At 41.4% G+C, this 115,343-nt stretch carries 110 protein-coding genes, 3 tRNA genes and 1 pseudogene (2 of these 114 only partly in view); 33 read left to right on the forward strand and 81 right to left on the reverse strand.

From position 1 onward, the window contains the following. The 17 genes and pseudogenes from ACFQ1G_RS07115 to ACFQ1G_RS07195 form a co-directional block, all read right to left on the reverse strand. Positions 1-279 carry the beginning of a hypothetical protein gene (locus ACFQ1G_RS07115; protein WP_380737989.1) on the reverse strand. The gene continues 327 nt to the left of window position 1, outside the view, so the window shows 279 of its 606 coding nt (coding positions 1-279); it begins with the start codon at positions 277-279; its stop codon lies off the left edge, out of view. A gap of 169 nt (positions 280-448) precedes the next feature. Then, positions 449-2,524, reverse strand: a complete 2,076-nt coding sequence (locus ACFQ1G_RS07120) for a leucine-rich repeat domain-containing protein (protein WP_380737990.1) — start codon at positions 2,522-2,524, stop codon at positions 449-451. 120 nt (positions 2,525-2,644) lie between these two features. Further along, on the reverse strand, positions 2,645-3,511 hold the full coding sequence (locus tag ACFQ1G_RS07125) for a hypothetical protein (RefSeq protein ID WP_380737992.1): 867 nt from the start codon (positions 3,509-3,511) through the stop codon (positions 2,645-2,647). Between the two features lie 27 nt (positions 3,512-3,538). Beyond that, positions 3,539-3,880: a hypothetical protein gene (locus ACFQ1G_RS07130; RefSeq protein ID WP_380737994.1), complete on the reverse strand. Its 342-nt coding sequence runs from the start codon at positions 3,878-3,880 to the stop codon at positions 3,539-3,541. Between the two features lie 9 nt (positions 3,881-3,889). Beyond that, positions 3,890-4,459, reverse strand: a complete 570-nt coding sequence (locus ACFQ1G_RS07135) for a hypothetical protein (RefSeq protein WP_380737996.1) — start codon at positions 4,457-4,459, stop codon at positions 3,890-3,892. 48 nt (positions 4,460-4,507) lie between these two features. Further along, entirely contained in the window at positions 4,508-6,475 is a 1,968-nt protein-coding gene (locus ACFQ1G_RS07140) for a DUF262 domain-containing protein (RefSeq protein ID WP_380737998.1), read from the reverse strand. Further along, the gene (locus tag ACFQ1G_RS07145) at positions 6,468-7,925 is read right to left on the reverse strand and encodes a DUF262 domain-containing protein (protein ID WP_380738000.1); all 1,458 of its coding nucleotides are present in this window, start codon (positions 7,923-7,925) and stop codon (positions 6,468-6,470) included. Before ACFQ1G_RS07145 ends, ACFQ1G_RS07140 begins: the two co-directional genes overlap by 8 nt. A 64-nt stretch (positions 7,926-7,989) precedes the next feature. After that, positions 7,990-8,907 carry a hypothetical protein gene (locus tag ACFQ1G_RS07150; RefSeq protein WP_380738002.1) on the reverse strand — a complete coding sequence of 306 codons (918 nt, stop codon included), beginning with the start codon at positions 8,905-8,907 and terminating at the stop codon, positions 7,990-7,992. Between the two features lie 8 nt (positions 8,908-8,915). Further along, entirely contained in the window at positions 8,916-9,584 is a 669-nt protein-coding gene (locus ACFQ1G_RS07155) for a hypothetical protein (RefSeq protein ID WP_380738004.1), read from the reverse strand. Between the two features lie 128 nt (positions 9,585-9,712). Further along, the gene (locus ACFQ1G_RS07160) at positions 9,713-11,905 is read right to left on the reverse strand and encodes a DNA/RNA helicase domain-containing protein (RefSeq protein ID WP_380738006.1); all 2,193 of its coding nucleotides are present in this window, start codon (positions 11,903-11,905) and stop codon (positions 9,713-9,715) included. Beyond that, a complete protein-coding gene (locus ACFQ1G_RS07165) occupies positions 11,902-12,222 on the reverse strand; it encodes a nucleotide pyrophosphohydrolase (RefSeq protein WP_380738007.1) in 321 nt (106 codons plus the stop codon). Before ACFQ1G_RS07165 ends, ACFQ1G_RS07160 begins: the two co-directional genes overlap by 4 nt. A gap of 197 nt (positions 12,223-12,419) precedes the next feature. Continuing rightward, complete coding sequence (locus ACFQ1G_RS07170; RefSeq protein ID WP_380738009.1) at positions 12,420-12,839, reverse strand: hypothetical protein; 420 nt, start codon at positions 12,837-12,839, stop codon at positions 12,420-12,422. Next, positions 12,836-13,072, reverse strand: coding sequence for a hypothetical protein (locus ACFQ1G_RS07175; protein ID WP_380738011.1), 237 nt, complete (start codon positions 13,070-13,072; stop codon positions 12,836-12,838). The genes ACFQ1G_RS07170 and ACFQ1G_RS07175 overlap by 4 nt, the downstream gene beginning before the upstream one ends. Positions 13,073-13,160: 88 nt before the next feature. Continuing rightward, entirely contained in the window at positions 13,161-14,012 is an 852-nt protein-coding gene (locus ACFQ1G_RS07180) for a hypothetical protein (protein ID WP_380738012.1), read from the reverse strand. Positions 14,013-14,322: 310 nt separating this feature from the next. After that, positions 14,323-14,408: transfer RNA gene (locus tag ACFQ1G_RS07185), tRNA-Leu, on the reverse strand. Between the two features lie 41 nt (positions 14,409-14,449). Then, a tRNA-Gly gene (locus tag ACFQ1G_RS07190) sits at positions 14,450-14,522 on the reverse strand. A 155-nt stretch (positions 14,523-14,677) separates the two neighbouring features. Then, positions 14,678-14,860, reverse strand: a pseudogene (locus tag ACFQ1G_RS07195) (hypothetical protein); the annotation flags it as partial. A 224-nt stretch (positions 14,861-15,084) separates the two neighbouring features. Here ACFQ1G_RS07195 and ACFQ1G_RS07200 point away from each other — a divergent pair. Beyond that, positions 15,085-16,371, forward strand: coding sequence for a hypothetical protein (locus ACFQ1G_RS07200; RefSeq protein ID WP_380738014.1), 1,287 nt, complete (start codon positions 15,085-15,087; stop codon positions 16,369-16,371). Between the two features lie 158 nt (positions 16,372-16,529). Here the strand turns inward: ACFQ1G_RS07200 and mutS are convergent, their stop codons facing one another. From mutS to ACFQ1G_RS07215, 3 genes are all read right to left on the reverse strand, one after another. After that, positions 16,530-19,115 carry a DNA mismatch repair protein MutS gene (gene mutS / locus ACFQ1G_RS07205; RefSeq protein ID WP_380738478.1) on the reverse strand — a complete coding sequence of 862 codons (2,586 nt, stop codon included), beginning with the start codon at positions 19,113-19,115 and terminating at the stop codon, positions 16,530-16,532. Positions 19,116-19,310: 195 nt separating this feature from the next. Further along, positions 19,311-20,135, reverse strand: a complete 825-nt coding sequence (locus tag ACFQ1G_RS07210; RefSeq protein ID WP_380738016.1) for a hypothetical protein — start codon at positions 20,133-20,135, stop codon at positions 19,311-19,313. 97 nt (positions 20,136-20,232) lie between these two features. After that, positions 20,233-20,568, reverse strand: a complete 336-nt coding sequence (locus ACFQ1G_RS07215; protein ID WP_380738017.1) for a hypothetical protein — start codon at positions 20,566-20,568, stop codon at positions 20,233-20,235. 216 nt (positions 20,569-20,784) lie between these two features. Here ACFQ1G_RS07215 and ACFQ1G_RS07220 point away from each other — a divergent pair, with 216 nt between their 5' ends. Next, entirely contained in the window at positions 20,785-21,324 is a 540-nt protein-coding gene (locus ACFQ1G_RS07220) for an RNA methyltransferase (RefSeq protein ID WP_380738480.1), read from the forward strand. 42 nt (positions 21,325-21,366) lie between these two features. On the opposite strand, the gene folK is transcribed toward ACFQ1G_RS07220, so the two are convergent. Then, positions 21,367-22,488, reverse strand: a complete 1,122-nt coding sequence (folK, locus tag ACFQ1G_RS07225; RefSeq protein WP_380738019.1) for a 2-amino-4-hydroxy-6-hydroxymethyldihydropteridine diphosphokinase — start codon at positions 22,486-22,488, stop codon at positions 21,367-21,369. A 161-nt stretch (positions 22,489-22,649) separates the two neighbouring features. On the opposite strand from folK, the gene ACFQ1G_RS07230 reads away from it, so the two are divergent. Then, positions 22,650-25,295, forward strand: a complete 2,646-nt coding sequence (locus ACFQ1G_RS07230; protein WP_380738020.1) for an AsmA family protein — start codon at positions 22,650-22,652, stop codon at positions 25,293-25,295. A 2-nt stretch (positions 25,296-25,297) separates the two neighbouring features. Here the strand turns inward: ACFQ1G_RS07230 and ACFQ1G_RS07235 are convergent, their stop codons facing one another. After that, positions 25,298-26,092, reverse strand: a complete 795-nt coding sequence (locus tag ACFQ1G_RS07235; protein WP_380738022.1) for a DUF2797 domain-containing protein — start codon at positions 26,090-26,092, stop codon at positions 25,298-25,300. Between the two features lie 119 nt (positions 26,093-26,211). Between ACFQ1G_RS07235 and ACFQ1G_RS07240 the strand changes: the two genes are divergently transcribed. After that, entirely contained in the window at positions 26,212-27,726 is a 1,515-nt protein-coding gene (locus ACFQ1G_RS07240) for a GH3 auxin-responsive promoter family protein (RefSeq protein WP_380738024.1), read from the forward strand. Positions 27,727-27,781: 55 nt separating this feature from the next. Here ACFQ1G_RS07240 and hemL read toward each other — a convergent pair whose 3' ends face one another. From hemL to ACFQ1G_RS07260, 4 genes are all read right to left on the reverse strand, one after another. Continuing rightward, a complete protein-coding gene (gene hemL / locus ACFQ1G_RS07245; RefSeq protein ID WP_380738026.1) occupies positions 27,782-29,068 on the reverse strand; it encodes a glutamate-1-semialdehyde 2,1-aminomutase in 1,287 nt (428 codons plus the stop codon). A 16-nt stretch (positions 29,069-29,084) separates the two neighbouring features. Then, positions 29,085-29,918: a glucosaminidase domain-containing protein gene (locus ACFQ1G_RS07250; protein WP_380738028.1), complete on the reverse strand. Its 834-nt coding sequence runs from the start codon at positions 29,916-29,918 to the stop codon at positions 29,085-29,087. Position 29,919: 1 nt separating this feature from the next. Continuing rightward, positions 29,920-30,849: a 1-aminocyclopropane-1-carboxylate deaminase/D-cysteine desulfhydrase gene (locus ACFQ1G_RS07255; protein WP_380738030.1), complete on the reverse strand. Its 930-nt coding sequence runs from the start codon at positions 30,847-30,849 to the stop codon at positions 29,920-29,922. A gap of 64 nt (positions 30,850-30,913) precedes the next feature. After that, on the reverse strand, positions 30,914-31,240 hold the full coding sequence (locus tag ACFQ1G_RS07260) for a hypothetical protein (RefSeq protein WP_380738032.1): 327 nt from the start codon (positions 31,238-31,240) through the stop codon (positions 30,914-30,916). A 33-nt stretch (positions 31,241-31,273) separates the two neighbouring features. On the opposite strand from ACFQ1G_RS07260, the gene ACFQ1G_RS07265 reads away from it, so the two are divergent. From ACFQ1G_RS07265 to ACFQ1G_RS07280, 4 genes are all read left to right on the forward strand, one after another. Next, positions 31,274-31,450 (forward strand): DUF5522 domain-containing protein, encoded by a 177-nt coding sequence (locus tag ACFQ1G_RS07265; protein ID WP_380738034.1) that lies wholly within the window; start codon positions 31,274-31,276, stop codon positions 31,448-31,450. Between the two features lie 3 nt (positions 31,451-31,453). Then, a complete protein-coding gene (locus tag ACFQ1G_RS07270) occupies positions 31,454-33,496 on the forward strand; it encodes a urocanate hydratase (protein WP_380738036.1) in 2,043 nt (680 codons plus the stop codon). Between the two features lie 25 nt (positions 33,497-33,521). After that, positions 33,522-34,058: a DUF4136 domain-containing protein gene (locus ACFQ1G_RS07275; RefSeq protein WP_380738038.1), complete on the forward strand. Its 537-nt coding sequence runs from the start codon at positions 33,522-33,524 to the stop codon at positions 34,056-34,058. A 148-nt stretch (positions 34,059-34,206) separates the two neighbouring features. Then, on the forward strand, positions 34,207-35,964 hold the full coding sequence (locus tag ACFQ1G_RS07280; protein ID WP_380738040.1) for an aromatic amino acid hydroxylase: 1,758 nt from the start codon (positions 34,207-34,209) through the stop codon (positions 35,962-35,964). A gap of 2 nt (positions 35,965-35,966) precedes the next feature. Here ACFQ1G_RS07280 and ACFQ1G_RS07285 read toward each other — a convergent pair whose 3' ends face one another. The 3 genes from ACFQ1G_RS07285 to alaS form a co-directional block, all read right to left on the reverse strand. Continuing rightward, a complete protein-coding gene (locus tag ACFQ1G_RS07285; protein WP_380738042.1) occupies positions 35,967-36,578 on the reverse strand; it encodes a DUF4230 domain-containing protein in 612 nt (203 codons plus the stop codon). Between the two features lie 44 nt (positions 36,579-36,622). Further along, complete coding sequence (locus tag ACFQ1G_RS07290) at positions 36,623-37,561, reverse strand: GSCFA domain-containing protein (RefSeq protein WP_380738044.1); 939 nt, start codon at positions 37,559-37,561, stop codon at positions 36,623-36,625. 68 nt (positions 37,562-37,629) lie between these two features. After that, positions 37,630-40,242, reverse strand: a complete 2,613-nt coding sequence (gene alaS / locus ACFQ1G_RS07295) for an alanine--tRNA ligase (protein WP_380738046.1) — start codon at positions 40,240-40,242, stop codon at positions 37,630-37,632. Between the two features lie 135 nt (positions 40,243-40,377). Between alaS and ACFQ1G_RS07300 the strand changes: the two genes are divergently transcribed. Genes ACFQ1G_RS07300 through ACFQ1G_RS07320 form a run of 5 tightly spaced genes read left to right on the forward strand, consistent with a single transcriptional unit; the run spans position 40,378 to position 43,530 of the window. Continuing rightward, a complete protein-coding gene (locus ACFQ1G_RS07300; protein ID WP_380738047.1) occupies positions 40,378-41,355 on the forward strand; it encodes a M23 family metallopeptidase in 978 nt (325 codons plus the stop codon). After that, on the forward strand, positions 41,355-41,684 hold the full coding sequence (locus tag ACFQ1G_RS07305) for a MerR family transcriptional regulator (RefSeq protein ID WP_380738049.1): 330 nt from the start codon (positions 41,355-41,357) through the stop codon (positions 41,682-41,684). Before ACFQ1G_RS07300 ends, ACFQ1G_RS07305 begins: the two co-directional genes overlap by 1 nt. Further along, positions 41,684-42,280: a LemA family protein gene (locus ACFQ1G_RS07310; RefSeq protein WP_380738051.1), complete on the forward strand. Its 597-nt coding sequence runs from the start codon at positions 41,684-41,686 to the stop codon at positions 42,278-42,280. The genes ACFQ1G_RS07305 and ACFQ1G_RS07310 overlap by 1 nt, the downstream gene beginning before the upstream one ends. 11 nt (positions 42,281-42,291) lie before the next feature. Beyond that, positions 42,292-42,729, forward strand: a complete 438-nt coding sequence (locus ACFQ1G_RS07315; RefSeq protein WP_380738053.1) for a TPM domain-containing protein — start codon at positions 42,292-42,294, stop codon at positions 42,727-42,729. After that, on the forward strand, positions 42,730-43,530 hold the full coding sequence (locus ACFQ1G_RS07320) for a TPM domain-containing protein (RefSeq protein WP_380738055.1): 801 nt from the start codon (positions 42,730-42,732) through the stop codon (positions 43,528-43,530). 116 nt (positions 43,531-43,646) lie between these two features. On the opposite strand, the gene der is transcribed toward ACFQ1G_RS07320, so the two are convergent. From der to ACFQ1G_RS07340, 4 genes are all read right to left on the reverse strand, one after another. Next, positions 43,647-44,954: a ribosome biogenesis GTPase Der gene (gene der / locus ACFQ1G_RS07325; RefSeq protein WP_380738057.1), complete on the reverse strand. Its 1,308-nt coding sequence runs from the start codon at positions 44,952-44,954 to the stop codon at positions 43,647-43,649. Between the two features lie 179 nt (positions 44,955-45,133). Then, a complete protein-coding gene (gene era, locus ACFQ1G_RS07330) occupies positions 45,134-46,024 on the reverse strand; it encodes a GTPase Era (protein ID WP_380738059.1) in 891 nt (296 codons plus the stop codon). 63 nt (positions 46,025-46,087) lie between these two features. After that, positions 46,088-46,540: an RNA methyltransferase gene (locus ACFQ1G_RS07335; RefSeq protein ID WP_380738061.1), complete on the reverse strand. Its 453-nt coding sequence runs from the start codon at positions 46,538-46,540 to the stop codon at positions 46,088-46,090. Positions 46,541-46,574: 34 nt separating this feature from the next. Continuing rightward, positions 46,575-47,213 carry a DUF4403 family protein gene (locus ACFQ1G_RS07340; RefSeq protein WP_380738063.1) on the reverse strand — a complete coding sequence of 213 codons (639 nt, stop codon included), beginning with the start codon at positions 47,211-47,213 and terminating at the stop codon, positions 46,575-46,577. A gap of 292 nt (positions 47,214-47,505) precedes the next feature. Here ACFQ1G_RS07340 and ACFQ1G_RS07345 point away from each other — a divergent pair, with 292 nt between their 5' ends. Next, positions 47,506-47,985, forward strand: a complete 480-nt coding sequence (locus ACFQ1G_RS07345; RefSeq protein ID WP_380738065.1) for a carboxymuconolactone decarboxylase family protein — start codon at positions 47,506-47,508, stop codon at positions 47,983-47,985. Positions 47,986-48,042: 57 nt separating this feature from the next. Here the strand turns inward: ACFQ1G_RS07345 and ACFQ1G_RS07350 are convergent, their stop codons facing one another. The 9 genes from ACFQ1G_RS07350 to ACFQ1G_RS07390 form a co-directional block, all read right to left on the reverse strand. Further along, positions 48,043-48,375, reverse strand: a complete 333-nt coding sequence (locus tag ACFQ1G_RS07350; RefSeq protein ID WP_380738067.1) for a YegP family protein — start codon at positions 48,373-48,375, stop codon at positions 48,043-48,045. A gap of 182 nt (positions 48,376-48,557) precedes the next feature. Further along, positions 48,558-48,782 (reverse strand): GDCCVxC domain-containing (seleno)protein, encoded by a 225-nt coding sequence (locus tag ACFQ1G_RS07355; protein ID WP_380738069.1) that lies wholly within the window; start codon positions 48,780-48,782, stop codon positions 48,558-48,560. Positions 48,783-48,916: 134 nt separating this feature from the next. Continuing rightward, positions 48,917-48,989: transfer RNA gene (locus tag ACFQ1G_RS07360), tRNA-Met, on the reverse strand. A gap of 129 nt (positions 48,990-49,118) precedes the next feature. Further along, entirely contained in the window at positions 49,119-49,301 is a 183-nt protein-coding gene (locus ACFQ1G_RS07365; RefSeq protein WP_380738071.1) for a CPXCG motif-containing cysteine-rich protein, read from the reverse strand. A gap of 2 nt (positions 49,302-49,303) precedes the next feature. After that, entirely contained in the window at positions 49,304-50,635 is a 1,332-nt protein-coding gene (locus ACFQ1G_RS07370; RefSeq protein WP_380738073.1) for a TolC family protein, read from the reverse strand. After that, positions 50,619-53,825 (reverse strand): efflux RND transporter permease subunit, encoded by a 3,207-nt coding sequence (locus ACFQ1G_RS07375; protein ID WP_380738075.1) that lies wholly within the window; start codon positions 53,823-53,825, stop codon positions 50,619-50,621. Before ACFQ1G_RS07375 ends, ACFQ1G_RS07370 begins: the two co-directional genes overlap by 17 nt. Then, entirely contained in the window at positions 53,822-54,535 is a 714-nt protein-coding gene (locus tag ACFQ1G_RS07380; RefSeq protein WP_380738482.1) for an efflux RND transporter periplasmic adaptor subunit, read from the reverse strand. The genes ACFQ1G_RS07375 and ACFQ1G_RS07380 overlap by 4 nt, the downstream gene beginning before the upstream one ends. Continuing rightward, positions 54,536-54,964, reverse strand: a complete 429-nt coding sequence (locus ACFQ1G_RS07385; RefSeq protein WP_380738077.1) for a hypothetical protein — start codon at positions 54,962-54,964, stop codon at positions 54,536-54,538. It lies immediately after the preceding gene. 63 nt (positions 54,965-55,027) lie between these two features. Further along, the gene (locus ACFQ1G_RS07390; RefSeq protein WP_380738079.1) at positions 55,028-56,935 is read right to left on the reverse strand and encodes an ABC-F family ATP-binding cassette domain-containing protein; all 1,908 of its coding nucleotides are present in this window, start codon (positions 56,933-56,935) and stop codon (positions 55,028-55,030) included. A gap of 57 nt (positions 56,936-56,992) precedes the next feature. On the opposite strand from ACFQ1G_RS07390, the gene ACFQ1G_RS07395 reads away from it, so the two are divergent. Next, positions 56,993-57,382 (forward strand): DUF983 domain-containing protein, encoded by a 390-nt coding sequence (locus ACFQ1G_RS07395; protein ID WP_380738081.1) that lies wholly within the window; start codon positions 56,993-56,995, stop codon positions 57,380-57,382. Here the strand turns inward: ACFQ1G_RS07395 and ACFQ1G_RS07400 are convergent. From ACFQ1G_RS07400 to topA, 7 genes are all read right to left on the reverse strand, one after another. After that, positions 57,369-58,427: an NAD(P)/FAD-dependent oxidoreductase gene (locus ACFQ1G_RS07400; RefSeq protein WP_380738083.1), complete on the reverse strand. Its 1,059-nt coding sequence runs from the start codon at positions 58,425-58,427 to the stop codon at positions 57,369-57,371. The two genes, ACFQ1G_RS07395 and ACFQ1G_RS07400, sit on opposite strands and share 14 nt — an antisense overlap. 73 nt (positions 58,428-58,500) lie before the next feature. Beyond that, positions 58,501-59,391: a type IX secretion system ring subunit PorN/GldN gene (gene porN / locus ACFQ1G_RS07405; protein WP_380738085.1), complete on the reverse strand. Its 891-nt coding sequence runs from the start codon at positions 59,389-59,391 to the stop codon at positions 58,501-58,503. A gap of 14 nt (positions 59,392-59,405) precedes the next feature. Continuing rightward, a complete protein-coding gene (gene porM / locus ACFQ1G_RS07410; protein ID WP_380738087.1) occupies positions 59,406-60,941 on the reverse strand; it encodes a type IX secretion system motor protein PorM/GldM in 1,536 nt (511 codons plus the stop codon). 52 nt (positions 60,942-60,993) lie between these two features. Beyond that, complete coding sequence (porL, locus tag ACFQ1G_RS07415) at positions 60,994-61,635, reverse strand: type IX secretion system motor protein PorL/GldL (RefSeq protein WP_380738089.1); 642 nt, start codon at positions 61,633-61,635, stop codon at positions 60,994-60,996. Between the two features lie 62 nt (positions 61,636-61,697). Further along, on the reverse strand, positions 61,698-63,053 hold the full coding sequence (porK, locus tag ACFQ1G_RS07420) for a T9SS ring complex lipoprotein PorK/GldK (RefSeq protein WP_380738091.1): 1,356 nt from the start codon (positions 63,051-63,053) through the stop codon (positions 61,698-61,700). A 117-nt stretch (positions 63,054-63,170) separates the two neighbouring features. After that, positions 63,171-64,331, reverse strand: coding sequence for a formimidoylglutamase (locus tag ACFQ1G_RS07425; protein WP_380738093.1), 1,161 nt, complete (start codon positions 64,329-64,331; stop codon positions 63,171-63,173). A 3-nt stretch (positions 64,332-64,334) separates the two neighbouring features. Then, on the reverse strand, positions 64,335-66,878 hold the full coding sequence (gene topA / locus ACFQ1G_RS07430; protein ID WP_380738095.1) for a type I DNA topoisomerase: 2,544 nt from the start codon (positions 66,876-66,878) through the stop codon (positions 64,335-64,337). 175 nt (positions 66,879-67,053) lie between these two features. Here topA and miaB point away from each other — a divergent pair, with 175 nt between their 5' ends. The 7 genes from miaB (at position 67,054) to groL (ending at position 73,658) form a co-directional block, all read left to right on the forward strand. Further along, entirely contained in the window at positions 67,054-68,499 is a 1,446-nt protein-coding gene (miaB, locus tag ACFQ1G_RS07435) for a tRNA (N6-isopentenyl adenosine(37)-C2)-methylthiotransferase MiaB (RefSeq protein WP_380738097.1), read from the forward strand. A 16-nt stretch (positions 68,500-68,515) separates the two neighbouring features. Further along, complete coding sequence (locus ACFQ1G_RS07440) at positions 68,516-69,769, forward strand: sigma-54 interaction domain-containing protein (protein WP_380738099.1); 1,254 nt, start codon at positions 68,516-68,518, stop codon at positions 69,767-69,769. Between the two features lie 28 nt (positions 69,770-69,797). Further along, complete coding sequence (locus tag ACFQ1G_RS07445) at positions 69,798-70,301, forward strand: LptE family protein (RefSeq protein ID WP_380738101.1); 504 nt, start codon at positions 69,798-69,800, stop codon at positions 70,299-70,301. Then, positions 70,301-71,149, forward strand: a complete 849-nt coding sequence (locus tag ACFQ1G_RS07450; RefSeq protein ID WP_380738103.1) for a hypothetical protein — start codon at positions 70,301-70,303, stop codon at positions 71,147-71,149. Before ACFQ1G_RS07445 ends, ACFQ1G_RS07450 begins: the two co-directional genes overlap by 1 nt. Before the next feature lie 5 nt (positions 71,150-71,154). Beyond that, entirely contained in the window at positions 71,155-71,493 is a 339-nt protein-coding gene (gene secG / locus ACFQ1G_RS07455) for a preprotein translocase subunit SecG (RefSeq protein WP_380738105.1), read from the forward strand. A gap of 147 nt (positions 71,494-71,640) precedes the next feature. Beyond that, entirely contained in the window at positions 71,641-71,916 is a 276-nt protein-coding gene (locus ACFQ1G_RS07460) for a co-chaperone GroES (RefSeq protein ID WP_380738107.1), read from the forward strand. Between the two features lie 104 nt (positions 71,917-72,020). Then, positions 72,021-73,658: a chaperonin GroEL gene (gene groL, locus ACFQ1G_RS07465; RefSeq protein ID WP_380738109.1), complete on the forward strand. Its 1,638-nt coding sequence runs from the start codon at positions 72,021-72,023 to the stop codon at positions 73,656-73,658. Between the two features lie 96 nt (positions 73,659-73,754). Here the strand turns inward: groL and ACFQ1G_RS07470 are convergent, their stop codons facing one another. From ACFQ1G_RS07470 to ACFQ1G_RS07520, 11 genes are all read right to left on the reverse strand, one after another. Then, entirely contained in the window at positions 73,755-74,210 is a 456-nt protein-coding gene (locus ACFQ1G_RS07470; RefSeq protein WP_380738111.1) for an SRPBCC domain-containing protein, read from the reverse strand. A 9-nt stretch (positions 74,211-74,219) separates the two neighbouring features. Next, on the reverse strand, positions 74,220-74,774 hold the full coding sequence (locus ACFQ1G_RS07475; protein WP_380738113.1) for a DinB family protein: 555 nt from the start codon (positions 74,772-74,774) through the stop codon (positions 74,220-74,222). 19 nt (positions 74,775-74,793) lie between these two features. Beyond that, positions 74,794-75,231, reverse strand: coding sequence for a VOC family protein (locus ACFQ1G_RS07480; protein ID WP_380738115.1), 438 nt, complete (start codon positions 75,229-75,231; stop codon positions 74,794-74,796). 155 nt (positions 75,232-75,386) lie between these two features. Continuing rightward, on the reverse strand, positions 75,387-76,619 hold the full coding sequence (clpX, locus tag ACFQ1G_RS07485; protein WP_380738117.1) for an ATP-dependent Clp protease ATP-binding subunit ClpX: 1,233 nt from the start codon (positions 76,617-76,619) through the stop codon (positions 75,387-75,389). A gap of 63 nt (positions 76,620-76,682) precedes the next feature. After that, positions 76,683-77,357: an ATP-dependent Clp endopeptidase proteolytic subunit ClpP gene (clpP, locus tag ACFQ1G_RS07490; protein WP_380738119.1), complete on the reverse strand. Its 675-nt coding sequence runs from the start codon at positions 77,355-77,357 to the stop codon at positions 76,683-76,685. 135 nt (positions 77,358-77,492) lie between these two features. After that, positions 77,493-78,815 (reverse strand): trigger factor, encoded by a 1,323-nt coding sequence (tig, locus tag ACFQ1G_RS07495; protein ID WP_380738120.1) that lies wholly within the window; start codon positions 78,813-78,815, stop codon positions 77,493-77,495. Between the two features lie 85 nt (positions 78,816-78,900). Continuing rightward, positions 78,901-79,242, reverse strand: a complete 342-nt coding sequence (locus ACFQ1G_RS07500; RefSeq protein ID WP_380738122.1) for a phage holin family protein — start codon at positions 79,240-79,242, stop codon at positions 78,901-78,903. A 90-nt stretch (positions 79,243-79,332) separates the two neighbouring features. Beyond that, positions 79,333-80,964: a G-D-S-L family lipolytic protein gene (locus ACFQ1G_RS07505; RefSeq protein WP_380738124.1), complete on the reverse strand. Its 1,632-nt coding sequence runs from the start codon at positions 80,962-80,964 to the stop codon at positions 79,333-79,335. Positions 80,965-80,982: 18 nt separating this feature from the next. After that, positions 80,983-82,236 (reverse strand): OmpP1/FadL family transporter, encoded by a 1,254-nt coding sequence (locus tag ACFQ1G_RS07510; RefSeq protein WP_380738126.1) that lies wholly within the window; start codon positions 82,234-82,236, stop codon positions 80,983-80,985. Positions 82,237-82,351: 115 nt separating this feature from the next. Then, a complete protein-coding gene (locus ACFQ1G_RS07515; RefSeq protein WP_380738128.1) occupies positions 82,352-83,113 on the reverse strand; it encodes an alpha/beta fold hydrolase in 762 nt (253 codons plus the stop codon). Continuing rightward, positions 83,113-83,829, reverse strand: coding sequence for a pyridoxine 5'-phosphate synthase (locus ACFQ1G_RS07520; RefSeq protein ID WP_380738130.1), 717 nt, complete (start codon positions 83,827-83,829; stop codon positions 83,113-83,115). Before ACFQ1G_RS07520 ends, ACFQ1G_RS07515 begins: the two co-directional genes overlap by 1 nt. A gap of 88 nt (positions 83,830-83,917) precedes the next feature. On the opposite strand from ACFQ1G_RS07520, the gene ACFQ1G_RS07525 reads away from it, so the two are divergent. The 11 genes from ACFQ1G_RS07525 to ACFQ1G_RS07575 all read left to right on the forward strand — a co-directional run bounded on the left by ACFQ1G_RS07525 (position 83,918) and on the right by ACFQ1G_RS07575 (position 94,313). Next, positions 83,918-84,574 carry a CBS domain-containing protein gene (locus tag ACFQ1G_RS07525; protein ID WP_380738132.1) on the forward strand — a complete coding sequence of 219 codons (657 nt, stop codon included), beginning with the start codon at positions 83,918-83,920 and terminating at the stop codon, positions 84,572-84,574. After that, complete coding sequence (locus tag ACFQ1G_RS07530) at positions 84,574-85,461, forward strand: NAD kinase (protein WP_380738134.1); 888 nt, start codon at positions 84,574-84,576, stop codon at positions 85,459-85,461. Before ACFQ1G_RS07525 ends, ACFQ1G_RS07530 begins: the two co-directional genes overlap by 1 nt. Positions 85,462-85,562: 101 nt before the next feature. Next, complete coding sequence (gene porG / locus ACFQ1G_RS07535) at positions 85,563-86,276, forward strand: type IX secretion system protein PorG (protein ID WP_380738136.1); 714 nt, start codon at positions 85,563-85,565, stop codon at positions 86,274-86,276. A 1-nt stretch (position 86,277) separates the two neighbouring features. Further along, complete coding sequence (locus ACFQ1G_RS07540; RefSeq protein ID WP_380738138.1) at positions 86,278-87,018, forward strand: isoprenyl transferase; 741 nt, start codon at positions 86,278-86,280, stop codon at positions 87,016-87,018. Beyond that, a complete protein-coding gene (gene bamA / locus ACFQ1G_RS07545) occupies positions 86,951-89,644 on the forward strand; it encodes an outer membrane protein assembly factor BamA (RefSeq protein ID WP_380738140.1) in 2,694 nt (897 codons plus the stop codon). Before ACFQ1G_RS07540 ends, bamA begins: the two co-directional genes overlap by 68 nt. Before the next feature lie 33 nt (positions 89,645-89,677). Next, entirely contained in the window at positions 89,678-90,481 is an 804-nt protein-coding gene (locus tag ACFQ1G_RS07550; RefSeq protein WP_380738142.1) for an OmpH family outer membrane protein, read from the forward strand. Between the two features lie 64 nt (positions 90,482-90,545). After that, positions 90,546-91,055, forward strand: coding sequence for an OmpH family outer membrane protein (locus ACFQ1G_RS07555; protein WP_380738144.1), 510 nt, complete (start codon positions 90,546-90,548; stop codon positions 91,053-91,055). 68 nt (positions 91,056-91,123) lie between these two features. Further along, complete coding sequence (gene murI, locus ACFQ1G_RS07560; RefSeq protein ID WP_380738146.1) at positions 91,124-91,912, forward strand: glutamate racemase; 789 nt, start codon at positions 91,124-91,126, stop codon at positions 91,910-91,912. Between the two features lie 80 nt (positions 91,913-91,992). Then, entirely contained in the window at positions 91,993-92,901 is a 909-nt protein-coding gene (locus ACFQ1G_RS07565; RefSeq protein ID WP_380738148.1) for a NifU family protein, read from the forward strand. 189 nt (positions 92,902-93,090) lie between these two features. After that, positions 93,091-93,294, forward strand: coding sequence for a dodecin family protein (locus tag ACFQ1G_RS07570; protein WP_380738150.1), 204 nt, complete (start codon positions 93,091-93,093; stop codon positions 93,292-93,294). A gap of 161 nt (positions 93,295-93,455) precedes the next feature. Next, positions 93,456-94,313 (forward strand): mechanosensitive ion channel family protein, encoded by an 858-nt coding sequence (locus ACFQ1G_RS07575; protein ID WP_380738151.1) that lies wholly within the window; start codon positions 93,456-93,458, stop codon positions 94,311-94,313. Positions 94,314-94,384: 71 nt separating this feature from the next. Here ACFQ1G_RS07575 and tsaB read toward each other — a convergent pair whose 3' ends face one another. The 21 genes from tsaB to sov form a co-directional block, all read right to left on the reverse strand. Next, positions 94,385-95,047 carry a tRNA (adenosine(37)-N6)-threonylcarbamoyltransferase complex dimerization subunit type 1 TsaB gene (gene tsaB, locus ACFQ1G_RS07580; protein WP_380738153.1) on the reverse strand — a complete coding sequence of 221 codons (663 nt, stop codon included), beginning with the start codon at positions 95,045-95,047 and terminating at the stop codon, positions 94,385-94,387. A 14-nt stretch (positions 95,048-95,061) separates the two neighbouring features. Beyond that, positions 95,062-96,339, reverse strand: coding sequence for an efflux RND transporter periplasmic adaptor subunit (locus tag ACFQ1G_RS07585; protein ID WP_380738155.1), 1,278 nt, complete (start codon positions 96,337-96,339; stop codon positions 95,062-95,064). A gap of 3 nt (positions 96,340-96,342) precedes the next feature. Then, positions 96,343-97,779 (reverse strand): TolC family protein, encoded by a 1,437-nt coding sequence (locus ACFQ1G_RS07590; protein ID WP_380738157.1) that lies wholly within the window; start codon positions 97,777-97,779, stop codon positions 96,343-96,345. A gap of 52 nt (positions 97,780-97,831) precedes the next feature. Further along, positions 97,832-98,947, reverse strand: a complete 1,116-nt coding sequence (locus ACFQ1G_RS07595) for an efflux RND transporter periplasmic adaptor subunit (protein ID WP_380738159.1) — start codon at positions 98,945-98,947, stop codon at positions 97,832-97,834. A gap of 30 nt (positions 98,948-98,977) precedes the next feature. Beyond that, a complete protein-coding gene (locus ACFQ1G_RS07600) occupies positions 98,978-100,243 on the reverse strand; it encodes an ABC transporter permease (RefSeq protein WP_380738161.1) in 1,266 nt (421 codons plus the stop codon). Position 100,244: 1 nt separating this feature from the next. After that, a complete protein-coding gene (locus ACFQ1G_RS07605; protein ID WP_380738163.1) occupies positions 100,245-101,489 on the reverse strand; it encodes an ABC transporter permease in 1,245 nt (414 codons plus the stop codon). Beyond that, positions 101,482-102,183, reverse strand: coding sequence for an ABC transporter ATP-binding protein (locus ACFQ1G_RS07610; RefSeq protein ID WP_380738166.1), 702 nt, complete (start codon positions 102,181-102,183; stop codon positions 101,482-101,484). Before ACFQ1G_RS07610 ends, ACFQ1G_RS07605 begins: the two co-directional genes overlap by 8 nt. Before the next feature lie 102 nt (positions 102,184-102,285). After that, positions 102,286-102,528 (reverse strand): hypothetical protein, encoded by a 243-nt coding sequence (locus tag ACFQ1G_RS07615; protein ID WP_380738168.1) that lies wholly within the window; start codon positions 102,526-102,528, stop codon positions 102,286-102,288. An 8-nt stretch (positions 102,529-102,536) separates the two neighbouring features. Continuing rightward, positions 102,537-103,070: a DUF420 domain-containing protein gene (locus tag ACFQ1G_RS07620; RefSeq protein ID WP_380738170.1), complete on the reverse strand. Its 534-nt coding sequence runs from the start codon at positions 103,068-103,070 to the stop codon at positions 102,537-102,539. Beyond that, positions 103,054-103,800: an SCO family protein gene (locus ACFQ1G_RS07625; RefSeq protein WP_380738172.1), complete on the reverse strand. Its 747-nt coding sequence runs from the start codon at positions 103,798-103,800 to the stop codon at positions 103,054-103,056. The genes ACFQ1G_RS07620 and ACFQ1G_RS07625 overlap by 17 nt, the downstream gene beginning before the upstream one ends. Beyond that, positions 103,797-104,441 (reverse strand): hypothetical protein, encoded by a 645-nt coding sequence (locus tag ACFQ1G_RS07630; protein WP_380738174.1) that lies wholly within the window; start codon positions 104,439-104,441, stop codon positions 103,797-103,799. The genes ACFQ1G_RS07625 and ACFQ1G_RS07630 overlap by 4 nt, the downstream gene beginning before the upstream one ends. A gap of 74 nt (positions 104,442-104,515) precedes the next feature. Continuing rightward, a complete protein-coding gene (locus ACFQ1G_RS07635) occupies positions 104,516-104,875 on the reverse strand; it encodes a cytochrome C oxidase subunit IV family protein (protein ID WP_380738176.1) in 360 nt (119 codons plus the stop codon). 18 nt (positions 104,876-104,893) lie between these two features. Then, positions 104,894-105,874, reverse strand: a complete 981-nt coding sequence (locus tag ACFQ1G_RS07640; RefSeq protein ID WP_380738178.1) for a cytochrome c oxidase subunit 3 — start codon at positions 105,872-105,874, stop codon at positions 104,894-104,896. Between the two features lie 46 nt (positions 105,875-105,920). Further along, positions 105,921-106,502 carry a cytochrome c oxidase subunit 3 gene (locus ACFQ1G_RS07645; protein ID WP_380738180.1) on the reverse strand — a complete coding sequence of 194 codons (582 nt, stop codon included), beginning with the start codon at positions 106,500-106,502 and terminating at the stop codon, positions 105,921-105,923. After that, complete coding sequence (gene cyoE / locus ACFQ1G_RS07650; protein WP_380738182.1) at positions 106,493-107,395, reverse strand: heme o synthase; 903 nt, start codon at positions 107,393-107,395, stop codon at positions 106,493-106,495. Before cyoE ends, ACFQ1G_RS07645 begins: the two co-directional genes overlap by 10 nt. Positions 107,396-107,514: 119 nt before the next feature. Beyond that, entirely contained in the window at positions 107,515-109,611 is a 2,097-nt protein-coding gene (locus tag ACFQ1G_RS07655) for a gliding motility protein RemB (RefSeq protein WP_380738184.1), read from the reverse strand. Positions 109,612-109,761: 150 nt separating this feature from the next. Further along, complete coding sequence (locus tag ACFQ1G_RS07660) at positions 109,762-110,481, reverse strand: energy transducer TonB (protein WP_380738186.1); 720 nt, start codon at positions 110,479-110,481, stop codon at positions 109,762-109,764. Positions 110,482-110,728: 247 nt separating this feature from the next. Then, positions 110,729-111,454, reverse strand: a complete 726-nt coding sequence (locus ACFQ1G_RS07665) for an energy transducer TonB (RefSeq protein ID WP_380738188.1) — start codon at positions 111,452-111,454, stop codon at positions 110,729-110,731. 33 nt (positions 111,455-111,487) lie between these two features. Next, a complete protein-coding gene (locus ACFQ1G_RS07670) occupies positions 111,488-111,901 on the reverse strand; it encodes a VanZ family protein (protein WP_380738190.1) in 414 nt (137 codons plus the stop codon). Beyond that, the gene (gene gcvH / locus ACFQ1G_RS07675; RefSeq protein ID WP_380738192.1) at positions 111,891-112,271 is read right to left on the reverse strand and encodes a glycine cleavage system protein GcvH; all 381 of its coding nucleotides are present in this window, start codon (positions 112,269-112,271) and stop codon (positions 111,891-111,893) included. The genes ACFQ1G_RS07670 and gcvH overlap by 11 nt, the downstream gene beginning before the upstream one ends. Positions 112,272-112,331: 60 nt before the next feature. Further along, positions 112,332-115,343 carry the 3' end of a T9SS outer membrane translocon Sov/SprA gene (gene sov, locus ACFQ1G_RS07680; RefSeq protein ID WP_380738194.1) on the reverse strand. The gene runs 4,128 nt beyond the window's last position, so only the last 3,012 of its 7,140 coding nucleotides appear in the window; its start codon lies beyond the right edge, outside the window; the stop codon is at positions 112,332-112,334.

A 115,343-nucleotide genomic window follows, 5' to 3' on the forward strand; every position in this document is an offset into this window, starting at 1 on the left:
TATGTGTGGATCTATTGCAGTAAGGGGAGCATAAGCTACCATTTTTAGGTAGCCTGATTTTTCTTTGAATAGCATTGCAGAGATTAATTCTTTGTTTTGAAAAGTTAACCTCCAAACGGGGATGCTATTAACCATATCATCTGCGTCAGTAAAGCCATTGGCAAGATTTATTCCTCCACAATCTGTATATGCAACTTCCAAAAGGTTGTAAACTTGATTTGCATACTGCATTTTTTCGGACAGATTTTCTGCTTTTAAAATTTTTACTTCTACTTTCATAATTTCTGGTTTTGTATTGATTACGAGGTAAAAGTATAGAGAGAAGAAAACCTTATATTGTTTTGTTCAGGGCTGAACAAAAGCGAATTGCTTTAAAAATTTTATATAAAAAAATGCTCCCTAAATTTTTAGGGAGCATTTAACTAATAATAATATTGAGAAAGGCTTGTTAGATGTATTTCAATTCAATAAAATTATTCTCACTTTTGAATTCACACCATTTTCCATTATCCATTTTGACATTTAATAAATTATTATTATCCAACTTCAAAACAGGGTTTATAACAGACAAGACTCCATTATTAGAATAAAAATATTTCTTATTAATAAAACAGGACACTTTCTTTTTTAAATCATTATCAATAAATAATTCCGTTTCAGCCAAACCAGAATCGTTTAAATATTTATTGGTTAAACCTTTAATGTAGTTCTCTTTATCATTACTGGTTCTGAGAATTAAGTAGTAATAGAAATTTTTATTTATCGTTGATGAATTTGTCAGCATATTGTTCTTAACAACAAAAGGATAAGCACTTTTTCCAGAGACTAATACGAATGCAACGTTATTTATATCTTCATAATCGGTACGAGCAAATTTCCCTTCTTCAGAACTCTCTGGAGTCTCAATTGTTCTATTGTTAATTAGCAATTCAATCTTACTAATAGAAGGTTTTAAAACAATATCCGATTTGACTTTATAATCTATTTTAAAGGCTTTACAATAAAAATCTTTTAAAAATTTGCAGGATTTAGAAACTTCAATCGACGGTAGAATATTTTTATGGCTATTTAAGGTGATTAGGCTATTTATTTCATGTAAATATTTATGAAAATATGTTGCAACAATTTCTGCAGTATCTGATTGTACTTGAAAAACAACCTCTTTCAATTCTTCATTAATCTTTAAGTATATTTCGCAATTGTCATGTTCAATGAAGCAATAAAAACCGTTTTGAAATTGTACAAAACTGGGAATTTCTTTTAAATGCTTTGCAAATGAATATTGAATATCAGATAAAATTACGTTTACAGGCAATGAGCTATCAGTCCAAAACACCTTAATAATTTGACTTAGATTTTTTTCATTGCTAATCACTATTTCTCCCTCTTGATGTTTAAATTCAATACCCTCTAAAAGGTATTGCACTCTTGCAAGACAATTTTTATTTTCAATATCTCCCAGGAATTGAAAGGGCACACCGTCTGTTTTATTGTCCAGCAATTCCAAATATTCCAAATTCGGAAATATTTCCAATATTCTGTGTAATACGGATGTAGAGATATTTAATTTATTATTGGTTAATAGTAGGTAATTTAAATTTTTATGAACTGTTCTTTGATCGAAGAAATCATTTTCAATTAGGTTGTTGGACAGGTTTAAATACTCTAAATTTTTAGGTAAGTCACTAATTTTAAACCCTCTTATTAAATTACGACTTAAATCTAAGTCGTCCAGGTTCTCTGGTAACACTGAAAGGGAATCTAAATTTTTCAGAGTGTTCCCACTCAAGTCCAACTCAATAAGATTCGGCAAATTCAAATTGATTTCAGACAAGCTTTGTATCGTGGTGCCATAAATACTCAACTGGGAGAGGTTGATTGGCAACCATTTAATACGGTCATTGTAACAATACATTAGGCGCAATCCCTGTAATTGTTTCAGTTTTGATAATATTTTAAAATCAAATTCAGTAAAATGTACCCATCCAACTGTGAGTTCCGTAATTTTAGAAGATTCTATTTTCTCAAAAAAGTTACTTAAACCTGTATTAGTTATGTAAAGTGGAATTTCCTTATTATAAATGCTTCTTAATTCTTCTTCAAGTAAAATTCTTTCATCGGTTGTTATAATGAATTTATAAAGGTTTGATAGATTAATTACTTTCTTCCAAATGGCATCTCCCTCGTGAGTTTTAGCCATTTCCAAAGCCATTAAATTTCCTCCCTCAAAATAAATTCGTTTTGTTTTTTTTGGAATAGCAATTTTTGCAGCTTTTTCCAGCGGAATTCCTGTGTAGGAAATTGTCTCTGTACTCGCGTTAATTTTAAAGCTTTTTAAATCACAATTTTCAGAAATGAGTTTTTCATTTTCCACATCGAATTGATATATGCTATTTTTATCCTTTACGGGATAAACAAATTTTTCAACGGATAAAATGTCATCTATAAATTCTTCATTGTCTTCTTGGTTTACATGAAATGCTTTATGATATTCAGCTTTGTGAATAGAAATATGTTTACTCATATATTTTTAATTATTTATTAATGGTGTGATCTCTGAAGGAGCTCTCTTCTTATAAGGCTTTAAAAGGTGCTGGGGAGAATTTTTATTTGCTAATTGAAGGAATACCAGAAATACTATCTCTTATATCCAATAAGAAAGGCATCCCATCACCAGAATATTTCCTAATAAGGTGAACCCTACAAAGCGAGTGTAATTCTTATGAGGAGTTAACGCCGAAATATGAGAATCCAATTTTTTCATCACTTGATCCTCAACCTTCCATGTAGCTTTTCTTTTCGATTCCTCCATAACTTCCACAACAATGTCTCCAAAGGGCACAAATTCCATAAAGAGAAACATTGGTTTCCTTACTATTCCCGGTATTTTATAAACAGAGGAATGAATAATATCATTTCCATTCTTCTTTAGAAGTCCGGTTACTTTGGCCTTTTTCAATCGTTCTTTACCTCCATTCTCAATCTCTTTGATACTGGTTGTGATCAGAATTTCGAAAAAGGATTCCAATAAGTGATAGACGCCTATTCCAATTTTAAATTGAGCATAGTTATAACTTCTATATGCTGCAAGTCCTGAAAACGCTATTCCACTAACTATAAGGCCAAACAGTAAAAAAAGATTTATCCATGCGAAATCAACTACGACAAGATATATTCCATAGATTATAAACCCTGTATTAAAAATGAAAAACAGAGATGCTACTACTGAAACATTTAATATAACATTGGATGCAATTTTTCTACATTCAGTAATCACTTCTTTCGAAGAGTTTCCAAGGAAGTTTGTTGCCTTTTTTATTTTTTCAGACTCTGCTGTTTTTTTACCTGCATCGATTGCTTTTTTGGAAAACTCCTTAGACGAAGACTTAACTATTGATACCGTCTGCTTAACCTTTTCAGAATTTACCGTTTTGTTACCTGCTTCTGAAATTTTCGCGCCGGCTGTGTTGACTAGATTGGTGAGATCTTTTGAGGTGGGAGATTTAAACATAATTTCAAAATTGGTTAGCTAAAATTATTAGGAAAAAATCACATGTCTTTTTCCTTTACTGTTGTTATACTGAATCATCAATTCTTGTGATCTTCTAAGATGTCTTTTCGGGAGATATTTAGCAGAAACATTACCACCTATCGCTTTTATATAAATGTCTGCTCCAAACAGATGTTCATCAATTTTAATATTCCGAATAAACCTGAATGAAATAATATTTCGATCCTTACCTATGAAATACCAGTTCCGTTTTTCCACAGTTATAGTTTCATCGTTGAAATTCAAACGTAGTACCCAGGGATTTATAATGTGAGCAATCTTTCCATTGAAAAGTAAGGCAAGAAATGAGGATCTGGTTTTAAAGTTCATAATCAAGAATTATAGTTGATTTCTATTTCCGCCCATACTCACCATCCTCTTCATCGTATCAAAAAAGGCCTGGTAAAAAGCTTCATCCTTGGCATATAGCCTGTAAAGATCAAGCTCATTTTTGCGTTGCTTACGCATCACTTCATCAATGATCTTCTCCAGTGCCAGATCACTGTTCTGTTTATCGGTATTATTGGCCACCTTCGATTCAAAATCCTGGTGTGCCTGGATATGTTTGCTTAGTTGAATGAACTTCATTTTTTGTTCATCGGGAGTTGCTTCCCATCCCTGGAACCATCTTTCATTGAAATTTTTAATGATATTTTCCAAAATATCTTCTTCTTTCTCGCCATGTGCTCCTCGAGGATTCGGATTCTGTGGATCCAAACCTGTCTCAGATGCATCCAGACCAATTGAGTCATTCAATTTTGTACGCTCCAGGCCGTAGGTTGAAAGATCTACAGACTCTAATAATTCATTCAGGTTATGATCCTGCTCTTTGATCTTTTCAATGGTGATACCGGAAAGGGTTTCCTGGATAGCGGCTTCTAAGGCTTGTTCGTTGGTTTGGCTAGGCATTATGGTTAATTTATATATTTCCCAATACTTTCTATGATCTCTTATAATTTAAGCTCCAAAAGATTTAATTAAATCTCCACCTTTTTCTGTAAGATGGTGGGCATTAGTGTCTCTTTTATAATGTTCTTGTATTACCTTTATCATTTCATCTCTATGTACTCTGATTGAGGTGACATCCCATTCTCCATCTTTCTGAAAAATGAAATATGACTTCAATGTGTCATAAGTATTTTTCTTTTCCTTAAACATCGATCTCTTTACTCCAACCGGTTTTGCACCATACTCAGAGTTTTGCGAAACACTTAACAACACTAGGTTTCCAAAAGAATGTAAATGGTCATCATCAATTTTTGCGTTTTTTTGAGGGTAGATGTGCTCAATAGAATTTCGTGAAACGATACGATAATTATTAAATTCCTCGGTTTTATTATCTTCTCTCCAATTTTTCCAAAGGAGATATTCTAATTTTTGGAACCAGTAATGTTTAAACTTTGTACCGTTACTTTTATTCAAATATTCTTCAAATTTTAATTCAAAGTTCAAATCCAATTCAAGCATTTTATATGTAGCATCTTTATCATTCATAGATGAGCAAAGCGACAATTGATTATCTATTTTTTCTAAACCTTTTAAAATGCTTTCATCAGTAGCAGACTTATCTTGATTCTTCTTATACAGAAAATATAAAAAGGGTGTTAGCCAAAACTGTCTGAGATAGTCTCCTGTAAAGTACAAAACACTCTGCAGCATCAAGATGGCCGATTTTTCATAAGGAGTTCTTGAGTAATAGTTTTCGGAGTTCTTATTAATATTTAGCAACTCTAAACTCTCAATTTTGGTATTATTATCTGAAACCCATTTTACTATGTATTTATCAAAAAGGTTTCTAATGGTCCACAACCTTTCTATAAATCGCTTAATCTCTGCCTGATCCTTCAAGTTGGAAAATATCTCTATAAGACGATTGACATGAAATGTCCCCTCAAAATCTGGTTTATCTTCTAATTTTAAATGAATGCGATATGTATGAAGTAGGAGCTGTCCGAAATTAATTATTGACCGACAATAAATTACTTCTGAATCCCTTTTTTCGTCCTGATCTCTTAAACCTGAATCTTTATAGGGTTCTAAATTCTCCACGTCAATATCGTCAATGGTGAAATTCTCATTTCCGAAATTTCCACTATCCATATCTTCGTATATAAAAATGCTCTTGTTGAAATTAATTTGCTTTGAAAGATCAATTTTAGCCCAAGAACTTTTAGGAAATGAAATACGAGCATTTCTCTCAAAAAAATTTGACATATCCTCGCAAGATTCCCATATTTTACCATATAACACTTTTTCGTCAATATGGTTTAGCAAATTGGATTTAACAATATCTGTTTGCTCCAATTGTACCCCGGCACTGTTGATAGTGGAAAAAAGTTTATTCAAATCCTGTTTTTTAGGAGTGGTATTTTTAATCAGACGTACCCGACTATTTATATAATTCCCAAAATCCTTCAATTCTATCTCTGGCACTTCTTCATCTATAATGCTTTGAATGGTAGTTAATGCTCTGGCAATATTCTGTAAATAAGGGTGCTCTTGTGTATTATAAATTGCCTCTTCAGCAGTTTCTTTATTTTTAATTAAGGCATATAAATAGTTAGCGACCTCCGTTCTTATTTCAAAACTCATTTTCAATTTTCCATCAGGAGTCTTTAGTATCTTTTCTATTTCAGAACCTGATTGTTTGGTCCAAAATACAAAAGCTATAAGCCACATTGTAGTAAAGCGCTGCTGACCGTCTATCAATTCTGCCTCAAAGGAGTTTTCTCTTGTTAAAATAGTTCCTATGTAATAATTACTGTTTTTATCTTTTTGAAATGCCTTATAAAAATCACTCAGTAACTTTTTTACTTCTTGATCACCCCATACATAAGGGCGCTGATAGGAAGGAATAACGAACTTAATATTTTCAATTTGCTTCAAATTGATTAAATCTGTTCCAAATAGTCTATTCTTAATCATCCTGTAAATTTATTTTGTTCGAAACAGCAATGGTTAAATCTTGATCAAACTGCTTTGGATTACTAGTGTAATGCTGTATTTCATTTATATGATCTCCTCCAAAAAAATCGATTAAGGTTTGAATGTGCCTATCTTTGGATTGGTTTTTTTCGGTATTATCTGTGTTAAAAGAATAGGTAAACCTTTTGAGGTAATCATGCAGTTGCTCCACAGTAAACACTTCAAGGATATTGTCTATGAGTTGATTATCATAGACAAGTTTAAAGACACTATCTTCTCTCACATTTCTGCTTACAGAAACCCGTAAAGAATATATTAAACGATATAGCCATAAAGCTGATTCTGTTATCCTGTGGAAACCGAAACGACTTACATAAGTTATTATAGATATTTCTAAAAGTTCCTTTAGAAATATGGTTCCCGAATGGCCGTGCATCAATTTTTCCACGAATTCATAGAATGAGTCTGGTACTCTATGGTCTCGCTTTTCATAATTGAAGAGCAAATCAAATAAATTTATGTATTCATTAATGTAATCCATTGAGTTGTTACCGTCCCAAAGGGGCTGCTTCAACTGTTTATAATGGCTTTCATACATTTGAAGTTGCCTTCCATTTTCAAACTTCACTGCACTGTAATGGTATGATATATCTTCACCAGTTTTAAGTGTTCTTTCCGTAAATTCATCTAGTAGTTCACTTTTGATACCTCTGGTGTCTCTATAAAAAGGAAACCTTCTCCAGTGGCGGTTATCCCAATAGCGTATTTTACTGAGATATTGCATTATATGCTCTACCTTATCGCTTTCCATTTGCTCCCAGCGCCTCGCCTGATAATTCACTACTTTTTTTGAGTTGATGGCTCGTAAATGATGAGCTTTCACAATATCACTTCCACTTAACCGTATTCCTCCTGTATTCTGAGTTTCAAAAAACGTATAGGCTAAGTCCTCGGTTGGAGTTATTACAAGGGTAATATTGATTTGAGAAAAATCTAGATTTTCAATGATGTTGTAATGCTTATACTCATAAATTTCTTTCTGCTTAATTGCATAGAGATAGCTCAAATTCTTTTTGATGTTCTGTACACTGGTAGAAGTTTTATATTCCAATCCTGTTTGAAATTCAGGAGATTGCAATTTACCCAACATCAACATGGTGGTAATTCTTTGTTGACCGTCAATAATATTTAATTTATCATCGTCTTGATGCAAAATGATACTACCGAGATAGAACATGGGCTTGTCAGTCTCATCCCTTTGTTGATAATCACTAAGGTCGTTTAAGAGACGGTTGATTTGTTTCTCAGTCCAAACATATGGCCTTTGATATTCTGGAATGTTTAACTTACCCTTTATATCTGAATTTAGAATCCTTACACCTTTCAAATGAGCGTCTAACAAATGCTGAAATGTGCAACTAATCACTTGTACTTCATTATTCCGTTTCATACAATACTAGCTTCTGTTTATCATAACCTTCGAATTTTTCTTCCTTAAAATATTTGTTATTGCTCTATTTCAAGCTTCCCTGCTTCTCGAACTTCTCCAGCGCCTTCTTTAAGACTACCTCCTCTAGCTCTTTAATAGAGTTCCATTCATCAGAATAAATTGTGTTTAAATAGGCGTTGCAATAGCAATCAATAAAAATTTTCTGCTCCTTTATTTTATTCTCAGTGGCATATTCCCAACCATTAATAAAAGCTTTGGCTTTATCTCTTGCGAATTCAAGACTTTCTTCGTCATCATAAATACCTGCCCTTCCTTTCACATTAATCAGTTCACTGGCGTATTTTTCTCCATATAGCTCAGCGTACTCTTCACTTTTACCTTTAATTAAAGATTCCTCATATGCAAATGCATAATCTTCGCAGTAGATTTCCTGGTATTCATCTCCATACATTAGATCAGCATATTTTCGAGCGTAGATTTCTGATTTTCCACCGTCTATTTGCTGTTTATAAATTTTGGAGTAATTAGCTGCGAGGTTTTCAATAGGTCGCCTCGCATAATCATCGTTGATTACACGATCGATTAGGAATTCTGTGTAGATTTCATCCCCTTTTTGTGTTTTGCAAAAAACCTGCAAATCTTTAAGAGCTTGGTCTTTATTTGTAGCTGCAACTTTTTCGTAACACTTAAATAGCACTCCGTTATCATCCATCATTATCTTAAGATCTGCCCGTGTCATACTCCACGTTTTGCCAAATCCTTCTTCTCTGCATTTGATATAATGGTTAATGAAGTCTCGGGGCACCTCCAATAAGGTATGAGGAGTATCATCTTTTTCTATGTCATTGCTATATTCTAAATCCCTAAGAAAATCTTCTAAAAAAGTTTCAAATACCTGCTCATATTCCCTGTTGCCATTGAACTTGTGCACAACCTCTTTATAGGCTTCTGCACCAATATATTCCTTGATATGCGGTTTCATGTCTTATTTTAAATTTTTAGGAGCTTGATCAGCATTGGTCTGTCTGCCTCCCGATTTCGTAATAGCTTTTTATTTCTTTTATGGTCAAACCGGCTGTAATCAATTTCCAACAGTTTCAAACCATTGGCCGGGATTTGAATTCTTCTGCGCTCGTCGTATCTTCTTCGTTGTTCTCCCCTGGAAATTCCTGAAGCGGTAGATTTCTTATCCCAAAAAGCAACGGTCTCAGTATGCTGTTTTTCCCGGTATTCTATTACCAGTTTTAAACCCGGATAATATGCATCTACCGGTAATTTTGTGCCGGTGTCTCCTCTAAGAAAATCAAAACGGTGTTGCCGCAGACTTTTTTCCTTTAAGATCTCGTCACAGAGATCCAGAATATAAGCCTCATCGCTTTTTGCCCTTTTTGAGATATTAGAGATGGATCTTGTTCTGCCGGCTGATTTTGTTGTTTTTTGATTGACTGAAGCCCTGTCATTTCCTAATATGTCGGCAACCCTTCTGAAATCATCTACAGTATAGCCACCTCCAATTCCAAAATCTGAAGCATAAAAACCAAGCTTTCTGATTTTATTCCTGATGCCTTTTTGCTCCGAAGCACCGGCAACCAGTTTTTGTTTAATTAGCTGCTCGATCTGCCTGGCTTCTTCTTTGGTAAATTGGGATTTGCCTTTCATTGCTTAGTCTTTTGTAACCTTTATCTTCCCTGTCACCGCCGCGTCTATTAAACTGCTCTAATATTCCCAATTGCTGTATAACGATCTTAATCTTTTCATTTTTAACTTAATAAAACTCCTTCAATCTGTCATTGAAGAACCTCTTCAAAAACACCAATGACTCGAAAAGAGTATAAATCATCCTCTTCAATTTCTATATCTTCATATTTGTTATTAAAAGAGAGTGGTTTCAATGTTATAGAGGAATGACTCCAGTCTCCATTTTCCACAATTTTTTTACTGTGATATTCTTTAACTGTATAGCCCGATCCAAAATCGGGATCCTGAATGTTGGTATGCTCAACCAGGACAATTTTTCCATTTCTGGTTCCGCCGGGATCTTTCCTGAACAAACAAATCGATCCGTTTGGAATTATCTTGTTCATTGATTCCCCATTGACATAACAGGCAAAAAGGTCTTTTGAAGGTCGAAATCTTGTAGGAAGCTCAACCCAATCTAGATCTTTTACATTTTGTTCCTCACTGAAGTCTCCGGCAGCAGCTCTAAGATCATAAAGAGGTACACTATTCACGAAGGGAATAACCTCTTCATGAGGTAAAAGTTCAAGTTTTTCCTCTTCAGCTTCAAATTGCGGTATGAACTTTTTAAAATATTCTCTCAAGTTTGCATCGCAGACGTAGATGTAAGTTCCCCTTATGCCCCTCAGCAATACTGTTTTATAAATGTTGAGGATGAAAGCTTTAAGTTCCCCAGGATCTTCTATAGACTGCTTGCCATTTTTATCAAAGTAGTTTTCCTTTATAATAACAATCTCATCCTTTTCCTTATTGTAAGTGATTTCATGACCGAAAATTACTCCCGTGTAATTTAAGTCGTAACCCTGGGTGGTATGAATACAACCAACCTCATTTACAGAACCCTCTGAGTTTACCCAGTCAATATTTGTGGTATTCCACCTCAATTCAGTTTCTCCAATTTTAATATCGTAGAGTTCTTTTTTCTTGTTGGAAACCCATTCCCATGAATATCCAGCGACCAGACGGGCCAAACCATGTTCGTTGTTCCTTTTCTTTATTTCCTCTACAAGATTTTCAACCGAATTGAAAAGAACTACTTCATAATCTTTTGAATTATAAGGGGCTTCTTTAAGACCTGGATGGCAATCCAAAAGATCTTCAACAAATTTCACATAGTTATTTCCTCCCTTGACCCGGAACTGAGATTGCAGAAAATCAATAGTCGTGTAAGGATCTGACTTGAGTTTCTCAAAACTTTCCTTCTTAGCATCTGAGGGTTTTATGGCCTGGTTCTGATCATAAAACAGAACACATTTTTTTGATTGTTTTTGCACCCAATCAAGCTCGCTGCAATTATTCTTATCTAAACCCAGTTTTTCACACACCCGGTCAAAAGCTCCGTAATATGCACCCAGATTTATTCTACGGCGTAGACGATGAGATTCATCAACCAGAACTATATCATAATCTTCTTTAATGACTTCAGCCGGACCAATTACCATGTTAGCTGTTAAGCCTTTTATGTTTTTAAAGACCTTCTTTATAGTATTTCTGAAAGAAGACATTGGCACGACCAAAGCCATTTTTGGATGGGGGTACTTATATTTTAAGGAAGTAATCTTTTCGAGAAACTCAGCTTCGTCATCTCCAAACTCCTTGAAATTGAAGTCTGTATTATCTGTGTTAAGAAGTTTGAAGAGAAAAACTGCAAGTATGGTTTTGCCAGTGCCGGCCCCCCCTTCAATGACCACATTTTTGAAATTATCATTTAAGAGGCTGTTGATGATCTTTAGCAGACCTTGTTGTTGTTCAGGAGTAAGGGTTTTATAGGGGGAATATTTGAATAAATCGGAGTTATTTATATACTCCAGCGAATGCTTGGTAACTCCTTCGGCACGAAGCTTATCCCATATGGATCTGAAAATTCCCCAGTAGACTTCTTTTTTCTGGTAGTAATTATGATTCGCCAGACCAATATTTCCGTTAAGTAGCTTGTATTGTCCGTCTCCGGAGATATACTTTATAAGATTGGACTCAACATCTAAAGTTGCAGATTTGTTGAATTTCTCACTGGTGATAAGATGAACTGCAGTAAGCTTGCTTTTAGTGTTATTTTTAAGATGACTGTTCATCCGGGAGTATGCATCAGTAGTTTCGCCTACATAAGCTTCCTTGGTCTTGCCATCACTTAAAATGTAAACTAAAGGCCAAAGATCCTTTGCGAAATGGGATGTCTGGAATTCCTGGAACAGATTTGAGTTAAAATCGAAACTATTGATTTCAACATCATAATTGGAAATCATAGTTCGGTGTATTTCTTGGCAGTACCCTTGGATTTTTCTACAGTATATTTTAGACCGTTCTTCTCGATTTTATCTAGGACGATCTCCTTAACATCCAATCCATACTTTTCAGCCAGTAAGAATGCGAAAGAGAAAACATCCGCCAATTCTTCTTTTACTTTTTCTTTATCGGCTTCCTCTGCTTCCTTCCATAAAAATAGTTCCAGTAGTTCCCCTGCCTCGACATTGAGTGCTACAGCCAGGTCTTTTGGATTATGAAATTGCTCCCAATCTCTTTCGTTCCTGAATTTTATAAGGGCGTCGATAATTTCTTTCATATCTTTCTTTTTATTGCAAACATTCTTCTGTGAAAAATTTACACAGACTTAAAAAATTAAGAAAGTCGTTCGGAATAGTGAAGTAGGGGAGCAGAATTCCAGAACAGGAGTAAATCTAAATATTTTCTTAAAGCTTTGAAAGCTCAGACACCAAAATAACCAATATTTCACAAGAGAAAATGAGGTTTTCCGTAAGTTCAGCGACAAGAATCGTCATACAGTTCTTTCAGCAATACGAAAAACAGATTTTTTGAGGGAATTCCTCTTCTTACTCCGGCGGTTATAATATCTTCCACACAAAGGTTATAGTGATTTTGGAATTCGGTTAGATCAAGGTCCATTTCTATCTGTACCACGGCTGTTTTCAGATGCCGGAGTTGCTCCAGGGTTTCCCTTATCCCATCTAGTAACTCAGGATCATTTTCTACCAGCACAAATATGTGTGCCACCGGGCTGGTGAACAATAGGCAACGATCCTGGAAATTTTCTACTACAAAAGAGCTGTTTTCAAAATCCTCAAAAACACAAGCCAATACTGCTTCCTGAAGAGTAAACCGGCATAACCTTTCAAAACTGCTGGTTTTGCTCAGTCCTTTGAAGAATTGAATATCTTTCATTTGCCTGAAGATTTATTGGTGAGACTGAACCTCCACTCCACCTCACCAAGGTCTATGGTATTATTTATCTTCATTTCAAGATGAGCCCCAAAGACATCTGGAATTCCCACCTGCAGGCAAAGTTCGTACCCGCCAAAGATCCCTTCGGAAAGATGTGTTCGGGCTGCATATTTGATCTCAGCCTGTATATGCTGATATTGTTCTTCAGTTATAGTGACCTCAAGTTTTCTCATACTGCTATTTTAACAGAACAAGGATATAAAGAGGTGACGACAAAGGGTGACGTCTAAGATGGAATCCTCCTAAATTAATTTTGTGGAATTACTTGTATAAAATATCGAAAGTAAAAATATTACTACGTCTATTTCCCTGCACTTGGACTGGATAGTTTTTACCGTCATATTCATAGCTCCAGGTACCATGTATTTCACCATTACTTTTTACTTCGGTAATATTGTTATTTAAATAGGAAAACTCATATCCTTGATAAGGAAAAAGAAGATCCTCACCATAAGATAGGTCACCCATAATATCTAGAAATTGGATAAGATAAATTGAATTGAGTTGACCATAAAAAGGGTTTAGTTTATCATCATAGGTATAGCTATGAGTATATTCTAAGACATTTTCAGGACTATAGGTTTGTATCTGGATCAGGTTGCCATGTGCATCATAGGCAAAGGTTGATTTACTACCATATTTGAACATCTCACTAATTAAACCACTACTATTTACTTTTAGGGAAATTATCTCATCATTGTTAGAAGTAACTGTGATAATATCCTGATCATAAGAAAATTTTAAAGATGTAGGACCAATATATTCTACATTGGATGTCATCTCTGAACTCACCAATCTTCCTTGATTGTCGTATTGATATAGTGTAACAGACTCATATCCTGAAATTAATGAGCGGTATGTATTTTCAATAACATTATTATTTGAATCATATTTAAAGTTAATCACACTATTAATATCTTCTTCCAAAAAGATGTCATTAATCTGAACCAATAGATCAGACTCATTATAGCGATATTCGAGATTATAATTATCTCGTACATACTCCTTATGAACTAAATTTCGGCGATCACCGCTTTCCTCCATAGTTTCCGTTGAACAAGATGTGAAAAGGGTTAGTGAAATGATTGCAATGATTAAAAATTGTGTTTTCATTAAAAGAAAAATTTTAGAGTACTGTTGTATGGGAATTAGTAATGTTGCGAATTGGTTCTCCAAAAGGATTGAACAATTTTGGTTTAAATTTAAGCTAAACCATGGGAAGGAGGTAGGGGGCAACTTTCAGGATCAGCATCGTTAAAGATTTCTTAAAATTAAAAAAATCTAGAAGAACAATCTATTAAGATTTAAGGATATTTTTTCAATACGGATTAAGAGAATATAAAAATTGTGGGGAAAATGTGGGGAAAAACGAGGCTTAAAAACTAAAAAGCCTTGAAAATCAAGTGATTAACAAGGCTTTAAGTACTCGGAGCGGGACTTGAACCCGCACGACCGTTGCTGGTCATTGGATTTTAAGTCCAACGTGTCTACCAATTCCACCATCCGAGCGTGGAAGGTTATAAAAAAACGAAAAATTATTCGCTTTTCAGAGCGAAAAACGGGATTCGAACCCGCGACCTCCACCTTGGCAAGGTGGCGCTCTACCAACTGAGCTATTTTCGCGATTTGTAAGAACTTTTGCTATTGCCTACTGGCCTGATAGCGGATGCAAATTTAATACAATTCTTATAATAGCAAAGATTTTTTTATAAAAATGAAGCCTAAACCCCCGCTTTATTTTTCGCCGTCAGCATTCTTTTGATCTCGTTCAATTTCATCTAAGCCTCCACCGGGGTAAGTGTATCAATATCAGCATGTAATATTTCCTCCTTTAATTCCTCTAAAATTGGATCAGCTAAATTAAAGAAGCTTAGCCGCATCTCTTCTTCGGCCGATTCCTTCAAAATACTGCCGTTCTCCTGGATGCCATGTGATTTTTCGAGCTTCGTAAGGATCTTATTCCCCGCGCTATTATTGTTGCATGCTTGTTTCCTCCTGTGCCTTACGGCCCATCCCATTAGAACATAGCCTGGTGCAAATGCAAACTTACGCCTCTCAAAGTTTCAGGAAGTGCTATCAACGGGTTAAACAGCAGGAAGATTTTACTGCCAAACAGACTACTGCACAGGTCTCTATTTGATTAATATAGAATTTCCTAACTTTCAAAAATTTAAAAACCAATACTGTGTTCAAAAACTACTTCCTGTTTCTGCTTCTTTCGGTAATAGTACTTTTGACTTCCTGCGAAAAAGAAGACCCTGTTCCGCAAATCGATTACGCTATTGCATCCACTTCACATTTCGAGCTGCTTGATCAACACCCGAACGGCTGGATAAAGCAAGGCCGGTATCAGCTTTCCGGAAATCCTACCGAAGCCTTTGAATATTATGAAAACGGTTATATAAAATCGGCTAAAATATACGCCAGCTATCCGCAGCACCACCTGTATATGGAGGTTAGTCGTAGTGAAGACAATAAGCCACTTTGGTCTAAATACTACCATCCCACCGGGGAGTTATGGTTTGAAACGGAATATAAGAACGGGCTTCCCTCCACCAAGAAAGTATATAGTGAGGAAGGTACAGCTATCCATAAGTATTCCGATGGAGAGTTGAGTTCGGTGGAATTTACTGCGGCTGATGGCAGCAGTACCACACTCACCACTTACAACAAAGCTGAGGGAACCCGGAATGTAACCATCACAAATAATGGAGAAACCGTTCTTGATGAAAATTATGCTTACCGGGAGCAGGTAGGCGCGGGAATGTACACCAATACTCATGTTCCGGTGGCAAATCCTTTTGGTGCTGCTGAAACCTCCTACAATAAAATTAATCAGTCATTTTCCCAAAGTCCTGCATGGCAAAACAGGGCCGACCCAATTTCAATGATGTTTCCTTATCGGCTATTCGATGAATTTTACAATCCGGGAAATTATTTTGCCACAAGGTTTGCTGTCAGCACCGAACTCTACCAGTCGGTCATTGAACAATATCCGGTAACCGAAAGGGGAGTATTAATTGGTGGTGGTAAATACGAGGACGGTTACGAATACTTCCACAACCAATGGGAGGTACGGGACTCCCTGTCCAAAGTATATGATGAAGATCCTGAGCTGTACAAGCTGAAATACGGAAACCAAACTGTTGAAAAAGTAGGTTACGGGAAGATCTTTTTTGTAATTGGTGCAATCCGAAACCTGCCCACTGACAGTAATGTAGCCGATAACATTAAAAATATTGCCCGCAAGCATATGGAGGCCATGATCAACGGCAGGACCGGTATCACCCCTAAGGAGCAGGAAATACTTGACAAGGTATGGTTTGAGGTTAAATTTTTCTCCACCCTTAAAGAACACCGGGATGGAGTGGTGATTAATTCTGCTGAAGATTATTCAAATGCCGTTGAAAAAGTAAATACCGGCGAGCTTTCGGTAGTTCAACTGAAATACGAATCGGTTGAAAATCTATAAAGAGGAATGTAAGATCGAGAGGAAATCGAAGATTCGACAAAGTCAAAACTTGTCAGGAATTCAACTTTGAGATGAGCTGGGAGTAGCTCAAAGTCAGGAGACTTTGAGCAGCAGGAAGGCTCTTGGTTGCAGTCAGCATGATGATTTTTAAAACTTCATTAAACTCCCGCTTTATTTTTCGCGGTCAGCATTCTCTTGATCTCGTTCAGTTTCATCAAAGCCTCCACCGGGGTAAGTGTATCAATATCAGTATGTAATATTTCCTCTTTCAAATCCTCCAGGATGGGATCGTCCAGGTTGAAGAAACTCAGCTGCATCTCTTCCTCGGCCGATTTCTTCAAAATGCTGCCGTTCTCCTGCATGCCGTGTGACTTTTCAAGCTTCTTAAGGATCTTATTCGCCCTGTGCAGCACCTGTTGGGGCATACCCGCCATCCTGGCGACATGTATCCCGAAACTGTGCTCGCTTCCTCCCGGCACCAGCTTCCGCAGAAACAATACGTTATCCTTAAGCTCCTTTACAGAAACATTGTAGTTCTTGATCCTTTTAAAGGTCTCTCCCATATCGTTCAGCTCGTGATAATGGGTCGCGAACAGGGTCTTTACTTTTGCCGGATGTTCGTGCAGGTACTCGGTAATGGCCCAGGCAATGGAGATCCCGTCATAGGTGCTGGTTCCCCGTCCTATCTCATCCAGTAGCACCAGGCTCCTGTCTGATAGGTTGTTCAGGATGCTGGCCGTCTCGTTCATCTCGACCATGAAGGTAGATTCTCCCATTGAAATATTGTCGCTGGCCCCTACCCTGGTGAAGATCTTATCTACCAGCCCCGCTTTCACCGATTCGGCCGGCACGAAACTTCCCATTTGCGCCATGAGCACAATGAGGGCGGTCTGCCTTAATATTGCCGACTTACCACTCATGTTGGGCCCCGTGATCATAATGATCTGTTGTTCCTCGCGATCCAGGAACACGTCATTGGCCACGTAGGTTTCTGAAAGCGGCAGTTGTTTTTCAATTACCGGGTGTCTTCCGTTCCTGATATCAAGCTCGAAGGAGTCATTAATTTCCGGTTTGCAGTAGTTTTCAGCAACTGCCTGCTGCGCAAAGGAACACAGGCAATCCAGCTGCCCTATCAAATGAGCGTTCTGCTGCACCGGCTGTATATAATCCCCTATCCATATAATGAGCTTCTGAAAGATCTCCTGCTCCAGTTGCTGGATCTTCTCCTCGGCGCCGAGGATCTTGGCCTCATATTCTTTTAATTCCTGGGTGATGTACCTTTCGGCATTCACCAGGGTCTGTTTTCGTATCCAGCTTTCGGGCACCTTGTCCTTGTGGGAATTCCGCACTTCGATATAATACCCGAACACGTTGTTGCTGGCGATCTTCAGGGAGGTGATCCCCGTTTCCCTGATCTCACGCTCCAGCATGTTATCCAGGTAATCTTTCCCCGAAAAGGCTATTTTTCGCAGCTCGTCCAGTTCTTCGGAAAAACCGTCGGCTATACTTTTTCCCTTCAGGATATTAACCGGCGCCTCTTCAAAAAGGGTCTCCTTGATCTTGCTTCGCAACAGATCACAGCTCTGGAGGTTCTCCCCCAGTACTTTCAGGGCTTCATCTTCAGAATTCGCCGCCAAAGATTTAACCGGCACTACCGCTTCCAGGGAATTCTTCAGCTGAATGATCTCCCGCGGATTCACCTTTCCGGCAGCCACCTTAGAGATGAGACGCTCAAGATCACTGATCTGTTTTATGTGATGCTGAATTTTCCGGTGCACCTCTGCATTCGCTGTAAAATATTCCACGACCTGGTGCCGTTTCCTGATCTTTTCAGCATTTTTCAGCGGCAGGGCCAGCCAGCGCTTCAGCATTCTTCCCCCCATCGGGGAAATGGTTTTATCAATGACATCAAGCAGGGTGACCGCGTTCTGGGCGGTGGAATTGTACAGCTCCAGGTTGCGGATGGTAAAACGATCCATCCACACGTATTCCTCTTCAGCTATTCGGGTGATGCCCGTAATATGCTGCAGGCGGTGGTGCTGGGTTTCCCCGAGATAATACAACACCGCACCCGCAGAGATAACTCCCTCTTCCAGCTGCTCCACCCCAAAACCTTTTAAAGACTTAGTCTTAAAATGGGAATTAAGGGTCTCGTAGGCGTAATCCTGCTTGTATACCCAGTCTTCCAGGAAAAAAGTGTGATGATCTTCTCCAAAAGCCTTCAGGAATTCCTTCTTCCTGTTCTTGGGAACAAGCACCTCGCTCGGGCTGAAATTCTGAAGCAGTTTGTCTATATATTCCGAACTTCCCTGGGCCGTCAAAAACTCTCCGGTAGAAACATCCAGAAATGATATTCCCAGCTCCCTTTTTCCGAAGTGCACGGCGCAAAGAAAATTATTCGATTTACTCTGAAGTACCTCATCGTTCATGGAAACTCCGGGAGTCACCAGCTCGGTCACGCCCCTTTTAACGATCGACTTGGTCATTTTAGGGTCTTCCAGCTGATCGCAGATAGCGACCCGCTCCCCTGCTTTCACAAGTTTGGGCAAATAGGTATTGAGGGAATGGTGAGGGAATCCTGCCAGCTCCATCTTTTCGCCACCATTGTTCCGGTTAGTGAGCACGATATTCAAAATTCGGGCAGCCTTGACAGCATCTTCCCCGAAAGTTTCGTAAAAATCGCCCACCCTGAACAGCAACAGGGCATCAGGATATTTCTTCTTGATGGTATTGTATTGCTGCATTAAAGGCGTAACCTTCTTACCTGATTTTGCTGACACTTGCTTGAATTTTTAAGTAGCTGCTAATGTACTTATTCCACGATTTTAATTAAAATAAAAGTTTCAGGAATTGGACTGAATATAAAATTCCGGGAAGCTGAGCCCAGATAAAATACCTGTTCAAAAAACTTCCCGGAATCTAAATTATTCAGCGGGCGACTACTTTTTACTTTCCTGCATGGCTTTCCAGAAAGGAGACATATCATAGAAGCCGTATTCCTCTACAATTTTTCCATCCTTGTACATTAGAGCCAGGTGTACCGGGATCTTAAGATTCTGCCTGTTGGACTTCAGCGTGCCTTCCCAGATTCCCCAGAAATAGACCCACTTTTGACCTTTGTCATCAATTATTTGTTCGAAGAAAGCCGGTTCGTCCACAAACTCATACGAAGAAAAATTGTCAAGGAAGCCTGAATGATCCTCAATGAACTCATCGGGAGAAACAGATTCATCCCAGTTGTTATGAAAGATCCTGGCATCATCTCCAAATTGAGCTTTCCAGGAATCCCAGTCTTTCTTTTCATAATCCATAAGACCCTTTTTAACCAAGTCGATCATCGGGGACGAGGTGGTGTATCGCGCTTCCTGCATCTCTCCTGCCCCGGTTTCTTTAGATTTAAATTCGATCTGTATGGCTTCAAGAGGTTGACCTGCCGTATTCTTAGGCTTGTGACTGTCTTCCTCTGTCCAGATAACATCCCCGGCTGTAGTGGTCATGGGTGCCGTCTGCCCGTTGGGCAAGGTAAAATCAACTTTAGCGTCAGTAAGGAAAACCACCACTCCTTTGGGGTGTTTATGCATCACCGATTCCTCTCCGGGCCCGTAATTTATTCTTAATACCCGCACCTCATCATTATCCAGCTCTACTTTGTAATGTTTCGGGTCCTCCTTAACCGGATCCTGGGCCATTATCGCGGGCGTGAGAAATAACATGCATGCCCCTGGCAGCAAGCCCTTCAACAGGTTCATTTTCAATTTTTCCATCTTAGTTCTATTATTGGTTACACTTAAAATTATTATTACAACCAATTTGGGACTGGATTTGCAGGAGGTTCAGTTTAAATTAGCGGTATGTCCTCCATTAATAAATGATATTATTGAGTATTCTTTCCAGGTTTCGCTCCAGGGGTTTGAACTTCTCGTCGGCAAAGAAGATCTCCTGCATCTCTTTTTGAAGCGCGGTCAATTCGCGGTGTGAAAAATGGTGTTTCGAAACACTCTCCCTGATCTTTTCCAGGGCCAGGTCTTCATTATCTTCAGAAAATTCATCGTAGATCTTCTCAAAATCCTGTGGCTTCACTTTAGATTTTATGAGGTTTACCTCTTCCTCGCTTTCCACTCTGTCTGCATTCGCACACAATAAAAGGATGTAGATCTTTAATTCATTTTTAGACCAGTGAGCTTTACCGTTTTTCATAGCGCCTTATTTTAAATATAGTATATCGTTAATCTCCGGAGCCTTTACACCGCAGGGATAATGCAAAAAAATAGGGGGATGTTTTTAAATACCGCAGAAACAGCCTTCAATTTACTCATTTTTAAGGATTTAAACCAATACTTATTTTTAGATCTGCGATTTTCTCTTCGGAAGGATCGCGCAAGAAAAGAGTCAAAATTTCCTATTTTTGCGCCTATGGAAAACCGCAAACTCAAGAACAGCGAGCTGGAGCGCAAAAGCCCTGACGAATTCAAGGAAGCCAAAAAGACTCCTGTAATTGTCATTTTAGACAATGTACGCAGCCTGAATAATATTGGCTCCATCTTTCGCACAGCCGATGCGTTTTTACTCGAAAAAATATACCTCTGCGGAATCACCGCTACCCCGCCACATAAGGACATTCAAAAAACGGCCCTGGGTGCTACCGAAACCGTGGCCTGGGAATATGTTGAAGACTCGCTTAGCCTGGTTGAAGAACTGAAACAGGAAGACATCCGGGTCTTTTCCGTAGAACAAGCCGAAAATGCCACGATGCTGAATGACTTCCTACCCGAAAAAGGCAAAAAATACGCCCTTGTCTTTGGGAATGAGGTAAAAGGGGTGCAACAAAAGGTAGTATCTGCAAGCGACGGCGTCATTGAGATCCCGCAGCTGGGCAGCAAGCATTCTCTCAATATCTCGGTAAGCGCAGGCGTGGTGCTGTGGGATGTTTTTTCAAAATTGCAGTATTCTTAAAAAGCAAAGCCTTTCAAAAATGCCATTTTTGAACAGGAACTTTTAGGAGATCTCCTGCAGGAGTTTCAGATAATCCTCGCGGTTACTTACAAAATCCAGTTCCGATATATCGATGATCTTAACATTGAGCCCGGGTTGCGACTTGATGAATGACAGGTAACTTTTATTGATGTTCGCCAGGTAATCATGCTGTATGTTCTGTTCATAATCGCGGCCTCTCTTTCGAATATTCTCCAGCAGCCGCTCGGTATTTTGATAGAGATACACATACAGATCTGGCTTTACCAGTTCCTTGTACATCAAGTGGAAAAGCTTTTGGTACAACTGGTATTCATCTTCATGCAAGGTGATCTTGGCAAAGATCAGCGACTTGAACACATCGTAATCTGAGATCACAAAATCCTTGAAAAGGTCATACTGCGCCAGGTCATCTGAAAGTTGCTGATAACGATCTGCCAGAAATGACATTTCCAGCGAAAAAGCATAGCGCTGCTGATCTTCGTAAAACTTTGGAAGGAAAGGGTTGTCCTTGAAGCGCTCCAGTATCAATTTCGCGTTGAAATCCTGGGATACCATGGTTGAAAAACTGGTCTTCCCTGCGCCGATGTTTCCTTCTACCGCGATATAATTATACTTGGAAAAGGAGAAAGAAACCGGCTTTTTAAGATCTTCTGAAATTCGGTTTACTTCAGAACTATCGGGAGTTTCCAACAACAATTCTTTGATCTTCTTTTTCCTTTCCGGATGTTTTACTTCCGCCGCGATATCGGCAAGAGGTAACAGGACAAATTTCCTGTTGAGCATCTCCGGATGCGGCACCTGTAACACTTCCGAAGAAATTAGTTCCTCCTCAAAAAGGATGATATCGAGGTCAAGGGTCCTATCCTGGTAACCGGCGTCCAATTTTCTTTCACGCCCCAATGATGTTTCGATCTTCAGTAATTTATCAAGGATCACCTCGGGTTCAAAGCGGCTGCTTACCTCGATGCAGGCATTGAGAAAGGCGCTCCCTTCAAAACCCCAGGCCGGAGTCTCATAAACTGATGATACTTTGATCACTTCCCCCACCTGCCGCTGTATCTCATTTACAGCTTTTTGGAGAAAATCAAACCGGCTCCCCTTGTTGCTTCCAAGGGCGATATATACAGTTTTAGGAGAATTCAAGGGTTTTTAAGAAAAGTTTAGTAAGACTAAAGTCGTAAATTTCACAGCAAATTAAATAAAACAAAACCACATACTCTTAACTTTGATAGAAAGAGTTTTTAACTAAATGGAGGTTTTAACACCTCATAATTTTCTTTTTGAATTCTCTTAAATGTTCTTTTATGAAAAAAATATTGAAAATAGCTGCGATAACACTGGGGGTAATTCTGGTACTTCTTTTCTTAACCCCTATCATATTTGAAAGCCAGCTAAAAGGTTTGGTTCAAAAGACCATGAATGACAACCTGAATGCCCGGGTTGCTTTTACCGACATTGACCTGAGCCTTTTCCGGAACTTCCCCAACGCGACGCTGGGCATTGACGACCTGAGCGTGATCAATGAGGCTCCTTTTGAAGGCGACACCCTTGCCTACAGCGAGGAGGTATTCCTGCAAATGTCACTTACAGAACTCTTCCGAAGCGGGGAAGCCATGAAAGTAGACGCTCTCACGCTTAACAACACCCAACTGAACATCAAAGTGGACTCTTTAGGGAACAATAATTACGACATCGCCATCAAGGATGAGACCCCGGCCGATACCACCGGAGGCTTCAAGTTTGACATGAAGCATTACGAGATCAACGACTCGCGGGTCACTTATCACGACCAGGGGGCCGGAATAAAATTGATCGTAGAGGATCTTAACCATGAAGGGAATGGAGATCTTTCAGCTAAAACCTCGACATTAAGCACTTTTTCGACAGCCCTGGTAAGTCTAATGGTAGATGAAGTAAACTATCTAAACCGGAACAAGGTGCAACTCGACGCCGATTTTAAGATGGATCTCGAACAACAGCGCTACACTTTCCTGGAAAACGAAGCCCTGGTGAACCAGCTGCCACTCACCTTTGACGGTTATGTACAGGTAAATGAAGACAACAACGAGGTGGATATTTCCTTTAAGACCCCAACCTCCTCGTTCAAGAATTTCCTGGCGGTCATACCTGAAGAATACTCCAAGAACATTGAAGAGGTGGAAACCAGCGGGGATTTTATCGTGAACGGTTTTATCCGCGGAATTGTAGACGAGACCTATATCCCTAAAATGGATATCAAGATAAGGTCTGATAATGCCTCTTTCAAGTACCCTGACCTTCCGAAGAAAGTGGAAGATATCACTATTGCCGCCGAAGTGAAGAACGAGACCGGGCTGGCCGATGACACCTACGTAAATATCGACACGCTTAACTTCAGGATCGACCGGGACGCCTTCAGGGCGAATGCTCAACTAAGGGATCTCACTGAAAACATGCTCGTGAACATGGCGGTGAACGGGACCATAAATCTCGCTAATTTAAAGCAAGCCTATCCGCTGGAACTGGAACAGGACCTCAACGGAATGCTGACGGCCAATATGAGAGCCAGCTTTGATATGGAATCTATCGAGAAGGAACAATATCAAAACGTGAACAGCAACGGGACTGCGAGTATCACGAACTTTAAGTACGCCTCGCCGGAATTTCCGAATGAGATAGCGATCGCACAGGCTAATATGAAATTCAATTCCGGGAATGTGACCCTGGAAAATTTCAAGGCTACTTCGGGAAAAACCGATATTACCGTGAACGGAAACATTCAAAACCTGGCGGGTTACCTGTTCACCGATCAAAAACTAAAAGGTACGTTCAATGCCAGTTCCAACACTTTTTCAGTGAACGATTTCATGATGAAGAAATCAAAATTAGAGCCGGAAAAAACTACCGCCAAAAAGACGACTGCAGCCACTGAAGAAGCGATCAAGATCCCGTCTTTTTTAGATGTGGCGCTGAATTTCACGGCAGATAAGGTCTTATATGACAACTTAACCCTCACCAATGCTAAAGGAAAACTGAGCATCGACAATGAGACTGCCACCCTAAGCGGAGTAACGGCTAACCTATTCAATGGGAATATCGCTTTGAACGGGAATGTTTCTACCGGCCAGACGGTGCCAACCTTCGGGATGAAGCTTGACCTTAATTCCATAGATATCGCCAGCGCGTTCAGGGATATGGATCTGCTGAGAAATCTGGCTCCCATTGCCGAAGCCTTAACCGGAGACCTCACTACAAACATTGACCTTCGCGGAAGTCTAAATGACGATCTCACTCCTAAACTACAAACCCTTGCGGGGAACGCCCTGGCCGAAATTTTAGGCGCCAAAGTCAATCCGGCCCAAACGCCTTTATTATCAAAACTGGATCAAACCCTGAATTTCATAAACCTGAACGATCTGAATTTAAAAGACCTGAAAACCGTGCTTACTTTTAATAACGGACAGGTGAAAGTCCAGCCCTTTGATTTCAACATAAAAGGCATCAAAGCAAGCGCTTCGGGAACTCATAGTTTTGACAACAACATGAATTATACCCTGGCCCTGGCCGTGCCCGCAAAATATTTAGGTAATGAACTGGGAGGCACTTTATCAAAACTTAACGCCACCGCGCAGGATTCCATGACCATAGCCTTACCCATCGGTCTTAGCGGTACTTTTTCCAATCCTAAGATCAACCTGAACATGGAACAAGCGGTTAGTGATCTTACTCAAAAGATCATCGCCAGTCAGACCGCGAAACTTCAGGAGAAAGGGAAAAATGTCCTCACAGATATTATTACCGGAAAAACAGGAAAAGACAGCACCGCAAAAGCTGGGGGAATCAAAATACCCATTCCCACCAAAAAGGACAGCACTAAAACCGGGGATGATGTGGTAAAGGAGGCTGCCAAAAATATTCTCGGCGGACTTCTAGGCGGTAAAAAGAAGCAAAAGGATACTACAGAGCAATAAGCTTACATAACATTTAGGCTTACCTCGTAGCCTTCGTGTTTTCGAACATTGAAGACCACGCCATCTTCAAAGATGAGATACTGACCTTTGATACCTTTTAAGACCCCTTCATAGAAAGGGGTTTTTTGCAGGTTCAGACTTTTACATTTTGCGGGATAGTTCACCACCGGAAATTTGATCTCCAGCTCCTTCGAGTTGGCCAGGTAGTAATCCTTCACTTCCTCCGGAAGATATTGTTTGAGATCTTCCCTGATCTGGGAAAGGTCCAGATCTTTCAGGTCATTGGTCAACATCCTTCTCCAGTTTGTTTTATCAGAAACATGATCTTTTAAAGCGACCTCGGCGATCCCTGCAAGATAGCGGTTTGGCACCTCCACGATCTCGATAGCCTCATGAGCACCCTGGTCGATCCATCTTGTAGGGATCTGGCTTTTTCGGGTAACCCCAACCTTTACGTTACTGGAATTTGCCAGGTACACGATATGAGGTTGCAACTGGGCTTTTTGTTCATAATCAAGATCGCGGTCTTCCTGGCCCAAGTGGGCTTTACTAAGTTCAGGACGCATGACCCAGTCTCCCATTTCAGGAAGTACCGTAAAACAGTTATAACAAACGCCGTTAGCAAAAACTTTTTTTTCGAGTCCGCAATTCAAACATTTATAGCGTAAAAAATTAATGCTAAGCTTTTTATTCAACACCTGATTGAGATTTAAGAAGTCCTGCTCAAAAAGCAGGTAGTATTGAACCGTGTCACTTAATTCAGTTTTCATCTTCGTTAGTACGCCTTCGTAAATCATAAATCAATCGTAAAATTTTATCTGATGCTAACTTTGCAAGCTGTCAGAATAGTTTTATTTTTAACCGGCCAATCAGGCAGGTCATGTATGTATAAGAAGGCCTAAAGATATAAAGAAAAATGCCAATTCCATTAGTTCATTCCGTTGCTTCCTGGTTCTTAAAGAAGCGTATTCACCAGATGGAATTTTTCATCAAATACCCTCATGAGGTACAGTTTGAACTCTTAAAAGGCCTCCTTCAAAAAGCCAAAAATACCGAAGTCGGTAAAAAGTACGACTTCGCCTCCATGACCACCTATGAAGATTTTGCCTCCCAGGTGCCCATGCAGCAATATGAGGATTTCGAACCCGATATTGAACGCAGCCGCAGGGGCGAAACAAATATCTTCTGGCCTACTCCCATCAAATGGTTTGCCAAGTCAAGCGGGACTACCAACGCGAAAAGTAAATTCATTCCCGTTAGCGAGGAATCGCTGGAAAAATGCCATTACGGAGCAGGGAAAGACATGCTGTGCATGTACCTCAATAACAATCCCGACTCCCAGCTTTTCAGCGGAAAAAGCCTGAGACTGGGAGGAAGCAAAGAATTATACCGCAGTAATGGCACCCAGTTCGGTGACCTTTCGGCGATCCTGATCGACAATATGCCTTTTTGGGCAGAATTCAGCAGTACGCCCAGCAACCAGGTGTCACTTATGAGCAACTGGGAGCAAAAAATGCCGGCTATCGTAGCGGAAACCATTCAGGAAGATGTTACCAGCCTTGCCGGGGTCCCTTCATGGATGCTGGTACTTTTAAACAATGTACTGGAGGATTCCGGAAAGGAAAACCTGTTCGAGATCTGGCCTAATCTGGAAGTATATTTTCACGGGGGAGTCAATTTTTCACCTTATGTAGACCAGTACGAAAAGATCCTGCCCTCGCCGGACTTTAAATATTATGAGACCTATAATGCTTCGGAAGGTTTCTTCGCCATCCAGGATAGAAATGACTCTAAAGAGCTCTTATTAATGCTTGATTATGGGGTTTTCTATGAATTCATTCCGATGGATACTTATGGTACTCCACAGGAAAAGGTGATCCCGTTATCGCAGGTTGAAAAGGACAAAAATTACGCGGTGCTCATTACTACCAATGCCGGACTGTGGCGCTATAAGATAGGGGATACCGTACGTTTTACTTCTTTGCACCCCTACCGAATTAAGATTACAGGCCGCACCAAACATCATATCAATGTTTTCGGGGAAGAACTCATCATTGAAAACGCCGAAAAAGCCCTTCGGGAAACTTCCAGGCTTACCGGATGTGAGATCGTTGATTACACAGCCGCACCTGTATTCATGCAGGGCAAGGAAAAAGGCGCGCACGAGTGGATCATTGAATTCAAAACCCCTCCAAAGGATTTCGATCTTTTTGTAAAGACTTTTGACAAACACCTTCAGGAGATCAACAGTGATTACGAGGCCAAACGTCATAATAATATGACCCTTGATCCGCCGAAGATCCACCAGGCACGTGAGAAACTTTTCTATGACTGGCTTAAGAAAAGAGATAAACTGGGCGGACAACATAAAATTCCGAGGTTATCCAACCAACGGAATTACCTGGAAGAATTACTGGAAATGAACTATTAAAAAAGGCTTCAAAGGTTTTAACCCCTGAAGCCTTTTCAGTTTAAATACTATTCGATTAAAACGTCTTACTAACCTTTTCTATAGCAGCAATTGTCGCATCCAGATCTTCGTAGGTCAATGCATCTGTAAGGAACCAGGTCTCAAACGCGCTTGGCGCGATATAGATCCCGTTCTCAAGCAATCCATGGAAGAACTTTTTGAAAGTGTCATTGTTTCCTTTGGCCGCTGAAGTGAAATCCACTACCACTTCTTCAGCAAAGTGAACTGAGATCATAGAGCCTTTTCGGTTAATGGTATGGGTCACTTTATTCTCTGTTAATACCTTACTGATCCCTTTATGGAGGTATTCGGTTTTTTCAGCTAAACTGGTATATATCTCAGGAGAGTTATTCAGTTCGGTAAGCATGGCTAAACCTGCTGCCATCGCAAGAGGGTTACCACTTAAAGTTCCCGCCTGGTAAACAGGTCCGTTAGGAGCAAGATGATCCATGATCTCCTGTCTCGCCGCGAAAGCTCCTACCGGAAGTCCGCCGCCAATCACCTTTCCGAAGCAAACAATATCAGCGTCCACTCCTGTCAATTCCTGGGCCCCACCTCTTGCAAGACGGAATCCGGTCATTACCTCATCAAAGATCAGCAGCACACCGTATTCATCACACATTTCCCGAAGGCCTTCCAAAAAGCCTTCTTTTGGAGGGATACATCCCATGTTTCCGGCAATGGGTTCCAGAATGATACAGGCGATCTCTTCTTTATTCGCTTCCAAAAGATCTTTTACACTATCAAGGTCATTATAGACCGCCAGTAAAGTATCTTTCGCGGTACCTTCGGTGACCCCCGGACTATTGGGAGTTCCAAAAGTTATGGCACCACTCCCCGCCTGGATAAGGAAGGAATCACTGTGACCGTGATAGCAGCCGGCGAACTTGATGATCTTTTCGCGATTCTTGAAACCCCTGGCCAAACGCACCGCGCTCATACAAGCTTCAGTTCCCGAATTCACGAACCTGATCTGGTCAATATTAGGAACCATGGACACCGCAAGTTCCGCGATAGTGGTTTCAATTTCAGTCGGGGTTCCAAAAGAGGTTCCTTTTATAGCTTTTTCAACCACCGCGTTTACAACTGGTTCAAAAGCATGCCCCAGGATAAGCGGACCCCATGAATTTATATAGTCAATATATTTATTCCCGTCCTCATCATACATATAGGCGCCCTTTGCTTCTTTAATGAACAAAGGCTCACCTCCAACTGCATTAAATGCTCTTACCGGAGAATTAACCCCTCCCGGAATCACTTTTTTGGCAGCAGCAAATAACTCGCTGCTTCTCTTATAAATCATAAAAATATCTTTTCTGTTATGGGGTAACATACAGGATCTGGCCGATCCCGATGGCGTTATCCCTCAAATTATTATACTTTTTTAACTGCTCTACGGTCAGATCATATCTCTTCGCGATAGAATACAAGGTATCACCCTGCTTCACCACATACCTTTCATTTGAATGGGCCTGATTTCTTTCGGCATAGGCTACCATATCTTTTCCTAAAACTTCCCCGTCATACTTGTAGAGTTGATACCTCTCAATAATACTGATCAGTTTATCAGGATACTTTCTGTCGGTCGCGTAACCTGCCGCCTTCAGACCTTTAGCCCAGCCTACGTAATCATCAATATCTAAATCGAAAAGTCCGGCATAGCGTTTTCTTTCCGTCAGGAAAAGAGAATGGTCTCTGTAAGAATATTTTGGATGGTTATATTTCCTGAAGCATTCCTGCGGGCGGTCATCATCGTGATACACCCCGCCGCCACTCCAACCGTGACATTTGATCCCGAAGTGGTTATTGGCTTTTAAGGTAAGTTCACCCTCCCCGGCACCCGACTCCAGAATTCCCTGCGCCAGGGTAATACTTGCAGGTATCTTGTACAGTGCCATCTCTTCCTGCGCGATAGGGGCATACAATTTAATATAGGCCGCCACTTTATCCACATAGGTTTTTGGAGCCGGCGTTTCCACTACCTCAGGTTCTTCGGAAGGCACCCCGGTGATCTCTTCAACCACTATGCGGGTTTGATCTTCGATCCTTTGTTCTTTTTTAACCTCCTTCTTTCCGGCAACTTTCTTTTTGCTTCCGCAGGAAAAGGCGGAGAAGACTAATAAGAGCAATAAAATCTTAAAAGCATATTTCATACTATAATTCAATTTGGGGTAAATTCTTGTTTTTAAGCCTGTTGTTCATTCCGGAAATTCCCTGAAGCCCTCCCGTATGGACGGCTAAAATACGAGTATTTTCGGAAAAATTTCCTTTCGAGATCAGTTCAAATATCCCGTACATCATTTTACCTGTGTAGACAGGATCCAGCTGTATTCCAAACTCCTTTTTAAAGCCGTTCACAAAGTCGATCAGGGATCGGTCTACCTTAGCATAACCTCCAAAATGATAATTTGTTATGATCTCCCAGTTATTTTTTTTGGTGAATTTCTCTACTTCGGGTCTTAGGAAATCACCTTTCAGGGCGGGAAACCCCAGCACTTTTTGATCTTCTGCGGAAGCATTTATGATGCCCGAAATAGTTCCTCCCGTGCCCATGGCACAGCACAGCACGTCAAATTCCTTGTCTTCTTCGGAAAGGATCTCCTCGCAACCTTTTACTGCGAGCACATTGGTCCCGCCTTCGGGAACCAGGTAGAATTTTCCGAATTTTTCCCGAAGCCTTTTCAGCATGGCTTCTGAAGTCTTTTCGCGATAAGCGCTCCTGCTCACGAAGTCGAATTCCATTCCGCAGGAAGCAGCGAAATTAAGGGTCGGGTTCTCCCGAAGTGTTTTCTCAAGGTCCTTTCCCAGCTCCTCGCCTCTAATCACCCCAATTGTTTTAAGATCACATTCCTTTCCCGCAGCAGCGGTCGCCGCTATGTGATTGGAGAAAGCTCCGCCAAAAGTTAACAGGGTATCATGACCTTCAGAAATGGCATTTTTGAGGTTATATTTGAGCTTCCGGAACTTATTCCCGGATACATGAGGATGCAAGAGATCTTCCCGTTTCATATAGACTGAAACCCCGTTGAGCTCGGTCACGAATTGATTCGGAATTTCGGGATGATCATCAAATACTGCAGCCATACAAACCTTCTGAAATGCAAAGGTGTAAAAACTTAGGTGCTTTTCCGAAGAAGAAAGAAAGAAGTTACATGTATTTTAAAAAGCCCCACAATTTCCTCCTGGGAATATACCCAAGATCCTTTTCGTTGGCATAAGCTTCCCTTTCAAAACTGATGCGGCTGTAGGCTTTATAGGAATCGTTGTACTTGATAAGCCGAATAAGGTATTCCAGAAGGTACCAGATAAAAAAAAACAAAATGAAGAGTTCCACCTGTTGTTTGAGATGGATACGCTCATGGTTCATAAAGACCTGGTTTTCTTTAAGGGCTCTTCGCTTTAGAACGATGAAGGGCCAAAGCACTACGCCATCAAAGTTTTTAGACAGAAGAAATTTATTTACCACCACGAACATGAGGACAAGGTAAGAAAATGCTATTTTTGTAACATGAGTTTTTTCAAGAAAAAAATTCCTTTAGAAGAAGGAGATTATTACCTAACCCCCGAAGGGTATCGCTGCTTCACCGAACAATACCACCTCAAGCGAGGCTATTGCTGTGAAAGTGGTTGCCGACACTGCCCGTACGGCTTCAACAAAAAAACCAACCAACAGACTAAAAAATAAACAATGGACTTCAAAAAAGCTATTTTAGAAGGCATTCCTGATACGCTGCCTGCAGCAAAGAAATACGACCCAAACGTCAACCACGCACCAAAACGCAAGGAAATTCTAAACGCCGAGGAAAAGAAACTGGCTTTGCGAAATGCCCTCAGGTATTTTGAACCTCAGCACCACGAGACCTTACTTCCTGAATTCAGGAAAGAACTGGAGACTTACGGACGCATCTACATGTACCGTTTCATGCCCGATTATGACATGTATGCCCGACCTATCGGAGAATACCCGGGGCAGTGCGAACAGGCAAAAGCGATAATGCTGATGATACAGAACAACCTGGATCCCAAAGTCGCTCAGCACCCGCATGAATTGATCACCTATGGCGGGAACGGAGCCGTGTTCCAGAACTGGGCACAATACCGACTGGTCATGAAATACCTGGCTGAAATGACCGACGAGCAAACGCTGGTCATGTATTCGGGCCACCCCATGGGATTGTTCCCATCTCATAAGGACGCTCCAAGAGTGGTGGTCACCAATGGGATGATGATCCCTAACTACTCCAAACCCGATGACTGGGAGAAGTTCAATGCTCTTGGGGTGACCCAATACGGGCAAATGACCGCGGGTAGTTATATGTATATAGGTCCGCAGGGAATTGTTCACGGTACGACCATCACAGTGCTTAACGCACTGAGAAAGATCGCTGAGAAGTTCAATTTACCAACCGGAGCACAACTGGGAGAAGGTTCCCTTTTTGTCACTTCAGGCTTGGGAGGTATGAGCGGAGCTCAGCCAAAAGCAGGGAATATTGCAGGCTGTATCACAGTTTGCGCCGAGGTCAACCCGAAAGCGGTAGAGACAAGACATTCCCAGGGCTGGGTGGACGAGGTAGTGACCGACCTTACCACACTGGTTGAAGAAGTAAAACAGGCAAAAGCAGATAAAAAGAGCATTTCCTTTGCCTACCAGGGCAACGTGGTAGAGGTGTGGGAGGAATTTGATAAACAAGACCTGCACATTGATCTTGGAAGTGACCAGACTTCCCTACACAATCCGTGGGCAGGAGGATATTACCCCGTGGGATTATCTTTTGAAGAGTCCAATGAGCTAATGGCCAAAGATCCCGAAAAGTTCAGGGAAAAGGTACAGGAAAGTTTACGCAGACAAACCGAAGCCATTAACCGGCACACTCAAAAAGGTACGTATTTCTTTGACTACGGAAATGCCTTTTTACTGGAAGCTTCCAGAGCGGGCGCTAAGATCTTCAAGGATAATGAAGGTAATTTCGTAACCGCTGAAAAAGCTAACGACAAAGAAAACTTCGCTTACCCGAGTTATGTGCAGGATATCATGGGCCCCATGTGTTTCGACTACGGGTTCGGACCGTTCAGATGGGTATGTGCTTCCGGAAAGCAGGAAGATCTCGATAAGACCGACGCGATCGCTTCAGAAGTACTTGAGCGCCTCAAGCAGGATTCCCCTGAAGAGATCCAGCAGCAAATGCAGGACAATATCAAATGGATCCAGGGTGCCCGAGAGAATAAACTGGTCGTGGGATCCCAGGCGCGTATTCTATATGCAGACGCTTTAGGAAGGATCGAGATCGCGAAGGCTTTTAACGAGGCTATAGCAAAAGGGGAGATTGGAACCGTGGTGCTGGGAAGAGACCACCATGATGTATCGGGAACTGATTCCCCGTATAGGGAAACCTCCAATATTTATGACGGATCCAGGTTCACCGCCGATATGGCCATTCATAATGTGATAGGAGACAGCTTTAGAGGAGCCACCTGGGTGAGCATCCACAACGGCGGTGGAGTTGGCTGGGGAGAAGTAATGAACGGCGGATTCGGTATGGTTCTTGAGGGAGATAAGGAGTCGGAAAGACGCCTACGATCTATGTTATATTGGGATGTAAACAATGGGATCGCCCGCCGATCCTGGGCGCGCAATGATGGCGCCCTGTTTGCGATTAAACGAGCCATGGAAACAGAACCTCAGTTAAAGATCACAATTCCTAATATGGTAGATGATAGTTTATTGAAATAACTGTAAAACCAAAACCTTTAGGATTATGAGATCATTAAAAATTACTTCTGTCCTGGTACTGTTCGTTCTGGTTCTTGCTTCCTGCAGCACGGTAAAAGTGGCTACAGATTATGACAAGGACGTGAATTTCAACCAGTATCAATCATTCGCATTTTTTAAACCCGGTATTGATAAAGCTGAAATTTCAGACCTGGACAAAAAAAGGATCCTTCGCGCTATAGAAAGCGAGATGCTGCAAAAAGGATTTACAAAATCTGATGATCCCGACCTTTTGGTAAGCATTTTCACCAAAACCAAGGAAAATATCAACATCTATAATAATAACTACGGTTACGGTTATGGTTGGGGATGGCATCCATGGTATTGGGGCGCCGGTTACAACACGGTAAACTCAACCACAGAAGGCACTCTATACATTGACCTGATTGACGCCGGTAAAAAAGAACTTGTATGGCAGGGAATGGGTACTGCTGCCCTGGCCAAAGATGTAGATCGTAAACAAGAAAGGATCAACGAGATAGTTGAAGAAATCCTTGAAAAATATCCCCCCGGTAAGAATTAATAGAAAAGCCCCCCATTTTCTTACAGGCCGCTAGAATGAAGATTTTAGCGGCTTTTTTGTTTCTCATTTCAAGACAACCATCAGGGTCACAGAAGTTTACAAATCCAATATTTTTGTATCTTTAAACACCTGTTTATTTAAGATATTTATGGAACAAGAATTTGAATCCAACGAGATAATTGAACGCCTGCCGGCACACCTCAAACAATTCATAAAACCACAGAATTATGAAGAGTATACCGCCATCAACCAGGCGGTCTGGAGGTATGTAATGCGCAAAAATGTGGAATACCTGAGTAAGGTTGCCCACTCCTCTTATCTGGAAGGACTACGTCAAACCGGGATCTCCATAGACCATATTCCCAACATGTACGGAATGAACAGGATCCTTAAAGAAATTGGCTGGGCCGCCGTGGCAGTGGACGGCTTTATCCCTCCCGCTGCCTTCATGGAATTCCAGGCTTATAACGTTCTGGTGATCGCCAGCGATATCAGGCAATTGGAACACATTGAGTATACCCCGGCACCCGACATTATTCACGAAGGTGCAGGCCATGCTCCTATTATCGCCAATCCTGAATATGCTGAATATTTACGTCGTTTTGGAGAGATCGGATGTAAGGCGATCTCCAGCGCCAAGGATTATGAGATCTATGAAGCCATCAGGCACCTTTCTATTATCAAGGAAGCTGAAGACACTCCCGAAGAAGAGATCGCGGCCGCTGAGAAAAGAGTGGATGAACTTCAGAATGATGTAAGGGAACAGAGTGAAATGGCCCAGATCAGGAACCTGCACTGGTGGACCGTAGAATACGGACTTATAGGCACTCCTGAAGATCCTAAGATCTATGGGGCCGGACTTCTCTCCTCGATAGGGGAAAGCGCCTGGTGTATGACCGATAAGGTCAAAAAATTGCCGTACAACATTGAAGCAGCAAACCAGGATTTTGATATTACCAAACCTCAACCTCAACTATATGTAACTCCTGATTTTGCCCACCTAAGCTCAGTTTTGGAAGAGTTTGCAAATAAAATGGCATTACGTGTGGGCGGGCTTGAAGGTTTGAAAAAACTTATCAATTCAAAAAATATCGGAAGTATAGAGCTTAGTACCGGGATTCAGATCTCAGGTAATTTCTCAAGGGTCATAGAACATGAAGGAAAGCCTATCTATATCCAGACAAAAGGAGAAACCGCTTTAGCTTCCAGAGAAAAGGAACTGGTTGGCCACGGAATTAAAAATCATCCCGATGGATTTGGTTCACCTGTCGGAAAATTAAAAGGCATCAATCTCGCCATCGAAGATATGAGTCCACGTGACCTTAGGGCATATGACATTTACGAAGGAGAGAAGATCACTTTCGAATTTGAAGGAGGTATTGTCGTCAAAGGGGAGATCATTACCGGAACTCGAAACCTTCAGGGAAAGATCATACTTATTAGCCTTAAGAACTGTACCGTTACCTATGGGGATGAAGTGTTGTTCCAGCCTGAATGGGGCAATTACGACATGGCCGTGGGAAAAGAGGTGATCTCAGCTTTCGCGGGCCCTGCCGACTGGCATTCTTTCAACATGATCACTCATAAGACTTCTTCCACTACTATTAAGAGCAAACGCACGCCCGAAAGAGAGGAACTGGAATCCTTATATGAATCGGTTAGAAATATCAGGGAAGGCAAGAACACTAAGTTCTCTCTGAATGCCGCCTTTGATATTCTGAAAAAACATCACCCAAAAGACTGGCTGCTTTCCGTAGAGATCTTTGAACTGGCACATGATAAAGATGAAAAGCTGGCAACTGAAGTACTAGAGCACCTTGAAGATGTAAAATCAAGGCGTCCTGAAGTCGCCCATTTGATCGATGGCGGAGTGAGCCTGATAAAACCTGATACGGTAGCCGGGTAGGTTTAAAGTTTTAGCTCTTTCAATTCTTCGGAATGGATCTCTTCACCTTTATACTCCAGGGTCCAGCCCAGGGTACTGGTAAGTATATAGATCTTTTGAAGTTCACTGATGAGGCGGTTTTGAGCATTCGATTTTAAGCCAGAATTCTCGACCTTCTCGCGAATTGAGGCGGTAACCCGTTTCTTGATCAAATTATAATCATCTGCCTCAAACTGGTTCAGGTAATCCTGCGTGACATCATAGTATTGAATATCGGGATAGATGGAGATCTCCTCCTTGGGAATATGGGTGATAATGACCTTTTTGTTCGCCTCATCAATCTCCACCTTCAGTTTACTTAGATCGTAGGCTACAGTGGCCTTGGTATTCACCACTATTAGAGCTTTTTTCCTGGCCGAAAAAACATCCAGGTAGAAGCGTTTTGAATCTTTATAAGTAAACACCTGCGAGAAAGTACCTTCGGTCACTACCAGCTTTCCTACATTTCGCAGTTGCTCCTGTATCAAAGCCGAACTCTCCTCCAGGTTTTGGCGGTCACTGCCACGTCGCTCACAATAGCGCACGGCGAGCACCAATAAGAATACACTTAACGCTCCAAAAATAAATTTCCTCATAACTTAAAGTTACAGGAATTTTGAGGATAAAATCAAAGGGAGGTTTAGAAGTTTATCTGCGGATAGTCTTTTTGCAGCGTCCTTATCTTTTCCTGAAGATCATTTTTAAACTTCTGATGTGCTTCGGAAGTCTCACTGAAAGGCCTGTGAGAAAGCCCTTTTTGAATGGTGTCGATACGTTTCATTACCTGCATGGCTTCGGAAGAGATCCAGGTCTCGGTGAATTTTTCCCAGATATAATCAATGGCAACCTGGTTAGGGTGCACCATATCTTCAGCATAGAACCGGTAATCGCGAAGCTCATCCATCATGATCTCGTACGATGGAAAATAGTGCGTATTTAGTTCTTCAGTAATGATCTCATGGACTGCCGTGATCAAACGGGCCTTACTTTGCTGATTCTCCACAAATCCGTCTTTCAAATGTCTTACGGGGGAGACCGTGAAAATGATCTCTGCGGAAGGGTTTATTTCTTTGATGATCTTTACGCATCCAAGAAGGTCGTTTTTGGCATCCACCAACTCTTTTTCAAACTTCTTTTGCGGCACCTTATGGCAGTTCGCTACAAACTCATCGGTCTCTTTAAAGCGATATCCCCAGGCAGTCCCGGGAGTGATGATCACGTGCGAAGCATTTTTTAAGAAATCATATGTTTCCTCTACCGCCGAATTAAGCCCTTCAATAATTTCAAATTTCTCGGACCTGTTTAGATCTGAATGTGCCTGAAAGCAGTGCCAGGTTTCATTGTGATAAAAAATATCAGCTTCGGAAAAGCGCTTTTTTGACCTAACATTTTTCAGGAAGTTATGGATAGCGGAAGGATGAAACAGGATCCCAAAAGGGTTTAGCGAACTTCGGAATTTAAAGTATTCGAGCTTCCTGCCTATGTTCTCAACAAAACAGGATCCTAACAGTAAGATCTTCGAATCATAATCGATCTTAGCCTCTTTAGATTGTATGGTTACCCGGGTTCTGAAATCCATAGTTTCAATGTAAAACAAACAGAAATTAAAAGGCGCTGAAAATGATGTTTTTCAGCGCCTTTATAAATCTATTTTATAAAAGATTCTGCATTTTGCAGGGCTTCATTCAGGCCATCAGGATTTTTCCCTCCTGCAGTCGCATAGAATGGCTGGCCTCCGCCGCCACCTTGAATATATTTCCCTAGTTCCTTCACCACTTTACCGGCGTGCAGTTCTTTTTCAGAAACCAGTTCTTTTGAAATATAGCAGGATAATAAGGCTTTCCCGTTTTGCTCGGTTCCAAAAATGAGGAACAGGTCATTGAACTCCTCTCCCAACTGGAAAGAGAGATCCTTGATACCACCGGCATCAAGGTCTACTTTCTTCGCTAAAAAGTGAACTCCGTTAACCTCTTTGATCTCATTTTTCAGATCTCCCTTCAGGTTTTTGGCTTTCTCCTTCAGGAGGTTCTCCACCTGCTTTTTAAGTTCGGCGTTTTCATCCTGCAAGCTTACCACCGCTTTTACAGGATCTTTCGGATTTTTAAGTACCGCTTTGATCTCGCTGTAAACTTCAGTTTGAGAAACATAATATTCCTTGGCCGCTTCCGAAGTGATTGCTTCGATACGACGGATCCCCGAGGCTACAGCACCTTCAGAAATGATCTTAAAATGCCATATGTCTGCGGTATTTCCAACATGGGTACCTCCACACAATTCAATGGAATCTCCAAAACGTATCGCTCTTACCTTATCGCCGTACTTCTCACCGAACAGGGCGATCGCCCCGTCATTGATAGCCTCTTCATAGGTCATTTCACGGTTCTCAACCAAAGGCAGTTTATCGGCGATCCTGGTATTTACATAATCTTCTATTTCATTTAGTTGCTCCGGAGTCACTTTACTGAAGTGTGAGAAATCGAAACGCAAGTAATCGCTCTGCACCATCGATCCTTTTTGCTCCACGTGAGTACCCAGCACATTTCTAAGTGCCTGATGCAGCAAATGCGTAGCCGAGTGATTCGCGGCCGTGCGGGCCCTGCGAGCAGCATTCACAACCGCTTTGAATTTTCCTGAAAGGTCCTTCGGCAGTTCTTTAGTAAGATGAATGATCAGGTTGTTTTCTTTGCGCGTGTCGTCAATATAAACGATCTCTCCTGACTCACTCTCCAGTATTCCCTTGTCCCCTATCTGGCCTCCGCCTTCAGGGTAGAATGGAGTTTTATTAAAGACCAACTGATATAGGGCTCCTTCTTTCTTGGATTCTACTTTCCTATAACGCAAGATCTTCACTTCGGCTTCCAGAGAGTCATAGCCTACAAAGCCTTCAGTTTCGCCCTCGTTCACTTCTATCCAGTCACCTGAAGTTACTTTAGAAGCGTTCCTCGAACGATCTTTTTGCTTTTGAAGTTCTTTTTCAAATTCCTTTTGATCCAGGTCATAGCCTTTTTCACTTAAGATAAGCGCGGTAAGATCAATTGGGAATCCGTAGGTATCATATAATTCAAAAGCCTTTTTCCCGGATACTTTTTTATCAGGAGTTTCCTGCATGATCTGGTCCAGAAGAACCAGCCCCTGGTCAAGGGTTCTCAAAAAGGAATTTTCTTCCTCTCTTATCACATTTTTACACAATTCTTTTTGGGCACGAATTTCAGGGAAAGCTTCCCCCATCTGGTCGGCCAGAATATCAACCAGCTTATAAACAAAAGCTTCCTTTTGATCCAGAAAGGTAAATCCGTAACGGATCGCCCTTCTTAAGATACGACGGATCACGTATCCGGCACCGGTGCTGCCCGGCAATTGTCCGTCTGCAATAGCGAATGCCACCGCCCGAACGTGATCTGCGATCACACGAATAGCGATATCTGTTTCTTCGTTCTTGCCGTATGTTGATTTTGTAATATTTTCAATTTGCTTGATAAGCGGAGTGAAAACATCTGTATCGTAATTTGATTTTACACCCTGAAGCGCCATACACAGGCGTTCAAAGCCCATTCCTGTATCCACATGGCTGGCAGGAAGTTTTTCCAGCGAACCATCGGCTTTACGGTTAAACTGAATGAACACCAGGTTCCAGATCTCAACAACCAAAGGGTGATCCATATTCACCAGGTCTCTTCCCGAAACTTTTGCTTTTTCCTCTTCAGATCTCAGGTCTACATGAATTTCCGAAGAAGGTCCGCATGGTCCCTGGTCACCCATCTCCCAGAAATTATCTTTTTTATTTCCGAAAATGATTCGTTCTTCAGGAACGATCTCCATCCAAAGGTTTAGGGCTTCCTGATCTACAGGGATTCCCTCTTCTTCACTCCCTTCAAATACTGAAACGTAGAGAATATCCTTATCGATCTTATAAACTTCGGTCAATAATTCCCACGCCCACTGGATAGCTTCTTTTTTAAAGTAATCGCCGAAACTCCAGTTTCCAAGCATTTCAAACATAGTGTGGTGATAGGTATCCTTCCCCACCTCTTCCAGGTCATTATGTTTACCGCTTACCCGAAGGCACTTTTGAGTATCGGTCACGCGAGGGCTTGCAGGGGTTCCATTTCCTAAAAAGAATTCTTTGAACTGGTTCATCCCGGCATTAGTGAACATTAGCGTGGGGTCATCTTTGATAACCATGGGCGCCGATGGAACTATGCTGTGATTTTTGGATTTAAAGAATTCTAGGAATTTAGTACGAATGTCCTGGGATTTCATGAACGAATATGATTTTCAATTTTTATTAAATTATGCGGGAGAGAAAACTATTTTTATATTTGTTCGTTTCTCAAGTTCAATGTTGCACTGTTTTTGCAACATGCATAGTAACGCAAAAATAGCATAATTTAACTTATGTCGAAGGTTAAATATTATTACGATAGTGATACCCTTTCCTATAAAAAAATCGAGCTGAAAAAAAGCCGTAAGATAGGAATTGCCTTTCTGAGTATCGCCGGTGCTTTCCTTGCAGGATTCATACTTTTGATCATATACCTGAACATTCCGCAGCTGGAAACCCCCAAAGAAAAAGCCCTTAAACGAGAGCTTGAAAACATGAAACTTCAATACGGGCTTTTAAACCGAAAAATGGATCAGATCCAGGAGGTTTTAGCAAATGTGGAAGACAGGGATAATAATATCTACCGTCTTTACTTTGAAGCCAATCCAATTCCCGAAGAACAACGACTTGCCGGGTTTGGTGGTATCAATAGATACCAGGACCTGGAAGGTTTTGACAACTCTAAGCTGATCATTGAAAGCCACAAAAAACTGGATGTCCTGACCAAGCGTTTGGTAGTACAATCCCGTTCTTTGGATGAGATCGTCAGCCTGGCTCAGGATAAAGAAGAATTGCTAGCTTCGATCCCCGCGATCATGCCGGTCAAAAATGAGAATTTAAAGAGAATGGCCTCCGGATACGGATGGCGAACAGACCCATTTACTAAAGTTAGAAAATTCCATTACGGAATGGATTTTTCGGCACCTAGAGGAACACCGGTTTACGCTTCGGGTGACGGAAGAGTGACAAGAGCAGATAACCGCTCCAGTGGATATGGCCGACACATTAGAATTGACCACGGATTTGGATACACCAGTTTATACGCACACCTGTATAAGTACAATGTAAAACGCGGTCAAAGGGTGAAGCGAGGGGACCTGATCGGGTTCGTGGGAAGCACGGGACGCTCACAGGCACCTCACCTTCACTACGAGATCTTTAAGGAAGATGACAGGATCAATCCTTTGAACTTTTATTACGGCCAATTATCTGCCGAAGAATACGATCAAATACTTAAGCAATCACAACAAGAAAACCAATCCCTGGATTAATGCACGTAGACTTACCAGACAAATTATATTACGGCATAGGTGAAGTTGCCGATGCCTTTGGCGTGAACGCATCCCTCATTCGGTTTTGGGAAAAGGAGTTTGATGTGATCAAACCTAAAAAGAACGCAAAGGGCAACCGGAAGTTTACCAAAGAAGACATCAAGAACCTTGAATTGATCTATCACCTGGTAAAGGAACGAGGCTTTACCCTCGAAGGCGCAAAAATCCATTTAAAGGAAGAAAGCCAGAAAACATTGACTAACTTTGAAATTATCCGAAAGTTAGAGAACATAAAATCAACTTTAATAAAACTAAAAAACCAACTATAATGAAAAAGTGGCTAGTCCCAGTATTGATTATCGGAGCGATCGTGCTCGGATTCTTTTTATTGTTCACCGGAAAGTATAACACAGCTGTAGACAAGCAGGAACAGGCTCGCAAGACCTGGGCTGATGTGGAGAGCTCTTACCAGCGCAGAAATGACCTTATTCCAAACCTGGTAAATACAGTAAAGGGAGCAGCAGATTTTGAACAAACAACACTGACACAGGTTATTGAAGCTCGCGCCAAGGCAACTTCGATCAATGTAGATGCCGAAAATATGACCCAGGCCCAAATGCAGCAGTTCCAGCAGGCACAGAGCCAGGTTTCATCTGCCCTTTCGCGCCTCCTGGTTACCGTTGAACGTTACCCTGAACTTAAGGCCACTCAAAATTTCCAGCAGCTGCAATCTCAGCTTGAAGGAACAGAGAACCGAATCAACGTGGCAAGAAACCGTTACAATGAAACGGTTACTGAGTACAACCGATACATACGTCAGTTTCCTAACAATATCATCGTTGGAATGTACGGGTTTGACAGGATGCCTGTTTACGAAGCAGATGCAGGATCAGAAGACGCACCAGACGTAGAATTTGATTTTTAAAACCCATTATTATGGCTAACATAGAGGAGTTCCTGACAGCAAATGAGGAAGAAGAAGTAGTAGAAGCCATTAGACAGGCCGAGAAGAAAACTTCCGGAGAGATACGGGTGCATATCGAAAAATCCAGTAAGGGCGAAATCTGGGAACGCGCCATGGAAGTCTTCCACCTTCTTAAGATGGATAACACCAAGGAGGATAACGGCGTACTGATCTATGTAGCCATCGATGACCGCAACTTTGTGATCTACGGTGATAAAGGGATCAATGAAGTGGTACCTCCCGATTTTTGGGAAAGCACCAAAGACGAGATCGCAGCTGAATTCAAAAAAGGTAATTTCAAGCAAGGCCTTATTAACGGAATTACCAGGGCAGGTCACGAGTTACAGGTGCACTTCCCATGGAGCGAAGACAGTGATGAAAACCAACTGTCTGATAAAATATCCCGATAAATGAAAAATTTCCAACGGAACATCACTCTTGTTATCTTATTGCTCTTTGCAGCGTTTACAGTAAATGCCCAACGTGATATTCCGCCCAAACCCTCAGAACAGACCAGTGTCTATGACGAAGCTGACGTTTTAAGCGCTTCGGAAGAACGCAGCCTGGAACAGAAGCTGATCAACTACGCCGATACCACGTCTACCCAGATCGTGATAGCGACCATCAACTCGCTGCAAGGGGAATATATTGGTACTTATTCTGCCGAATGGGCACATGAATGGGGAATTGGACAAAAAGATGAGGACAACGGTATATTCATACTTCTATCCAAAGAAGATCGGAAAATATGGATCTCTACCGGTTACGGGATCGAAGGAGATCTCACCGATGCCTTATCCAAACAGATCGTTGAAAATGTCATTTTACCGCAGTTCAGGAACGGAAGTTACTATGGCGGTCTTGACGCCGGAACTACAGCTGTAATGGAAGTTATGTCCGGGGTCTATGAAGGCACTCCTACTTCCCGAAATGGAGGTGGAGCCGCTCCAAGATTTATTGTGCTCGCACTTATCTTTATCTTTTTCATGATCGTATTCAGTCAGCGCAATAAACGCGGTGGCGGACGCAATGGCGGACACAGGCGAGGCGGCGGATTACTGGACGTTCTTATTTTGAGCAGTCTCGGAAGAGGCGGCTTTGGCGGTGGAAGCTTTGGTGGCGGAAGCGGCGGCTTCGGCGGTGGCGGAGGCTTTGGTGGCGGCTTCGGAGGCGGAGGCTTCGGCGGAGGCGGTGCCGGAGGCGGATGGTAGAATAGTCTTTAGTCGACAGTTCGGAGTTCAGACTTCGCAATTTGAACTAGTATAAAAAAATAAACCCTCTCAAAAATGACTTTTCTGAGAGGGTTCTTTTTTTGGTAAAACTTATCTTATTTCTTTCTGAAGTACACCGAAACGGGAACTCCTGTGAAGTCAAACTCCTTCCGAAGTTTATTCTCAATAAAACGTTTATAAGGATCCTTCACGTACTGCGGAAGGTTACAGAAGAAAGCAAACTGTGGTTGCGGGGTAGGCAACTGCATACAGAACTTGATCTTCACATATTTACCTTTATAGGCCGGTGGAGGATATGCTTCAATGATAGGAAGCATTACTTCATTCAACTCGCTGGTCTTGATCTTCTTACTTCGGTTCTTATACACCTCAACAGCCGTTTCAATGGCTTTAAAGATCCTTTGTTTGGTCAATACAGACATGAATACGATAGGCACATCAGTAAACGGTTCCATTTCCTGGCGTATCTTCTGTTCGTACTCTTTCATGGTATTGGTCTCCTTATTGTCAACCAGGTCCCACTTATTCACGAGGATCACGATCCCTTTTCGGTTTCTCTGTGCAAGCCAGAAAATGTTCTGTACCTGTCCGTCAAATCCGCGGGTGGCATCCATTACGATCAAACAAACATCACAATGTTCAATAGCCCTTACGGAACGCATCACAGAATAGAACTCAAGATCTTCCTTAACCTTAGCTTTCCTTCTGATCCCTGCGGTGTCGACCAGGTTGAATTCAAATCCGAACCTATTATATCGGGTATCAATAGAATCACGGGTAGTACCCGCGATATCGGTAACTATATATCTTTCTTCGCCAATAAGCGCGTTGATAAATGAAGATTTTCCGGCGTTTGGTCTACCTACCACCGCAAAACGAGGCAGTTCGGCTTCTTCTTCGCGGGTATCTTCCGGCAGGGCTTCCACAAGGGCATCTAACAACTCCCCTGTTCCACTTCCGCTGGTACTGGCAATTGGATAATATTCTCCAAGTCCCAAAGAATAGAATTCCACCGCATTTTCAAGACGTTTGGCGTTATCGACTTTGTTTACTGCCAGTAAAACCGGCTTATTTACTTTTCTCAAAAGCTGGGCTACATCCTCATCCATTGGAGTCACTCCTTCCTCCACATCTACCATGAAGATGATGGCATCACTCTCTCCAATGGCCAATTCAACCTGTTTATCGATCTCTGCTTCAAAAATGTCATCACTTCCAACCACATACCCTCCGGTATCGATCACAGAAAAATTTCTGCCATTCCAGTCGGTTTTTCCATAATGACGGTCACGGGTCACCCCACTCACAGAGTCAACAATGGCTTCCCGGCGTTGAATTAAACGATTAAAAAAAGTCGATTTTCCAACATTAGGTCTCCCTACAATGGCTACTATACTACTCATAATTAATTTCTTCTAAATAAGGCTGCAAAATTAGGTCTTTTAAAACAAATGCAATCAACTTATATCTATCTTATTTTCAGGAAAGAAACTCAGTCGCTAAATCTCCCCTTTTCTTCCGAAGTGAAGGAAAGACGATAAAAAGCCCTGAATTTTCAGGATCCTAAGTAAAAAGATAAGGATTATTTGTTATCTCCTGAATACCCGAAGCGTCTTAACTGCCGGGCATCACTCCTCCAGTTTTTATTGACCTTCACATAAAGTTCAAGATGCACCTGTTTTCCGAAGAATTTTTCCAGGTCTTTTCGGGCTTCTACCCCTACTCTTTTTAAGGCGGCTCCTTTATGGCCAATGATGATCCCTTTCTGGGTCTCTCTTTCTACCATGATCACACTACGCATCCTAATGATCTCCTCCTCTTCAAAGAATTCTTCAGTATCGATCTCGACGCTATATGGGATCTCCTTTTTATAATGCATGAGGATCTTTTCACGAACGATCTCATTGACAAAGAAACGCTCAGGCTTATCTGTAAGAGTGTCTTTAGGATAGAATGCAGGCGATTCCGGAAGTAATTCCACAATTCGGTTGAATACCTGCGGCACATTAAAACCTTCAAGTGCAGATACTGGAAATATTTCCGCATTCGGCACTTTTTCCTTCCAAAGCTGCACCTGCTCCTCAAGTTGCTCCTGATTTGATTTATCGATCTTGTTCAGCAGAAGGAGAACAGGAATTTCGGAATGAATGATCTTATTGAAGAAAGATTCATCTTTCAGCTCTTTTTCACCGATCTCGACCATATATACCAGCACATCGGCATCTTCAAAAGCCGATTTCACAAAGTCCATCATAGACTCCTGAAGCTGATAGGCAGGTTTGATTATTCCCGGTGTATCACTCAGGATCACCTGGAAATCCTCCCCATTAACGATCCCTAGAATACGGTGACGGGTAGTCTGCGCCTTCGAGGTGATAATACTTAGTTTCTCACCAACAAAAGCATTCATGAGTGTGGATTTCCCTACGTTAGGATTCCCAATTATATTGACAAAACCGGCCTTATGTGCCATAACATTAATTTTTTTACAAAGATACCTATTTCAGGCTCGTTCCGGGAAATTTTCTTCGGAAGCTTACTGCTTCATTCCTCGGTCGTACATTACGATACTACCTGCAACAGAAACATTGAGACTGTAAGTGGACTTGAACTTCACCAGAAAATGGGCTTTTTCGATCGCCTTTTTTGAGAGCCCATGATCCTCAGCTCCTAAAAGGTACACGCAGCGTCTTGGATGTTCAAAAGTTTCTAACGGCTCTGCTTCTTGGGTCAACTCAACCCCTACCAGCATCGCCCCCTTCGGAAGGTGTTTATAGAAATCTTCAAAATTCTCGTAATGAAAATAAGGCATGGCACCCACCGCTTTGTGAGTGTCACAAGCCTGCTTCGCGTACCGGTTGCCAATGGTAAAAATAAAACTGGCTCCCATATTCTGCGCAGAACGCCATAACACTCCAAGGTTCTCGGGTGTTTTCCCATTTTGGATCCCTATTCCGAAAAAGCCCTGTTCAAGATTATCTATTTTCATGCTGCAAAAATAAGGCTTTTAACCACCTCTGCAATTAAGCCTCCTGCTCCAGATCTACCTGGAAATTGATATCCCTGACATTGACCACGGTATTTCCCGAAGCAGCCACCATCACCAAAAGATGATCTTCGCCAGGTATAATATCAGAGATCCTGAACTGCTGGATCTTACCGGTAAGACTTATTCCATCGAACACCTCTGCTTCCTTTGCCAACTTCTGATTTACTTCTGCCAGTTTCTTTTCTATCAAAGGCTGGAAATTGAACTTCATTTTCTTTTTCAGGCTGCTATACATAAATGTATTGGCCAGCACCTGGATAAATTTATTCATGATCCAACCCCTATTCTCCCCCTCGAGGGTATAATCTTTTACAAACACTTCCTGATCTTCGGTTCTAAATTCCAGGGCTGCGTGAAATGACATCCGTACGATCTTGTTTTTAAAAAAAGAAGTCAGGGTTTTAAGTCTCAGGATAAGAGCGAGATCAAAGTTCTCCTTCGGACTTTTCCGCAGGGAAAGAGCCTGGATCTCGGCATATTCGGTAGTATCCCCGTCACTGTTATCATCCCGAACCACTTCGCCAACCAACTCATTCCGTAGAAAGCCCTCCAGAACCTTGTAGTTGATCTTGACAGGCAGCCTTAACACGATATTTTCCTGTTTTTCCTCCATATCTGAAATTTAAACAGAAGATAAGGATTTCTAAAATTATCTTTTCCTAATGCCTTCCCAACACACACAAAAATAGCTTCTAGGAGTAAAACTGCTTTAAATTAAAAATTTAGAGTCAAAAATTTCGTGAAAGAATCAGGTCCCGATTTAAAGATCGGCTTAAAAAACCTTTTTTAGAAAAGAAGGGATGCAGATCAACCAACAACACTCAATTATCTGATTTTTAGGAATTTGTAAATAACTTAGAGTTAATTAAAGTATCTTTATACTACCAACAATAAATTCTTGAATTATGAAAAAGAAAAGCAACAACCGGTTCAAAAGATGGATCCTTATTGTATCCATAATGTTCTTTACAGTCGGGATGTATTCCCAGGATATGAAGTCTTATGATGACGCGAAGAAAGAAATTGAAGCAGAATTCGGGATGTTCCCCTCCATGTTTGAAGTTTTTCCCGAACATGCCCTTGCGGGAGCCTGGGAGAATTTTAAAAAATTGAACAGTCCTGAAAGTAAGATCCCGCCAAAATACAGGGAATTATTACAGCTGGCAGTAGCAGCTCAGATCCCTTGTGACTATTGCATTTATTTCCACACCGCTTCGGCAAAAGCTTTTGGGGCTACAGATCAAGAGATCGAAGAGGCGGTGGCACATGGAGCGCAAACCCGGTACTGGAGTATGATCTTACAGGGAAACCAGGTTGACTTTGAAAAATTTAAAACGGAGTTCAATTCGATGATGGAGCACATGGCTGCCAAATCAAAAAAATAACTTCTCCGGAATTCAGAGAAAAGTCCCTTTAACAGAGGGATTTTTTTCTGCTTCAGGCTAATCTTTTGAAATATCTTCTACTACAGCATCTGCTGCATTTGACTTTACCGAGGTAATCCCTTTTTCCATAGCACCCAAACTTGAATATATCTCGCTGGTAGCTACTACTTCTCCATTTAAAGCTTTCAAATTGAACATATACCCTCCGGTAGCTTCTTTCCTTTCATAATGATCATCATCAAGCGCGTTCTCCTTTACCGATTTAATACCGTTTTCACAGGAGGGTTTATCATTATAGCCCTGACTCTTCAAAATAATCTCACCATTCCCGGCCTTTAAATTGAATCGAAACTCCCCGGCTTCATCCTTTTTGATCTCAAATTTTGACATGAATGTATGTTTTGGTTGATAGTCCTTAAAAGGTAAGAATTAAAGAGTAAAAACTGCATTAAAATTTAAAAGGAGGTAGCGAAGGTTTTCTTAAAATGTAAGACTCTGAAATATTCAAGAAATACTAAAATGGTTTTAAATCAGGAATAGGAAAAACCAGGATTTTTCATATATGACAAAAATTAAATTCCATCTGAAGGACCACAACAGGACTGTAATTTCTGAACAGGTGGACAGGGAACAGAGCCGTAGCTACAAAACACACAGCAATCACCCTCTTCAGGTTTAATTCTGGTTCCGCAGTGAGAACATTCGTAGAAAAATTGACAAGCATCTGTCGGCATTACTTCTTCTTTAGAACGCTTGCAATTAGGACAGGTAATTACTGACTTCAGAATAACTTCCATAATCATCATTTTGTTAAGACCTTTTAATTTACAAAATTATCAAGGTCTATTATTTTGTCTCAGGCCTTGAACTCACAGAATACTTCACCGACCAAAACAAAAAAAAACCACCTTGAAAAAGGTGGTTTTGGTAGTAGCGGGAACTGGACTCGAACCAGTGACCTTCGGGTTATGAGCCCGACGAGCTACCTACTGCTCTATCCCGCGATATTGGACTGCAAATATACAGTCAATTTTCATTTCCCCAAAGCTTTTATGAAAAATAATTTCTTTAGCAATTCACCTTACCACTTACTATACTTGCTGTCAACGAATTGTACGGTAAAAAAATTTTTATTACTGCTCAATACTTCCGGCCTCAAAAGAAACCAGTTCACCGTCTTCAAAACTGGCATGTACCTCTATAGGGTTACAACAGACTTCACAATCTTCAATATACCTCTGATCTGAGACCGAAGGATCCAGTAAAACAGAAATCTCTTCCCAACAATAGGGACATTGAAAAAAGTGTTCCAGCATAGTTAGTATTCCACATTCAACAATTGGCCGGTAAGCCTTAACAGCTCCAACTCTGCTAATTTAGCTTCATATTTGGCAAGGTTGAGACTTGTTTCGGCATTCAAAAGGTTTATTTGGGCCTGGCGGAATTCAATAGAAGTGACCTGTCCAAGTTTATATTGTTCCTGGGTACGATTAAAGTTATCGAGGTTGGTAGCCACATTCTCTTCCTGCACATGAAAAATATAGAGTTTATTCTCATAAGTCCCAAGGGCGTTGGCTATATCTCGTCGCACTTCCAGTTCGACCTGCTCCTTTAATAGCTTCTGGTTATCATTAACTATCCGGGAATTCTTGGTTTGCACCCTGGTGCGCCCACCGTCAAAAATATTCCAGGTAAGATTTACCCCTGCCGAAAGTCCTGTGGTGGTAGTCGTTGAACCCGGAAAAAAAGCTGTAGGTCCTCCAATATTCTGATTCCAGCCATAAGAGCCGGTTAAACCTACCGATGGTAAATATCCCGATCTGTTTACTTTAATATCATATTCGCTTATAGCAATAGAAGACTCGCTTTGAAGGATCCGAACATTATTTTCAGCTGCCTGTGCGATTAAATTTTCCAATTGCAACTTCGGAATAAAGGTCACCGTAGTATCTACCACATAACCCAACTCTTCCATTTCCCGGTCAAGAAGTACATTCAGATCTCTCTTTGTATTTTGCAATTGCTGCCTTGCCTGGATCAGGTTGATACTGTCATTATTGACGTCAACCCTTGCATTGAGAACCGCCAGGTTATTTGCCTGACCGTACTCATACTGATATTGAGCTCTTAATTCGCGATCCCTCGAGATCTTAAGTCCTTCCTCCAAAACATCAATATTTTCATACAACCGGGCGATCTCAAAATAAACTGTAAACAGCTGCAAAATGGTATTCTCAACTGTCTCCCTTGCTTCCAGACGCGAGAGATTGTATTCCTCCTTCAGGCTTTTAAAATTATAATACCTGCCCAAACCATCGAATAAGACGTAGTCAACATTTAAAGACCCTCTGTAAAGCTCATTCTCTACATCATTCTGTTCAATAGTTTCTTCTCCCTGTATGTCGGTAGTGCGATCGTTCACATCATAAGATGCTCCTGCCAACCCCGTAAGGGAAGGAAGGTATCCAGAATTCCAGATACTCTGATTGTTCTCTGCGATCTCGACCTGATTGGATGATATCTTAATTCCGTAGTTTGATTCCAGGGCAGCCTTTACAGCTTCATCTTTTGACAGAACTGTCTCCTGCCCGGCCATGTGAAAAGTCACGAGGGCAGGCAAAAAAAACATCCACTTAAATATTCGCTTCATGCTCCTCTTCTTCTTTTTGTTCTTTAATAGCTCTTTCAACTTCCTCACTAGTAACATTGTTACCAGTAGCCAGCCATTTGGTTCCTACCTTCAGCTTATTACTTACAGAAAGCAACAATGGCAAAAGGAACAGGGTTAAAATAGTAGCGATCGCAATTCCGTAGGAGATAGATATAGCCATTGGCTTTAAAAATTGAGCCTGCCTGCTTTTTTCCAGCAATAATGGTGCAAGGCCGGCAATCGTCGTCAAGGAGGTCAAATATATGGCCCTGAAACGCGAACGTCCTGCCTGATATAAAGCCTCCTTGAATGGCAGGCCTTCCCTTAAATAACTGTTGAATTTCCCTATCAACACCAGTCCGTCATTCACCATGATCCCCACCAGGGCAATGATCCCTAATGCCGAAAGTACATTTATAGGAAAATCATGAACCCAGTGACCCCAGGCAACGCCAATAATACTGAACGGGATCATGATCATTAATAATAAAGGCTGACTATAACTTCTGAAGGTAAATGCTATGGTCGCATAGATGAGGAAAAAGATGATGGGAAGGACCTTTTTAGCAGATCCTGTGAGCTTTCCTGCCTCCCTGTTCTGGCCTTCGTACGATACTGAAATACTCGGATATGTCGCCAGGATCTCCGGCATCACATTCTCCTGAATATCGGTAAGGATCTCAGTAGAACTTCCGTTAGGATCTTCCATATCTGCAGTTACCCGAATTTCCCTTCTTCCGTCAAGATGGCTGATGGATTCGGTTCCTCGAATTATTTCATAGTTGGCGATCTCATCAAAAGGCACCCTGTTCCCGGAAGGCGTCACGATTCTCATTTCATCCAGGTCATTTATGGATGAACGATTCTCCAGGTCATAACGCACCCAAACCCGAATCTCATCCTGACCACGTTGAAAACGTTGTGCCTGGGCTCCAAAAAAGCCATTTCTCACCTGCCTCATCACCTCGCTCAGATCAAGCCCTAAGGCATAAGCATTATCCTTAAGCTTTACATTGATCTCCTTGATCCCCTTTGGGTCGTTATCACTTACATCTTTCAATAAAGAGTTATTCTCAAGGTTTTCCTTAAGCTCCTCTTTGGCCGCTTCCAGTTCGTTCAAATTATTACCCAGGAGAGATACTGAAATTGGCGCGCCACCAAAATTACCTCCGGAACCAAAAGTGAGATTTTCAACCCCATAAACAGGGCCAACCTCATCTCTAATGGCATTGGTGATCTCAGGAGAGCTGAAATCCCTTTCCTCTCCAGGCAAAAGGTTTACCTGCAAAGAAGCCTTATTATTTCCAGGGCCGACTCTTTTAATGATGTTTTCTACGACCTGCTTGTTGCCGGTCTGTCTCTCTGTGAAATCTTCATTCACCCTCCAGGCCGCTTCTTCTACCATAGAGATAATAGAATCGGTTCTTTGAGGGTTCACCCCTTCGGGCATAAGAAGGTCAATACTTACGCGGTCACTCGCGATACTCGGGAAAAGCGTTACCCTGATAATTCCTCCACCGACAGATCCAATGGTAAGGATGAGCACCGCCGCTAAGACACCCAGTGAAAAAAGCTGGTTATTCAGTACAAATTTTAGTACAGGGGAATATATTTTATCCCGCTGGTATACCATTACACGATCTCCCAGCTTATTGATACCTCTCATTTTTTGAAAAAAGGCACCAAAGCGTCTCTTTCTAGTTCTTTGATCTTTACTTTTATCACGAAGAGCTCTTGAATGTGCGATGTGAGCAGGTAGAATAACCAATGCCTCAATTAACGAGACAACAAGGGTGAGGATCACTACGGTAGATACTTCCCCAAAGAACTCTCCGATCCTGCTGTCCAGGAAAAGGAAGGTTGAAAAGGCCAGTACAGTTGTTATGATCGCAGAAATAATAGGTGGAACCACTTCCATGGTACCATCAAGCGCGGCATGAATGGGCGATTTTCCTTTTTCGTATTGCTGATAAATATTTTCTGAGATCACGATCCCATCATCTACCAAAATACCTATCACGATGATCATTCCGAAGAGAGAAAGCACGTTAATTGTCACTCCTAAGGTCCCTGCAAAGATGAACATCCCCAGGAACGATATCGGTAATCCCAGGGCTACCCAAAATGCCAAACGAATATTAAGAAAAAGGGATAAAAAGAATAGCACTAAAAGAATTCCCATAATACCATTTTCAAGCAACAGCTGGGTTCTTTGTTCCAGGGTTATAGAAGAATCGAAAACTACGTCCAGCTGTACATTACTGCTGCGTTGATTGTATTCTTCAATATATTCCTTCACCTGCTCGGCAGTAGAAAGCAGGTCTTCATTATTGGTATTGCTAATGGTGATGTTCACCGAAGCATTTCCGTTGAAATAAGATGCGTTAGGAGTTTCGGAAAACTGGTCCCGAATCACAGCTATTTCCCCGAGCCTGGTTATTTGACCGGTCTCTGAAGACAGTAACACCAGGTCATTCAATTCGTCAGCAAAATAGGCACGATTATTAGCCCGAATAAGATAATCTTCAGCAACGGTCTTTACCGTTCCACCTGTTGAAAGAATATTGGCATCCGCTACCGTTCTGGCTACCTCCTCAAAGGTAAGGTCATGAGCCAAAAGGTCGGCTTCACTTACCGCGATCTCTATTTCTTCCTGTGGAAAGCCCGAGATCTCAATTTGTGAGACTCCATCTAACGTCCGCAGATCGTTCTCGATCTGTTGAGCGATCCTTTTAAGGGTTACCAGCGGTACATTCTCTCCACTCACCGCAAAGGAAATGGTAGGCCTTACAAATTCTTGTTTGGCAACAACCAGAGGTTCCATACCCGCTGGAAAAGTAGGCACTCTATCTACCGCGTTCTTCACTTCGGTGAGCATGACATCGATATTCTCATCCTGCTCGATCTCTACAGTGATAGACCCTCCGCTTTCACGAGCTACCGAAGTGACTCTGTCAATACCGACCAGGCCTTTTAAATTATCCTCGATCTTCAGAATAATACCTTCTTCGATCTCTTCAGGCGCAGAACCGGGGTAAGCTATATTTATATTGATGATCCTTGATTCTTCCAGCGGAAAAAAGGAGGATTTCATCTGCAATGCGCCCACGATCCCGAAGATGGCGAATGCGATGATCACTACATTAACAGCGACCTCATATTTTATAAAGTAACTTATGATCTTTCTCAAGGCATGTCGCTTTTAGTGGAACCATTTTCTTTCTGAATGGTCACCAACATTCCTGAATAAGCTCCCGGAACATTAGACGACAACATCTGTTCACCGTTCTCCAAACCTTTTATCACCACCGTGTTTTTTCCGAAGTAAACCGGTTTCACCGTCACAAGATCAAGAACACTGTCCCTTACCACATATACTTTTGACCTGTCAACCAAAAGCTCCCTAGGAATCTCAATGGCGTTCTCCTCATCCCTGGCATCGATCATGGCCTGCAGGAACATACCCTCCCGGATATCTTCCCCCTGTACCTTAATGAACACCTCAATGGTTTGAGTTTCCTGGTCTACCCTGGCGTTGATCCTACTAATTACACCGGTATAATTCTCAGTCTCGTCGAGGTTTGCCAAGGCTACTTTTTCACCAACCTTTAAAAGATCACTGAATTTTTTAGCTACCGAAACTTCCAGTTCATAAACTGAGGGGTCAATAAATTCTCCCAGTTTCTGTCCTTGCCTGATAAGGGTTCCCCGGGTTACAAGGGCTTCGGTTAAAATCCCGTCAAATGGCGCGACTATCGTATATTTCCCCAATCGCTCCTCCAGATTCCTAATGCTATAGTAATCCGAAATAATTCCGCGGCCGGTAATAAAATATTTCTCTTTCTCAGAATCGGTTTCAGGTAAGGGAGGAACTCTTTTGTTAATGTCAAAATTATTCAGTTAATTTTCCCACTTCGGAAAGGCTTCCGGGTAATCGAGCCTTAGATCGGGCATGATGGCCGTGATACTGTTGTATAGATCACTTTTAGCCGATTGTACGCTGGCAGCGTATTCCCGTGAATCAATATTCAGCAAGATCTCTCCGCGACGATACCTCTGCCCCGGTCTAAAATCATGGCTGCTGCTCTGAAAGATCCCTTGAACTTCAGCAAAAAGTTCAAGTTTTCTAAGAGCCGTAACACTTCCATTAGCTGGCACTGTAATAGGAACAACCCCATTTTGCACCGTGTCAACGAAAACATTTTTAACGATTTTTGAAACCTTTGGTTTTTCTTTGACGTTGCTGTCAATAATAGCTTTAGCGCCAAAGATGGCGGCGATTATAAGCACCAGGCCTATAATCGAGAGAATGATTTTTCGTGTATCCATAGTTGAATGGTTAGACTTGAAAGTCCAGCAATAGTTTAAAATTGCAAAAATATTTTGGAACTATCAGTTATAGCTCTCCAGTTCTTCCTGCACGCTTTCCCATTCCTTCATCAACTTTTCCACCTCTTTCTTCTGAGAATCATACTTTTTAAGAAAATCGGGCTTTGCGATCGTTTTCTCATAATTGGTCGCCAGCTCCACATCCTTCTCCTTCAGCTCCTTCTCCAGCTTGGTGATCTTAGCCTCTATATTGCTCAATTTATTATTGAGAGATTTCACCTTCTTTTGATTTTGATAAGAATCCTTATTGCTTTCTTTAGGAGCCTGTTTCTGAATTTCCCTTTTTTCAACCTCCCTCATATCATTAAGCTTGCGTTGCTCCAGATAGAAATCAATGTCTCCCAGGTATTCTTTGATCTTATGATCTTTGAACTCATAGACCTTATTGGTAAGCCCCTGCAGGAAATCCCTGTCGTGAGAGACCAGGATAAGAGTTCCTTCAAAGCTTTTTAATGCGTCTTTAAGGACATTTTTGGATTTAATATCCAGGTGGTTGGTAGGCTCATCCATTACCAACACGTTAAAAGGTTGTAACATCAATTTTGCAAGAGCAAGCCTGTTTCTCTCCCCTCCGGAAAGCACCCTTACATATTTTTCAACTTCATCTCCCCTGAACAAGAAAGAACCTAAGATATCACGCACCTTCGCACGGTTAGATTCGTTGGCCGCATCTATCATGGTGTCAAGTACGGTTTTGGAGCCATCCAAATATTCTGCCTGGTTCTGCGCGAAGTAACCTATTTGTACATTGTGCCCTAATTTTAATTCTCCCTTATGATCCAGGTCGCCTACAATGATCTTTGCAAGGGTTGATTTCCCCTGTCCGTTCTGGCCCACAAATGCAGTTTTAGAATCTCTTTCGATCAGCAGATCTATATTCTGAAGCACATTTTTGTTGCCATAACTTTTTGAAATATTATGAGCCTCTACCACTACTTTCCCCGGGGTAACAGAAACCGGAAATTTCAAGGTCATTACCGAATTGTCATCTTCATCTACTTCAATCCGGTCTATCTTATCAAGTTTTTTAATAAGAGATTGAGCCATGCTCGCTTTAGAAGCTTTCGCACGGAATTTTTCGATGAGTTTCTCGGTTTGCTGAATTTGCTTTTCCTGGTTCTTTTGAGAAGCCAGCTGTTGTTCCCTCAACTCCTTCCGAAGCACCAGATATTTGGAATAAGGTTTATTGAAGTCATAGATCCTTCCAAGAGAGATCTCTATGGTCCTGTTAGTGACGTTGTCCAGGAACATCTTATCGTGAGAAACGATCACTACCGCCCCGGGATAATTATTCAGAAACCCCTCCAGCCAGATGATAGATTCAATATCAAGGTGGTTGGTAGGCTCATCGAGCAGTAAAATATCATTTTGCTGAAGCAGGAGTTTCGCCAGTTCGATCCTCATTCTCCATCCTCCCGAAAAAGTGTCTGTAAGTTTATTAAAATCTTCTCTTTTAAAACCAAGTCCCTGAAGGATCCTTTCGGTTTCACCCTGGTAATTATAACCACCATGGATCTCATATTGATGTTGCACATCGTTTAGATCCACCATAAGCTGGTGATAGGAATCACTTTCATAATCTGTACGTTCGGCCAGCTGATGATTGATCTCCTCCAGCTTCTTCTCTAAGCGTTTGATCTCCTCAAATGCCTGATACGATTCCTCAAGCACGGTTCTTCCTTCAATAAAATCAATATCCTGCTTTAAAAAGCCGATCTTAAGATCTTTATCGGTAGCAATTTGTCCGGTATCCGGCTCCATCTCTCCGGAAAGAATTTTGAGCATAGTAGATTTCCCAGCTCCATTCTTTCCTATAAGTCCTACCCTGTCACCAGCTCCCAGCCTAAAAGTTATTTCTTCAAACAGGTATTCCCCACCAAAGGAAACTGACAAATTGTGTATATTCAACATTCTTTTCCGTTATTTTTTTGCAAAGATGCTTAAATTTACGTCGCAAAAAAAACTCCCATGACATTCTTAAAAGGTAGTAAGCTCTACAGCATTTTCACAGGCACATGTCCTGTCTGTCAGGAGGAAAGTATGTATAAGGAACCGAACCCTTATAAGATCTCAAGGTTATTTGCCATGCACGAACGTTGCTCTAATTGCAATACCAAATACAAAATGGAACCTTCTTTCTTCTTTGGAGCCATGTATGTGAGTTACGCAGTAGGGATCGCCTTTGCGGTCGCGGCCTTCGTAATCGCCTATTGGCTGCTGAAGGTAAGCTTGCTCACAACCTTTATAGTCATAGTTGGAACACTTGTGGTATTCCTTCCTGTCATTGTGCGCTGGAGCAGGAATATCTGGATCAATTTCTTCTTTAGCTATGACGAATCAAAAGCTAAGAAGCATTAAACCACTTTTTGGTGAATCGGCTAATATTTGTTTCCGGATCGAGATCTTTTTCGTGTTCAATAAGATCCAACAATTCTTCAGAGATCATAGGAGCCAATAAAATACCACGGCTTCCAAATCCATTACAGCAATAGAGATTCTTATGTTCCGGATGTCTTCCAACCAAGGGCCTTCTGTCGATGGTGGAAGGGCGTAAACCGGCCACCTGGTGGACCACCTCAAAATCAACCGTGATCAAATCCTTTAATTTTGTGACCAGTTCCTGTCTTGCAGATTCTGTTGGACCCGGTGTCTTATCAGTATTACTGTAAGTAGCACCTACCGCATACAGATCTTCTCCTGCCGGAAATATGAAAACAGAGGATTTCACACCTACTTCAAGATCAAGTCCCGGGGCCTTAATAATAATATATTCCCCTTTATTTCCTCTTAGCGGAAGGTATTTGAAATATGGGTTATTCAGCAAGCCGAAGCCTTCGCAGAAAATGATATTTTTAGCTTTGATCCCTTTATACTCCACGCCTTCTTCGGAAAGTACCAGGTCTTCATGTTTAAAAGACTCTTCTTTCAAAAGATCATTTTCAAGAAGGTGAGCAGCATAGCTTTCTAAAAGGTTTCTGGGATCAATTCTTTTGGTATTCAACACTTTCCCGAAGGAATGATTTCCGGGAACATTGGGATTAACTGTAGAAACCAGGTCAGTATCCAAATAAGGAGCCAGTTTAGGCTTATCGGCAGCTTCAAACCAGTTATTCTGCTCCTCTACTGATGAGAACCTACGGTATATTTCAAGGGGAGAGAGAAATTCCTTCCCAAGTAATTCTTCCATTTCAGAATAAAAAGCAACGGCCTTAGGCATTTGAATATCGGCCTTCCAGGCTAAGGTAAACCGCTTTAAGATCACCGGATTCATAAAACCTCCGGCTACTTTTGATGCTTCCTGCGAGTTGTCGTCAAAAACGAGGAAAGACTTTCCTGTCTTCTCCAGTCTATATGCTAAGCTGGCACCGCTAAGGCCCAGTCCTACTATGATGTAATCTTTCATGGAGTAAAATTATAACAAAAAAACGCCTTTCGTAATGAAAGGCGTTTCTAAATTGTTCAAAATATGAGCAAAATCAATAGTTCCACATATCTTGCTCGAAGTTTCTGATCTGTTCTTTGATTCGCTGTGATTCCAATAACTGCATAAATGCATTATCATTGATATAATCATCCACCTGCCGGTCTCCCTGCAGATTATCTTCAGCATAGACCACTCCATTAAATCTTCTTGCATTCAGCAAGTGATCAAAGGAAATAGGCTTAGAAGTATTATTCGGATTAAAAGCGAAAGCCTGATTCAACACATCTCTGGCAGACGGATACCAAACCCAGAACAATTCCACTAAAGCTGGTTCATCGCTGTCAATAAAGTTTACATCAGGAGCAACTGGAGCGATCCCCAATAGCCTGTACTTTAACTCAGCCTGGCGTTTGTCAAAATACCAGTAACCTCTAATGTGGTACTCAGCAATATCAGCAGCAGAAATATCCCTTCTACTGATATACTGCGGATCAATTTGCTCACCGGCGTTATACTGTTCTATACCAAGGTCTGTAGTATCAACTTTTGATAAGGCAGCCTGAATGTCCTTCAAAGCGATCTTATCGTTGAAATATGAATCGGCGTAGATCTCTTCGATCTTTCCGTTTTTAATGTTCTTGATAAGAACATCATACAGAGCACGTCTGGAACTTCCAATTTGATTGGTGTCAATTGGATAGTACAGCGGGAAATTCACTCTTTCATCAAGGTCTACAACTTCCCAGGTAGTTTTTGACCACAAGATATCACGAGTATCTACATACCCGTATTCAAGCGGTGCATTCTTTCCATATGCCAATTCTGCGGCAGTAGGCGCCTCGATCTCATCCGGACTTTTAGCATTCAAAATGTTCTTTTGGCCAAAAGTTGTCACCGAAACGAGCAATCCACATATTCCAACTAAAAATCGGTTCCAGTTCATATTCTAATTTTATTTTAATTCGTTAACTCCACAAATACGGGAGAAACCTGCTTTAATTTATAGCTTGCGTTGTTAGCTAATTGAGCTTCCACATCAAAAATTTGAACAGATTCACCTCTACCCGCACGTCTTAATGCAGCGACAGCCCTGTCATCCAGTTTCTGACCACGAACCTGTACGGTAGGTTGTCCAGGTACTTTAAATTTAAACCCTGTTACCCGTAGGTTAAGGTCAAAATCAAAGTCTGGTAAGGTAGCTCCAATAGTAGCGATCTCAAGGGTATTTCTTTGCATTCTCACCGTTCCGTCTTCTCCTCTTACGGTTCCAACAGGACGAGGAATATCTTTCACTCTGAACGTTTTGCTGTCTCCTACTTTCTCTCCTCCCGGAAGTTCTCCGGAAACATTGATAGTAACCTCTCTCGCCTGAAGGGTAGTCACATCCATTACATAGTTAGGACCACCTACAGATCTAAGACCCGGAGCGTTTGCCGAAACATTTCCTACTCCCGGAATCGAAATGGTCATTGGGTTTTGAACCCCACGATATACCACGTTCATCTTATCTGCAGAAATTACGGCAGAATTAGGTTTAGGAATTACGCTATATGAATTGTTCACAGGAATAGAGATTATAGAATCTCCTTCTTTAAACTGAAGTTCTCCTGTGATCTTTTGTTGTCCAACATTTCCAGCAGGAAAATCAAGCTTTACCTGACCGGCTTCTGTACTCTGGATCTCGTTACCGTTGATAATTACCTTATCAAATTGCAAAGTTTTGTCAACTCTACCTAACACCACTTTTCCTTTATAGTTCTCACCATTGAAAAACGCTGTCTTATCTGATATAACGATCGCTTCATAATTCGTTAAAGAAACTTCGCTCTGTAACTGTCCGGAAAGCATTACAGAAAGAATATCATTTTCGGCACCACGGGCATCACCCTGCATTTGGGTGAATTTAGTAATAGATGCGATCATTGGGAAACTTTCAAAATTGTATGCCAACCAGGGTTTCTTTACTCCTTCAGAATCTTTTACAGGATCTGTACTGAATTCCCTTCTAACTTCAGCAGCGATCTGAGGATAATTATCTTCGATCAAACTTGCTACACCTTCACGGTAGCTCTCTACTTTATTTAAAAATTCCTGACCTTTATTACTAGCTTTTCCACTTTGGAAAAAGTATTCATCCAGGGGAGATGATTTATCCATTGCCTCATAATTTTGAGGATCGTCTACTCCTTCCAGCACCATGCTTTTCATCTCTTCAAGATAGGCGGTGAATTCAGTAGTCATTTCATGGATCTTTGAAGCCTTTTCCTGTAAAGGCTTATATTTTGCAGGTTGTTCTTCAGCCTTTGCAACAAGACCGGCCATGGCAGCCGAGTTTCTTTCTGCAACCGAGGAATTCGATTCTGCTAATTTCTCATTGATATTACCAAAAGCAGTAAGGACCTCTTTTGACATATTCAAGGCCATCATCGCGATGAAAACCAGATACATCAGGTTGATCATCTTCTGTCTTGGTGTTTGTTTACCTCCAGCCATTCTCTAATTTAGTTTAATGTTTTAATACTGTTTTAGATCGATTTTAAACCAATTAGGCTTTGACGTGCATAGCAGATAACATTCCGCCATAAACACCATTTAAAGAAGAAAGGTTGGAAGCCAAAGACTCCATCTGCTGATTTAATCTTCCGGCGTTCTCGGCCACCGCTTCGTTAATTTCAGATTGACGGGCAGCAGACTCTACCTGTACTTTATAAATACTGTTCAATGACTCTAACTGACTTGCAGCAAGATTCATTTCTTCGCTATATCTTTTTTGAGACTCGATACCATCAACGGTTGGAGCGATGTTCTTAGCAGCACCCTCAAAGTTGCGAATACTTTCGCCAAGACTGCTCATTAGTGTAGCATCAATTTTTGCTTCTTTAAGGATCTCATCAAGTTTTCTGGAAAGCATCCCTTCAGTCTCGTCATTAGTTACCACTGCACCACCTCTTGCTGAAGCTTCACCACCTGCAAGTTCAGGGTATACTAATGACCAGTCTAATTCATCATCTACAGGCTCAAATGCAGAAACGGCGAATACTAAAGCTTCCACGATAAGTCCCAAAATAAGCATAAGGTTACCAAATGGCCAGTGCATGATCTTAAAAAGAGCTCCAAGGATTACCACAGAGGCTCCTAAACCATAGACCATGTTCATTAATTTCTTGGTTGATTTATTGTTTGCCATAATAATTAAAAATTTAGATAGAGTTTTTCTTTTAGGTTGTTGTTATAATAAATTAGGGGGTCTTAACGTGTCTGATTCAAGGTAACATCTGTTCCAAGATAATCCTGGACAGTTCTGAAACCAATATAACTTCTTGCAGTATCTGCATATTCATAATCCCGGGAACTTACCTGTAGGAAATAAGCAACATCCTTCCAGGATCCTCCCCTAACTACTTTCTTCATATTTTCCTCGTCATTGACAGACGGGTTCATGGATGATGAATATTCATAAGAGCCTGGATCGTATGATGAGAAAACCCATTCTGAAACGTTCCCCGCCATATTGTACAATCCATAATCATTAGGTTCATATGAATGAGCTTCTACCGTATACAATGCTTGATCTGCTGCGTAATCACCTCTTAAAGGTTTAAAGTTCGCCATAAAACATCCTCTATCATTCTTAGTATATGGCCCACCCCAGGGATAAGATGCAGATTCGAGTCCGCCACGGGCAGCATACTCCCACTCCGCTTCAGTAGGAAGCCTGTATGCATTCACATTGTGCTTACCTCTTTTCTTACGGTAAGAATTGTGATACAGAGTTCTCCATTGAGCGAAAGCTCTCGCTTGTTTCCAGGTCACTCCCACAACCGGATAATCTCCATATGCATCATGCCAGAAATAGTCATTGTGCATTGGCTCATTATAGGAATAATTAAAATCTTTGATCCAAACGGTGGTATCAGGATAGATAGCGATTTCTTCTGTTTTAATGAATTCTGAACGACGTCCCGGTTCTGCCCTGGCAGCTTCCTGAATATCCATCCAGGAATACCTGAATTTTAAGTGCTTTACATCAATTGAACGTTGCCCGTTGTACACCTCTTCAATTGGAATATACATGGTGTCCATGATCTCTGCATAATATTCATCTGGATAATCACGAGTATCCCAAATGATATCAACATCCTTATTTAACTTTCGCCCTTCATAACCACCCATACTGTAATAGTTATCATACATGTACTTTTCGTAGACTGACATGTTCTCTTCGTCAGTATCAGCAAAAGCGTATTCACCAATTCCGCCGGAACCTGGAGTCTCCCCCATTTCCTCAGCAAAAATGGCAAGTTTCATTCGAACAACAGAGTCACGAACCCAGTTGACAAATTGCCTGTATTCTGCGTTTGTTATTTCGGTCTCGTCCATGTAAAAAGAACGAACGGTAACGGTTTTAGGCGGTGCATTTTTAAGGCCCACGATATCATCGTCAGACTTACCCATAATAAAAGCACCTCCAGGAACAAGTGTCATTCCTAAAGGTTTCTCCGGATGCCATTTCTTTCCCTGTACACCTACCAATTGCCCTTGATCACCCCGGCCACAAGAAGCCAATAAAGAAATTACAGCAATAAGTAAAAAAAGTTTCCTCATAATATCTTTCAAAGTTAGGACCTAGTAGTACTTCTCCAAGTCAGTAAACCTATTTATTTATTTTCTAATAAACAATTTATTTCTAAAAATCGACCGGCTACAGGTGTTTAAATATAGTTAAATTTCGTTCTTCCGCTTGGTCTTATACCACCTTTCAGGAAGAATTTGGTTGCAAGCATCGATGTAATCACCTTCAGTGCAAGGTAATAACGTGTGCCTCTTTAATTTATTACTTTCAGGGGACATAAAGGGGATTTCTATCCACCAACGACCACTTACCGGGCTCTTAAAAAACACCAAAACCTCATCTTCTATCGGAACCTGGTACTTTATAAACTCCTTTTTCGCCGAAATAGTATTCTCATTCTTCCTAAAATTGACTCCTTCTATGAAATACCAGAGCATTTGTGCCACCAGCATAGTCGATGTCGGGAAGTTCAATTCTGAAGTAATTTCATATATCCCAAATGAGGAAACCTTATCGCTTATACCTGCATAACGAGCCAGGGCACAAATTTCTTTTCCGTCGAAACCATTAGGAGACTGCAGCCTGTAGTTCCCTAAGGCACCTGCACTTACTGCTCCCATATCCACACCTACCAGGTTTGCATCCCTCATGACCGGCTCAACAATACTAATATCATTTGAGACCTCACCTAATCTGTACGCATCAAAGAACAGTCGCTCCATTAACTCGATCTCATCCTGAGAATTGAAATAGGTTTGATATCCAAGATTAGAATAATTGAAAAGGTTATAAGGCTTGGTTACCACGATTCGCCCAACATAAGACCTATTAGACAAAGGCTTATCGGCATCACCCAGATCAAACCTGGAATCGATATTCACCAAATTCACCATCTGCTCCACCCCGTCATAGGCTCTGTACTGACCATAGATCAGGTCCTGCGAACCTCCTAAGATCACAGGGATGATATTTTTCTTCAGAAGATCTGCAACTACGGTCTGTACTGCGAAAAAAGTATCCTCCACACTTTCACCGGGTCTTATATCTCCCAGGTCAGCTATTTTATGAAACCAGTTACCCGGATAAAGCTGATAAAAACTCTTCCTAATATTATCAAAATTGAAGGGTTCACCGGTAGGATTTTCGGCAAGGCGGTCTTCCAGAACACCAAAGACAGCGATCTTCACTCCCTCAAGATCAGGAAATGCAGACGCTTCTGAATGTATTAATAATGACGCCCCTATACCGGGATCTTTGGCAAAATCATCTACGAGCTCATGATTTACCGGGGTAAAAAAATCAAAATCCATTGATTATTTCTTTTTGGTGGCCGTTTTCTTTGTCGTGGTCTTTTTAGCAGCAGTCTTCTTCGTCGTAGTCTTTTTCTTAGCCGCTTTTTTCTTTGGAGCCTTCTTCTCAATGATCTCCTTCACCTCGTCTAAAGTAAGCTTTGTAGCATCTACCGTTTTAGGCAGTTCTATTTTAGTCTTACCTTTTATAATATTGGAACGCCCCCAACGTGCCTTTTCAACTCTTATTCCTTCCTCTTCCCAGTTATGAATGACTTTCTCACGCTCCTTGCGGATCTTGTCTTCGATCAATTCCTCAATGTCTTCTGCGGAAAGATTATCAAAATCATATTTTTTGTTCACATTGATGAACATACTGTTCCACTTCAGGTAAGGCCCAAATCGACCAACACCTTTTTGTACCGGAAGGTTTTTGTATTCATAGATAGGAGCATCTGCTTTTTCCTTTTCAGCGATCAACTCAAGCGCCCGATCCATGCTAACTTCGATCGGGTCTTCTCCTTTATCAAGGGAAACGTATTTTTTCCCATACTTTATATAAGGACCAAATCGCCCGTTGTTCACTTCCACCTTCTCCCCTTTGTATTCACCTAACTCCTTCGGAAGCTTGAACAGCTCCATAGCTTCTTCAAAGGTAACGGAATCTAAAGTCTGATCTGGTGATAAACTGGCGAATTTCGGTTTTTCCTCATCTTCTACAGAACCCATCTGTACCATGGGACCAAATTTCCCTAATCGTACACTTACCGGCTTTCCGGTCTCAGGATCCTTTCCTAAGATCCGCTCTCCCACTTCCCGATCGGCATTTTCAGCGACATCTTTCACATGCGGATGGAAATCATTATAGAAATCCTTCATCATGCGGGTCCATTCCTCCTTACCTTCAGCGATGTTATCAAAATCTTCCTCCACTTTCGCGGTGAAGTTATAATCTAAAATACTTGAAAAATGATTTACAAGGAAATCATTCACTACCATACCAACATCAGTAGGCACCAGTTTTCCTTTATCACTTCCTATAGTTTCAGAGAGCTTTTCTTCCTTCAGCTTATCATTGCTTAAGGAAAGCTTAGCATACTCCCTCTCCACTCCGTCAACGGAACCTTTTTCAATATAATTCCTGTTCTGGATAGTGGAAATAGTTGGAGCGTATGTTGACGGACGACCAATTCCCAACTCCTCCAGCTTTTTAACTAAAGAAGCTTCTGTATAACGATAAGGTGGTCGGGTAAAACGCTCGGTCGCTGTAATGTAATTATTCTCCAGCTTTTCATTCACTCGCAATGCCGGAAGCATCCCTTCCTGCTCCTGCACATCTTCATCCTCATCATCTCTTCCCTCCAGATAAACTTTAAGGAATCCGTCGAACTTCAACACCTCTCCGTTAGCAGTGAATTGTTTGTCGTGCTTGTCTGCTTCGATCTTTACATTGGTTCTTTCCAGCTGCGCCTCGCTCATTTGAGATGCGATCGCTCTTTTCCAGATAAGATCATACAATCTCTGCTCATCCCTGTCGGCATTCACCGTGTGGTTTTCAAAGTTCGTAGGTCGAATCGCTTCGTGAGCTTCCTGGGCACCTTTTGATTTACCTTTAAACTGTCGGCTTTTACTGTATTTATCCCCGTACGCTTTCAGGATCTCATTTTTAGCACCTTTTCGAGCATCATCAGAAAGATTCACACTATCTGTTCTCATATAAGTAATATGACCGGCTTCATATAAACGCTGAGCCATGGTCATGGTCTTACTTACTGAAAAATATAATTTTCGGGCAGCTTCCTGTTGCAGGGTTGAAGTGGTAAACGGAGGCGCCGGAGACTTCTTAGCCGGTTTGGTGGTAAGATCTGCCACCTTAAAATTGGCCCCTATATTTTCTGAAAGAAATTTTTCCGCTTCTTCTTTTGTATCAAAGTTCTTGGGAAGCTTTGCCTTAAAGACCTTTCCTTCTTCGGTAGTAAATTCGGCATCGATTCTAAAGGAGGCTTCAGGAGTGAAATTCTGAATCTCCCTTTCGCGCTCTACAATAAGACGTACAGATACGGATTGGACCCTTCCCGCCGAAAGTCCGCCTTTCACCTTTCTCCAAAGAACCGGTGAAAGCTCGTATCCCACCAAACGATCCAAGACCCTACGGGCCTGCTGGGCATTTACCAGGTTATAGTTTATATCTCGTGGATTCTCGATCGCCTTTAAAATGGCAGATTTCGTGATCTCGTGAAAAACGATTCGTTTTGTTTTCTTTTTATCAAGGTTCAATTCTTCTGAAAGGTGCCATGCAATAGCTTCTCCCTCACGATCCTCATCACTCGCCAGCCATACAGTATCTGCATCCTTGGCCAGTCCTTTCAATTTCCTGACTACGTCCTTTTTATCTTTTGAGACAATATATTTAGGAGTAAAATCACCCTCTGTGTCCACCCCGAGTTCTTTGGTGGGCAGGTCGGCAATGTGACCAAAACTGGAAGCGACCTTATAGTCCTTTCCCAGGAATTTCTCAATGGTCTTTGCCTTTGCAGGGGACTCTACAATCACTAAATTCTTCGCCATAGCATCTATTTTTGTTCTGCAAAAGTATAGGAAATTTTAAATATGAGCTGCTCTTTTAAGAAAAGGGGGATTTCCCTCAGTCAAAAAAGGCTTTAATTTACCACTGTCACTTTGTCACATCTCAACTAAAAACGTATCTTTGCACGTTCAATTACCAAACGGTATATTTTGAAATATGGAGAAGATAATAGACGAAAAACAACAGGGTAACTCCCTGGTGATGGAGCCGAAATCTGGGAACGGAAGAAAGTTGATGATAGAGAGTTACGGCTGCCAGATGAATTTTAGTGATAGTGAAATTGTTGCTTCCATTCTTGCCAAGGAAGGTTTTAATACTACCCAAAATCTTGAGGAGGCAGACCTTGTCCTTATTAATACATGTTCCATTCGCGACAAGGCCGAACAAACTGTTCGCAAACGCCTGGAAAAATATAATGCGGTCAAGAAGATCAACCCTAAAATGAAGGTGGGAGTGCTTGGGTGTATGGCCGAGCGCCTTAAAGCTCAATTCCTGGAAGAAGAAAAGATCGTGGATCTTGTTGTTGGACCCGATGCTTATAAAGATCTTCCTAACCTTATCAACGAGGTCGAGGAAGGCAGGAATGCAGTAAACGTGATCCTTTCAAAAGAGGAAACTTACGGTGACATTTCCCCGGTACGCCTTCAAAGCAACGGAGTATCCGCTTTTGTTTCCATTACCAGGGGTTGTGACAACATGTGTACTTTTTGCGTGGTTCCTTTTACCCGCGGAAGGGAGCGCAGTCGCGACCCGCAAAGTATTTTAGAAGAAGTGAACGACCTGGTAGCAAAAGGCTTCAAGGAAGTTACCCTTTTAGGGCAGAATGTGGACAGTTACCTTTGGTATGGCGGCGGACTTAAAAAAGATTTCAAGAATGCTTCGGAAATTCAAAAAGCGACAGCCACTAACTTTTCAGGTTTACTGAAGCTTGTTGCTGAAGCCCATCCAAAATTGAGGATCAGGTTCTCCACTTCCAATCCTCAGGATATGACGCTTGACGTGATCGAGACCATGGCGAAATATCCAAACATCTGCCGATATATTCACCTTCCGGTGCAAAGTGGAAGTGACCGAATCCTGAAAGAGATGAACCGCCTACATACTCGAGAAGAATACTTTGAGTTGATCGATAATATCCGAAGGTTAATGCCAGAATGTGCCATTTCTCAGGATATGATCACAGGTTTCCCGACCGAGACCGAAGAAGATCACCAGGATACTTTATCTTTAATGGAGTACGTAAAATATGATTTCGGATTCATGTTCGCCTATTCTGAAAGACCCGGAACCATGGCGGCCCGTAAACTGGAAGATGACGTACCAGAAGAAGTTAAGAAAAGAAGGCTTACCGAGATCGTGAACCTTCAGCAGAAACACAGCCATTACAGAACTCAGCAGTTCGTTGGAAAAACCGTGGAGGTTTTGATCGAAAAAGAGTCCAAGAAATCAGACGAACACTGGAGCGGAAGAACGACACAAAATACCGTAGCGGTCTTTCCGAAGGAAAATTACAAAGTAGGAGATTTTGTCAATGTTAAGATAAATGACTGTACCAGCGCCACCCTGATCGGGGAAGCCGTGGGTTACAGCGATAATAATTAAGCAGTCAAGGTCATTTATGGAATCAGTACAAGCAATAAAACAGCGTTTTGGCATTCTTGGGAATGACGAAAAATTAAACAGGGCGGTCGAGAAAGCAATTCAGGTCGCACCTACAGATATTTCGGTTCTGGTTACAGGAGAAAGCGGAGTGGGAAAAGAGAACATCCCAAAGATCATTCACGCCCTCTCCCATCGCAAACATGGAAAATATATTGCAGTGAACTGCGGTGCCATTCCCGAAGGCACGATCGACAGTGAATTGTTCGGGCATGAAAAAGGCTCTTTTACCGGAGCCTCTCAGGCACGAAGTGGATATTTTGAAGTAGCCGATGGCGGAACCATTTTCTTAGATGAAGTAGGTGAACTTCCGTTGACCACTCAGGTTCGTTTATTACGGATTCTTGAAAATGGAGAATTTATGAAAGTAGGTTCCTCTAAAGTTCAGAAAACGAACGTGCGCATAGTGGCCGCCACCAATGTGAATATGTTCGAGGCCATCAAAAAAGGGAAATTCAGAGAAGATCTTTATTACAGGTTAAGTACCGTGGAAATTCACCTTCCGCCGTTAAGGGATAGAAAAGGCGATATTCACTTACTCTTTAGAAAGTTCGCAGCAGATTTCGCTTTAAAATATAAAATGCCTACCATTCGTCTTGACGACGCTGCGGTAGCTCTTTTACAAAAGTATCGATGGAGCGGTAACGTTCGACAGTTGCGCAATATAGCCGAACAGATCTCTGTTCTGGAACAGGAGCGGGAAATCAATGCAGAAAAACTAAGAGGCTACCTGCCCGGTGTTAGCGACAACTTGCCGGCCGTCATCGAAGAAAAGAAAAAGGAAAGCGATTTCAGTAATGAGCGCGAAATACTTTACAAGGTACTTTTCGACATGAAAAGCGACCTTAACGACCTTAAGAAACTCACCCTTGAACTCATGAAACATGACAGCAGCAAGGTGAAGGAGGAAAATGAAGGCCTTATTGAAAAGATCTACGGAAATGGCGACGAACAGGATGTAGAATCCGAAGAGATCACAGACGAACAGCTGGAAGTGCTTCAAATTCCGCAGAATAATACACCTGATAAGCAGGATAAATATTATTTTGCAGAGGAAATTGAGGAAGAAGAAACGCTTTCGCTTCAGGACAAGGAGCTGGAACTCATCAAGAAATCGCTGGAGCGTCACAACGGAAAGAGAAAGGCAGCAGCCGACGAGCTGGGGATCAGCGAACGAACCTTGTACCGCAAAATAAAACAATACGACCTGTAAAAAGGCTTTTTGAGACCTTAGGATATTTATGAGAAACCTACAATTATTACTTATCGGTCTGTTACTTTTCAGTTTTCAGTCCTGCGGAATTTATTCGTTTTCAGGAGCCGATACAGGAAACGCCCAAACTTTCCAGGTAAACTATTTCCAGAATGCGTCGGCTATCGTTGAACCGGGTATTGACCGAACATTTACGCTTCAGTTACAAGACCTGATACAAAGCCAGACCAACCTGAATCTTACCGATTCAAACGGAGACCTGGTCTATGAAGGAGAGATCGAAGATTACTATGTGTCGCCAATGAGCGCCACGGCGCAAAGCACCGCCGCTCAAAACCGATTGACCATCGTGGTGAACGTACGTTTTTATAACACCTTAGACCCCGAAAAAGATCTTGAAAGAAGGTTCTCTTTCTATTATGATTATCCCGCCAACTCTCAACTTCAGGGAGCAGTTCTGGCAACGGCTCTTGAAGAGATCTTTACACGCATCACTCAGGATGTATTTAACGCTACCCTGGCAAACTGGTAATGAAACAAGAGGAAATAACATATTTGTTGCAACACCCTGCTGAGATCACTCAGGAGCAGACTACCACTCTAAAAGAGGTTTTACAGCAATATCCTTATTTCCAGGCCGCCCGGGCCATTAGACTAAAGGGACTTAAGAACGCTAACAGCCTTCATTATAATAAAGAATTAAAGGTAACCGCCGCTTACACTACAGACCGCAGCGTATTATTTGACCTTATCACTTCGGAAGAATTCAACCAAAACCAGATCTCTGAGCAGATCAGGAAACAGGAACAACTTGAAAAAGAGGAAGCGAAAAAAGCTGAACAAGAGGAAACTTCCGGAGAAGACAATTTAAGCTTGGACAAGGCATTAAAAATGAAGATCAAGGAATCTGAACAGGTTTTCGACCCGGAGTTGTTCATGAGATTCGAAAAAAAGGAAAAAGAGACCAAAGTAACCGATCTGCAACTGGGCAAACCCCTGGATTTTGACAGGCAGGAAAATCACTCCTTTACCGAATGGCTAAAACTGGCTTCGGCGACCCCAATCGAGCGGGAGGAAGAAGAACCTGAGGAACAGGATGATGCTAAAGCCAGAAAATTTGACCTCATCAGTGAGTTCATTGCAAAAAGTCCGAAGATAGTTCCTTCTAAAACCACTAAAAAAGTGAACCTTGCAGAGGAAAATCAAACCTCCCCGGAATCATTGATGACAGAGACCCTGGCAAGGGTTTATCTCGAACAGAAAAACTATAAAAAAGCAATTCAGGCATATAAAATTTTAATTTTGAAAAATCCCGAAAAAAGTGGTTTCTTTGCTGACCAAATTCGGGCGATCGAAAAATTACAAGAAAATAACAGTTAAGTATAATGAGCACGTTTACAATCTTTTTAGCATTAATCATTATCGTAGCATTTTTGCTAGTGGTAGTTATCATGGTACAAAACCCTAAAGGAGGAGGATTATCTTCTGCTTTTGGAGGTGGTGCAAATCAAATTGGTGGAGTTCAGAAGACATCAGACTTCCTGGACAAAAGCACCTGGACCCTGGCTACCTTGCTATTGGTTCTTATCCTACTTTCGAACGTGACAATTATGGGCGGAAACGGATTAGGAGAGTCAAAGATCATGAATGGAGACACCGAGGTTGAAACCAACGTTCCTGCTCCTGTTGAAACTCCTGCTACGACTCCTGCAGAGGAAAACTAAGAAATACTTTTTACCAAATATAAAAATGCCGGCTTATGACAAGCTGGCATTTTTTTTTGGCAAATGTCAGCAAAAGTCAAGTGGCACAATTTTCGTCATTATGGGTATTCAAGTAAAAAAATTAAATAACTAAAATACAATCAAAAAATGGCACTAAACATTAAACCTCTTTCAGACAGAGTACTTGTTGAGCCTGTAGCAGCAGAAACTCAAACTGCATCAGGTATTTACATTCCGGAAACCGCTAAAGAAAAACCTCAAAAAGGTATTGTGGTAGCGGTAGGAAATGGTAAAAAGGATCACGACATGACCGTAAAGGTTGGTGACACCGTGCTATATGGAAAATATTCAGGTACTGAGCTCAAGTTAGAAGGTAAGGAATACCTTATGATGAGAGAGGACGATATTCTTGCCATAGTTTAATACTGTGGTTCCTGCCGTACTAACAGCGGTTTTTACCTCATTTTTTTTAAAAAAATAAAATCTAACTAATTCCCGGTTATCGGGATTCAAAAAAATTATTCAAAATGGCAAAAGATATAAAGTTTGACATTGAAGCACGCGACGGTATCAAGCGTGGTGTAGATGCATTGGCGAACGCAGTTAAAGTTACCTTAGGACCTAAGGGACGTAATGTGATCATCAGCAAATCATTTGGAGCTCCTTCAGTAACTAAAGATGGAGTTACAGTAGCGAAAGAGATCGAGCTGGAAGATCCATTAGAAAACATGGGTGCTCAAATGGTGAAGGAAGTTGCTTCCAAGACCAACGACCTTGCCGGTGACGGTACTACTACTGCAACTGTTCTTGCACAAGCCATCGTAAAAGAAGGATTAAAGAACGTTGCTGCCGGAGCAAACCCAATGGACCTTAAAAGAGGAATTGACAAAGCTGTTGAAGCATTAACAGCCAACCTAGGTAAGCAGACTCAGGAAGTTGGAAATTCTTCAGAAAAGATAAAGCAGGTAGCATCTATCTCCGCTAACAACGATGACCAGATTGGTGAGTTGATCGCTCAGGCCTTCGGAAAAGTTGGTAAAGAAGGTGTGATCACCGTTGAAGAAGCCAAAGGAACCGACACTTATGTGGACGTTGTGGAGGGTATGCAGTTCGACCGTGGATACCTTTCTCCTTATTTCGTTACTAACAGCGAAAAAATGACCGCAGATCTTGAAAATCCATACATCCTTATTTATGATAAGAAGATCTCTGCTATGAAAGACCTTCTTCCAGTATTGGAGCCGGTAGCTCAAAGCGGAAAACCGTTATTGATCATCGCTGAAGATGTGGACGGGGAAGCGCTTGCTACTTTGGTAGTGAACAAGCTGAGAGGATCTTTGAAGATCGCTGCTGTCAAAGCTCCAGGATTTGGCGACAGAAGAAAAGCAATGCTTGAGGACATCGCGATCCTTACCGGTGGTACCGTGATCTCTGAAGAAAGAGGATTCACTCTTGAGAACGCAACTATCGATCAATTGGGTACTGCTGAAAAAGTAGCTATTGATAAGGATAATACCACTATCGTAAACGGTGCCGGTGAGAACGAAGCGATCCACAACAGAGTTAACCAGATCAAAGCTCAGATGGAGACTACTACTTCTGACTATGACAAGGAAAAACTGCAGGAGCGTCTGGCTAAATTGGCCGGAGGTGTAGCTGTACTTTATGTTGGTGCGGCTTCAGAAGTTGAAATGAAAGAAAAGAAAGACCGTGTAGATGATGCACTTCACGCAACCCGTGCGGCTGTTGAGGAAGGAATCGTTGCAGGTGGTGGTGTAGCACTGGTACGTGCCAAAGCGGTACTTGCAAACCTTGAAGCTGCCAATGCAGATGAGGCTACCGGAATCCAGATCGTGAACCGCGCTATCGAGGCTCCTTTGAGAACCATCGTTGAAAATGCAGGTGGAGAAGGATCTGTTGTGATCAATAAAGTACTTGAAGGTAAAGACAACTACGGATATGACGCTAAATCTGATTCTTTCGTTGACATGCTAAGCGCAGGTATTATCGATCCTAAGAAAGTAACCAGGGTAGCTCTTGAGAACGCTGCTTCGGTTGCCGGAATGATCCTTACTACCGAGTGTGCTTTGACCGACATTAAAGAAGACAACGCCGGAGGTGGCGGAATGCCTCCAATGGGTGGCGGAATGCCAGGAATGATGTAATGATCAAACGTTAGATTATTATAAAAAACCCCGCTTCAAATTTTGAAGCGGGGTTTTTATTTAAATTCTTCTGCTAAAACAGCAATTCGGAAATTTTTATTTTTTCTTCATAAAATCAAAAGCCCCTTTTCTAAGGTTTATTCCATATTCCACATAAGCCTTAAGACAGGCCAGGAAATTAGCCCACCCTGCAGTATTCTGCTCCAGCCATTTTATCCCTGCCTCATCAGCATCCATTTTACCTTCTGTCACTTTTACAAGCGTACTTGGGCCTTCCATTTTTTCTAATTTTATTTCCACCTTAAGTTTTTGCCCGTGGGCACCATCCCACTCAAAAGTGATCAATTCATTGGGGCTTATTTCCAGAATTTTCACAGGAAAAGATTCTTCAAACTCAGGGAATTTCCACTGTATGGTTTTCCCGGCTTCCATCTTTCCCGAACTTTCAGAAATAAAATAATGAGACATGTTCCAGGGATCAACAATAGCGTCAAAAACGGTTTTTTGAGCTTCGGAGATCTGAAGAGCGGTGTTTATGGTTAATTGTTCCATCACTGCGGATTATTTTTTACTGTGTTTCATGGCATTCCTGGCCTGTTTGATATGCCTTTGGTTATGATAGACCAAAACCCTGAAGGTATCTCCCAGCTTCAAGGTAAGCCATTTTGATATACTGGTTGGAACCCGGGTTTTTATGAGGCTCACATCCCGGGCTTCCTCAAGCAGTTCCAGCAATTTATGTTGCTGATCCAAAAAGGTGGTGAGAACATTCTTATCGAGCCTGCTACCTAAAGGATTTTTATCCTTGAAAGTTTTTATCTTTTTCATGGATTCCTTCGGAAGCATACTTTCAGCAAAAAAATCTCCCAAACGAACACTTTTAAAAACCTTTTGGGGAGCGTAGCCACTTTCCATGATCTTAAGTTCAATCTCAGGAATATAAAATTCGCCGTATCTATTGAGATGTTCAATACATTCCAAGGCACTCCAGCTTTCTGAAGATTCCCGGGTATTAAGTTCCTCTAAGGAATGTGTCTTAAATTCCTGGGCATCCCGAAGCACCTGTTTCGTCCTCGCGGTCAAATCAGCTATCAATTCAGCTGTACTTGTTTTCATACCCGGTAAATTTGTTTCTTTACTTTACATTCGGTTCGGTATAGCTAACCATCCAGTTCACCCCGAATTGATCTGTACACACACCATAGTAACTACGCCAGAAAACATCACCAATCTGCATTATGATCTTACCATGTTCACTAAACGCTTCAAAATAGCGATCGGCTTGCTCTTTACTGGACGCAGACACAGAAAGCGAGATGTTATTTCCGCTCTTTACCTCGGGGCTCCATTCTTCACCCGAATCACTGCCCATCAATACCACTTCTTTCCCAATAGGAAGAGAAATATGCATGATCTTATTCAACTTATATTCAGGAATTAGCACCTCATCATTCGTGGGAATATCAGAGAACCTGCCGACATAAAGAAACTCTCCTCCAAAAATAGATTTATAGAAGTTGAAAGCCTCTTCACAATTACCTGGAAAAGTCAAGTAGGGATTTAATTTTTCCATTAAAATTGAATTACAAAAATTTATAACCCTGTAATTTACATTTAAAAAATTATTGGAAAAATAAATTTTATAAAAAAATCTGGTATAATAATTACAGTAATAAAAAAAGCCACCTGAAATTTCAGATGGCTTCTATCATATTAAAAATAAGAATCTTAAGAAACTGCTTTCAATCTCTTGATTCCTGATTTATCTAATTTTTCTTCAGCATAATCTCTCGTCACTTTTAAGGTAGAATTTTTACCCTCAGGCATCTCAAACATAGCGTCTGTAAGGATAGCTTCACAAAGTGATCTAAGTCCTCGAGCCCCGAGTTTGTATTCTATTGCCTTTTCCACGATGTAATCAAGAGCCTCATCTGTAATGGTGAATTCGATATCATCCATTTCAAATAACTTCTGATACTGCTTGATAATCGCATTCTTAGGCTCGGTCAAGATAGAACGCAGCGTTTTCTTATCCAGCGGATTCATATGGGTCAATACAGGAAGACGACCAATGATCTCAGGGATCAATCCGAAGTCTTTAAGGTCTTTTGGAATGATATATTTCAACAGGTTTTCACGCTCAATCGCATCATCGCTTTTTGAGGCGCTAAAACCTACTGCCTGCATATTCAATCGCTTACTGATATTTCTTTCGATCCCGTCAAAAGCACCTCCCGTTACGAAAAGGATATTTTCTGTATCTACTTCAATGAACTTTTGATCAGGGTGCTTTCTTCCTCCTTTTGGCGGTACATTTACCGTGGTTCCTTCCAAAAGCTTCAATAATGCCTGTTGCACACCTTCTCCCGAAACATCACGGGTAATAGAAGGGTTGTCACTCTTACGTGCGATCTTATCGATCTCATCTATGAAAACGATCCCATGCTGGGCTTTTTCAAGATTATAATCGGCAGCCTGTAAAAGTCGGGTAAGTATACTCTCTACATCTTCTCCAACATATCCTGCCTCGGTTAATACCGTGGCATCCACAATTGCCAAAGGCACGTTCAACATCTTGGCGATGGTCTTTGCCATAAGGGTCTTACCGGTACCGGTCTCCCCTACCATGATGATGTTACTCTTTTGTATTTCGATATCCTCGTCTGAAACCGGCTGCAATAATCGCTTATAGTGATTATAAACCGCCACAGAAAGGACTTTTTTGGTATGCTCCTGTCCGATCACATATTGATCAAGGAAAGATTTAATAGCCTGAGGTTTTCGAAGTTTAAGTTCAGAAGACAGTTCACTGGTGCCCTCCTGCTTAGATTCCTCGATCACGATACCATGAGCCTGCTCGATACAACGGTCGCAAATATGAGCGTCCAGTCCTGCAATGAGCAAGTTGGTTTCAGGTTTTTTCCTTCCACAAAAGGAACATTCTAATTCTTCTTTTGCCATAATTTTTTTATTTCGATCACTTCTAGAAGTGACCTTTTTCGCTTGCTACTTTTAAAAGAGCGCTTAGGCTCTTGTTAAAATCTCATCGATCATTCCGTACTCCAAAGCTTTATCAGCTTTCATCCAGTAATCCCTGTCGCTATCCTCCTCGATCTTTTCATAAGTCTGTCCGGAGTGCTTAGCGATGATCTCATACAATTCCTTTTTTAAGGTAAGGATCTCACGCGCAGTGATCTCAATGTCACTAGCCTGACCTTGAGCTCCTCCTAACGGTTGATGTATCATTACTCTGGAATGAGGCAATCCACTACGTTTTCCTTTTTCACCTGCACATAAAAGAACTGCTCCCATAGATGCGGCCATTCCCGTACAAATAGTAGCAACATCTGGCTTTATGAACTGCATGGTATCATAGATCCCAAGACCTGCATACACACTTCCTCCAGGAGAGTTGATATAGATCTGGATGTCTTTTGAAGCATCTGTACTCTCAAGAAACAACAACTGTGCCTGAATAATATTGGCCACCTGGTCATTGATCGCAGTACCTAAAAAGATAATACGGTCCATCATCAACCTTGAAAAAACATCAAAAATGGCAATGTTCATCTGCCTTTCTTCAATGATATTGGGGGTCATCCCCAGCGGGTTCATACTGCTAACGATCTGGTTATAATAATTACTGTTGATCCCGTGGTGCTTGATAGCATATTTTTCGAATTCTTTTCCGTAATCCATTTAAAATGTTTTTATCTGTGTTTTGCTGTTTCAGAGTCTTCCGGATTTGCCGGAAAACCCTTTGTTAATTGCCAAAAAAGGCGTTCTCCCTGATTGGTCAAACGCCTTAAAGATAAGTATTAATTTATAAAAGTTCTATTGATAAACCTCTTTAACAAATTCTTCATAAGTCACCTCTTTTTCTTCAAGGTTCACCTTGTCTTTGTAAAGCTGAAGTAACTTCTGGTTCATCAATTGCTCAGACAAACGCTTCACTTCATCCTGACGGGATAAGATACGTGCCGCGATATCATCAAGCTCTTTTTCTGAAGGATCCATCTGACCAAATTGCGCCATTTGCTCCTTAATTCTTTCAATCGCGAAAGCTTTCAGGTCTTCGAATTTCACCTGAAGGTCATTCTCAGCGATCAATTTTCCTTCGATCAACTGGAAACGCAATCCTTTTTCGCTCTTTTCGTATTCTTCTTTAGCTTCTTCTTCAGTAAGCTCCTTTTCTCCAGCCGTCTGGATCCACTTCTGAAGAAATTCCTTAGGAAGGTCGAATTTTGTATTCTCGATCAACATTTCAGTTACATCATTCAATAACTGCTGATCACCTTGCTGCTCAAACTGCTTGGCAGCGTCTTCTTTGATCTTTTCTTTAAGCTCAGTAACCGAAGTAACTTCGCCTTTCCCGAAAAGTTTATCAAACAATTCCTGGTCAAGATCTGCAAGCTCCTGCTTGTTGATCTCAGAAACGGTGAATTCCACCTCGATCTCAAGTCCGTGCGCTTTATCATGCTCCACTTTCAGGAACTCCATCAAGTCATGATCATCTTCGAAAAGACCTTTAGTCTTAAGAGTGATCACATCACCTACTTTCGCACCGATGAATTTATCTTTATTTCTCTTTCCTTTTAATTTCTCGATTGGAAGAGTTGCAGTAGCATCGATCCCTTCTTCCTCATTTTTGAAAGTTCCGGTTACCTGGTCACCTTCTTCAGCAACATCTTTAGAGACCAATTTCCCGTATTGCTTCTGGATGGTCTTGATCTGGTTCTCGATCATTTCATCACCGGCAACGATCTTGTAGTGAGTGATAGGTTTTTTATTCTCAAGGCTTACTTCGAATTGCGGAGAAAGACCTAATTCAAACTCAAAAGTGTAAGTTTCACTATCCCAGTCAAAGTTCTCCTGCTCCTTAGGAAGCGGGTTCCCAAGTACATCCAGTTTCTCTTCGGTAAGATATTTATTAAGGGCGTCCTGAAGTAATTTATTCACCTCATCAACCAAAACAGCTTTTCCATACTGCTTTTTAACCATTCCCATAGGCACATGACCTTTTCTGAATCCGGGAATATTAGCGTTCTTACGGTAATCCTTTAGGACCTTTTCAACTTTGTCGCTGTAGTCTTCTTTAGCGATATCAACCTTAACTACTGCGTTAAGTTCATCAATATTCTCTCTCGTTATATTCATTACAAACTCTTATAAAAATTGGTTTGCAAAAGTACAACTTTTTTAAGAGCAAGCAAAGTTTCAAACTTCTGAAATTCAGGAGGCTTTATTTCCTATCAGCCAAAGAGAAAAGCAAGGACTGAAAAATTGATAATAGAATACTGAACAACACGGCGATCCAGAATCCCGATACGTCAAATCCGTCTACAAAAGCATCTGCCAAAAGAATGATAATCGCATTGATCACAATGAGAAACAATCCAAAGGTGAGAATGGTGACAGGAAGGGTGAAAAGAATAAGTATAGGCTTCACTATTAAATTCAATAAAGCCAGAACGAGGGCAACTATAATAGCGGTAAGATATCCGGCTACGGTAACTCCGGGAAGGAACTTAGCCAGGAAAACCACCACTACAGCGGTAAGCAGAATACGTAAAATGAAGATCATTGGTTAGAATTTTAATCTAATATACTATTTCAAAATAAAAAAACGCCGGAAAAAATTTCCGGCGTTTTTTTATATAAGATTAAAACAGTCTTATTGCACGCTGTTACTAATGGTAATGGTACCATAGGTTCCAACATTTACCTTTGGAACGTTTGAGCCATAAGTAGCATTGATCGCATCGATCATCTTATTAGCCAGTACGGCAGAACCTCTTGGAGTAAGGTGAATACCGTCAAGGGAGAAAGCCCCTCCAGAAGCAAATTCGGCAGTAATCACACCTCCGTCGTATGCAACACCACCATTAGCCAATTGCTGAATGATCTCATTCACATCAACATATGCAAGGCCTTTTGACTGTGCGATACCCTGAATATATGTATTGAACTGTACACGGGCAGTATTAAGAATCGTCACCTCATCTTCAGTTAACACATATTGGTCCGCCATTGGAAGAGTAATACCTTTAACTGAAAGTTGTCCTGCACTTGCCTGATCCAAACCGGCAGCCATCCAGGCTTGTAAAACTTGCATATCTACTTCGGAAATTGCACTGGAACTGGTCAACAAAATGCGATCTTCTGCGGTTGCCTGACGCGCCTGACCAAATTGTTGACCATATTGCACAGCCAGTTCCTGAGGATACCCGCGTTGCATAAGAGCACCGGTTATTTGCTGAGAAATATCTATTAAAGCTTCATCCTTAATAACCAACGGACTCGCTCCCGCGGGATCGAATTCAATGGTATATTCTGTTTCGGCAATCTTATTCCCTTCCGCGTCAAATTCATTAGTACCTCTAACCGCAGATATGATCTGGTTAAGACCCGCGAAAGATGCATTTAAAGTTGAGATCATTGGCCCAAAATCAGGATTTGTTGGATCTAAAGGGGCATGAGGAACACGGGTGAAGAATGGCGCTATTGTAACATCCGGTACCGCATTTACCACTCCCTGCTCTGCACCTGAAGCGATCAAAGCATCAACTACGTTAGAATATACTTGTCCAAATACGTCAGGATTAGTAATATCATTACTTCCGTAATTCGCAGGGTCTTCAGTTACAGGTTGGGCTATCCCAACTCCACCCGAAGTAGCGAAGCTTAAAATATCATTTTTCCCGATCCAAAGACTGAAGAAAGTAGGGTTTTGAGCTAGAGCATCTCCAAGAATAGTTGCATTTGGAGCAGAGGCAAAACGCACAAAGTAAGGGTTTGCTGTTCCTGTTTGAAGATTTGCAGGGTTCCCATATCCTTCTGCGAATAAATGGAAACTCTTCATTCCCGGCACACCCATATTATTAAAAGGTCCTGAAAGTACATTGGTAACCTCAGTAGTAGGCTCCTCATCTAAATTAGTCGGAAAGAGCGGCATTCCCCCATCGGTAAAAGGCAGCACTAAACGTGTATTAAAAGCAGGATTACGTTCTCCGTTGAATAAAAGCCCACCATAATTATCAGCCATTAATGGCTGTGTAAAATCACCCCCACCGGCTTTAGCGAATTGCTGAGCCATGATGTTTGGATAAGAGGCTTCCTGCGCACTGATGTACAAAGCATTGTCTGCATACCCTGAAGTAATAGAGTTTCCTATCGCCACGAAGTTCGAGAAATCTGCTTCTCCACTGGTATAAGCGTCATTGGCATCTACCGGATTTTCGAATTCCGGCTCACACGCTACCATTCCAAGAGCAAGAATCCCGATATATTTTATATAGTTTTTCATTGTATATGAATCTTTTTATTAAAGTTTATAAGTAACACCTAAACCAGGGATAAAGGCTACAGATTTATAAGTTCCTCCAAAAGGAACATTTTGACCATTTTCATCTATATAATGATCATAAGAAGCATCGACCTCATCAAATCTTATGTAAGCGAAGGAAGCATCTATCGCCAATCTTGAAGTTACATCAAGTGAAAGACCTGCAGTGAACCCCATAGAATCGTTTCTTGGAGTTTCGGGAGCGAAATACCCTTCCTGAACAGGAGACTCATCATAGTAATAACCTGCCCTTAAAACCAATTTTTCAGTAGCAGTATATTGCGCACCAAATCTCCAGGTACTGGCATCTTTATAATTACGAGGGTTTTTCGAATCAGGAATATTTGGATCACCAAAATCAACATCCAGAGACTCATATACACCCCAGAAAACCATGTTGTAATCAAAAGCAAAAAGCCATTTCTCATCAAATTGATAAGAAATCCCTGCTGTAAGTTCTGCAGGCAATGGTAAAGTAGCGTCAAAAGTGGTATCCTTGAATGGAACAGCAGGAGAATTCGGGATATTCTGGAAATCAGCTTCCCCATCTTCAGCGTCCATCATAATTTCTGAACGGTAGTTAACACCAATCTTGATATCTTCAGTGGCCACAAACATTGCACTGGCCGACCATCCAAAAGCATTCACTCCAGAAGCATCAATGGTTACATTAGACCTGTTACCTTCTTCATCTTTCAAGGTTCTTGTCAAGTTACGGTTGAAATTAACCGCACCGGTTACAAAAATAGGACCTCCACCAAGGCTTAAAAAATCGGCTACCTGAACCGAAACTAATGGCTGAATATAGATAGCCTGTAGCTCAATATTATTTACAAGATGAGAACCTGCCCAATCGTCTTCCCACATTACGGTACTTCCGTAAGGAGTATAAACGCTCAAACCTAGAGCCAACCAATCTTTAAGTTTATAAGAAGCATTGAAATAAAATGGGGTTCCAACAGGATTGTCGGTACGAGCGATCTCACCTGTTTCCTGGTTTTGCCAGGCAACGTCAGAAAATATAACACTTGCTCCGGCAGAGATTGTAAGTTTATTCTCCAGGTAAACCAGACCTGCAGGGTTAAAGAAACCAAGCTCGGCGCTATTTACGACAGCCACCCCGGTATGTCCCATTGCGAGGGCTCGTTGCCCCTGAACACCTACCCGATAACCGCCGGCATAAGTTACAGCGCTTGCTAATACAAACGCCATCAAAAAGAAAATTTTTCTCATAATTGAAAATGTAGATTTTAGTAAATGGATAATTACGTCAAAAATAGCATAAAATAGATATTATGCAATATTTCATCGTTTTTTATTATGCACGCACAATAAATCCCCTCTTTAATTACAGGAAACGCATTACAGCTGTGAAAAAGGCATCTTTATTTTCAGCGTGTAGCCAATGACCTACATTAGGAATAGTTTCCACCTCTGCCTCAGGAAAGTGGCTTTTTATAAGAGGAATATCTTCGGAAGTGATATAATTAGAATTCCCTCCTCGAAGGAATAAAGTCGGCTTGGAAAAAAATGCATCTTCAGGAAGTGCCTCACCAACATTTTCTACATTTTGAACCAAAGAATCTAAATTAAACCTCAAGGCAAGTTTACCTTTTGATTTCCAATATAGATTTTTAAGCAGGAAAAGGCGAACTCCTGCTTCCTTGACATATTGGGATAACAAATCTTCAGCCTCTCCCCTGCTTGACAAACTTGCCCTGTCAACTGCCTGTAAACCTTCCAGGATCTGCTGATGATGCGGAGCGTAATATTTTGGAGCAATATCCGCAACGATCAATTTCTCAATTATATGCGGAAATAAGGAAGCGGCCAGCATAGCTGTCTTCCCTCCCATGGAATGTCCTAACAGGATACAATTCTCCAGTTTATGGGCATCACAATATTCTTTAATATCTTTTGCCATAAGGAGATAACTGAAATCTTCGCTATGCGGGCTTCGCCCGTGATTGCGTTGATCTATTAAATGAACCTGGAAGCCGGCATCTGCGAATTCCTTCCCCAAAGTTTTCCAGTTATCGCTCATCCCCAGAAATCCGTGAAGGATCAACAAGGGCGCACCTTCTCCTAAAATATTTGAATACAACTTCATTAATCTTTCAATAACTTTAAATACTGTTTAACCACATTTTCCAGTCCCATATATAACGATTCCGCTATTAAAGCATGTCCAATCGACACCTCCAAAAGTCCGGGAATATTTTCTTTAAAAAACCGGATATTCTCAAGGGATAGATCGTGACCGGCATTGATCCCCAATCCCAGTTGGCTGGCAAGCTCTGCACATTCAGCATAAGGTTTGATCCCTGATTTATCTCCGGCAGCGTAGGTTTTCGCAAATTCTTCGGTGTAAAGTTCAATTCGGTCAGTCCCTGTATCGACAGCCCCTTCGACCATTTTAAGATCTGGGTCAACAAAAATAGAAGTCCGAATGTTATTTCTTTTGAATTCTGAAATGATCTCTTTCAAGTAGTCCTTATGCTTTATGGTATCCCAGCCGGCATTAGAAGTTATGGCATCCTCGGCATCTGGAACCAGGGTAACCTGCTCGGGCTGCGCCTTTAGAACCAGGTCAATAAATTGCTGAATAGGATTTCCTTCAATATTAAATTCAGTATAAACAATGGGACGAAGATCAAAAACGTCCTGATATCTTATGTGTCGTTCATCTGGCCGTGGATGTACAGTAATACCTTCACCTCCAAATTTTTGAACATCTTTTGCAACCTGCACCACATTTGGAACGTCTCCCCCTCTGGAATTTCTGAGCGTTGCGATCTTGTTAATATTTACGCTTAATTTTGTCATTTTCTGCAATTATTTCAAACAAAAATACAAAGTTGAAGATGCAAAAAAGTACTTTATTTTAATTAATTTGCAGAAAAATGAAGGCGCCATGAGTATTGAACCATACATTATCAATGACATTGAAATGGCTGATATCTCCTCCAGAGTTGGAGACATTCAATCAGAATTCGATGGACTAACCTATTCCCATATTCCGGTGAAGAATGAGGAGGTGTATGTTGGCTGCATTTCTGAAAATGACATCAGATCATTTGACCCGAACAAATCACTCAGTGATTTTCAATATGCTTTGGAAGGATTTTACACCCGGCGGGACGATAACTGGCTGGATGTTTTACACGCTTTCGCAAAGAACGACACCAATATCCTACCTGTCCTTGATGAGGATAATTCCTATCTGGGATATGTGGAACTCCATGACATCATGAATCTCTTTACCGAAAGTCCTTTCCTTAATAATCCGGGAGGAATTTTTATTCTTGAAAAAGGCATTAGAGATTACTCTTTTAGTGAGATCAGTCAGATAGTGGAATCTAATGGCGCGCATCTTTTAGGCGCTTTTGTCTCAAGTCTTGAAAATGACTTAGCACAGATAACTTTAAAAATAGGACCCTCGCCTGTAAATGCCATCCTGCAAACCTTCCGAAGATATGGCTACAAAGTAACCTCTACCCATATGGAAGATAGTTTCTCCTCAAATCTCAAGGACCGATCAAGGTACCTGGACAAATACCTGAACATGTAATGAAGAAAGTAGGTATTTATGGTCAATTCTATCACGCTAATTCTGGAGAATACATTGAGGAACTTTTAAACACCCTGGATGAGCTTGCGATCGAAGTTTGCATTGAGAAGGAGTTTTCAAAGTTAATTGAGGAAAGTAAATCAATTGAAAAAGATTACCCGCAATTCAGCACTTTCACAGAACTGGATCGTTCTTTTGATCTTTTTATAAGTGTGGGTGGAGACGGTACCATCCTGAAGTCTATAAATTATATTAGGGATCTTAATATTCCTATTGTCGGAATAAACACCGGGAGATTAGGATTTTTGGCCACCGTAAACAAAGAAAACATCAAGGATACCATTTCAAGGATACTTGCAAATGACTTTATGATCTCTGAACGAGCGGTATTATGCATCACCACCTTACCGGAAGAGAAGGAATTAGGCGTCAATAATTTTGCGCTCAACGAGATCGCCGTTAGCCGGAAGAATACCACCTCCATGATCACTATTGAAACCTGGCTTGACGAGGAATATCTTACAGCTTACTGGGCAGACGGACTTATAATTTCAACCCCGACCGGCTCAACCGGATATTCCCTGAGTTGCGGTGGCCCGGTTATCACCCCTACTACAAAAGCACTTGCCATAACCCCTATTGCCCCTCACAATCTCAACGCAAGACCTTTAATCATTAAAGACAACACCAAAATAACCCTGAAGGTATCCGGAAGGGAAGACAACTACCTGGTTTCCATGGATTCCAGAATTGCCTCCCTTAAGAACAACACCACGGTTATCATTTCAAAAGCACCTTTTACCATCCAGATGGTTGAATTTTCTGATGACACCTTTCTATCTACCCTCCGTAAAAAGTTATTATGGGGTGAAGACAGGCGTAATTAGGCAATAAAACCCGTGAAAAAGTTGTTTATGCTTAGGTACACGCCTGCTTAATTTTATAATAGAGCAAACATTATTATTATATTTGCAAACTTTGATAACCAATGAGGTACACAGTTGTTATGGTACTCCTGTTCTTTTGCAGTAACCAGACATATTCCCAAAATTTTGAAATTGGCCCCTACGCAGGTGGCGCCAATTACATTGGGGATGTAGGCAACTCAACCTATATCAATCCTAACACCCCTGTCTTCGGAGGTATTTTTAAATGGAATCGCAGTCACAGGCATACCATCAGGTTTTCAGTGCTGCACGCTCAAATTAAGGCTGATGACGCAAAATCTCACGACACCCGAAGGCAGCAACGCGGCTACTCATTTGAAAATTCTATAACCGAAGCCTCTTTGGGACTGGAATTCACTTTCTGGAACTGGGACCTACATTCTGATAAATATCAGTCAACACCTTACCTTTACACGGGAATAAATTATTACTTTGCCAACCATTTTATGCTTAAGAACAACGCATATACGAATCCGCAGGCAAATGAGTTGCAGAAAGCCGGAAATAACTGGGAATTTTCCATTCCTATGGTATTCGGTTACAAGCAAACCCTCAATTCATTCTTAGCCGCGGGAGTAGAAATTGGAGCAAGGTATACATTTACCGATAATCTTGACGGCAGTCAGCCTTCTGAAGTGGACGGCAACTACGTACTTAAAGATTTCGGAAACAGAAATACCACCGACTGGTACATGTTCACAGCCGTGTACCTCACCCTGAATTTTGGACCCAAATCCTGTTACAACGAATATTAATATGAATTTCAAAGAAAAGATCGATCCTGAAAACCTTCCGCAGCACATTGCTATTATCATGGACGGTAACGGCCGCTGGGCCAAAAAACAAGGATTGATGCGTGCCATAGGCCACGAAAAAGGAACCAAAGCGGTTCGCGAAGTAGTAGAAGCCTGTAGCGAAATAGGCGTTAAAAACCTGACCTTGTACGCGTTTTCCACTGAAAACTGGAACCGACCTAAACTTGAGGTGGATACACTCATGAAATTACTGGTCTCCTCTTTGAAGAAGGAAATTAAAACGCTGCAAGACAACAACATCAAGCTTAATGCAATTGGCCGCCTGGAAAACCTACCGTCCAAAGCCTACAAGGAATTGAACGAGGTGATCTCCAAAACCAGGGACAATGATCGCATGACGCTCACCCTGGCTTTAAGCTATGGCTCGCGGGAAGAACTTACCAATGCCGTAAAAGAAATAGCAAAAAATGTAGAAAATGGAGAGATTTCCGCAAAAGCTATTGATGAATCGGTTATAAATAAGCATCTTTACACCCAAAATTTGCCAGACGTGGATCTTTTGATAAGAACCAGCGGCGAACAGCGCATAAGCAACTTCCTTTTATGGCAGATCGCGTATGCGGAATTATATTTTTCAGAAATACTGTGGCCAGATTATCGTAAAGAGGATCTATTTGAGGCCATTTATAATTATCAAAACAGAGAACGAAGATTTGGAAAAACAAGTGAGCAACTTAGCTAGTGCAAATACAACAAAGAAGATTATAGCACTCTTGGCATTCTGCCTTTTTTACAGTTTCACCACCACAGCCCAGGATATGCCGCTTGCCAATGGCAAAGAATACACTATAGGGGATATTGACGTAACCGGAACGGTTTCTTATAACGAACAAACAGTGATCGCCTTCACCGGACTTAAAAAAGGTGAAAAAATTTACATTCCCGGAGACAGAATCAGTAAGGTTTTAAAAAAGCTTTGGGACCTGGGTCTTTTTAGTGACATTAATATCTATGTGACCAGCATTGAAGGTGATACTGCTAACCTGGAATTAGAGATCCAGGAGGTACCTGCCTTATCTGAAGTTAAACTGCAGGGAGTTAAAAAGAAAGAGCAGCAGGAATTAATCAAGGAGAACAAACTTACTGCCGGTGCGAAGGTTACCGAAAACCTGCTTACCACTACAAAGAATTACATTGAAAATACCTACCGCGAAGACGGTTACCTTAACACAAAGGTTTACATAAACACCATTCCGGTTGAAGACACTACTAATGCCAACCTGGTTAACCTTGTAGTCAATGTTGATAAAGGAGAGCGAGTGAAAATTGAGGAAATTGAGTTCGAAGGAAACGAAGCTTTCTCAGATGCCAAGCTAAAGCGTAAGATGAAGAAGACCAAACAGCAAAACTTCCTTAGATTTTGGAAAAGGTCAAAATTCATCGCTGAAGAATATGAAACAGACAAGCAAAATATCATTAAGGCTTATAAAGAAAAGGGTTACCGTGATGCACGAATCGTATCGGACACTTTAATCAAAAAAGATGAAGATGACGTTGCTTTAAAGTTGAAGATCGAAGAAGGGAACCAATATTATTTTGGAGACATTGAATTCATAGGAAACAGCGTTTACACAGACGCGCAGTTAAAAAGAGCAGTTGGGATCAATAAAGGAGATATCTATAACGGGGTATTGCTTGAAAAGCAAATTGCCGATCCTACCAAACCCGATGCCGAAGACCTTACCAACCTTTACCAAAACAACGGTTATTTATTCTCCAATATCAATCCTGTTGAGGTCAAGGTTTACAACGACACCATTGATTTTGAAATAAGAATAAGGGAAGGAAAGATCGCCTACTTTAATAACATAAGCGTTATTGGAAATGACAAGACCAAAGATCATGTGATCTACAGAGAAATGCGCACCAAGCCGGGTAACAAATACAGCAAACAGGATGTTGTTCGAACTATTCGTGAACTTGGCCAACTAGGTTATTTTGATGCTGAAAACCTGGAGCCTCAATTCAAAAATGTAGACCCTAACAGCGGAACACTAGACCTTGAATATTCAGTGGTGGAAGCGGGAGCCAGCCAGATCGAACTTCAGGGAGGTTATGGTGGTGGTGGTTTTGTTGGAACCCTTGGGCTTTCCTTCAACAACTTCTCACTTTCCGGTTTATTTGATAAGGACGCCTATAAGCCGCTACCCATGGGAGATGGTCAAACTCTTTCTCTAAGAGCGCAGGCCAGTACATATTATCAAACCTACAGCCTTTCATTTTCTGAACCGTGGTGGGGTGGCGTGAAGCCGGTGAGATTATCAACTTCTTTCTCGCATACTGAGCAATATTTCTACGATTACAGGAACAGAGAGGCAGATAAGGACAGGAAATTCTCCATTACAGGAGTAACATTAGGTCTAGCCAAAAGACTGAACTGGCCAGATGACTGGTTCACCTTATCTCATGCAGTAGCATTCCAGCATTACAATCTTAGCAACTACAATACAGGTTTATTCACCTTTGGTGACGGTTACTCAAATAACCTTTCTTATACTGTAGGATTGACCCGTGACAATACTTTCACAAACCCTATCTTCCCTTTGGGAGGTTCAAAGTTTGAGATCGTAGCTAAACTTACTCCTCCATACTCACTTTTCAACGATGTGGACTATGCGAATTTGGGTGATCAAAAGGAATTCCAGCTTCAGAATGCAGATGGAATTTTGATCAACCGTCAGGGAAGACCTTTAAGAGACGGGGAGGATCCTGTAGCCGATCAATCTAAGATCGACCAGGAAAAATTTAAATGGCTGGAATTCTATAAGATCAAATTCAACGGAACCTGGTATACCAACCTATTCGATAAACTGGTGATGAGAACCCATGCAGAATACGGTTTCCTTGGAGCATATAACAATGATCGCGGAGTTCCTCCTTTTGAAAGATTCTACCTTGGAGGGGACGGAATGGGAACATACAGTCTTGACGGAAGAGAAGCCATCGCAATGAGAGGTTATCCAAACCAATCTTTGATCCCTGTTGACCGCGGAACCTTAAGCACTGCTACAGATAATGATGGGGCAACAATTTATAACAAATACTCGTTAGAATTAAGATACCCCATCACCCTGAAACCATCTGCTTCAATTTTTGCACTTACCTTTGTAGAAGGTGGTGCATCATTTGACGGATTCAAAAATTTCAATCCGTTTGAACTGAATAGATCTGCCGGAGCAGGACTTCGTATATTTATGCCTGCCTTCGGATTATTAGGAATTGACTTTGGGTATGGTTTTGATCCTGTTCCGGGTGAAACTCAGCGTAATGGTTGGGAAACTCACTTCATTATAGGTCAGCAGTTCTAATTTGGCATGGTATTTTCTATAAACACTTGAGATATGAAAAAATCGATTCTTGTAGCCCTCGCTTTAATTTTTGCCGGTTTCACCGCAAAGGCACAGCAAACGGTGAGAATTGGTTATGTTGATATGGAATACATACTGGAGAATGTCCCGGAATACCAGGAAGCTTCAGCACAGCTTGACAAAAAGGTCCAGCAGTGGAAACAGGAGATCGAGACTGAAATGAACAGGATCGATAAGATGAAACAAGACCTTGCGAATGAAAAACCGCTTTTGACAAGGGAGCTCATTGAAGAACGGGAAGACGAGATCGCTTTTGAAGAACAAAAGATCCTGGACTATCAGCAGAAGAGATTTGGTCCCAAAGGGGATCTGATCATTCAGAAGATGCAATTGGTAAAGCCAATCCAGGACCAGGTTTTTGTAGCTGTTCAGGAGATCGCGAAGAACAGAAAATACGATCTGATCTTTGACAAGTCGGCAGACGTAATTACATTATACGCTGCAGATAGATTGGATGTAAGTGACCAGGTCTTAAGAAGTATCACACGGGCATCTAAGCGAGAGCAACTGGATACCCGAAAGGAAAAGGACGAACTTATCAGGGATGAGGAAAAAACCCTGGAACAAGATGAGGCAGTTACTGAAAGGGAACTTATTCAGGAACAAAGACGAAATGAAAGAGCGGCGCTTATAGCTAAAAGAAAACAAGAAAGAGATTCCATACGTGCTGCAAAGCAAAAGGAATATGAAGAAAGAAGAGCGAAGATCCTAGAGGAACGTCAAAGAAAAAAAGATTCCGTAGCCAAAGCTCGAGAAATGAAAAAAGAAAATAATTAAACCCGGCCGATCATCGGCAATGAATAACTGAAAATTTTATAAATCAACAATTAACACTTTAAAAATGAAACAATTTAAGACCCTTCTAATAGCTGTAACCCTTATCCTAGGAGCAACTTCATTCGCAAATGCACAGACTAAAGTAGCTCACATCGCTACCCAGGATTTGATCGAGCAAATGCCTTCTTATAAGTCAGCTATGAACCAATTGGAAAAACTGCAAAAGACTTACGATACAGAAATTAAAGATATGGTTACCGAAGCTCAAAGCACCATGAAGAGATATGAGGCTGAGGCGCAAACCAAAACTGATGAAGAAAACGCTAAAAGAGCGAATGAACTTCAGCAGACTCAAAGAACCATTGGTGAGTACCGTCAAAATGCAATGCAGGAATTGCAGAAAAAAGAGATGGAACTTTTGAAGCCGGTATTAGAGAAAGCCCGTACTACCATTCAAAAAGTAGCCCGTGCTAAAGGATTCGACTATGTGTTGGATTCAACTACTGGAACAGGAGTTATCATGGCAGACGGATATGATCTAATGCCAGACGTAAAGAAGGAATTAGGTATCTAAGACATTCTTTTAAAAAATAAATCATGGAAACTGCGCATCATTGATGCGCAGTTTTTATTTTTACACCAATGAGCAAAAGCAGCCCCATTGGAATTTTTGATTCGGGAGTAGGCGGAACTTCCATCTGGAAAGAGATCCACAGTCTGCTGCCGTTGGAACATACTATATATCTTGCTGACAGTGATAATGCTCCTTATGGCGAAAAGCCACAAGAGGAGATCGTTCGCCTTAGCATCAAAAACACTGAAAAGTTGCTGGCCATGGGCGCCAAGATCATTGTGGTCGCCTGTAACACAGCAACTACAAATGCAATTCAGGTTCTTCGTTCAAATTACCACGTGCCTTTTATTGGTATTGAACCTGCAATAAAACCAGCTGCACTTCAAACCCAAACTAAATGCATTGGTATACTGGCTACCAAAGGGACGCTTACAAGCGCGCTCTTCGCAAAAACATCTGATCTCTACTCCAAGGATACAAAAGTAATAGAAGTCGTAGGAAAAGGTCTTGTACAAGAGATCGAAAAAGGTAATAAGGATTCCGAAAAAGTGGAAGCCATGCTGGTAGACTTGTTGCAACCCATGATCGACGAAGGTATTGACTACCTGGTTTTAGGTTGCAGCCACTATCCTTATCTCATTCCTACCCTTAAAAAGATACTTCCTTCCTACGTAAAGATCATTGATTCGGGAATGGCGGTTGCAAAACAAACAAAGCTGATCTTGCAAAGCATGGACCTTTTGACATCTACAAGTCAGATGCCACCACAATTCTTCACGAACGGTGATCCAAAAATCCTTCGTAACCTCATTACTTCCGAAGAAAATAATTACGAAGTTACCTACCTGGATTTCTAAAGCTTATACCACCATAAAAGAATGATTCTAAATACCGGTGTTGGAACTGTATGATTTTGTAATTTTGCGAAAAATTTGACATGCAAGATTTCAATATCTCTATACAGCCTACTACCAAACCTACCATTGTAAAGTTTGAGGCCAATAAATTCCTTACCAAACATGAAAGTTTCGAATTCCACAATATTGAAGAAGCTGCAAGATCTCCTCTTGCCCAACAGCTATTTCACCTGCCATTTATAAAGACCGTTTATATTGCGCAGAATTTTGTAGCAATTGAAAAGTACAATATTGTTCACTGGAAAGATGTGCAGCAGGAAATAGCAGAGCAGATCGAAGCATTTTTGAATAATGGAGGGATCGTTGCTCATCCTTCAGAAAATGAGAACCAGAAGATCCCTGTTACGGTTTATGCCGAAACAACACCCAATCCTACGGTAATGAAATTTGTTTCGAATAAGAAACTGGTTTTACAAACTGTGGAATTCAAGAACATTGATGAGGCGAAAAACGCACCCCTTGTAAAAGAGCTTTTTCACTTCCCTTTCGTAAAAGAGGTTTTCCTGGATGAGAATTACCTGTCCATCACCAAATATGATATTGCTGAGTGGGATGAGATCACTTCAGAATTACGTGAGTTCATCAGGCAGTACCTGGAACAAGGAAAAGATGTTCTTTTAGAAGATGAGATAAGCCCGAAGGCTTCAAATACTTCCGAAGAGCAACCTATTCAAAAAGTAAAACTGGACGATACTTCTGCTGAAATTGTAGCGATCCTGGATGAATACATTAAACCTGCCGTAGCCAGTGATGGAGGGAATATCATGTTTGATTCTTATGACCCCGAAGAAAAACTGGTAAAAGTGATCTTACAGGGTGCCTGCAGCGGATGCCCTTCTTCTACTTTCACTTTGAAGAACGGGATCGAAAATATGCTGAAGGAGATGCTACAAGGAAAAGTTGAGAAGGTAGAAGCCATCAACGGATAAGCTTTTTTCAAAATATATATTTTTATGCCGATTGGATCTCACCAGGACCCTATCGGCATTTTCTTTTTCAGGCTTGGAGGAAGACAACTATTAAGGTTTAACAAATTATTAGAAGCCTTAGCGATTTGCATTTTGTAAATTGATAATCAACGATTTAAAGTTAATAACTAACTAAAAACATTATCAATTATGGCCACAATGAAAGTTATCGAGTTAATGGCGAACTCAGAAAAAAGTTGGGAAGACGCCGTTAAAAATGCAGTTAAAACCGCCGCCAAATCAGTACAAAATATACGCTCAGTATATGTAAAGGATCAAACCGCTCATGTTACCGGAGAAGAAATTACAGATTACAGAGTGATCGTAAAAGTTACTTTTGAAGTAAAATCATGATCTCCATTTTAATTAGTTAGATTAAGCTCCAATTTTTGGGGCTTTTTTTTATTCCGGAGTTTAGCACGTATCTTTGAGAGATAACAGAAAAATCCTACAATTAACAGAATTTAAACTATTAAAAAGGCAATAAATTTTAAATTTTGCCGAAAATCATTTTTATGGAGGAAATTTACAATATCAAAGAGATCGCCCAGGAATATTCTCAACGCTTTATAGAATTTCTACCTACCCTACTGGGAGCTCTCGTTTGGCTGGTCATAGGTTGGTGGATCATTAGGATCATGGTAAAATATATGAAGCGTTTTTCTGAAAAGAAGGGACACGACCCGGCTTTGACCAATTTCCTGATAAACATTGTGAACTGGGGCCTAGTGGTACTGCTACTGGTAAGCGTCATAGGAATGTTAGGGATCGAAACCACCTCCTTTATAGCCATCCTGGGAGCCGCAGGCCTGGCCATTGGACTTGCGTTGCAAGGCTCTTTATCTAATTTCGCCGGCGGGGTCCTTATAATCGCTTTAAAACCTTTTAGGATTGGGGACTGGATCGAAGTGAACGGTATTTCAGGGAGTGTCAAGGAAATTTCAATGTTCTATACCAAGCTGAATACTTTTGGAAACCAACTGGCCATTATCCCAAACGGAGAACTTTCCAATGACAATATTATAAACTACTCAGGGGAAGGAACCCGAAGAGATGCTATCACAATTGGAATCTCCTATGAAAGCAATATTAAACTAGCCAAGGAAACCCTTATGAATTTGCTAAATGAGCAGGAAGACATACTCGAAGACCCGGCTCCTGCGGTTGTGGTAACCGAACTTGCCGATAGTTCAGTTAACCTTTCTGTACGCTTTTGGGCCAAAAATGAGCATTTCTGGGATCGTCACTGGTATACTATTGAAGAGGCTAAAACACGCCTAGAAGCAGCCGGTATTTCAATACCTTTCCCACAGAGAGATGTGCACTTTTTCGACCATAGTAAAGAAACATCTTCCGCGAAAGCCGAAGTATAAATTGTACTCTATATAAAAACAAAAGCCGCGGAAAATTCCGCGGCTTTTGTTTTTATATCTTTTTCAGAATCTTATCCTGCCTGAAAATCTTTCAAATAGTAAGGCTCAAAGTAAGCCACATCCTCAAAATCCTTATTCACGAATTTTTCCGAAGCAAGCTCAACCATTTCAGCAGCCGAAGGTAACTTTCCTATTATGAACTGCGCATTTTCATGAGCGCATACCTTTTGGAACTTTTCAACTCCGTTACCAATAAAACTAACTTTCCCCTTATCCAACGTTTCTGAAAATGAATTCTCATCAAGGATCTTGGCACGGGTATTAAAAACGGAATGATATTTTGAATCAAAACCGGCAGTGTATACCTCCATGCGCCGGGCATCCAGCAATGGGATTATAAAGTCTCCGGCCTGCTTATCAACCTGCCTGGCAAGCGAGGTTAGTGTCGCGACAGAGATCAACGGAATGTCTAAAGAAAAACATAACCCCTTGGCTGCCGAAACCCCAATTCTCAGCCCCGTATATGATCCCGGGCCTTTACTCACTGCAATAGCCGAAAGGTCTTTCGGGGACAATTGATTTTCATTAAGGATCTCCTCAATAAACACATGCAATCTCTCTGCATGCGAGTAATTGTTGCTATAATCCTCTTTTAACGCAAGTAATTTTCCTTCCTTTCCCAAAGCTACCGAACAATTAGTGGTAGCTGTCTCAATACATAATATTACTCCCAAAATTCAATTTTAATTTAATCTTTTCCTTCCTCTTTATTCGAGACCTCTACTTTATCTCCAGATTTAAGTGACTTGGTAACCGTATTATAAGGCCCGGTGATGATTTCCTCACCTACTTCCAAACCTTCTTTGATCTCGATATTGGCATCATCCTGAATGCCGGTCTTTACAACGCGCAATTTAGCTTCTTCTCCTTTCTTAACGAAAACAGTTTCAAATTTTTTATCACTTGGCTGAGGCTTTTCTTCCACCTTTTTTCCAGGTTGGGCTGTTGCGGTATCGCTCTTTATAACAACGGCACTAATAGGAATAGCGATCACATCATCTTTTCTGTTCGTAATGATATCAACCGTTGCGGTCATTCCTGGTCTAAAAGGGGAATAATTTTCAGGCTTCCCTTCCAGTAGATCTTCATATGATTCCTTAAGGATTCTCACTTTCACCTTGAAGTTAGTCACCTGGTCTGCAGTCAGGGTTGAGTTTGCAGAATTTGAGATCTCGGTAACAAGACCTTTAAATTCCTTTTTAAGATACGCATCTACTTCAACGATAGTCGAATCGCCGATAGCCACTTTTACGATATCATTCTCGTTAACGTCAACCTCGACTTCCATATTATCCAGGTTAGCGACACGAAGGATTTCGGTACCGGCCATTTGTTGAGTTCCCACAACTCTTTCACCCAGTTCAGCGTTCAAGGAAGAAATAGTTCCCGACATGGGCGCATAAATATTGGTTCTTCCCAGGTTTTCACGGGCTTCATTTACAGTAGCAGACGCGCTTTTCACATTATAGAATGCTGATTCACGACTTGCTTTCGCTACTTCATAGCTGGAAACGATTCGATCCCATTCTGCTTTTGAGATTATACCTTTTTCGAAAAGTGTTTTATTTCTTTCATAATTAGATTCGGCCTCTTTTAAGCTGGCCTCTGTCTGAGCCAAACCAGCACGAATATTCTGCAGACCTGCCTGAGACCTTTCCAGGTTAGACTGATAGATCTCCGGATTAACACGAACCAAAAGATCTCCTTTTTTAACCTGCTGCCCTTCAACCACCGGTAAATCGATGATCTCTCCGGAAACTTCCGAAGAAAGCTTCACCTCTACCTCCGGCTGAATTTTTCCGGTAGCCGAAACTGTTTCGATAATATCGATCGTTTCAACTTTGGTGATCTCTACCTCTTTGAAATTTCCAGATTTACCGAACCAGCCTGCTTTTTTTCCTGCAATAAGTATAACGATTAAAACAAGGGAGATCCCAAGAATTATAAATAATGTCTTTTTTTTCATGGTCTAAAATTTAAGCTCTGTTACGGGAACACCGAAGTATAATTCCAGAACTTTCAGGTTAAATATGTATTCGTATTTGGTTCGGACTACTTCACTTTGGGCATTCTCAAAATTGAACTTAGCCTGGCTGAAGTCAAAGGCGTTGGTTAGACCCACATTATATCTTTCTGTCGCGTATTCAAAAGCCAGGGTCTGAGCTTCTAAAGCTACCAAAGAGGCTTCGTAAGCCTTCAATGCTCCTTTAGCATCTGTATACGCCTGGTATACATTTGCTTCAAGATCAAGCTTAGCCTGCTCTAATTGATACTCAGATCTCAGGATGTTCACCTCGCGTCTCTTCACCGCGTTCCTGGTTGAAAATCCGTTGAAAATTGGAACATTCAATTGCAGCCCGTAGGAGATCCCGTCATTATTTTCCAGTTGCTCAAAAAATGGCAATGGGTTACCCACTTCAGTCACAAAGTTGGGAGCTACCACTGCTTCCTGGGTGCTTTGGACGATCCCAATTTGGCGGTAAGGTTCATTCGGGTCCTGTCCTCCGGCAAGGATTCGGTTTGCTCCAGATTCCCGGGTGTTATAGTTAAAGAAAGCTCCTAAAGAAGGATAATAAGCACCTTTCGCTATCTCTTTTTCCTTTTTTGCCATTTCTAAATTAGCCTGGGCGACCTTAACTTCGTATCGTTCTTCTTCGGCATTAGCGATCACTTGTGAAACAGGAACCTCAATAACTTCATTTCCGAAGACCTCATAGTCACGCTCTGCGATATCAAAATTCTCGTAATCTTTTATCAAAAGAGTTTGGGCTAACGCGATCAATGAAATTCTCACATTATTGGCAGCCACGATCATTCGCTGCTCTTCATTAGCAGCAGTAGCTTTGATCTCAAGAAGATCTCCCTTTGGTAGGGAACCCGCGTTCACCAACTCCTGTACTCTCTCCAATTGCTCCAACGTGATCTCGTGCTGTGCCTCGATCACCTTTAAACTCTCCTTGTTGAAAAGCACCTGCAGGTATGAATTAGCCACAAAAAGGGTAATATCATCCTTCATTTTTTCAAGGGAATACTCACTCGCCAGGCGCGACATTTTTGCCAGTTGCAGTTGTTTCACATTGCGAAGTCCATCGAACAAGTTCATGCTGGCCGTTGCTCCTGCGGAAAAGTTTCTGGTGGTTTGAGTTTGAAGGATCCCGGTAGTGACATTCTGGGTCAATCCCGTATTCCAGGAATTTGACGCCGAAGCATTCAGTCTTGGTAAAAGATTTCCCACCGCATCGGAAATTTCAATTTCTGAAAGTTCCACATCCAGTTCAGATTGTCTTACTGAAATGTTATTCTCAAGTGCATATTCCACGCACTCCTGAAGGGTCCATTCTTTATTTTGTGCACCGGCACTTATTCCGAAGAAAAGAAACAGGGCAGGTAATAAAAGTTTTTTCATAATAATGGTTGTGATAGGTAAGTCTTAAATATCCCGAACTTGTTACAATTAATTATCGGGCGGTGAATTGTGCAGGCTTGATCTGGTTCCAAACTTTGATCTTATCATCCTTGGAAATGCCTTTTTTGACCTCTACAAAAATTCCGTCGCTAATTCCCAATTCAAGATCCTGGCGCTTGAATTCCTGTTCGCCGGTCATGATCTCCACATAAGGTTGCTGGGTCTTTGGATCAAATTGCACCAGGGCTTCTTTAATAGCCAGTACATCATCTGCTCTGTCAAGGATGATCGAGGCATTGGCACTTAAACCCGCTCTAATGAACGTAGTATCTGCTTTATTCAAAGTTCCTTTGATATTGAACTGGATGGCGCCATTCTCCTCTACTCCTTTTGGCGCGATATAATCAAGGACCGCGTCAAAAGTCTTATTTTCAATAGCTCCTACCGTCACTTCTAACGGAAGGTCTTCTCTGATCTTACCAACTTCACTTTCATCTACCTTTCCTTCAAAGATCATCTCATTAACATCGGCCAGTACAGCCAAAGTTGTTCCGTCGTTGAAATTATTACTTTCAATGACCTGGTTCCCCACTTTCACAGGAACGTCTAAAACCATCCCTTCTACCGTCGAACGGATAAGAGTATTGGCGGCACTTCCCAGTCCGCTGGTAGTTCCGGTTTTTACGATATCGTAGTTTTGAACCGCAGACCTATAGTTCTGTTCAGCTTGCTTGAAGCCGGCGTCGACATTTTCGAATTCATTGGCAGAGATCACTCCCTTCTCAAAAAGGGCTTTTTGACGCTCATATGTTTTTCTTTGGGCCTCCAGGTCGATCTTTGCAGTGGCCACCGCGTTCTTCGCGCTTTGCAAAGCCGATACGTTCGGGATTACCCTGATCTTTGCGATCAGGTCACCGGCTTTCACACGTTCCCCCGCTTCAATATAGATCTCATCAATGATTCCTGAAATATTCGGCTTAATCAACACTTCTTCTTTAGGAACAATATTTCCCGTGGCTACCGTCTTTTTTACGATCGTTTGTATAGAAGCCTGTTCAGTTTCATAAATCGTAGGATCTTCCTGATTCTTTTGGTAGAGATAATAAAGGGCATATACAAAACTGATGCAGATGACAATTATAATTCCGATGGTTGCAACTCTTTTCATTCTGTTAATTATTTGACTTAATATTTTTTTCTATTCTGTTCGCAGGGCATCTACGGGTTTTACTTTTATGGCATTTTGTGCCGGGATCAAGCCGGCTAGCAATCCTGAAACCACTAGAATGCCCAGTGCTGTCATTACCACACCCAGGTCTACACTAGGATTGGCAAACATCATTTCTGAAGTATCCATGTCTTTCATTATAAAGTTTATCAAGGCGATCACTCCGGTGGCAAATACTATCCCTGCCATTCCTGAAATAATGGTCAGGAAGATGGACTCGGTGAGAATTTGCCCCCTAATGCTCCAGGGAGTGGCTCCCAAGGCGCGCCGAATTCCAATTTCGTTGGTGCGTTCCTTTACCACGATCAACATGATATTACTGATCCCGATTATTCCGGAAAGCAACACGAGAATTCCTACGAAATAAGCCACCCCTTTCAGGGCCACGAAAAGTCCGTTTATCTTGCTGAATTCCTGGTACAGGTCAAAGTTCCCGACTGCCCTGTCATCTTCGGGATGAATGGAATGCCTTGATTTGACAATATCGAAGATCTGATCTTTGAGTTCGGTAATAGAGGATCCATCTTTTGCGGTGATGGCCATCCATCCCACATCCTTACCCCGGTTGAAAGCCTGTGAAAAAGCCGTAAAAGGAACAAAGATCTGTTTTTGAGCTTCCTCCCGGTTTCCATTGTTATTGCCTTTCTTTTTATAGGTCCCGATCACCATGAAGTTCACCCCGCTTATTTTAAGATAGGATCCAATTACTTCTTCTCCCGGCTCGTACATTTCAGTTTTTACGGCTTCGCCGATCACAGCCACTTTTCGGTTATTATTGATATCAGCGTAATTGACGAACCTTCCGGAGGTAATATCCATAGGCTCCTGCTGAATGATTTCGGGATAATCCCCATACACGTTGTACGCCCCGGTATTTAAACCTCTGATCACATTATTGGTACCGCCGAAACCTCCCAGCTGATTACGGGGAGAAACAAATCTTAGATCTGGAACGGCGTCTTTGATCGCGGCCACATCGTCTACCTTAAAACTGTAACGTCTTCCCTTGGGTAGTCCCTTATAAGGTTTTGAGACGGGCTGGGTCCACATGAACATGGAGTTCGTGGCCATCCCGCCAAATCCTTGCTTTACACCATTTTCAAGCCCTTTACCGGCCGCCAACAGGATCACCAGGATAAAGATCCCCCATAACACGCCAAAAGCCGTCAGGGTTGTCCTGAACCAGTTGGAGCTCAAGGCTTCTATTATTTCGTTCCAATTATCTCTGCTGAACATCTTATTCGTCTCTTAGTGCTACAATAGGTTTGATCCTTGCTGCCCGCCAGGCAGGAAAGAATCCGGCAATGGCTCCGGCAATGATCAAAATAAAAACAGTACTTACCGCAACCGTAAAGTTCACAGAAGGATTCGCGATATATTGAGTCTCTATCATGGGGCCTACGAACTCTAATAGGGCCAGACTGCCTATTAATCCCACAAAGCCGGCAATGGCGGTCACAAAAATTGATTCATGTAAAACCATAACCACTATAGAGAGTGGCTCTGCACCCAGGGCTTTTCTAATACCAATTTCACGGGTTCGCTCCTTAACGATGATGAGCATGATATTGCTGACCCCAACAATTCCCGCGATAATGGTACAAATACCAACTCCCCAAAAGAAGAATTTTATCATGTCCATCAGGTCGTAGAAACGCTTCGCATTTTCAAGGCTGTTATTAATGTTGATAGCCCGGGTGTCTTCCGGGGCTACCGTATGTTGTTCTTTCAGGAATTGTTCAAGCTCTGCGGAAAACTGATTGGACGCCGCTAATGCTTTTTCAAAACTCTCCTCCTTCTGAAGGGTGAAAGCCATATTATTGATATTGTTGACACCGTTGAAGACCCTTTGCGCTGTCGTTATAGGCAAGAACACCCTTGATTCTTCCCTCTCTCCCCCTGGATCTGTATATACACCAACTACTTTGAAATTGATGTTGGAGATCTGTATGTATTTTCCAATTGCATCGGTCTCCTTAAAAAGATCCATTTTAGCCTTATTACCTAAAACCACGACCTTTTCATAATGTTTAAGGTCATTGGAATTGATAAAGCGGCCGGCGATCATATCACTGTTCTCAAGGAACTGGTAATCTGGATAGACACCTTCGACCCTGTAACTGCCTGATTCTTTTTTGTAATTCACCACTCCATTCCAGATGCGGTAGACGGAAGATTTGAACTCCAGGTCATCCTCATACTTTTGAGCGGTGAAATTGAAGTCCTCATTTTTCATTTGAATTCTGCGTCCCGGATTTAACCCTTTATATTCCACCGAAGTCACTCCCGACCATATATATAAAATATTGGCCGCGTCCTGTTCGAACTCCTGGGAAATACCATTTCGCATTCCCTCTCCGATCCCCAACAGGATCACAAGAATGAAGATCCCGGACGCCACAGAGAGTCCGGTAAGGAACGTACGTAATTTGTTCTTACTAATGGTTTCGAAGATCTCCTCCCAACGTTCCAGATCAAACATTTTGCGCAGCTTTTACCTGGTTTACTATGGTATCATCTATGATCACACCGTCTTTGAGGTTAACGATGCGTTTGGTCATTTGGGCAATATCATGCTCATGGGTCACCACAAGGATGGTTCTTCCTTCCTCATTTATGGCCTGAATAAGTTCCATCACCTCATAAGAAGTTTTGGTATCCAGGGCTCCGGTAGGCTCATCTGCAAGTAACACTTTTGGATCGCTGGCAAGGGCGCGGGCGATAGCCACACGTTGTTTCTGCCCTCCGGAAAGTTCATTTGGATGATGGCTGGCCCAGTCTGCAAGCCCCACTTTCTCCAGGTAGCTCATGGCCCTGTCAATGCGCTCTCTTCTTTTTATCCCTTGATAATATAGCGGGAGCGCAACATTGTCAAGAGCAGTTTTATAGGAAATTAAGTTAAAGGACTGAAAAATGAAACCGAGGAATTTATTTCGGTAGCGAGCGGCTACCGTTTCATTCAGATCTTTTATAGGAACTCCGTCAAGAGTATAGGAGCCTTCATCGGCTTCATCCAACATTCCGAGGATATTCAACAGGGTGGATTTCCCTGAGCCCGATGATCCCATAATGGATACCAGTTCTCCTTCGGCTACATTGAAGTTAATCCCTTTAAGCACATGAAGCGAAGTGCTCCCTGTTTTATAGGACTTGTGTAAATCTTTGATCTCTATCATAATCCGGAAAATCTAAAATTGGGCTCAAACCTTACCCATTAGACTATCCAAATCACAAAATGTTACATTATTTCTATTTTAAAGAAAAGAAAGTCAAGCAATCTAGAGATCCGCGGAATTTTTCCCGGCTTTGCTATTCTTCCTGGAGCGCCAGATGAAGTAAGCAACCCCACCCATCAGGAGGTAAGGAAAGATCATTAGATACATGATCCCGTCGTTGATACCTTCGGCAGCAGATTGTGAAGCCTCACTCTCCAGTACAGCCCGGCACATGGCACATTGCGCCGTAGCATCAAAAGACACTACAACCAAAGCTATTATCGTGAATAAGATCCTGTACTTCATAACTGTAATTAATAATAAGGCGCCATGAAAATATACACCAAAACTCCCGTAAAAGCAACATAGAGCCACACAGGAAAAGTATATCTCGCAATTTTTCTATGTTTCTCAACTTCACCGGTCAGGCCTCTGTACATGGTGAACAACACCAGGGGAACAATGATAGCCGAAAGTATAATATGAGTGATCAACACGAAAAAGTAAACATATCTAAGTACTCCTTCCCCACCATAAGGAACCGGATCATTACTGATCTTGGAGATCACGTAACTCACCAGGAACACCGCAGAAAGAAAAAAAGCGGTGATCATGAAATTTCTGTGCAATTTAATAGCACCAGCCTTCATGGCATAAAATCCCGCAATTAGTAAAATGGCGGTACAAAAATTAAGAACAGCATGAAAAAATGGAAAACTTCCCAATTCCAACCCCATGAAGTCATACCGCTCCGGCAGGTACATTAAGACCAATACCAAAGCCGGCACTAATACTGAAATTCCAATAATAGTGGGTACTACTACTCGATCGCTAGTCTTTAGCTCCATTTTTCAAAAGATTGATTATATCCTGTTCTAAAATATCAATTTGAGGCTCCTCTTCCCCAACTCCTACTTGCTTTCCTCTTTCTACGGAACCCCTGTAATAAATGATCGGGTTACCGAATTTATCTTCCCTGGAACGAATAAATCCTTCCTGATCTATTAGAGCGAAATACCCGGAATGAGCGAAACCTCCTTCTGCTTCAGGATCTTCCCCGGCATAAATATTAAAACCGGAATTGGCAAGATCGTAAATTTCCTCGCGATCTCCCGTTAAAAGATGCCAGTTTTGATGATCAATACCGTGCACTTCTGCATATTGTTTAAGGACCTGAGGTGTATCATGAGTTGGATCAATACTAAAAGAAGCGATCCCAAAATCTTCATTGTTCTTAAACTTTTCCTGAACACCTACCAGGTTCTTATTCATGATAGGGCAAATGGTAGGACAGGTGGTAAAAAAGAATTCAGCCACAAAAACCTTTCCTTTATAATCTTCCTGGGTGATCGTATCACCATCCTGATTCACAAAGCTGAAGTCAGGGATCCTTTTCTTTTCCCCGTTCATGATCACGTAGGCCAATTCCTTTTTAGAGGCTTCCCTTTCCTCTTTTGTGTCAGAGCGATTTGATTTAACCACTGCCTCCCCTTCTATCCGGTCAATGATCTCAGGGATCACAATAATTCCGAACACCAGGATCACTAATGAAATTCCTATGTATGAGTAATTCTTCATTTCTTTCTACTCTGGTTATATTTTTTAAGCTCCAGGCGGTACTCTGCCAGGATCACTTTTACATCGTCATTCATCTTGTTATTCAGGACGGCAATAGACCCCGTATCATACCCAAATAGTTTACCGGCACCTTCATCATCCTGCCTCCCTCTTAATTTCGCATCTTTATCTATTATAAAAACATGAGGGGTTGAAAGATCTGAATCCAGTTCTAGGTTTGAATCAAGGCTGGAAAATAAGGTTTTGATCTCCTCTTCGGAAGCAGTTACGAATTTCCACTTTTTGAGGTCTGCAATGGTAGAAAGTTCTTGTTTAAGAACTTCAATTTCTTTTTCATTTCCTTCCGGAACAACCGAGATAAAATAGAAATCCTTGAACTCTGAATAAGGCTCATATATCTTTTCCACCAAATGGTAGGCGTTAGTCTCGTAATCTACCGGATCCTTTCCGGGGAAACTTAGAATAGTGATATTACCTTCAAAGGCAGGCGTGTTTCCGTCAAGAGAACGGAATCCGTCAAGAGAAGCGACTTCGGCATCCAGAATAGGAAGCCTGGCAAAATTATTGACCCCAGACGCAAAGAAAAGATAAGCAACCAGCGGGAGGGCAAAAAGGACAATAATGACAAAGAATTTCTTCATTTCTCCGTAAATAAATAGAGCACAAAAATAAAAAAAGGCGGTCTTAAAACCGCCTTTCAAATATCATTTAACGTTTAAAAGTCCCAGGCGACATGTCCTCTGTTCATCACCTCATGAACATAATCTCCTTCAGTAAGAAGGATGAACACAAGATAAACGACCAGGAAGATCGCAGTCCATACTACAGACCTTCTAAGACCCTTGGTCTCGCCTTCCATATGCATGAAAGCCCAGGTAATGTAATATGCTTTATAAACGGTAAGAATAATGAATATCCAGTTCAGCAATTTAAGGCTGATAAAATATGTATCTGTAAGGAAGGCCGGTTTAATAATACCTAAAATAACTTCTACTAAAGTTACAATGGAAAGGATGATAAAAACAGTCCAGATCCTTTTTGTATTTGACTTGTGTAAGTGTGTATCGTGTGCCATGTCTTTTAAAACTCTTTATTATACTAAATAGAAGAATGTGAATACAAATACCCACACCAAATCAACAAAGTGCCAGTATAACCCAACTTTTTCAACCATCTCATAACTTCCTCTTCTCTCATAAGTCCCTAACAGAACATTAAAGAAGATAATTATGTTGATCATCACCCCTGTAAATACGTGGAATCCGTGGAAACCAGTTATAAAGAAGAAGAAATCAGCAAAAAGAGGGTTACCGTACTCATTGTGGTGAAGGTTAGCTCCTTCAATAACACCCACGGCCTCATTTTGAAGTTTCGCCATTGACTCCTGACGGGTCAATACTACTTTTTCACCGGTTGCAGTAAGCTCCTGAGTTCTAACAAGCAAGTTTGGATTTGCTTCAAATCCTGCAAGTATATCACTCACCTGGTACTTTGCAACTCCAGGTTCATCCACAAACCACAGTCCGTTAGATCTTTCGTGAAGCACTCTTTCTCTTGGCATAGCAGTAACGAAATCAGCGATCGCCACTCTCTCACCTTCTTTATTTACAACCTGAAGAATGTTACCCCCTTCAGTTTGAATAGCACCGTAAGTTCCTTTGATGAAGTTTTTCCACTCCCAGGCCTGAGACCCAAGGAAGATCAAACCACCAATGATGGTAAGCAACATGTAGAAGGTCACTTTAGCCTTTTTCATCTGGTGGCCGGCATCTACTGCCAATACCATCGTTACAGAAGAAAAGATAAGGATAAAGGTCATTAAGGCCACATAATACATGGGAGCATCTACTCCATGCATGAACGGGAAGTGATTGAACACCTCATCTGCAATTGGCCAAGAATTTGAAAATTTGTATCTCGCAAAACCATAAGACGCCAAAAAGCCAGAAAAGGTAAGAGCATCTGACAATATGAAGAACCACATCATCATTTTACCATAACTCACCTTTAAGGGATCATTTCCACCGCCCCAGGTTTTTCCTTCAGTACCTGTTCTAGTAACAGTAGCTTCCATAGAAAGAATTTGAAATTTAAGTATTCCGCAAAAATACGGTTTTTTATTATCTAAAGAAATATAAAAACAAAAACAGGTAAATCCATAGGGCATCAACAAAGTGCCAGTAAGTTGCACCCAGTTCTAAGCCAAGAGTTTGCCCTATTTGATAACGCTGTTTAAAATGGTTATAAATTAGGACAAAAAGGACCACAATACCTCCAGCAAGGTGTGCTAAATGCGCCAGCACCACCACATAAATGAAGGAAGTGGTCACCGTACTTTCACTTCCGGTAAAGTAATATCCATCAGCAATAAGAGCGCTAAAACTTTCAAATTGCAGGTAAATAAATCCTACAGCCAACGCAAGGGTTGCCCACAAAAGAATAGTTGCATTCTTGCGATTTCCTTTCTTGACAGCTTTTTCAGCAAGAAAAATGGTAATACTGCTAAAAAGGATAACCAAAGTACTCCAGTAAAATGCGTTTGGAAGTTGAAGATCTGAGATCCAATCCGGTCTGTTCTTACTAACCACGTAAGCACTTGTAAGCCCGGCAAACATCATAGCCATACTAATAATCCCAAACCACAGCATCATTTTCTTGGCGCGACCGGCTTTGTGTTCGTGTGTTCCTTGTGTTAAATCCATGTACGAATTAATTTATCTAAAACATATATTATTTGAAGCAAGGTGATATAAGACACACTTGCAAGCATTAACTTTTTGGCGGCTTTTGCATCCCTGTCACGATACAGCTTAATCGCGTAATACAACATTCCTAAGCCCAGTGCCAGTACGATCACTGCAGAATATGGCGTGATAAACAATTTACCAGTAACTCCGAAGACAGGAATAAGTGACACCAGAAGCGTCCAAACCGTGTACAGCACTATCTGAATCGCGGTGCCTTTATCTTTCTTCCCGGTTGGAAGCATGAAAAATCCTCCTTTGGCGTAATCATCATACAACCACCATCCAAGTGCCCAGAAATGCGGGAATTGCCAGAAGAACTGTATCATAAAAAGTGTCCCCGGCTCTATTCCGAAGTTACCCGTTGCCGCAACCCATCCCAACATAAAAGGGATGGCTCCCGGGATAGCCCCTACAAAAACCGAAAGCGGAGTCTTTGTCTTTAAAGGAGTATACACACTCACATATATAAAGATACTGATCGCTCCAAACATAGCTGTTCTGGGGTTGATCATATACAGGATCACCAATCCGAGTATGGTTAGGAAACTGGCGATGAAAAAAGCAGTATTTACAGACATTCTTCCGGAAGGAACAGGCCTGTTGCGGGTCCTGTCCATCAAAAGATCCAGGTCCTTTTCAATTATCTGATTGTAAGCGTTTGAGGCGCCCACCAAACAATAACCACCTATTGCCAGCATTATTACCGTCAAAAGATCAATTGATTCTGCTCCTAAAAAGTAACCTGCCACCGAGGAAAAGACCACACTAACAGCAAGTCTCACCTTCGTGATCTCTTTTAGGTCTGAAATTAGAGAAACAGAAGAAGTATGTACACGGGTATTCTCCAAAAAGGGTATTTTTTTAATTGGCGCAAAGATACTTCTAAATCTCTTTTTCACAAGGAGATGGAAACGTTAATTTTTTAAGACAGAAAAATCCGAATACTGAAAATCAGATATTTAAACACCTAGTAGTCATAGTACCAGTTAAAGATATCGGTTCGAAGACCTATGTTCAGCCAATAAGTACTGTTATCAAAAACAGCGGGAGTATTGGTCTTAGCATCGAAATTGCGATAAATAAAACTTCCGAAGAATTTAAGATTGGTGACAGGATTTACGATATACCCTAACTCGGTTTCAGCGAAAAATGAGTTCACGGTATTACCCTGACCTATTTCAGCTGATTCAAAAGGACGATCTTCCTCTACCCTGTATATATTTCCGCCGTAATTCGCCATGTCTCCCGGCGTATTATAATCAAACCCTCTTTTCCCGTAGATCCCTTTAAAGCTTCCGTACATACGACCTTTCTTGTAGCGGGCGATCCCTACCACTTCCTTGAAATTCGCTCCCCAAAAATGAGCCATTGACTGGTTTGTATGCCCGTAATTAAGGGTAATGGTATTATGAGAATAGGTATAAGGCCGCACCTGATTGTATTCAAGCTGCAAATAAAGTTCAGGAACATTGAAGGCATTGAAATATTTAGCTCCCACCTGGAAACCGTGCTTGTTCTTCCAGCTGCCTTCACCTCCGAAAACGTCTACTGAAGAAAATTCGTCGATAAGCCATTGCCCGTAAGTAAGGAATTGGTCACTCCATTTGAATTTTCCGGTTAGCCCTATAATTGCATTCCCGGCCTGCGCCCCGGTAGAGAATTCGATGGCACGGTAAAAAATGATAGGATTAAGATAATTAAGATCAAAACCGCGATTGTTGTCATTTTCCCACATTACCGATTCGAAAAAGCCAATATTCAGTCGCTTGGTAACATTGTAACTCAAATAATGATTGGCCATGAACTTGGTGCGATACGAGTCTTCCCCGGTAACCTCAGGTCTTACATCTCTTAGCGACATCCAGGTATTCGTGTATTTTATCTTCCAGAAAGTAGTGTTCAACTTAAAGAAAGGATAAGGCGAGGCATTATCGCTTAAAAGCAACGAACGATAGCCATCCCCAATAAAGTTCTTACCGTGACCGAACTGAAGATTAAAAAACTTGCTTGGACTGAATGACAAATATCCTTCGGCAACCGGATAATCATATGCCTGACCCATAAAACCTTTCGCGATCCCTCTCCCCGGAATGATCGCAGCACCTTCGGTACCCGGCTTAATAGATTCCGCATAGCGATTGTAATAATCGGCAAACCTTCCCTGGTTTTCATATACTACCGAATAGAAATTGAATTTTTCTCCCAGCCCACCCTGAAAAATGGCTGCACGGGTATTATTATAAGTTACATCGAGGTCACTTTCGAAATCTTTTCCCACCTGTACATCCAGTCCAAAATCGACTGTAAACCAGTAATCCTCCCCCTGAAACCTGAAGAGGTGCTCATTCCATAATTTTCTACCCAACCAGGAATCGGTTTGCTTGAAAAGCTTTTCATTTTCTGCCTCAAAGTCATAATACGGCTGCACCTCGCTATAAACGAAAGGTTTTGAAGCCGAATGGAAATTGGTTCCTACCCGGTTCACCTCATCATCGAATCTGCTGTATAATTCATGAGATAAAGGAATGTTGATCTCACTGGAAGCCCTTCTATTGGTAATTTGCAAAGTCTTTATAGAATCATATTCATTTACCGCCTTTTGAAGAGAGGGTTTATCTGAACTCTCCAGCCTCTCTACGGTCACTTCCTCCCAACTATTTTGATCTAAAGGAACCCTAAGCGGCATCCTGAAATGCATATTGATAGCCCTGCTATTGTAAGTAGCAGGATCGATCTTTGGCAGGGTCGTAAAAACCCTTTTCACCTCTTCTTTCAATTCCTGATAAGGCGCATCTACATAGATCACCCCAAAATTCCCTTCGCGATCCACTTCAAAAAGCACCACCAATTCGCCCTTGAACTTATCCTGCAACACTACCTCGGGAACCTGAAATTCCTGAATCACTTTCTTCTTAAATGTATTTATAAAGCACGATTCTTCCCGATCAAAGTCTATTCTCTGACACTCCTCAAAAACCGGAAATCTTTCATGGTCACCCACAAAGGTTTGAGAATTAGAAACAAATGAAAAAAGTAAAAATAGTAGCAGATGGAACTTCTTCATAACTTGAAGGATGCAGGTTGAATTAGGTGTGGGAAAGATACCAATTTTTAAGAAAGTTCTTACTTTCTGCGGAAAAATCCTTCTTTAAACAAACCTTTTAAAACCAGAATACCCGCTATAAAAAGCGGGCATCCTGTTTATGTAAAAAATTTAATTCTGAATTCTAAATGTTATCGGCAACATATACAAGACGCCAACCGGTCTTCCCTGCTGCTTGCCGGGTTGCATTTCGGGCAATGTCCTGACCACGCGAATGGCTTCTTCCTCTAAAAGCGGATGAGGACCTCTTGCCCCCAGAACCTTCACTGTTCCATCGGGCTGAATTTTAAAATTCACATAGATCTTATGAACCCCGGAAAGACCTAATTCCGAACCCAAAGAAATATCAAACTTTCGCCCTACGATCTTCTGAATTTTCCCGCTCATGCATTTCATTCGTTCATTATTAGAGCTGAGATTTTCACAACCTGGAAATACAGGAACTTCTTCTACTGCCATTATAGAATAATCGTCAACCGGCTCTTCAGGATCAACCACAACGATATCTTCAACAGGAACTTCCTTCCCTTCCCATGATTCGGTAGAGGCTATAAGAGTTTCCTTTACGGGCTCATCGTTATCTATCACTTCAGGTGCTTCAACCACTTCTTTCGGAATTTCAGGTAACTTCGGTTCTTTCAAAACAGTTATAGGGATATCTATTTCAGTAAAAGGATCAGGATCATTAATATCATCCACACCTGGCTCTTGATTATAGGCCTTCCATTCCAGGGCCTGCCAGACAAAAAACAGGACGAGGATCAACCCTATTTGAAAATAGAGGATACTTTTCCTTGAAACATCGGCACTCTTGTTTTTCTTGGTTTCCATAATTAAGTATTTAAAAGTTAATCTTATTCACAGTTTGGAAACCCCTGCTGGTTACGGCATAAAATCAAAAACAGGAAGGTTACTAATCAAAAACCAACAAGTATGCCTAAAATCTAACATTTAAATAAATTTTTAATATTTACATTAAAAAAACCATATCTTATTAACCATAAAACAAAATCATTGTAAAAAAAGCACAAAAAAAACCCGCACAATGTGCGGGTTTCATATTTAGATAAGCCTTCGCTTAGTCTTGTACTCTAAAGGTAATAGGAAGGGAGTAAAGTACCCCAACCGCTTTTCCACGTTGTTTACCAGGTTGCATTTTAGGCAACATGTTCACAACACGTTCAGCTTCTTGTTTTAAACGAGGGTGCGGTGCACGAGCCCCAAGAACTGTCACATCACCATTTTTCTCAATTCTAAACTGAACATAAATTCTGTTGATTCCGGTAAGACCAAGATCACTACCTAGACCTGTATCGAATCTTCTGTTCACGAAGTCGTTGATCTTTTCACTCATACAGTCTTTACGCTCCTGGTTGTTTCTTTTGCTTTCACAACCCGGGAAGATTGGCACATCCTCAATAACTGCAAACGGAACATCCCCAATTTCTTCTTCTTCTTCAACAACCTCAACTTCTTCTACTTCTACGATCTCTTCCTGATTGGTTTCTGTAGACTCAATAATGGTCTCTTCAACTTCTTCTTCATCTTCCACAACCTCGATCACTTCAGGAGCTGGCGGTGGTGGCGGTGGTGGCGGCGGTGGTGTATTTTGAAGTTCGGTAATTGGCACATCTTCCTCCTCAAAAGCATCCATATCTACCATCCCGGTATCAATAGCTTCTTTATCGTAGGTTTTCCACTCAATTGCCCTCCATGTAATAAACAGCATCAATATCATTCCAATCTGGAAGAACAGGATACTTCTCCTGGACAAATCAGCTTTTGGGTTTTTCTTGGGTTTCATAATTCCGTTTTAATTATAGGTTGGCTAAAATAATTAATTTTTAATAAAAAATAAATTAATCTTAGCTTTTAACCTGATTAGAGAATCCTTTAGTAGCCACACTGCAATTCCCGCTATAATCACCCCTATACTATTCGCTAAAATGTCGAAAAAATCGAGTTCGCGGTAACTGGTTAACCTGTCTTGAAGCACCTCAATAAAAATGCCAAATACTATCGCAGCACTACAAACGATCAGTATCTTGGGAAAAAGCACTTTTTCATTATAGTTATAGATCACAAAGAACAGCCATAAAAGCCCGAGCCCAAAATAAGCTCCTCCGTGCATGACCTTATCACTAATTCCCAATTCCGGAACAGCGGTATTGGCAAGATTGATCAAAGACAAGTAAACAATCGCAAGGGTATAAACCAATGCGGGAATAAAAAACAGTAGTTTAGCCTTCAACAACTTCTGTATATTCCTCTGCGCTTAAAAGGTCTTCTAGTTCAGACGCATCACTGAATTTAATTTTCACCATCCATCCTTCACCATAAGGATCTGTATTCACCTTTTCAGGCTCATCTTCAAGGCTTTCATTGAACTCGATGATTTCTCCTGAAAGTGGTGCGAAAAGATCAGATACAGTTTTCACTGCTTCAACAGTACCAAAAACCTCTTCTCTAGCTAAGGTTTCATCAACTGTCTCAACCTCTACATATACAATATCACCTAATTCACCCTGAGCAAAATCGGTAATACCAACTGTAGCCACATCACCCTCAATTTTCACCCATTCGTGATCATTGGTGTACTTTAAATCTTTTGGAATCTTCATTGGTTAATTATTTATTAGAGCAAAGTTAATTTTTTAATTGTTCTCGTCAAACAGCATTTGTTAATTTCCGAAGTTATAGCGCAAAGTAATTCCAGACCTGATAGTGGTTTGAGGGAATGCAGTAGAAATTGCGTATTCCGAAAAACTATGATCGTAATAAACTAATGCAGTCAGGTTCTTCGAAAGCGCATAATCTGCTGTGAAATTGATCGCCCATATATCCTGCCCGGCTGTCACCTGGTTATTCTGAATATCTAAATATCGAATGATGGTTTCATTATGACGGAATGAAACATCAGCCTTAAAATTAAGGTCACTGCTCAAAATTCGCTGTTTACCCCCCACCGTGGTAGTGAATTTCAAATCTTTGATCCTATACCCCAATCCTAAGGTATATTGATTTCCACTGATCTCGGTAAGCAGATTGTTATCGAAGCTCAAAGACAGGGCACGATCTTTTTGAACATCGGCCAGGATCTTTACAGAATTATTCATTTCCAGATCTACACGAATCAACGGACTAAACTGCTCGGTCAAATTTATATTAGAATACAACACTTCACTTTTATAATTCCCGGCCTGATCCTGCTCCAAAGGATTTTCAGGATCATAATCCAGATTAGTCTGAAACTGGTTGATGGTATAACCCGAATTATAGCCGTGATTTACAGAGAAACGTTTAAAGTTCTTTTTGAACCACGGAAGACGCATTAGTCCGGTGTATTTCAAATTCCAGTTTGGAAGCGGAAAATCCCTGAAGGCATCAAGCTTTATTTTATCTGGATCGCTTCCTGAGTAAGCAGCAAGAAAAGCTGGAAGCAACACATTCTGACTGGTTTTTCCATATCCTACCGGGTAACCGTCTGCATCGGTATTATTAGGATCAAATCCATTTGCTTCTGCCAGACGGCGAGCAATGGTCAATCTATTTTCCCTGAATTCCTGGAATACCGCTGAAGATTCGGCCGTACTTTCACTAAAGGCTGTCCCTAATAAAATAGTTGAAATATTGAAGTTTCCGAAGGTAACCGGGGTGAGCGGCATATACTCCCCGTTTGTGACCCGGTAGTTTTCAGAAAAAGTTTCCGAATACATCCTTCCTGCACTCAGTTCAACCGTAAGGTCAGGAATGAAAGAAAGACTCGCGTTAATTCCTAACTGATCGTTCTCGACCTCGGTATACTGCTGGTTAAAATCCTGGTATAACGTAAGCCAACCTTTTCTGGCCGCGAGGTATCTTATCTCCTCCTGGCTTCCCAAAGTAAATCCTACAGTGGGTTTCCAGGTCCCCAAAAAGCCAATATCATTGGTATACCCCGGAAGATAGATCCCGTTGTTCTTTTGATAGTTCACCTGGATCTTCTTGATCGCAGTCACCAGACCTATAAAGGTGTTATAAGATTTATCCCCGGCACTCAACCCAGTTTCTTCTTGCTGTGCCCCCTCTTCCTTTTTAGAGTTCAAGGTCGGAACATTTCGGCTTCTCTCTTCGATTGTCTTGCCGGCCTGCTCCTTTGTTTTCTTTTTAAGCCCAATATAATCGTACAGCGTCTGCATTTCAAGATTCGCATTGATCTTGTGAGAATTTGAATTCTGCACACTATTTCCAAGATCGGGAATATCTTCTAAAAACCGGAAGATCTCAGAACCCCTTTCCCACTGGAAGTTCCCTGTATAAGAATACGTAGCTTTTATGAAATCCAGCGCTGGCACTTTTGAAAAAGGCAGCTCATAATTCAGCTGAAGAGATTGAAAATGCTGATTTGGGATCCCGGTATTGAAGAACCCTTCCCAAATATCGGTTGTAGTGTCAGGGACATTCTCCTCATCCAGATAATTTCGCACGATCCTGTTAGTAGAGGAATTGAAGTTCAGGCTAAGACTTTTCGTGAAATTGTAATTAATAGTGTACTGCCAGTCAAAAAGGAAATTTCGCTGGTACAGGGTTGGTATCCCGTTCAGGAATCCCGGCGGAAGATTGATCTCCCTGAAAGTCTGCTCATTGTACTGCCTGAAAATGGTAGAACCGGCCGAAATATTTGTTGGCAACAGGTTAAAATTAAAATCTTTAAGTAAAGCGAAATAAGCACTGCTGTCTAAAGCCTTTACGTTTTTTAGAGGTTCGATCGTGATAGGCGCAAAAGTATAATCATAAGTAGCGCCCAATCGCACGTTCTGGTCAAAAGCTTCCTCGATCTCGAAATCGCGGTGATCAATTTGGTTATAACTGGCTGCAACCGTAAAGTTCTCAATGTCATACGGCATGGGCTTGGACTCACCTACCCGCTCTTTACGAAGCCCAATTACATTTATACTCTGTCTCTTGGTATAATCCTCTGCCCGTTCCTTCAATTCTTCTTTTCTTTCGGAAGTAGCAGCATTATCAAGCAAGGTTTCCAATTCAAGATCCAGATATTCGGGATCGTATTTGGGAGTTATCAACTCCTCACCAATACTATAACTCACCGGTATCTTCACTCCCCATTTCTGCGGAAGTAATTGCCCCATATTTACATTGCTCACAAAATCATACTGCTGCAGATCTTCACGGCTTCTTTGGTTTGGTCCCTGTTCAAGGGCGCCAAAACCTACCGTACTTCTTCTTCCGGTAGCCGAAACATTTGCAAAATCAGCGATGTTGGCATCCATATTGACGATCGCGGCCCAGCCACCTTCATTGTTAAGGTCTGAAAGTCTTAATTCATTGAACCATACTTCCCCGCAAAGATCTCTCGAATCAGAATCCGGAAGGCCATTTTTGAGTCCCAGCATCAGCATTCTGATATTTCCGAAACTAGGATTCCCTTTGATTCCAATTCGCAAATCCCCCATGTCATAAGGATCTCCGTCGTTGACCGGTGTACCATCCTCACTAAAGAAATTGAGTTCCGTAGAAACATAGGTAGGATCCCCTATCACTTTTGCTTTTATCTCCTGAAGCAATTCCAGCGGCAGTTTCAAAAAGTTCTCTTCCGGCCAGATCTCGCTTGCACTTACAGCCCCAAATTGGGTTGGCTTAAGCGGCACCTCTATCTGGTAGAAATTGTTCGTAAAATCGGTTCCAATTCTTAT

This window comes from Salinimicrobium gaetbulicola (assembly GCF_042676025.1).
GTDB classification, from domain to species: Bacteria; Bacteroidota; Bacteroidia; order Flavobacteriales; family Flavobacteriaceae; genus Salinimicrobium; species Salinimicrobium gaetbulicola.

Coding starts and splice junctions, on each gene's coding strand:
- ACFQ1G_RS07120 (WP_380737990.1), bottom strand. CDS start 2,524: ATGAGTAAACATATTTCTATTCACAAAGCTGAATATCATAAAGCATTT.
- ACFQ1G_RS07125 (WP_380737992.1), bottom strand. CDS start 3,511: ATGTTTAAATCTCCCACCTCAAAAGATCTCACCAATCTAGTCAACACA.
- ACFQ1G_RS07130 (WP_380737994.1), bottom strand. CDS start 3,880: ATGAACTTTAAAACCAGATCCTCATTTCTTGCCTTACTTTTCAATGGA.
- ACFQ1G_RS07135 (WP_380737996.1), bottom strand. CDS start 4,459: ATGCCTAGCCAAACCAACGAACAAGCCTTAGAAGCCGCTATCCAGGAA.
- ACFQ1G_RS07140 (WP_380737998.1), bottom strand. CDS start 6,475: ATGATTAAGAATAGACTATTTGGAACAGATTTAATCAATTTGAAGCAA.
- ACFQ1G_RS07145 (WP_380738000.1), bottom strand. CDS start 7,925: ATGAAACGGAATAATGAAGTACAAGTGATTAGTTGCACATTTCAGCAT.
- ACFQ1G_RS07150 (WP_380738002.1), bottom strand. CDS start 8,907: ATGAAACCGCATATCAAGGAATATATTGGTGCAGAAGCCTATAAAGAG.
- ACFQ1G_RS07155 (WP_380738004.1), bottom strand. CDS start 9,584: ATGAAAGGCAAATCCCAATTTACCAAAGAAGAAGCCAGGCAGATCGAG.
- ACFQ1G_RS07160 (WP_380738006.1), bottom strand. CDS start 11,905: ATGATTTCCAATTATGATGTTGAAATCAATAGTTTCGATTTTAACTCA.
- ACFQ1G_RS07165 (WP_380738007.1), bottom strand. CDS start 12,222: ATGAAAGAAATTATCGACGCCCTTATAAAATTCAGGAACGAAAGAGAT.
- ACFQ1G_RS07170 (WP_380738009.1), bottom strand. CDS start 12,839: ATGAAAGATATTCAATTCTTCAAAGGACTGAGCAAAACCAGCAGTTTT.
- ACFQ1G_RS07175 (WP_380738011.1), bottom strand. CDS start 13,072: ATGAGAAAACTTGAGGTCACTATAACTGAAGAACAATATCAGCATATA.
- ACFQ1G_RS07180 (WP_380738012.1), bottom strand. CDS start 14,012: ATGAAAACACAATTTTTAATCATTGCAATCATTTCACTAACCCTTTTC.
- mutS (WP_380738478.1), bottom strand. CDS start 19,115: ATGCAGCAATACAATACCATCAAGAAGAAATATCCTGATGCCCTGTTG.
- ACFQ1G_RS07210 (WP_380738016.1), bottom strand. CDS start 20,135: ATGGAAAAATTGAAAATGAACCTGTTGAAGGGCTTGCTGCCAGGGGCA.
- ACFQ1G_RS07215 (WP_380738017.1), bottom strand. CDS start 20,568: ATGAAAAACGGTAAAGCTCACTGGTCTAAAAATGAATTAAAGATCTAC.
- ACFQ1G_RS07220 (WP_380738480.1), top strand. CDS start 20,785: ATGGAAAACCGCAAACTCAAGAACAGCGAGCTGGAGCGCAAAAGCCCT.
- ACFQ1G_RS07230 (WP_380738020.1), top strand. CDS start 22,650: ATGAAAAAAATATTGAAAATAGCTGCGATAACACTGGGGGTAATTCTG.
- ACFQ1G_RS07235 (WP_380738022.1), bottom strand. CDS start 26,092: ATGATTTACGAAGGCGTACTAACGAAGATGAAAACTGAATTAAGTGAC.
- ACFQ1G_RS07240 (WP_380738024.1), top strand. CDS start 26,212: ATGCCAATTCCATTAGTTCATTCCGTTGCTTCCTGGTTCTTAAAGAAG.
- hemL (WP_380738026.1), bottom strand. CDS start 29,068: ATGATTTATAAGAGAAGCAGCGAGTTATTTGCTGCTGCCAAAAAAGTG.
- ACFQ1G_RS07250 (WP_380738028.1), bottom strand. CDS start 29,918: ATGAAATATGCTTTTAAGATTTTATTGCTCTTATTAGTCTTCTCCGCC.
- ACFQ1G_RS07255 (WP_380738030.1), bottom strand. CDS start 30,849: ATGGCTGCAGTATTTGATGATCATCCCGAAATTCCGAATCAATTCGTG.
- ACFQ1G_RS07260 (WP_380738032.1), bottom strand. CDS start 31,240: ATGTTCGTGGTGGTAAATAAATTTCTTCTGTCTAAAAACTTTGATGGC.
- ACFQ1G_RS07265 (WP_380738034.1), top strand. CDS start 31,274: ATGAGTTTTTTCAAGAAAAAAATTCCTTTAGAAGAAGGAGATTATTAC.
- ACFQ1G_RS07270 (WP_380738036.1), top strand. CDS start 31,454: ATGGACTTCAAAAAAGCTATTTTAGAAGGCATTCCTGATACGCTGCCT.
- ACFQ1G_RS07275 (WP_380738038.1), top strand. CDS start 33,522: ATGAGATCATTAAAAATTACTTCTGTCCTGGTACTGTTCGTTCTGGTT.
- ACFQ1G_RS07280 (WP_380738040.1), top strand. CDS start 34,207: ATGGAACAAGAATTTGAATCCAACGAGATAATTGAACGCCTGCCGGCA.
- ACFQ1G_RS07285 (WP_380738042.1), bottom strand. CDS start 36,578: ATGAGGAAATTTATTTTTGGAGCGTTAAGTGTATTCTTATTGGTGCTC.
- ACFQ1G_RS07290 (WP_380738044.1), bottom strand. CDS start 37,561: ATGGATTTCAGAACCCGGGTAACCATACAATCTAAAGAGGCTAAGATC.
- alaS (WP_380738046.1), bottom strand. CDS start 40,242: ATGAAATCCCAGGACATTCGTACTAAATTCCTAGAATTCTTTAAATCC.
- ACFQ1G_RS07300 (WP_380738047.1), top strand. CDS start 40,378: ATGTCGAAGGTTAAATATTATTACGATAGTGATACCCTTTCCTATAAA.
- ACFQ1G_RS07305 (WP_380738049.1), top strand. CDS start 41,355: ATGCACGTAGACTTACCAGACAAATTATATTACGGCATAGGTGAAGTT.
- ACFQ1G_RS07310 (WP_380738051.1), top strand. CDS start 41,684: ATGAAAAAGTGGCTAGTCCCAGTATTGATTATCGGAGCGATCGTGCTC.
- ACFQ1G_RS07315 (WP_380738053.1), top strand. CDS start 42,292: ATGGCTAACATAGAGGAGTTCCTGACAGCAAATGAGGAAGAAGAAGTA.
- ACFQ1G_RS07320 (WP_380738055.1), top strand. CDS start 42,730: ATGAAAAATTTCCAACGGAACATCACTCTTGTTATCTTATTGCTCTTT.
- der (WP_380738057.1), bottom strand. CDS start 44,954: ATGAGTAGTATAGTAGCCATTGTAGGGAGACCTAATGTTGGAAAATCG.
- era (WP_380738059.1), bottom strand. CDS start 46,024: ATGGCACATAAGGCCGGTTTTGTCAATATAATTGGGAATCCTAACGTA.
- ACFQ1G_RS07335 (WP_380738061.1), bottom strand. CDS start 46,540: ATGAAAATAGATAATCTTGAACAGGGCTTTTTCGGAATAGGGATCCAA.
- ACFQ1G_RS07340 (WP_380738063.1), bottom strand. CDS start 47,213: ATGGAGGAAAAACAGGAAAATATCGTGTTAAGGCTGCCTGTCAAGATC.
- ACFQ1G_RS07345 (WP_380738065.1), top strand. CDS start 47,506: ATGAAAAAGAAAAGCAACAACCGGTTCAAAAGATGGATCCTTATTGTA.
- ACFQ1G_RS07350 (WP_380738067.1), bottom strand. CDS start 48,375: ATGTCAAAATTTGAGATCAAAAAGGATGAAGCCGGGGAGTTTCGATTC.
- ACFQ1G_RS07355 (WP_380738069.1), bottom strand. CDS start 48,782: ATGGAAGTTATTCTGAAGTCAGTAATTACCTGTCCTAATTGCAAGCGT.
- ACFQ1G_RS07365 (WP_380738071.1), bottom strand. CDS start 49,301: ATGCTGGAACACTTTTTTCAATGTCCCTATTGTTGGGAAGAGATTTCT.
- ACFQ1G_RS07370 (WP_380738073.1), bottom strand. CDS start 50,635: ATGAAGCGAATATTTAAGTGGATGTTTTTTTTGCCTGCCCTCGTGACT.
- ACFQ1G_RS07385 (WP_380738077.1), bottom strand. CDS start 54,964: ATGGATACACGAAAAATCATTCTCTCGATTATAGGCCTGGTGCTTATA.
- ACFQ1G_RS07390 (WP_380738079.1), bottom strand. CDS start 56,935: ATGTTGAATATACACAATTTGTCAGTTTCCTTTGGTGGGGAATACCTG.
- ACFQ1G_RS07395 (WP_380738081.1), top strand. CDS start 56,993: ATGACATTCTTAAAAGGTAGTAAGCTCTACAGCATTTTCACAGGCACA.
- ACFQ1G_RS07400 (WP_380738083.1), bottom strand. CDS start 58,427: ATGAAAGATTACATCATAGTAGGACTGGGCCTTAGCGGTGCCAGCTTA.
- porN (WP_380738085.1), bottom strand. CDS start 59,391: ATGAACTGGAACCGATTTTTAGTTGGAATATGTGGATTGCTCGTTTCG.
- porM (WP_380738087.1), bottom strand. CDS start 60,941: ATGGCTGGAGGTAAACAAACACCAAGACAGAAGATGATCAACCTGATG.
- porL (WP_380738089.1), bottom strand. CDS start 61,635: ATGGCAAACAATAAATCAACCAAGAAATTAATGAACATGGTCTATGGT.
- porK (WP_380738091.1), bottom strand. CDS start 63,053: ATGAGGAAACTTTTTTTACTTATTGCTGTAATTTCTTTATTGGCTTCT.
- ACFQ1G_RS07425 (WP_380738093.1), bottom strand. CDS start 64,331: ATGGATTTTGATTTTTTTACCCCGGTAAATCATGAGCTCGTAGATGAT.
- topA (WP_380738095.1), bottom strand. CDS start 66,878: ATGGCGAAGAATTTAGTGATTGTAGAGTCCCCTGCAAAGGCAAAGACC.
- miaB (WP_380738097.1), top strand. CDS start 67,054: ATGGAGAAGATAATAGACGAAAAACAACAGGGTAACTCCCTGGTGATG.
- ACFQ1G_RS07440 (WP_380738099.1), top strand. CDS start 68,516: ATGGAATCAGTACAAGCAATAAAACAGCGTTTTGGCATTCTTGGGAAT.
- ACFQ1G_RS07445 (WP_380738101.1), top strand. CDS start 69,798: ATGAGAAACCTACAATTATTACTTATCGGTCTGTTACTTTTCAGTTTT.
- ACFQ1G_RS07450 (WP_380738103.1), top strand. CDS start 70,301: ATGAAACAAGAGGAAATAACATATTTGTTGCAACACCCTGCTGAGATC.
- secG (WP_380738105.1), top strand. CDS start 71,155: ATGAGCACGTTTACAATCTTTTTAGCATTAATCATTATCGTAGCATTT.
- ACFQ1G_RS07460 (WP_380738107.1), top strand. CDS start 71,641: ATGGCACTAAACATTAAACCTCTTTCAGACAGAGTACTTGTTGAGCCT.
- groL (WP_380738109.1), top strand. CDS start 72,021: ATGGCAAAAGATATAAAGTTTGACATTGAAGCACGCGACGGTATCAAG.
- ACFQ1G_RS07470 (WP_380738111.1), bottom strand. CDS start 74,210: ATGGAACAATTAACCATAAACACCGCTCTTCAGATCTCCGAAGCTCAA.
- ACFQ1G_RS07475 (WP_380738113.1), bottom strand. CDS start 74,774: ATGAAAACAAGTACAGCTGAATTGATAGCTGATTTGACCGCGAGGACG.
- ACFQ1G_RS07480 (WP_380738115.1), bottom strand. CDS start 75,231: ATGGAAAAATTAAATCCCTACTTGACTTTTCCAGGTAATTGTGAAGAG.
- clpX (WP_380738117.1), bottom strand. CDS start 76,619: ATGGCAAAAGAAGAATTAGAATGTTCCTTTTGTGGAAGGAAAAAACCT.
- clpP (WP_380738119.1), bottom strand. CDS start 77,357: ATGGATTACGGAAAAGAATTCGAAAAATATGCTATCAAGCACCACGGG.
- tig (WP_380738120.1), bottom strand. CDS start 78,815: ATGAATATAACGAGAGAGAATATTGATGAACTTAACGCAGTAGTTAAG.
- ACFQ1G_RS07500 (WP_380738122.1), bottom strand. CDS start 79,242: ATGATCTTCATTTTACGTATTCTGCTTACCGCTGTAGTGGTGGTTTTC.
- ACFQ1G_RS07505 (WP_380738124.1), bottom strand. CDS start 80,964: ATGAAAAACTATATAAAATATATCGGGATTCTTGCTCTTGGAATGGTA.
- ACFQ1G_RS07510 (WP_380738126.1), bottom strand. CDS start 82,236: ATGAGAAAAATTTTCTTTTTGATGGCGTTTGTATTAGCAAGCGCTGTA.
- ACFQ1G_RS07515 (WP_380738128.1), bottom strand. CDS start 83,113: ATGAAGTTGTATTCAAATATTTTAGGAGAAGGTGCGCCCTTGTTGATC.
- ACFQ1G_RS07520 (WP_380738130.1), bottom strand. CDS start 83,829: ATGACAAAATTAAGCGTAAATATTAACAAGATCGCAACGCTCAGAAAT.
- ACFQ1G_RS07525 (WP_380738132.1), top strand. CDS start 83,918: ATGAGTATTGAACCATACATTATCAATGACATTGAAATGGCTGATATC.
- ACFQ1G_RS07530 (WP_380738134.1), top strand. CDS start 84,574: ATGAAGAAAGTAGGTATTTATGGTCAATTCTATCACGCTAATTCTGGA.
- porG (WP_380738136.1), top strand. CDS start 85,563: ATGAGGTACACAGTTGTTATGGTACTCCTGTTCTTTTGCAGTAACCAG.
- ACFQ1G_RS07540 (WP_380738138.1), top strand. CDS start 86,278: ATGAATTTCAAAGAAAAGATCGATCCTGAAAACCTTCCGCAGCACATT.
- ACFQ1G_RS07550 (WP_380738142.1), top strand. CDS start 89,678: ATGAAAAAATCGATTCTTGTAGCCCTCGCTTTAATTTTTGCCGGTTTC.
- ACFQ1G_RS07555 (WP_380738144.1), top strand. CDS start 90,546: ATGAAACAATTTAAGACCCTTCTAATAGCTGTAACCCTTATCCTAGGA.
- murI (WP_380738146.1), top strand. CDS start 91,124: ATGAGCAAAAGCAGCCCCATTGGAATTTTTGATTCGGGAGTAGGCGGA.
- ACFQ1G_RS07565 (WP_380738148.1), top strand. CDS start 91,993: ATGCAAGATTTCAATATCTCTATACAGCCTACTACCAAACCTACCATT.
- ACFQ1G_RS07570 (WP_380738150.1), top strand. CDS start 93,091: ATGGCCACAATGAAAGTTATCGAGTTAATGGCGAACTCAGAAAAAAGT.
- ACFQ1G_RS07575 (WP_380738151.1), top strand. CDS start 93,456: ATGGAGGAAATTTACAATATCAAAGAGATCGCCCAGGAATATTCTCAA.
- ACFQ1G_RS07585 (WP_380738155.1), bottom strand. CDS start 96,339: ATGAAAAAAAAGACATTATTTATAATTCTTGGGATCTCCCTTGTTTTA.
- ACFQ1G_RS07590 (WP_380738157.1), bottom strand. CDS start 97,779: ATGAAAAAACTTTTATTACCTGCCCTGTTTCTTTTCTTCGGAATAAGT.
- ACFQ1G_RS07595 (WP_380738159.1), bottom strand. CDS start 98,947: ATGAAAAGAGTTGCAACCATCGGAATTATAATTGTCATCTGCATCAGT.
- ACFQ1G_RS07600 (WP_380738161.1), bottom strand. CDS start 100,243: ATGTTCAGCAGAGATAATTGGAACGAAATAATAGAAGCCTTGAGCTCC.
- ACFQ1G_RS07605 (WP_380738163.1), bottom strand. CDS start 101,489: ATGTTTGATCTGGAACGTTGGGAGGAGATCTTCGAAACCATTAGTAAG.
- ACFQ1G_RS07610 (WP_380738166.1), bottom strand. CDS start 102,183: ATGATAGAGATCAAAGATTTACACAAGTCCTATAAAACAGGGAGCACT.
- ACFQ1G_RS07615 (WP_380738168.1), bottom strand. CDS start 102,528: ATGAAGTACAGGATCTTATTCACGATAATAGCTTTGGTTGTAGTGTCT.
- ACFQ1G_RS07620 (WP_380738170.1), bottom strand. CDS start 103,070: ATGGAGCTAAAGACTAGCGATCGAGTAGTAGTACCCACTATTATTGGA.
- ACFQ1G_RS07625 (WP_380738172.1), bottom strand. CDS start 103,800: ATGAAGAATTACTCATACATAGGAATTTCATTAGTGATCCTGGTGTTC.
- ACFQ1G_RS07630 (WP_380738174.1), bottom strand. CDS start 104,441: ATGAAGAAATTCTTTGTCATTATTGTCCTTTTTGCCCTCCCGCTGGTT.
- ACFQ1G_RS07635 (WP_380738176.1), bottom strand. CDS start 104,875: ATGGCACACGATACACACTTACACAAGTCAAATACAAAAAGGATCTGG.
- ACFQ1G_RS07640 (WP_380738178.1), bottom strand. CDS start 105,874: ATGGAAGCTACTGTTACTAGAACAGGTACTGAAGGAAAAACCTGGGGC.
- ACFQ1G_RS07645 (WP_380738180.1), bottom strand. CDS start 106,502: ATGGATTTAACACAAGGAACACACGAACACAAAGCCGGTCGCGCCAAG.
- ACFQ1G_RS07655 (WP_380738184.1), bottom strand. CDS start 109,611: ATGAAGAAGTTCCATCTGCTACTATTTTTACTTTTTTCATTTGTTTCT.
- ACFQ1G_RS07660 (WP_380738186.1), bottom strand. CDS start 110,481: ATGGAAACCAAGAAAAACAAGAGTGCCGATGTTTCAAGGAAAAGTATC.
- ACFQ1G_RS07665 (WP_380738188.1), bottom strand. CDS start 111,454: ATGAAACCCAAGAAAAACCCAAAAGCTGATTTGTCCAGGAGAAGTATC.
- gcvH (WP_380738192.1), bottom strand. CDS start 112,271: ATGAAGATTCCAAAAGATTTAAAGTACACCAATGATCACGAATGGGTG.